At 37.1% G+C, this 115,343-nt stretch carries 121 protein-coding genes, 1 tRNA gene and 1 pseudogene (2 of these 123 cut by a window edge); 68 read left to right on the top strand and 55 right to left on the bottom strand.

Going from position 1 to position 115,343, the window contains the following annotated elements:
* Positions 1-590 carry the 5' portion of a serine hydrolase gene (locus O5640_RS06385; protein WP_269611537.1) on the bottom strand. Its footprint begins 304 nt before the window's first position, so only the first 590 of its 894 coding nucleotides appear in the window; its start codon is at positions 588-590; the stop codon falls past the left edge of the window.
* Between the two features lie 21 nt (positions 591-611).
* Between O5640_RS06385 and O5640_RS06380 the strand changes: the two genes are divergently transcribed.
* Positions 612-1,397, top strand: coding sequence for a C40 family peptidase (locus O5640_RS06380; protein ID WP_269611536.1), 786 nt, complete (start codon positions 612-614; stop codon positions 1,395-1,397).
* Positions 1,398-2,360 (top strand): glycosyltransferase family 2 protein, encoded by a 963-nt coding sequence (locus O5640_RS06375; RefSeq protein ID WP_269611535.1) that lies wholly within the window; start codon positions 1,398-1,400, stop codon positions 2,358-2,360.
* 97 nt (positions 2,361-2,457) lie between these two features.
* Here O5640_RS06375 and O5640_RS06370 read toward each other — a convergent pair whose 3' ends face one another.
* Positions 2,458-2,799 (bottom strand): HEAT repeat domain-containing protein, encoded by a 342-nt coding sequence (locus tag O5640_RS06370; RefSeq protein WP_269611534.1) that lies wholly within the window; start codon positions 2,797-2,799, stop codon positions 2,458-2,460.
* A 133-nt stretch (positions 2,800-2,932) separates the two neighbouring features.
* Between O5640_RS06370 and O5640_RS06365 the strand changes: the two genes are divergently transcribed.
* Positions 2,933-3,049, top strand: a complete 117-nt coding sequence (locus O5640_RS06365; protein WP_011295429.1) for a photosystem I reaction center subunit VIII — start codon at positions 2,933-2,935, stop codon at positions 3,047-3,049.
* 37 nt (positions 3,050-3,086) lie between these two features.
* Positions 3,087-3,614, top strand: a complete 528-nt coding sequence (locus tag O5640_RS06360) for a photosystem I reaction center protein subunit XI (protein ID WP_269611533.1) — start codon at positions 3,087-3,089, stop codon at positions 3,612-3,614.
* A gap of 270 nt (positions 3,615-3,884) precedes the next feature.
* On the opposite strand, the pseudogene O5640_RS06355 reads toward O5640_RS06360, so the two are convergent.
* The 3 genes and pseudogenes from O5640_RS06355 to psaA all read right to left on the bottom strand — a co-directional run.
* Positions 3,885-4,065: pseudogene (locus O5640_RS06355) on the bottom strand (hypothetical protein); the annotation flags it as partial.
* An 86-nt stretch (positions 4,066-4,151) separates the two neighbouring features.
* Complete coding sequence (psaB, locus tag O5640_RS06350; RefSeq protein ID WP_269611531.1) at positions 4,152-6,380, bottom strand: photosystem I core protein PsaB; 2,229 nt, start codon at positions 6,378-6,380, stop codon at positions 4,152-4,154.
* Between the two features lie 21 nt (positions 6,381-6,401).
* Positions 6,402-8,708: a photosystem I core protein PsaA gene (gene psaA, locus O5640_RS06345; RefSeq protein WP_269611529.1), complete on the bottom strand. Its 2,307-nt coding sequence runs from the start codon at positions 8,706-8,708 to the stop codon at positions 6,402-6,404.
* A gap of 632 nt (positions 8,709-9,340) precedes the next feature.
* Between psaA and cobJ the strand changes: the two genes are divergently transcribed.
* Both cobJ and lipA read left to right on the top strand, forming a co-directional pair.
* Complete coding sequence (gene cobJ / locus O5640_RS06340) at positions 9,341-11,116, top strand: precorrin-3B C(17)-methyltransferase (RefSeq protein ID WP_332299688.1); 1,776 nt, start codon at positions 9,341-9,343, stop codon at positions 11,114-11,116.
* A gap of 135 nt (positions 11,117-11,251) precedes the next feature.
* A complete protein-coding gene (gene lipA / locus O5640_RS06335; protein WP_269611527.1) occupies positions 11,252-12,121 on the top strand; it encodes a lipoyl synthase in 870 nt (289 codons plus the stop codon).
* A gap of 2 nt (positions 12,122-12,123) precedes the next feature.
* On the opposite strand, the gene O5640_RS06330 is transcribed toward lipA, so the two are convergent.
* Together O5640_RS06330 and gltB are read right to left on the bottom strand one after the other, a co-directional pair.
* Positions 12,124-12,354 carry a YciI family protein gene (locus O5640_RS06330; RefSeq protein ID WP_269611525.1) on the bottom strand — a complete coding sequence of 77 codons (231 nt, stop codon included), beginning with the start codon at positions 12,352-12,354 and terminating at the stop codon, positions 12,124-12,126.
* Positions 12,355-12,445: 91 nt separating this feature from the next.
* Positions 12,446-17,035 carry a glutamate synthase large subunit gene (gene gltB, locus O5640_RS06325; RefSeq protein WP_269611524.1) on the bottom strand — a complete coding sequence of 1,530 codons (4,590 nt, stop codon included), beginning with the start codon at positions 17,033-17,035 and terminating at the stop codon, positions 12,446-12,448.
* A gap of 278 nt (positions 17,036-17,313) precedes the next feature.
* On the opposite strand from gltB, the gene rpsL reads away from it, so the two are divergent.
* From rpsL to O5640_RS06290, 7 genes are all read left to right on the top strand, one after another.
* Complete coding sequence (rpsL, locus tag O5640_RS06320) at positions 17,314-17,688, top strand: 30S ribosomal protein S12 (RefSeq protein WP_011824478.1); 375 nt, start codon at positions 17,314-17,316, stop codon at positions 17,686-17,688.
* A 47-nt stretch (positions 17,689-17,735) separates the two neighbouring features.
* Positions 17,736-18,206, top strand: a complete 471-nt coding sequence (gene rpsG, locus O5640_RS06315) for a 30S ribosomal protein S7 (RefSeq protein WP_269608916.1) — start codon at positions 17,736-17,738, stop codon at positions 18,204-18,206.
* A gap of 105 nt (positions 18,207-18,311) precedes the next feature.
* On the top strand, positions 18,312-20,387 hold the full coding sequence (gene fusA / locus O5640_RS06310) for an elongation factor G (RefSeq protein WP_269611523.1): 2,076 nt from the start codon (positions 18,312-18,314) through the stop codon (positions 20,385-20,387).
* Positions 20,388-20,428: 41 nt separating this feature from the next.
* Entirely contained in the window at positions 20,429-21,628 is a 1,200-nt protein-coding gene (tuf, locus tag O5640_RS06305; RefSeq protein WP_269611522.1) for an elongation factor Tu, read from the top strand.
* Positions 21,629-21,748: 120 nt separating this feature from the next.
* On the top strand, positions 21,749-22,069 hold the full coding sequence (gene rpsJ / locus O5640_RS06300) for a 30S ribosomal protein S10 (RefSeq protein WP_009788866.1): 321 nt from the start codon (positions 21,749-21,751) through the stop codon (positions 22,067-22,069).
* A 60-nt stretch (positions 22,070-22,129) separates the two neighbouring features.
* The gene (locus O5640_RS06295) at positions 22,130-22,792 is read left to right on the top strand and encodes an LON peptidase substrate-binding domain-containing protein (RefSeq protein WP_269611521.1); all 663 of its coding nucleotides are present in this window, start codon (positions 22,130-22,132) and stop codon (positions 22,790-22,792) included.
* A 2-nt stretch (positions 22,793-22,794) separates the two neighbouring features.
* Entirely contained in the window at positions 22,795-23,727 is a 933-nt protein-coding gene (locus O5640_RS06290; protein ID WP_269611520.1) for a methyltransferase domain-containing protein, read from the top strand.
* Position 23,728: 1 nt separating this feature from the next.
* Here O5640_RS06290 and pheA read toward each other — a convergent pair whose 3' ends face one another.
* A complete protein-coding gene (gene pheA / locus O5640_RS06285) occupies positions 23,729-24,559 on the bottom strand; it encodes a prephenate dehydratase (protein WP_269611519.1) in 831 nt (276 codons plus the stop codon).
* Positions 24,560-24,615: 56 nt separating this feature from the next.
* On the opposite strand from pheA, the gene O5640_RS06280 reads away from it, so the two are divergent.
* Positions 24,616-25,128 carry a DUF1997 domain-containing protein gene (locus O5640_RS06280; protein ID WP_269611518.1) on the top strand — a complete coding sequence of 171 codons (513 nt, stop codon included), beginning with the start codon at positions 24,616-24,618 and terminating at the stop codon, positions 25,126-25,128.
* 21 nt (positions 25,129-25,149) lie between these two features.
* On the opposite strand, the gene O5640_RS06275 is transcribed toward O5640_RS06280, so the two are convergent.
* Both O5640_RS06275 and O5640_RS06270 read right to left on the bottom strand, forming a co-directional pair.
* Positions 25,150-25,737 carry a ribonuclease HII gene (locus O5640_RS06275; protein ID WP_269611517.1) on the bottom strand — a complete coding sequence of 196 codons (588 nt, stop codon included), beginning with the start codon at positions 25,735-25,737 and terminating at the stop codon, positions 25,150-25,152.
* 2 nt (positions 25,738-25,739) lie between these two features.
* Positions 25,740-27,662, bottom strand: a complete 1,923-nt coding sequence (locus O5640_RS06270) for an Rne/Rng family ribonuclease (protein WP_269611515.1) — start codon at positions 27,660-27,662, stop codon at positions 25,740-25,742.
* A gap of 389 nt (positions 27,663-28,051) precedes the next feature.
* On the opposite strand from O5640_RS06270, the gene O5640_RS06265 reads away from it, so the two are divergent.
* The 3 genes from O5640_RS06265 to O5640_RS06255 are packed head-to-tail and all read left to right on the top strand — an operon-like array spanning position 28,052 to position 30,542.
* Positions 28,052-29,275: an LL-diaminopimelate aminotransferase gene (locus tag O5640_RS06265; protein WP_269611514.1), complete on the top strand. Its 1,224-nt coding sequence runs from the start codon at positions 28,052-28,054 to the stop codon at positions 29,273-29,275.
* Positions 29,276-29,334: 59 nt separating this feature from the next.
* Positions 29,335-29,646, top strand: a complete 312-nt coding sequence (clpS, locus tag O5640_RS06260; protein WP_269613812.1) for an ATP-dependent Clp protease adapter ClpS — start codon at positions 29,335-29,337, stop codon at positions 29,644-29,646.
* 53 nt (positions 29,647-29,699) lie between these two features.
* Positions 29,700-30,542, top strand: coding sequence for a CPBP family intramembrane glutamic endopeptidase (locus tag O5640_RS06255; RefSeq protein WP_269611513.1), 843 nt, complete (start codon positions 29,700-29,702; stop codon positions 30,540-30,542).
* Here the strand turns inward: O5640_RS06255 and O5640_RS06250 are convergent.
* The gene (locus tag O5640_RS06250) at positions 30,464-32,077 is read right to left on the bottom strand and encodes a photosystem II high light acclimation radical SAM protein (protein WP_269611512.1); all 1,614 of its coding nucleotides are present in this window, start codon (positions 32,075-32,077) and stop codon (positions 30,464-30,466) included. The two genes, O5640_RS06255 and O5640_RS06250, sit on opposite strands and share 79 nt — an antisense overlap.
* A 287-nt stretch (positions 32,078-32,364) precedes the next feature.
* Between O5640_RS06250 and O5640_RS06245 the strand changes: the two genes are divergently transcribed.
* A complete protein-coding gene (locus O5640_RS06245) occupies positions 32,365-32,877 on the top strand; it encodes an AbrB family transcriptional regulator (RefSeq protein ID WP_269611511.1) in 513 nt (170 codons plus the stop codon).
* A 39-nt stretch (positions 32,878-32,916) separates the two neighbouring features.
* Here O5640_RS06245 and O5640_RS06240 read toward each other — a convergent pair whose 3' ends face one another.
* On the bottom strand, positions 32,917-33,141 hold the full coding sequence (locus O5640_RS06240) for a hypothetical protein (RefSeq protein ID WP_269611510.1): 225 nt from the start codon (positions 33,139-33,141) through the stop codon (positions 32,917-32,919).
* A 57-nt stretch (positions 33,142-33,198) separates the two neighbouring features.
* On the bottom strand, positions 33,199-33,375 hold the full coding sequence (rpsU, locus tag O5640_RS06235; protein WP_011295405.1) for a 30S ribosomal protein S21: 177 nt from the start codon (positions 33,373-33,375) through the stop codon (positions 33,199-33,201).
* Between the two features lie 196 nt (positions 33,376-33,571).
* Here rpsU and O5640_RS06230 point away from each other — a divergent pair, with 196 nt between their 5' ends.
* The 3 genes from O5640_RS06230 to O5640_RS06220 all read left to right on the top strand — a co-directional run bounded on the left by O5640_RS06230 (position 33,572) and on the right by O5640_RS06220 (position 34,660).
* Positions 33,572-33,820 (top strand): RNA recognition motif domain-containing protein, encoded by a 249-nt coding sequence (locus tag O5640_RS06230; RefSeq protein WP_269611509.1) that lies wholly within the window; start codon positions 33,572-33,574, stop codon positions 33,818-33,820.
* 167 nt (positions 33,821-33,987) lie between these two features.
* Entirely contained in the window at positions 33,988-34,260 is a 273-nt protein-coding gene (locus O5640_RS06225) for a hypothetical protein (protein ID WP_269611508.1), read from the top strand.
* 223 nt (positions 34,261-34,483) lie between these two features.
* On the top strand, positions 34,484-34,660 hold the full coding sequence (locus O5640_RS06220) for a hypothetical protein (RefSeq protein ID WP_269611507.1): 177 nt from the start codon (positions 34,484-34,486) through the stop codon (positions 34,658-34,660).
* A gap of 269 nt (positions 34,661-34,929) precedes the next feature.
* Here O5640_RS06220 and O5640_RS06215 read toward each other — a convergent pair whose 3' ends face one another.
* Complete coding sequence (locus O5640_RS06215; RefSeq protein WP_269611506.1) at positions 34,930-35,943, bottom strand: porin; 1,014 nt, start codon at positions 35,941-35,943, stop codon at positions 34,930-34,932.
* A 221-nt stretch (positions 35,944-36,164) separates the two neighbouring features.
* Positions 36,165-36,344: a hypothetical protein gene (locus O5640_RS06210; protein WP_269611505.1), complete on the bottom strand. Its 180-nt coding sequence runs from the start codon at positions 36,342-36,344 to the stop codon at positions 36,165-36,167.
* Between the two features lie 146 nt (positions 36,345-36,490).
* Between O5640_RS06210 and O5640_RS06205 the strand changes: the two genes are divergently transcribed.
* Entirely contained in the window at positions 36,491-36,721 is a 231-nt protein-coding gene (locus tag O5640_RS06205) for a DUF1830 domain-containing protein (protein ID WP_269611503.1), read from the top strand.
* Positions 36,722-36,743: 22 nt separating this feature from the next.
* Here O5640_RS06205 and ureC read toward each other — a convergent pair whose 3' ends face one another.
* Genes ureC through O5640_RS06185 form a run of 4 tightly spaced genes read right to left on the bottom strand, consistent with a single transcriptional unit; the run spans position 36,744 to position 40,059 of the window.
* Positions 36,744-38,453, bottom strand: coding sequence for an urease subunit alpha (ureC, locus tag O5640_RS06200; protein ID WP_269611501.1), 1,710 nt, complete (start codon positions 38,451-38,453; stop codon positions 36,744-36,746).
* A 1-nt stretch (position 38,454) separates the two neighbouring features.
* Positions 38,455-38,775 carry an urease subunit beta gene (locus O5640_RS06195; RefSeq protein ID WP_269611499.1) on the bottom strand — a complete coding sequence of 107 codons (321 nt, stop codon included), beginning with the start codon at positions 38,773-38,775 and terminating at the stop codon, positions 38,455-38,457.
* Positions 38,776-38,783: 8 nt separating this feature from the next.
* Positions 38,784-39,086, bottom strand: a complete 303-nt coding sequence (locus O5640_RS06190) for an urease subunit gamma (RefSeq protein WP_269611496.1) — start codon at positions 39,084-39,086, stop codon at positions 38,784-38,786.
* Between the two features lie 49 nt (positions 39,087-39,135).
* Positions 39,136-40,059: an urease accessory protein UreD gene (locus tag O5640_RS06185; RefSeq protein WP_420063703.1), complete on the bottom strand. Its 924-nt coding sequence runs from the start codon at positions 40,057-40,059 to the stop codon at positions 39,136-39,138.
* Positions 40,060-40,161: 102 nt separating this feature from the next.
* Between O5640_RS06185 and ureE the strand changes: the two genes are divergently transcribed.
* The 8 genes from ureE to urtE all read left to right on the top strand — a co-directional run bounded on the left by ureE (position 40,162) and on the right by urtE (position 47,144).
* Complete coding sequence (ureE, locus tag O5640_RS06180) at positions 40,162-40,602, top strand: urease accessory protein UreE (protein WP_269611492.1); 441 nt, start codon at positions 40,162-40,164, stop codon at positions 40,600-40,602.
* 21 nt (positions 40,603-40,623) lie between these two features.
* Positions 40,624-41,295: an urease accessory protein UreF gene (locus O5640_RS06175; RefSeq protein WP_269611491.1), complete on the top strand. Its 672-nt coding sequence runs from the start codon at positions 40,624-40,626 to the stop codon at positions 41,293-41,295.
* Positions 41,295-41,903 carry an urease accessory protein UreG gene (gene ureG / locus O5640_RS06170; RefSeq protein ID WP_269611490.1) on the top strand — a complete coding sequence of 203 codons (609 nt, stop codon included), beginning with the start codon at positions 41,295-41,297 and terminating at the stop codon, positions 41,901-41,903. The genes O5640_RS06175 and ureG overlap by 1 nt, the downstream gene beginning before the upstream one ends.
* 141 nt (positions 41,904-42,044) lie before the next feature.
* The gene (gene urtA / locus O5640_RS06165; protein WP_011295393.1) at positions 42,045-43,322 is read left to right on the top strand and encodes an urea ABC transporter substrate-binding protein; all 1,278 of its coding nucleotides are present in this window, start codon (positions 42,045-42,047) and stop codon (positions 43,320-43,322) included.
* Positions 43,323-43,399: 77 nt separating this feature from the next.
* Positions 43,400-44,557 (top strand): urea ABC transporter permease subunit UrtB, encoded by a 1,158-nt coding sequence (gene urtB / locus O5640_RS06160; protein WP_269611489.1) that lies wholly within the window; start codon positions 43,400-43,402, stop codon positions 44,555-44,557.
* Between the two features lie 3 nt (positions 44,558-44,560).
* Entirely contained in the window at positions 44,561-45,688 is a 1,128-nt protein-coding gene (urtC, locus tag O5640_RS06155; protein ID WP_269611488.1) for an urea ABC transporter permease subunit UrtC, read from the top strand.
* A complete protein-coding gene (gene urtD, locus O5640_RS06150; RefSeq protein WP_269611486.1) occupies positions 45,685-46,440 on the top strand; it encodes an urea ABC transporter ATP-binding protein UrtD in 756 nt (251 codons plus the stop codon). The genes urtC and urtD overlap by 4 nt, the downstream gene beginning before the upstream one ends.
* A complete protein-coding gene (gene urtE, locus O5640_RS06145) occupies positions 46,437-47,144 on the top strand; it encodes an urea ABC transporter ATP-binding subunit UrtE (RefSeq protein ID WP_269611485.1) in 708 nt (235 codons plus the stop codon). Before urtD ends, urtE begins: the two co-directional genes overlap by 4 nt.
* Here the strand turns inward: urtE and O5640_RS06140 are convergent.
* Positions 47,141-47,290 carry a hypothetical protein gene (locus tag O5640_RS06140; protein ID WP_269611484.1) on the bottom strand — a complete coding sequence of 50 codons (150 nt, stop codon included), beginning with the start codon at positions 47,288-47,290 and terminating at the stop codon, positions 47,141-47,143. The genes urtE and O5640_RS06140 overlap by 4 nt on opposite strands.
* A 195-nt stretch (positions 47,291-47,485) precedes the next feature.
* On the opposite strand from O5640_RS06140, the gene O5640_RS10855 reads away from it, so the two are divergent.
* Positions 47,486-47,596, top strand: coding sequence for a chlorophyll a/b-binding protein (locus tag O5640_RS10855; protein ID WP_420063682.1), 111 nt, complete (start codon positions 47,486-47,488; stop codon positions 47,594-47,596).
* A 46-nt stretch (positions 47,597-47,642) separates the two neighbouring features.
* Here O5640_RS10855 and O5640_RS06135 read toward each other — a convergent pair whose 3' ends face one another.
* Complete coding sequence (locus tag O5640_RS06135) at positions 47,643-48,152, bottom strand: hemagglutinin (RefSeq protein ID WP_269611483.1); 510 nt, start codon at positions 48,150-48,152, stop codon at positions 47,643-47,645.
* A 353-nt stretch (positions 48,153-48,505) separates the two neighbouring features.
* Between O5640_RS06135 and O5640_RS06130 the strand changes: the two genes are divergently transcribed.
* Entirely contained in the window at positions 48,506-48,712 is a 207-nt protein-coding gene (locus tag O5640_RS06130) for a hypothetical protein (protein WP_269611481.1), read from the top strand.
* Between the two features lie 198 nt (positions 48,713-48,910).
* Here O5640_RS06130 and O5640_RS06125 read toward each other — a convergent pair whose 3' ends face one another.
* The 9 genes from O5640_RS06125 to O5640_RS06085 all read right to left on the bottom strand — a co-directional run bounded on the left by O5640_RS06125 (position 48,911) and on the right by O5640_RS06085 (position 55,361).
* The gene (locus O5640_RS06125; RefSeq protein ID WP_269611480.1) at positions 48,911-49,120 is read right to left on the bottom strand and encodes a hypothetical protein; all 210 of its coding nucleotides are present in this window, start codon (positions 49,118-49,120) and stop codon (positions 48,911-48,913) included.
* A 165-nt stretch (positions 49,121-49,285) separates the two neighbouring features.
* Complete coding sequence (locus tag O5640_RS06120) at positions 49,286-49,447, bottom strand: hypothetical protein (RefSeq protein WP_269611478.1); 162 nt, start codon at positions 49,445-49,447, stop codon at positions 49,286-49,288.
* A gap of 208 nt (positions 49,448-49,655) precedes the next feature.
* Positions 49,656-50,285, bottom strand: coding sequence for a 2OG-Fe(II) oxygenase (locus O5640_RS06115; protein ID WP_269611476.1), 630 nt, complete (start codon positions 50,283-50,285; stop codon positions 49,656-49,658).
* A gap of 151 nt (positions 50,286-50,436) precedes the next feature.
* Positions 50,437-50,592, bottom strand: a complete 156-nt coding sequence (locus tag O5640_RS06110; RefSeq protein ID WP_269611474.1) for a hypothetical protein — start codon at positions 50,590-50,592, stop codon at positions 50,437-50,439.
* Between the two features lie 126 nt (positions 50,593-50,718).
* Entirely contained in the window at positions 50,719-50,862 is a 144-nt protein-coding gene (locus O5640_RS06105; protein WP_269611473.1) for a hypothetical protein, read from the bottom strand.
* A 146-nt stretch (positions 50,863-51,008) separates the two neighbouring features.
* Entirely contained in the window at positions 51,009-52,082 is a 1,074-nt protein-coding gene (locus tag O5640_RS06100) for a WD40 repeat domain-containing protein (RefSeq protein WP_269611471.1), read from the bottom strand.
* Entirely contained in the window at positions 52,070-53,452 is a 1,383-nt protein-coding gene (locus O5640_RS06095) for a CobW family GTP-binding protein (RefSeq protein WP_269611470.1), read from the bottom strand. The genes O5640_RS06100 and O5640_RS06095 overlap by 13 nt, the downstream gene beginning before the upstream one ends.
* Positions 53,453-53,457: 5 nt before the next feature.
* Entirely contained in the window at positions 53,458-53,718 is a 261-nt protein-coding gene (locus tag O5640_RS06090) for a hypothetical protein (RefSeq protein WP_269611469.1), read from the bottom strand.
* Between the two features lie 116 nt (positions 53,719-53,834).
* A complete protein-coding gene (locus tag O5640_RS06085; RefSeq protein WP_269611468.1) occupies positions 53,835-55,361 on the bottom strand; it encodes a metal ABC transporter solute-binding protein, Zn/Mn family in 1,527 nt (508 codons plus the stop codon).
* An 89-nt stretch (positions 55,362-55,450) separates the two neighbouring features.
* On the opposite strand from O5640_RS06085, the gene O5640_RS06080 reads away from it, so the two are divergent.
* The gene (locus O5640_RS06080; protein WP_269611467.1) at positions 55,451-56,146 is read left to right on the top strand and encodes an ABC transporter ATP-binding protein; all 696 of its coding nucleotides are present in this window, start codon (positions 55,451-55,453) and stop codon (positions 56,144-56,146) included.
* Positions 56,147-56,169: 23 nt separating this feature from the next.
* Here the strand turns inward: O5640_RS06080 and O5640_RS06075 are convergent, their stop codons facing one another.
* Positions 56,170-56,610 (bottom strand): Fur family transcriptional regulator, encoded by a 441-nt coding sequence (locus O5640_RS06075; protein WP_269611466.1) that lies wholly within the window; start codon positions 56,608-56,610, stop codon positions 56,170-56,172.
* A gap of 17 nt (positions 56,611-56,627) precedes the next feature.
* Here O5640_RS06075 and O5640_RS06070 point away from each other — a divergent pair, with 17 nt between their 5' ends.
* Positions 56,628-57,413 (top strand): metal ABC transporter permease, encoded by a 786-nt coding sequence (locus tag O5640_RS06070; protein WP_269611465.1) that lies wholly within the window; start codon positions 56,628-56,630, stop codon positions 57,411-57,413.
* Between the two features lie 158 nt (positions 57,414-57,571).
* Positions 57,572-58,189 (top strand): hypothetical protein, encoded by a 618-nt coding sequence (locus tag O5640_RS06065; RefSeq protein ID WP_269611463.1) that lies wholly within the window; start codon positions 57,572-57,574, stop codon positions 58,187-58,189.
* A 131-nt stretch (positions 58,190-58,320) separates the two neighbouring features.
* On the opposite strand, the gene O5640_RS06060 is transcribed toward O5640_RS06065, so the two are convergent.
* Positions 58,321-58,749, bottom strand: coding sequence for a hypothetical protein (locus tag O5640_RS06060; protein WP_269611461.1), 429 nt, complete (start codon positions 58,747-58,749; stop codon positions 58,321-58,323).
* 12 nt (positions 58,750-58,761) lie between these two features.
* The gene (locus tag O5640_RS06055) at positions 58,762-59,001 is read right to left on the bottom strand and encodes a DUF3721 domain-containing protein (RefSeq protein WP_269611460.1); all 240 of its coding nucleotides are present in this window, start codon (positions 58,999-59,001) and stop codon (positions 58,762-58,764) included.
* A 199-nt stretch (positions 59,002-59,200) separates the two neighbouring features.
* Between O5640_RS06055 and O5640_RS06050 the strand changes: the two genes are divergently transcribed.
* A complete protein-coding gene (locus O5640_RS06050; protein WP_269611459.1) occupies positions 59,201-60,391 on the top strand; it encodes a hypothetical protein in 1,191 nt (396 codons plus the stop codon).
* Between the two features lie 151 nt (positions 60,392-60,542).
* Entirely contained in the window at positions 60,543-61,028 is a 486-nt protein-coding gene (locus O5640_RS06045; protein WP_269611458.1) for a hypothetical protein, read from the top strand.
* Positions 61,029-61,078: 50 nt separating this feature from the next.
* Here O5640_RS06045 and folE read toward each other — a convergent pair whose 3' ends face one another.
* Together folE and O5640_RS06035 are read right to left on the bottom strand one after the other, a co-directional pair.
* The gene (gene folE, locus O5640_RS06040) at positions 61,079-61,825 is read right to left on the bottom strand and encodes a GTP cyclohydrolase I (protein ID WP_269611457.1); all 747 of its coding nucleotides are present in this window, start codon (positions 61,823-61,825) and stop codon (positions 61,079-61,081) included.
* Positions 61,826-62,085: 260 nt separating this feature from the next.
* A tRNA-Thr gene (locus O5640_RS06035) sits at positions 62,086-62,157 on the bottom strand.
* 34 nt (positions 62,158-62,191) lie between these two features.
* On the opposite strand from O5640_RS06035, the gene O5640_RS06030 reads away from it, so the two are divergent.
* Positions 62,192-62,458 carry a DUF3493 domain-containing protein gene (locus O5640_RS06030; RefSeq protein WP_269611456.1) on the top strand — a complete coding sequence of 89 codons (267 nt, stop codon included), beginning with the start codon at positions 62,192-62,194 and terminating at the stop codon, positions 62,456-62,458.
* Between the two features lie 59 nt (positions 62,459-62,517).
* Here the strand turns inward: O5640_RS06030 and infB are convergent, their stop codons facing one another.
* Genes infB through O5640_RS06010 form a run of 4 tightly spaced genes read right to left on the bottom strand, consistent with a single transcriptional unit; the run spans position 62,518 to position 68,476 of the window.
* Positions 62,518-66,066 (bottom strand): translation initiation factor IF-2, encoded by a 3,549-nt coding sequence (gene infB / locus O5640_RS06025; protein WP_269611455.1) that lies wholly within the window; start codon positions 66,064-66,066, stop codon positions 62,518-62,520.
* A 60-nt stretch (positions 66,067-66,126) separates the two neighbouring features.
* On the bottom strand, positions 66,127-66,402 hold the full coding sequence (locus tag O5640_RS06020) for a YlxR family protein (RefSeq protein ID WP_269611454.1): 276 nt from the start codon (positions 66,400-66,402) through the stop codon (positions 66,127-66,129).
* Positions 66,399-67,868 carry a transcription termination factor NusA gene (gene nusA / locus O5640_RS06015; RefSeq protein ID WP_269611453.1) on the bottom strand — a complete coding sequence of 490 codons (1,470 nt, stop codon included), beginning with the start codon at positions 67,866-67,868 and terminating at the stop codon, positions 66,399-66,401. Before nusA ends, O5640_RS06020 begins: the two co-directional genes overlap by 4 nt.
* 56 nt (positions 67,869-67,924) lie before the next feature.
* Positions 67,925-68,476, bottom strand: a complete 552-nt coding sequence (locus O5640_RS06010; protein ID WP_269611452.1) for a ribosome maturation factor RimP — start codon at positions 68,474-68,476, stop codon at positions 67,925-67,927.
* Between the two features lie 98 nt (positions 68,477-68,574).
* On the opposite strand from O5640_RS06010, the gene O5640_RS06005 reads away from it, so the two are divergent.
* Positions 68,575-69,720, top strand: coding sequence for a trypsin-like peptidase domain-containing protein (locus tag O5640_RS06005; RefSeq protein ID WP_269611451.1), 1,146 nt, complete (start codon positions 68,575-68,577; stop codon positions 69,718-69,720).
* A gap of 36 nt (positions 69,721-69,756) precedes the next feature.
* Positions 69,757-70,467, top strand: a complete 711-nt coding sequence (gene rpiA, locus O5640_RS06000) for a ribose-5-phosphate isomerase RpiA (RefSeq protein WP_269611450.1) — start codon at positions 69,757-69,759, stop codon at positions 70,465-70,467.
* On the opposite strand, the gene hisD is transcribed toward rpiA, so the two are convergent.
* The gene (gene hisD / locus O5640_RS05995; RefSeq protein WP_269611448.1) at positions 70,454-71,803 is read right to left on the bottom strand and encodes a histidinol dehydrogenase; all 1,350 of its coding nucleotides are present in this window, start codon (positions 71,801-71,803) and stop codon (positions 70,454-70,456) included. The two genes, rpiA and hisD, sit on opposite strands and share 14 nt — an antisense overlap.
* A 117-nt stretch (positions 71,804-71,920) precedes the next feature.
* Here hisD and rpsT point away from each other — a divergent pair, with 117 nt between their 5' ends.
* The 14 genes from rpsT (at position 71,921) to O5640_RS05925 (ending at position 89,163) form a co-directional block, all read left to right on the top strand.
* The gene (gene rpsT, locus O5640_RS05990; protein WP_269611446.1) at positions 71,921-72,217 is read left to right on the top strand and encodes a 30S ribosomal protein S20; all 297 of its coding nucleotides are present in this window, start codon (positions 71,921-71,923) and stop codon (positions 72,215-72,217) included.
* 49 nt (positions 72,218-72,266) lie between these two features.
* Complete coding sequence (locus O5640_RS05985) at positions 72,267-73,058, top strand: TatD family hydrolase (RefSeq protein ID WP_269611445.1); 792 nt, start codon at positions 72,267-72,269, stop codon at positions 73,056-73,058.
* A 253-nt stretch (positions 73,059-73,311) separates the two neighbouring features.
* Entirely contained in the window at positions 73,312-76,599 is a 3,288-nt protein-coding gene (gene rpoB / locus O5640_RS05980; protein ID WP_269611443.1) for a DNA-directed RNA polymerase subunit beta, read from the top strand.
* Positions 76,600-76,641: 42 nt separating this feature from the next.
* Complete coding sequence (locus O5640_RS05975) at positions 76,642-78,549, top strand: DNA-directed RNA polymerase subunit gamma (protein ID WP_269611441.1); 1,908 nt, start codon at positions 76,642-76,644, stop codon at positions 78,547-78,549.
* Positions 78,550-78,588: 39 nt separating this feature from the next.
* Positions 78,589-82,698: a DNA-directed RNA polymerase subunit beta' gene (locus O5640_RS05970; RefSeq protein WP_269611440.1), complete on the top strand. Its 4,110-nt coding sequence runs from the start codon at positions 78,589-78,591 to the stop codon at positions 82,696-82,698.
* Between the two features lie 66 nt (positions 82,699-82,764).
* Complete coding sequence (locus tag O5640_RS05965; protein WP_038654151.1) at positions 82,765-82,917, top strand: high light inducible protein; 153 nt, start codon at positions 82,765-82,767, stop codon at positions 82,915-82,917.
* Positions 82,914-83,993 carry a 23S rRNA (adenine(2503)-C(2))-methyltransferase RlmN gene (gene rlmN / locus O5640_RS05960; protein WP_269611438.1) on the top strand — a complete coding sequence of 360 codons (1,080 nt, stop codon included), beginning with the start codon at positions 82,914-82,916 and terminating at the stop codon, positions 83,991-83,993. The genes O5640_RS05965 and rlmN overlap by 4 nt, the downstream gene beginning before the upstream one ends.
* A gap of 30 nt (positions 83,994-84,023) precedes the next feature.
* On the top strand, positions 84,024-85,790 hold the full coding sequence (locus O5640_RS05955; protein ID WP_269611436.1) for a sodium:solute symporter family protein: 1,767 nt from the start codon (positions 84,024-84,026) through the stop codon (positions 85,788-85,790).
* A gap of 50 nt (positions 85,791-85,840) precedes the next feature.
* Positions 85,841-85,966: a hypothetical protein gene (locus tag O5640_RS05950; RefSeq protein WP_269603327.1), complete on the top strand. Its 126-nt coding sequence runs from the start codon at positions 85,841-85,843 to the stop codon at positions 85,964-85,966.
* Between the two features lie 23 nt (positions 85,967-85,989).
* Entirely contained in the window at positions 85,990-86,799 is an 810-nt protein-coding gene (locus tag O5640_RS05945; RefSeq protein ID WP_269611435.1) for a HEAT repeat domain-containing protein, read from the top strand.
* Between the two features lie 90 nt (positions 86,800-86,889).
* Positions 86,890-87,093 (top strand): DUF2997 domain-containing protein, encoded by a 204-nt coding sequence (locus O5640_RS05940; RefSeq protein ID WP_269611434.1) that lies wholly within the window; start codon positions 86,890-86,892, stop codon positions 87,091-87,093.
* A complete protein-coding gene (locus tag O5640_RS05935; protein ID WP_269611433.1) occupies positions 87,093-87,485 on the top strand; it encodes a DUF1257 domain-containing protein in 393 nt (130 codons plus the stop codon). The genes O5640_RS05940 and O5640_RS05935 overlap by 1 nt, the downstream gene beginning before the upstream one ends.
* A 15-nt stretch (positions 87,486-87,500) precedes the next feature.
* Positions 87,501-87,920 (top strand): ferredoxin, encoded by a 420-nt coding sequence (locus O5640_RS05930; RefSeq protein ID WP_269611432.1) that lies wholly within the window; start codon positions 87,501-87,503, stop codon positions 87,918-87,920.
* A gap of 16 nt (positions 87,921-87,936) precedes the next feature.
* Positions 87,937-89,163: an aldo/keto reductase gene (locus O5640_RS05925; protein ID WP_269611431.1), complete on the top strand. Its 1,227-nt coding sequence runs from the start codon at positions 87,937-87,939 to the stop codon at positions 89,161-89,163.
* Here O5640_RS05925 and rsmG read toward each other — a convergent pair.
* Complete coding sequence (gene rsmG / locus O5640_RS05920; RefSeq protein ID WP_269611430.1) at positions 89,160-89,906, bottom strand: 16S rRNA (guanine(527)-N(7))-methyltransferase RsmG; 747 nt, start codon at positions 89,904-89,906, stop codon at positions 89,160-89,162. The two genes, O5640_RS05925 and rsmG, sit on opposite strands and share 4 nt — an antisense overlap.
* A 78-nt stretch (positions 89,907-89,984) precedes the next feature.
* Here rsmG and O5640_RS05915 point away from each other — a divergent pair, with 78 nt between their 5' ends.
* Positions 89,985-90,425 (top strand): J domain-containing protein, encoded by a 441-nt coding sequence (locus tag O5640_RS05915; RefSeq protein ID WP_269611428.1) that lies wholly within the window; start codon positions 89,985-89,987, stop codon positions 90,423-90,425.
* 58 nt (positions 90,426-90,483) lie between these two features.
* On the opposite strand, the gene bioA is transcribed toward O5640_RS05915, so the two are convergent.
* The 5 genes from bioA to O5640_RS05890 all read right to left on the bottom strand — a co-directional run bounded on the left by bioA (position 90,484) and on the right by O5640_RS05890 (position 95,111).
* Complete coding sequence (gene bioA / locus O5640_RS05910) at positions 90,484-91,782, bottom strand: adenosylmethionine--8-amino-7-oxononanoate transaminase (RefSeq protein WP_269611426.1); 1,299 nt, start codon at positions 91,780-91,782, stop codon at positions 90,484-90,486.
* Positions 91,783-91,860: 78 nt separating this feature from the next.
* On the bottom strand, positions 91,861-92,511 hold the full coding sequence (gene bioD, locus O5640_RS05905) for a dethiobiotin synthase (protein WP_269611425.1): 651 nt from the start codon (positions 92,509-92,511) through the stop codon (positions 91,861-91,863).
* Entirely contained in the window at positions 92,508-93,263 is a 756-nt protein-coding gene (locus O5640_RS05900) for a methyltransferase domain-containing protein (protein ID WP_269611424.1), read from the bottom strand. The genes bioD and O5640_RS05900 overlap by 4 nt, the downstream gene beginning before the upstream one ends.
* A complete protein-coding gene (locus tag O5640_RS05895; protein WP_269611423.1) occupies positions 93,244-93,972 on the bottom strand; it encodes an alpha/beta hydrolase in 729 nt (242 codons plus the stop codon). The genes O5640_RS05900 and O5640_RS05895 overlap by 20 nt, the downstream gene beginning before the upstream one ends.
* Positions 93,969-95,111 (bottom strand): aminotransferase class I/II-fold pyridoxal phosphate-dependent enzyme, encoded by a 1,143-nt coding sequence (locus tag O5640_RS05890; protein ID WP_269611422.1) that lies wholly within the window; start codon positions 95,109-95,111, stop codon positions 93,969-93,971. Before O5640_RS05890 ends, O5640_RS05895 begins: the two co-directional genes overlap by 4 nt.
* A 129-nt stretch (positions 95,112-95,240) precedes the next feature.
* Between O5640_RS05890 and O5640_RS05885 the strand changes: the two genes are divergently transcribed.
* The gene (locus tag O5640_RS05885; RefSeq protein WP_269611421.1) at positions 95,241-98,024 is read left to right on the top strand and encodes a DEAD/DEAH box helicase; all 2,784 of its coding nucleotides are present in this window, start codon (positions 95,241-95,243) and stop codon (positions 98,022-98,024) included.
* A gap of 13 nt (positions 98,025-98,037) precedes the next feature.
* On the opposite strand, the gene O5640_RS05880 is transcribed toward O5640_RS05885, so the two are convergent.
* The 3 genes from O5640_RS05880 to O5640_RS05870 form a co-directional block, all read right to left on the bottom strand.
* A complete protein-coding gene (locus O5640_RS05880) occupies positions 98,038-99,432 on the bottom strand; it encodes a class II fumarate hydratase (RefSeq protein ID WP_269613811.1) in 1,395 nt (464 codons plus the stop codon).
* Between the two features lie 128 nt (positions 99,433-99,560).
* On the bottom strand, positions 99,561-100,856 hold the full coding sequence (gene purB, locus O5640_RS05875) for an adenylosuccinate lyase (protein ID WP_269611420.1): 1,296 nt from the start codon (positions 100,854-100,856) through the stop codon (positions 99,561-99,563).
* A 44-nt stretch (positions 100,857-100,900) separates the two neighbouring features.
* Positions 100,901-101,161, bottom strand: coding sequence for a hypothetical protein (locus O5640_RS05870; protein ID WP_269611419.1), 261 nt, complete (start codon positions 101,159-101,161; stop codon positions 100,901-100,903).
* Between the two features lie 96 nt (positions 101,162-101,257).
* On the opposite strand from O5640_RS05870, the gene O5640_RS05865 reads away from it, so the two are divergent.
* Complete coding sequence (locus O5640_RS05865; protein WP_269611418.1) at positions 101,258-102,058, top strand: TlyA family RNA methyltransferase; 801 nt, start codon at positions 101,258-101,260, stop codon at positions 102,056-102,058.
* Positions 102,059-102,068: 10 nt separating this feature from the next.
* On the opposite strand, the gene O5640_RS05860 is transcribed toward O5640_RS05865, so the two are convergent.
* Both O5640_RS05860 and O5640_RS05855 read right to left on the bottom strand, forming a co-directional pair.
* Positions 102,069-102,407: a P-II family nitrogen regulator gene (locus O5640_RS05860; protein WP_269611417.1), complete on the bottom strand. Its 339-nt coding sequence runs from the start codon at positions 102,405-102,407 to the stop codon at positions 102,069-102,071.
* 36 nt (positions 102,408-102,443) lie between these two features.
* On the bottom strand, positions 102,444-102,707 hold the full coding sequence (locus O5640_RS05855) for a hypothetical protein (protein ID WP_269611416.1): 264 nt from the start codon (positions 102,705-102,707) through the stop codon (positions 102,444-102,446).
* A gap of 175 nt (positions 102,708-102,882) precedes the next feature.
* Between O5640_RS05855 and queF the strand changes: the two genes are divergently transcribed.
* Positions 102,883-103,269 carry a preQ(1) synthase gene (gene queF / locus O5640_RS05850; protein ID WP_420063702.1) on the top strand — a complete coding sequence of 129 codons (387 nt, stop codon included), beginning with the start codon at positions 102,883-102,885 and terminating at the stop codon, positions 103,267-103,269.
* On the opposite strand, the gene O5640_RS05845 is transcribed toward queF, so the two are convergent.
* From O5640_RS05845 to O5640_RS05835, 3 genes are read right to left on the bottom strand one after another with little or no spacing between them, the layout of a single operon-like run.
* Positions 103,258-104,538: a cytochrome c biogenesis protein ResB gene (locus O5640_RS05845; protein ID WP_269611414.1), complete on the bottom strand. Its 1,281-nt coding sequence runs from the start codon at positions 104,536-104,538 to the stop codon at positions 103,258-103,260. The genes queF and O5640_RS05845 overlap by 12 nt on opposite strands.
* Before the next feature lie 5 nt (positions 104,539-104,543).
* A complete protein-coding gene (locus O5640_RS05840) occupies positions 104,544-105,284 on the bottom strand; it encodes a cytochrome c biogenesis CcdA family protein (protein WP_269611413.1) in 741 nt (246 codons plus the stop codon).
* Positions 105,285-105,303: 19 nt separating this feature from the next.
* On the bottom strand, positions 105,304-106,536 hold the full coding sequence (locus O5640_RS05835; protein ID WP_269611412.1) for an FtsW/RodA/SpoVE family cell cycle protein: 1,233 nt from the start codon (positions 106,534-106,536) through the stop codon (positions 105,304-105,306).
* A 430-nt stretch (positions 106,537-106,966) separates the two neighbouring features.
* Here O5640_RS05835 and O5640_RS05830 point away from each other — a divergent pair, with 430 nt between their 5' ends.
* The 10 genes from O5640_RS05830 to O5640_RS05785 all read left to right on the top strand — a co-directional run bounded on the left by O5640_RS05830 (position 106,967) and on the right by O5640_RS05785 (position 114,210).
* Positions 106,967-107,386: an ATP synthase subunit I gene (locus O5640_RS05830; RefSeq protein ID WP_269611411.1), complete on the top strand. Its 420-nt coding sequence runs from the start codon at positions 106,967-106,969 to the stop codon at positions 107,384-107,386.
* A 75-nt stretch (positions 107,387-107,461) separates the two neighbouring features.
* Entirely contained in the window at positions 107,462-108,187 is a 726-nt protein-coding gene (gene atpB / locus O5640_RS05825; protein ID WP_269611410.1) for a F0F1 ATP synthase subunit A, read from the top strand.
* A 168-nt stretch (positions 108,188-108,355) separates the two neighbouring features.
* The gene (gene atpE / locus O5640_RS05820) at positions 108,356-108,604 is read left to right on the top strand and encodes an ATP synthase F0 subunit C (RefSeq protein WP_011125758.1); all 249 of its coding nucleotides are present in this window, start codon (positions 108,356-108,358) and stop codon (positions 108,602-108,604) included.
* A gap of 129 nt (positions 108,605-108,733) precedes the next feature.
* Entirely contained in the window at positions 108,734-109,195 is a 462-nt protein-coding gene (locus O5640_RS05815) for a F0F1 ATP synthase subunit B' (protein WP_269611409.1), read from the top strand.
* On the top strand, positions 109,192-109,704 hold the full coding sequence (locus tag O5640_RS05810; protein WP_269611407.1) for a F0F1 ATP synthase subunit B: 513 nt from the start codon (positions 109,192-109,194) through the stop codon (positions 109,702-109,704). The genes O5640_RS05815 and O5640_RS05810 overlap by 4 nt, the downstream gene beginning before the upstream one ends.
* The gene (gene atpH / locus O5640_RS05805; RefSeq protein WP_269611406.1) at positions 109,704-110,252 is read left to right on the top strand and encodes an ATP synthase F1 subunit delta; all 549 of its coding nucleotides are present in this window, start codon (positions 109,704-109,706) and stop codon (positions 110,250-110,252) included. Before O5640_RS05810 ends, atpH begins: the two co-directional genes overlap by 1 nt.
* Before the next feature lie 60 nt (positions 110,253-110,312).
* Entirely contained in the window at positions 110,313-111,827 is a 1,515-nt protein-coding gene (gene atpA, locus O5640_RS05800; protein WP_269613767.1) for a F0F1 ATP synthase subunit alpha, read from the top strand.
* A 31-nt stretch (positions 111,828-111,858) separates the two neighbouring features.
* A complete protein-coding gene (locus O5640_RS05795; RefSeq protein WP_269613766.1) occupies positions 111,859-112,809 on the top strand; it encodes a F0F1 ATP synthase subunit gamma in 951 nt (316 codons plus the stop codon).
* Between the two features lie 53 nt (positions 112,810-112,862).
* Positions 112,863-113,090 carry a hypothetical protein gene (locus O5640_RS05790; RefSeq protein WP_269613765.1) on the top strand — a complete coding sequence of 76 codons (228 nt, stop codon included), beginning with the start codon at positions 112,863-112,865 and terminating at the stop codon, positions 113,088-113,090.
* A gap of 7 nt (positions 113,091-113,097) precedes the next feature.
* Complete coding sequence (locus O5640_RS05785; RefSeq protein ID WP_269613764.1) at positions 113,098-114,210, top strand: DUF3326 domain-containing protein; 1,113 nt, start codon at positions 113,098-113,100, stop codon at positions 114,208-114,210.
* A 16-nt stretch (positions 114,211-114,226) separates the two neighbouring features.
* On the opposite strand, the gene O5640_RS05780 is transcribed toward O5640_RS05785, so the two are convergent.
* Positions 114,227-115,343: the 3' portion of an NAD+ synthase gene (locus O5640_RS05780; protein ID WP_269613762.1), read on the bottom strand. Its footprint extends 584 nt past the window's final position; the window shows 1,117 of its 1,701 coding nt (coding positions 585-1,701); its start codon lies off the right edge, out of view; its stop codon occupies positions 114,227-114,229.

The raw sequence follows: 115,343 nt of genomic DNA, 5'->3' as shown, positions 1-115,343 counted from the left end.
TCAAGAGTCATTAATGATTCAAAGATTCTGGCACTCCCATCGGTTGTCATGCTGTTTCGATTTTCATTTTTTTTACCATAAAAATCTTTTTCTCTTCCAAAAGGCCCCTCATTCCAAGTCTTTTGACTGCAGTTCCAATTTTTTATTTCAGGCCATTTAAGATCATTTAACCATAGGTTAATTAATTGTCTTTGGATTTTCCATGCTTGATAGTTTGACTTATTAAGAGATGGACCACTTGTTGTGCCAGTTAAAAGATCTAAAATATAACTTGTAGCGTCGTTATTGGAGTTTGCGATCATTTCAAGTAATGCTCTCCTAAGTTCTTCTGAGTCAACAATTAAGTCTTGTTTTAGCCATACCTGAGTTGCTAATGCATAAACTATTTTTACTACGCTTGCAGGATAAAATTTTTTGTTTGAGTTCCACCCCGTGCCATATCCACTAGATGAAGATGGATTTTTTTTGTGATAACGGATGCATGTTATTGCAATATTTTCATGAAGGTTTGGACGTCCTTCTTTTTCAAACCTATCCAGTAGACCTTTTAGGCAATATGCCATCTCGGGGTCTTGTCGGTAGAACGACATAGCGCTCGAGAAGAATTCAATATGACCTTAGAGGTTTTGCTAACTAAAGCTTCATTTGTTTCTGGAAGTTTGTGGAAACTGCGAATAAATATTGATGGATTTAAGAGCGAAAATAGTGATGAATTAGCTACACAAGCAAGTATTGGTAGGAGTTTTCAATTGATTAGTTGTTTAAAATCTAATTTTAAAAATAAGGAAATAATCGATAGAGTTAAAGTGCGTCTTTTGGAAGATGACTATATTTGCTGGTTTAAATTTTCTGAATTAACTCATAATGCTTCAAAAATAGAATCCTGGGAATCTAAATTTTTCACTGAAGAGAAAATTATTTCTAAAATTCCTAGGATATTGTCTTGGACGAAGGCTGCGAAAAAAATTAGTGATACTTATTTGTGGGGTGGAACTATAGGCCCTAATTTTGATTGCTCTGGTTTAGTTCAATCTGCTTTTGCAAGTTCAGGTATTTGGATACCAAGAGATGCTTATCAGCAGGAAAAATTCTGTAAAAATGTTGCATCGAATATTGAAGCTTTAGGAGAAGAATTAAAGCCTGGTGATTTACTTTTCTTTGGATCTTCTGAGAAATGTACACATGTGGGGTTGCATATTGAGAATGGTTTTTATATTCATAGTTCTGGGGTGACTGATGGGCATAATGGAATAGAGATTGACGGTTTATTTCCCCCGAACCTTGGGGAAATTGCTTCTTTTTATAGATCTAAATTTAGATCTGCTGGAAGAGTAATTTCTTGTTATCGGAGTGAACAACACTCAAGAAGATTTATTGACCCTTATGAGGAGTTTTGAATGAATTCTAATGTTGCGCTATCAATAGTTGTTCCTATCTATAACGAAGAAGAAAGTCTTCCTTTTTTGGTGAGTCAGTTATTAGAAGTTTTACAGCCTATGGGGGAACCTTTTGAATTGGTTTTAGTTAATGATGGTTCATCAGATAACAGCGCAGAGGTGATTAGAAAACTAAGCATCGAGATACCAGAATTAGTTGGAGTTCTTCTACGTAAAAACTATGGACAGACTGCCGCAATGGCAGCAGGCTTTGATATTTCTTCTGGTGAGATAGTAGTTACACTTGATGGTGATTTGCAAAATGATCCTGCAGATATTCCTCTATTAGTTAATAAAATCAGAGATGGATTTGATCTGGTAAGTGGATGGAGATATCGCAGACAAGATGCCGCTATCAGCAGAAAGCTTCCATCAAAAATTGCTAACCGATTGATTGGAAAAGTTACTGGAGTTAGACTTAATGATTATGGATGTTCTTTGAAGGCTTATAGGAAAGAAGTATTGACAGATATGAGATTATATGGGGAATTGCATCGATTTTTGCCTGTTTTAGCAAATATTGAAGGAGCAAGAATTACTGAAGTAAAAGTAAATCATAGAGCCCGTCAATTTGGATCTAGTAAGTATGGAATAGATAGAACTTTTAGAGTCTTAATGGACTTGTTGACTGTTTGGTTTATGAATAGATTTTTAACTAGACCTATGTATGTTTTTGGTTTTGGTGGGATTCTTGCAATTATTGGAAGTTTCATAACAAGTTTTTACTTATTAATCATCAAACTTTTAGGAGAAGATATAGGAAATAGACCTTTACTTATTTTCGCTTTACTTCTTGCAGTTACTGGAGTTCAACTTTTTGGGTTTGGATTACTCGGAGAGCTTCAAATCCGCACTTATCATGAAAGTCAAAATAGACCAATTTATCGCATAAGAGATACATTTCGAGGAGGACGAGAAGCTTGAATTTTTTTTTGGAAATCAATAATTTTTCCTTTATAAGATGAAATGCCAGCAGCAGACGCAATAACAACTCTACTGTCAGAATCTTTCAATCCTCTTCTTAAAAAGGTATTGCTTTTTTATCGTTCCATTGACTAGCAATTTGAATAGCTAAAAGACGATCACTTGGGTTGCTAGAGATTAATTTAGTGAGTTGTTTTTTAGTTTCTATTGAATTAAGTGAAGTTGCCTGTGAAAAAGGCTTAGTGTTTTTGCTATTCAGTTTTGTTGATTTTTGATTTTTTAAAATCTTATCGATTATCAATTCGGATGATGTCACCTCAGCCTTTGGAAAGGAATCCTTTTGAGATTTGAATAAAGCTGATGCATTGGATTGTTTTTTTGAACTCCAAAGGATTAAAGCAATAATTAGAGCTAAACCACCAGCAAAAACTTGATTCATGATGAGAAAATTTATTTAGTAGTGCATCTTTAAAGAAGATATACGGATTGAACTTTTATGTCATCAATGGGTTGTATTTGGTTTGATTAGATCATAATTCTATAAAATAAAGGTGGATTTATTGAAATAAGTAATGACTAGTGAACTAGCTTCAAGTTTGCTTCCCGCTATTCTGATTCCATTAGTTGGAATTATGGGTCCAGCCGTTTTCATTGTTTTGATTGGTAGGTACATAACAGCTACTGAGTAATTTCAAGATTTAAATTTTCTACCAATTTTTTTAGCTCATGACTAAATCTCAAGAAACACTTATGCAAAAGTGGGCTGTGAAAACAGTCTCAGACCCGACTGTTGGCAATCTTCAAACCCCAGTCAATAGTGGTTGGTTTACAAAGATGGTTATAAATAATCTTCCTGTCTATAGGGAGGGCCTATCTCCAAACTTCAGGGGTTTAGAAACAGGAGCAATTTTTGGTTATTTACTTTTTGGTCCTTTTTCTATGACAGGGCCTCTTAGGAATACGGATTTTGCTTTAACTGCAGGTTTGCTTGGCGGTGTGGGAGCTATTCAAATATTGACTGCTCTTTTTATTCTTTATAATGCTGCTGGTAAGGCACCTAATGTCCAGCCTCCTGATGCAACAGTATCTAACCCTCCTTCTGATTTATTTACTAGAGCAGGATGGAGTGATTTTACAAATGGTTTTTGGCTAGGAGGCACGGGAGGTGTCGTTTTTGCATGGTTGCTTATTGGTACTTTGCATCTAGATACCGTTCTTCCTTTGATTAAGGAATATCATTTACTAGGAGCTTAAAAAATCTTTTCCACAATAATTTTAAATAAAAAAGCCCCTTACTGAAGGGGCTTTTTTATTTTCTAAATGATTCACTTCAATTGGCTGATATTTGTCAAAAGCTTCAACTGAGACTAATTTATTTGGTTTTGTCTATTGTTCTAAGTCTAATTTCTTGATATTAAATGGAACTATTTTGCTTGCAAAGATGAATAATTAATCTAATAATTATTATTTCCAGCAAAAAACTAGTTATAAATAAAGTGTTTTTGCTGGACAATTGTTAGAGATTTATCCGAACTTAACTGAAGTAGATGCGATAACATATTCTCCAAAGATTATAAAGTTTCCAACTGTGAAATGTTTTAAACCAACTAATTACTTGGATAATTGATAATGCAACAGGCTTGTCTCTCCAACCAACTAAATTAGCTATTGGAGTCCTTTGATGAGCCCAAACAAGAGTTTCTATAGATAATCTCATAAATATTTGTTTCCATAAAAAAAGAACACTGCTTTTAAAGACAGTGTTCTTTTTACTTGAAGATTGTTAGAGATTTATCCGAATTTACCTGAAGTAGATGCGATAACAAATGCTCCAAAGGTTACAAAGTTTCCAACTGTGAAATGTGTTAAACCAACTAATCTTGCTTGGACAATTGATAATGCAACAGGCTTGTCTCTCCAACCAACTAAATTAGCTATTGGAGTTCTTTGATGAGCCCAAACAAGAGTTTCAATAAGTTCTTGCCAATAACCTCTCCAAGAGATCAGGAACATAAATCCAGTCGCCCAAATAAGATGACCAAATAAGAACATCCAAGCCCAGGGAGATAAAGCATTTACACCAAATGGGTTGTATCCATTGATTAACTGAGAACTATTTAGCCATAAATAATCTCTAAACCAACCCATTAAATAGGTACCAGATTCATTGAATTGAGCTGTATTACCCATCCAAATTGCTAGATGTTTCCAATGCCAATAGAAGGTAATCCAGGCAATAGTATTTAAGGCCCAGAACATTGCTAAATAAGTAGCGTCCCAAGAAGAACTATCACAAGTACCACCACGGCCTGGTCCATCACAAGGGAAAGCAAATCCTAAATCCTTTTTATCTGGAATTAGTTTTGTTCCTCTCGCATCAAGAGCACCCTTTATAAGAATCAAAGCAGTTGTATGAAGTCCTAATGCAATTGCATGGTGAACCAAGAAATCTGCAGGTCCTATAGGTAAGAAATTTGTAAGAGCATCTTGTCTATTAATCATATCCATCCAGTAATGGTTTCCTGGCATGGTGCTTGCAGCTATTGACGCAGAACTAGATGCATTAGCCAATAAGGCATTAAAGCCATACATCATTTTACCGCTTGCAGCTTGAGCAAACTGAGCAAATACTGGTTCAATAAGAATCTGCTTTTCGGGGGTGCCAAAGGCTACAACTACATCATTGTGTACATATATTCCAAGAGTATGGAAGCCTAAAAGCATTGTTACCCAACTTAAGTGGCTAATTAATGCTTCTTTTGTACTAAGGATTCTGGCTAATACATTATCTTTATTAAGTTCTGGATCATAATCTCTGACAAAGAAAATTGCTCCGTGAGAGAACGCACCAACCATCAAGAACATAGCTATGTATTGATGATGGGTATATAGAGCCGACTGAGTTGTGTAATCCCTTGCAATAAATGCATATGAAGGAAGAGCACCCATATGCTGGGCGACCAAACTACAAGCTACACCTAAAGAAGCAAGCGCGAGTCCAAGTTGAATATGGAGTGAGTTATTAACTGTCTCGAAAAGTCCATTGTGCTTTATACCGAAATAACCCTTATGTGGATCTTTAGGGTGACTAGTGTTATGTGCCTCAACAATTTCTTTAAGACTATGGCCAATACCAAAGTTAGTCCTATACATATGACCTGCAATTATAAATACAACTCCTATAGCCAAATGATGGTGAGCAATATCTGTTAGCCAAAGGGATTCACTTTGAGGGTGAAGTCCACCTAAGAATGTAAATATAGCTGTACCAGCTCCTTGAGTAGTTCCAAAAACTGCATCAAGTGAATCAGGGTTTTGAGCATAAGCCCCCCAATTTCCAGAGAAAAATGGAGTTAGACCTTCTGGATGAGGCATAACAGTTAACCAGTTATCCCAGCCAACATGTATTCCTCTTGACTCAGGGATAGCTACATGAATTAAATGACCAGTCCAAGCAATACTGCTAAATCCAAAAAGAACAGCTAGGTGATGATTTAATTGAGATTCTGCATTTTTAAACCATGCTAAAGATGGTCTGTATTTAGGTTGAAGATGAAGCCATCCAGCAAACAATAACCAGCAGACAAGAATGTTAATAAAGATTGCACCTTGGAAAAGCTGCTCATTAGTTCTCATGCCAATTGTGTACCACCAGTGGTATAAGCCTGAGTAAGCAATATTTACTGGAGAAGTTGCTCCTGCCTGGGTCAAAGCATCAGTGAGACCTTGACCAAAATGAGGATCCCAAATTGCATGAGCAATTGGACGAGTATGAGTTGGATCTAGAACCCATTGCTGAAAGTTTCCTTGCCAAGCAACGTGAAAAAGATTTCCTGCCACCCAAAGACCAATGATGGCTAAGTGACCAAAATGAGTAGAGAAGAGTTTTTGATATAACTGTTCCTCTGTCATACCGTCATGACTTTCGAAGTCATGAGCGGTAGCTATGCCGTACCAGATTCTTCTGGTTGTAGGGTCTTGAGCAAGACCCTGACTAAAAGATGGAAATTTAGTTGCCATTTTATAAAAGATCAGAGAGGGTCAGCCGAGACCGATTAAGCGAGCGTGGAAGAAGGCCCAAGTTGTAGCAATTCCTCCTAGAAGGAAATGAGCTGCTCCTACTGCACGACCTTGAGTGATAGATAAAGCTCTTGGTTGAATAGTTGGTGCTAACTTAAGTTTATTATGAGCCCAAATAATTGACTCAAATAATTCTTGCCAGTAACCACGGCCACTGAATAGGAACATAAGACTAAATGCCCAAACGAAATGTGCTCCTAAGAACATCAAACCGTACATACTTATGGGTTGACCATAACTTGTAAGGACCTGTGATGACTGAGCCCAGAGGAAATCTCTAAGCCATCCATTAATAGTTATGGAGCTTTGAGCAAAGTTTCCTCCTGTAAGTCCCCATACATCACTTTGCATTTTCCATGAGAAGTGGAAGATAACTACTGATAAGCCGTTATACATCCAGAACAAACCAAGGAAAACATGATCCCAAGATGAAACTTGGCATGTACCTCCTCGTCCTGGTCCATCACATGGGAATCTAAATCCAAGATTCGCTTTGTCAGGAATTAGTCTGGAGCTCCTTGCGAATAAAACTCCCTTTAGAAGAATCAGAAGGGTTACGTGGATAGTGAAAGCATGGATGTGGTGAATCATGAAATCAGCAGTTCCTAAAGGTATAGGAGCGATTCCAATTTTTCCACCAACTTGACTTACTGAACCATTAAAGACCTCGCTAACTAAACCACTTTGAAGGTTTACATTCGCACCAGCAAGAGTGGTAGAACCAGCAGCTGAATGATGAATGTTTTGAATCCATTGAGCAAAAACAGGTTGAAGTTGAATTCCAGTATCACTGAACATATCTGCAGGTCTTCCTAACGCACGCATTACATCGTTATGAATATAAAGACCAAAACTATGGAAACCTAAGAACATGCAAGCCCAATTCAGATGACTAATTAATGCATCTCTTGCTTTCAAGATTCTGTCTAGAACGTTATCAATATGAACAGCTGGGTCATAGTCTCTAATCATTGCAATACCAGCATGAGCTGCTGCACCAACAATGAATAATCCGCCTATCCACATGTGATGTGTAAAAAGACCCAAGACGGTTGGGTAATCAATCGACAAGTAAGGATATGGAGGCATCGCATACATGTGATGAGAAATAATGATGCTCAATGAGCCAATCATTGCAAGGTTTAAACCAAGCTGAGCATGCCAACTATTAGCTAAAAACTCATAAATTCCCTTATGACCATTTGGGGCAGGGAAAAGAATTGGATCTCCAGCATGATTATCTAATATTTCTTTTAAACTATGTCCAATGCCAAACATTGTTCTGTATAGATGACCTCCAAATACAGCTAGAACTCCAAAAGCTAAATGATGATGTGAAATATCTGTCATCCATAGACTACCCGTAACAGGATTTAGACCACCTTTAAAAGTTAGGAAATCACTAAACGCCCACCAATTAGTCGTAAAGAAATTTTCAACTGTTCTTCCAGCAAGACCAGGAAATATTTGACTAGCAATAGCAGGATTGCAAAGCTCGTGGGGGAGAGGCATATCAGCAATTGAAGCAATTGGAATGCCATCAATAACTAGAGGTTTCCCTGCGTCAATTGCATCCATAAGCGCTGCAGTTGGGGCACCTATGTGAATGCAATGTCCAGCCCAAGCAATCGAACCCAAACCAACTAGACCGGCTATGTGGTGATTGAGCATAGACTCAAGATTCCTGAACCAATCAAGCTTGGGAGCGGCTTTGTGATAGTGATATATGCCACCGTGCAACATTATGGCTGCCATTAGTAGGGCGCCAATAGCTAGAGCCATGAGCTCGGTTTCATTTGTAATTCCCCAGCCTCTCCACATCTGAAAAATTCCAGAAGTGATCTGAATGCCGTGATAATTACCGCCTAAATCTGCATTAAGCATTTCTTGACCAACTATTGGCCAAACCACTTGTGCTCCTGGCTTGACATGAGTTGGGTCAGAGAGCCAGCCAGAATAATTAGAAAAGCGAGCTCCATGGAAAAAAGCTGCACTCATCCAAATAAAGATGACTGCTAGATGGCCAAAATGAGCAGAAAATACTTTTCTACTTGTTTCTTGGAGATCTCCAACATGGGTATCAAAATCATGCGCGTCTGCATGAAGATTCCATATCCATGTAGTAGTCTTTGGCCCTTTGGCAAGGGATTTTGACCAAAAACCAGGCTTGTCAAGCTTGGAAAAATCTACAGGGATTGCATCAGTTTCGATAGGTTTATCGAGAACTGGTTCTTTTTTTTGTTCTCTTTCTGGTGGGCTAATGGTCATCGAGTGATTCCTTCAGGAATGTGATCGAGGTTTGGGGGGCCTAATCTTTGGAAGACTAGGGTGAAATCTTTAATGAGTAATTCTACTTATGAAGTGGGATTACTTGGTGAAAGATTTTAGGAATTCAAGACCTACCTTTGAAGTTACTTGAAAACCTATTTAAGGGTTATGTCATAAGCATAAAGTAGACAGTCAGTTACTACGGAAGCATGTAACAAATGTTCTACACTTTTATTCTTAAGTGGTCATTGAATCCATGGTTTTTCTTAATTAGTAAATCTTTGCACGTAGTGGAGTGCAAGAAAAAAGTTATTTAGGTTTAGGAGTGCTGCAGCTTCTAGCCATTGATTGGCGAAAACAATTGTTATGTATGCTTTCTTGGCTTCGGAAAGTTTAATTAGATATTAATGGCTAGGCATAAATACTAATTGGTTTCTCGATGAGATCTTTTTATTGATTAAGTCAATTTGTTTAAAGACTATTTCTCGGTTTTTGATTTTAACTAAAGCTTTCTTTAAGAGGCTAACTTGATGTAGATAAATAAAAAATTTAATTTAGCTCTCGTTCTGGAAAAAACATTAGTCAAAACTCCAAAAAGGATTGCATTTGGATTTTCTATAAGCTCTTTGCCTTTGCTTGAGAGATTACAAGCAAGCAAACATGTAGATCAAATTTTTATATCTAATGGTTCATATCTTTCTTTAGAAAAAAAAATTGAAGGTTTACTTGAGTCCTCACCAATTGATTTTTTAAAAGATCATTGGCAGAACAATAATAAATTAATTTTTTTGGGTTCAATCGGCGTTGTAGTAAGGCTCATATCTCCTTTCGTTAAATCTAAAGAAAATGATCCATCAATACTTGTAATGGATTCAAAAGCTAAAAATGTTATTACTCTTTTAGGAGGTCATAGGCAAGGGGGAGATCGTTTCGCTAGTGAGTTGGCAGCTGCTTTAGAAGCCGAAGTGATATGCACCTCAGATTCATTTACAGAAAGAAGAATCCCTTTGGATTGTTTTGGTGAAGGATGGGGTTGGAAAAGAGGAGGAGGTAATGTCGATTGGCGAAAGTTAATGATTAGTCAGTCTAAAGAACAAAAAAACATTGTCTTTCAAGCCAAAGGATCAAAATTGTGGCAGAAATTAAACGGTTGTTCCAGTCTTTCTTTTTTAGAGAAAAATGATCCAATATCTTTCAAAAATATCGACTTATATATAGGCCATGAAAATAGGAATATATGTTCATGGCATCCACCGACAATAATAATTGGACTTGGCTGTGAGAGAAATACAGATGAAAAGGTCATTCAAAGAGCAATTAATGAGTCTTTGAACAAAAATGGCTTATCACTTCTTTCAATCTCTGGTTTAGCAACTATCGATAAAAAAAATGATGAAATAGGATTATTGAATTTTTCAAAAAAAAATGAATGGCCAATTTATTTTTTTACTGCCCTTGAGCTTTCACAAGTCAATGTGCCAACTCCTTCAAATGTTGTGTTGAATGAAATGGGAACTGCCTCAGTCGCTGAAGCAGCAGCAATTTTGTTAGGAGATCAATCTGGAAGGTTAATACAAGAAAAAAAAATCTATTATTCTAATGAAGATGAGTCTGGGGCTGTAACAATTGCATTGGTTGAGTTGTCAACTCCCTTTGCACCTCATAAAGGTGAATTGCATTTAATTGGCAGTGGACCCGGAGACTTGGAAATGCTTACTTCTGATTCACGTCGAGCTTTATCTAGATGCTCTGCTTGGATCGGTTATACCCCTTACTTAAATTATTTGGATTCAATTCGTCGTCCTGATCAGGTGCGTATTGATTCAGAATTAACTTTTGAAAAAGATCGATGTAAATATGCTCTTGATCTTGCAAAAGAGGGAGTAAGGGTTGCTCTTATTTCATCTGGCGACAGTGGAATTTATGGAATGGCAGGATTAGCCCTTGAACTTTGGCTGAATGAAAAGATGGATTCAAGGCCTTTATTTCAAGTTCATCCAGGTATCAGCTCTTTTCAGATGGCTGCTGCAAAATTAGGTGCCCCTTTTATGCATGATTTTTGTTCTATCTCTTTAAGTGATCTTTTGACTCCGTGGGATCAAATTGAGAAGAGAATAAAAAGTGCAGCGATAGGTGATTTTGTTATCGCAATATTTAATCCAAAATCAAAAAAACGTGATTGGCAGTTAAAAAAGACTTTTGATTTATTGATTGAAGTTCGCAAACCATGCACCCCTGTTGCTATGGCTAGAGAGCTTGGGAGACCAGGTGAAAGTATAGAAATACATACTCTCGAAACCTTGCCATTTGATAAGGTCGATATGCTGACTATTTTGGTCATTGGTAATAGTCAGAGTGTCATAAAAAACAATAGATTTTTAACGCCAAGAGGTTATTTCTCTAATTAATTTTTTCTTTGTTTACTAGAAAAAAAAATGAATACCTTGTTTTAAGCTTATTTGTAGTGATCAAGTTTAGAAGAAGTTAAAAAATCAAGTCAATTTGAAAATTCTTTCTAAAGTTAGTTTGTTATTAAAAGAGCTTTGCTTAAACCAGACTGGTTACGTGTTAAGGCACCACAGCAAGAGAGGATTGGTAATGTTGCTGATCTATTAGTTGATTTAAAACTCAATACAGTTTGTCAGGAAGCAAGTTGCCCAAATATTGGAGAATGTTTTGCAGGAGGTACTGCTACTTTTTTAATAATGGGCCCTGCCTGCACAAGAAAATGCCCTTATTGCGATATCTCATTTGATAATTCGAAAAGGCTTTTAGATCCATCAGAACCTGATCGTTTAGGTGAAGCTGTTTCTAGGATGGGCTTAACTCATGTCGTTATAACTTCCGTCAATCGTGATGATTTAGAAGATGGTGGCGCTAGTCAATTTTTGAAATGTATTAAGGCGGTTCAAAGCAAATCCCCTTTCACCTCTATTGAAGTTTTAATTCCAGATCTTTGCGGTAATTGGGATGCTTTGAAAGTTATTTTGGATGCCGCTCCGAACGTACTAAATCACAATATAGAAACAGTTCCAAGGCTATATCCACGAGTCAGACCTCAAGGAAAATATGAAAGGTCTTTGGAATTATTAAAAAGAGTTCGTGAAGGTTGGCCAAGAGTGTATACAAAATCAGGCTTAATGGCTGGATTAGGGGAAACAGATGAAGAGATTTTTAGTGTTCTTTATGATCTGCATATCAATAAAGTTGATATAGTAACTATTGGCCAATATTTATCACCAGGGCCAAAACATTTACCTGTTAATAGATTTGTATCTCCTTCTCAATTTGATAATTACCGTTTTGAGGGAGAAAATAATTTAGGTTTTTTGCAGGTCATTAGTTCACCATTAACTAGAAGTAGTTATCACGCAGGAGAAGTTAAAAAATTAATGATGTCTCATCCAAGATGATTTCAAAACTCTGGTTTACTTCCATCAATTGAAATCCATTCTTGAAGATCCCAGATAACTAAATTATGTTGAATCATGGGATCATTTTCTATGATCTTTTTTGCTGCTAAATAATCCTTCGCTTCAAGAATTAATAAACCTCCCCCGCCGGGCATCTTTTTTTCATTTATTAAATATCCACTGCGAATGTAATGGCCTGAATTGGTAATATCTTTGACCCATTCTTTATGCATAAATAAGAATTTTTTCCTTTCAATTTTAGATAATTCTAAGGTTTTATCTTTAAACTTCTCTGTCTTGATGAATATAGGCATTATTGTTTGTCTATATTGTCGCTTTCTCCAGCGCTTCCTCAATACCTAATTTATTTTTTTCGCTTGGAGGAACAATTATCTTAAATAACTTTTTCCATGAAGACCAGTCTGAGAGAATCTTTTGAGCTAAAGGACTTTTAGTTTTCTGATGATACTCAATAATTAAGTCGTTTAAGAATTGTTCTTGATTAGTAGAAGTTAGATCATGGACCTCAACAATTTCTTTATTCATTCTTAAGTCAAGTTGATTTTTTTTGTCAATAATAAAAGCTATGCCTCCTGTCATTCCCGCTCCTAGGTTTCTTCCAGTTTTTCCAAGCACAACAACTACACCTCCAGTCATATATTCGCAACAATGGTCCCCCGCTCCTTCGATAACAGCATGAGCTCCACTATTTCGAACACCAAATCGTTCTCCTGCTATTCCAAGGGCGAATAATTTTCCACCAGTTGCTCCATATAGACATGTATTGCCAAGTATTACCTGAGTGCTAGATGTGTCATTAACAATTTCTGGAATAATCGTAATGGAACCTCCATTCATGCCTTTCCCAACATAATCATTAGCTTCTCCTATTAAAGAAATATTCATTCCTTTTAAAATAAATGCTCCAAAACTTTGCCCAGCTGAACCTTTAAATATCAAATTTAAATTCCCATTAAAACCTTTATTTCCATATTTTTTAGCTATTTCTCCAGAGATTCGTGCACAAACACTTCTATCTGTATTAATAATGGGAATTTCTTTCGTAATCCTTCCCTGCGTTTGAATTGCATTAGAAATCTCTACATCTTTGAGTAGGGCATTTTCAATAACTTCTCCATTGCTATGAGCTTGTATTTCGTGTCTCAACCATGAACGATCTGTTGAGTTATCTAAAGGTTTGAGAAGGCTAGATAGGTCAACTTCTTTTGTTTTTGTTAAGTCTAGCTTTCTTGGGATTAATAGATCTGTTCTTCCAATAAGATCCTCAACTTTTGCTACTCCAACTTGGCTCATTAATTGTCTTACTTCCTCAGCTACGAAGATAAAAAAGTTAACTACATGTTCTGGTAATCCAGGGAATCTTTTCCTTAGACCTTCTTGTTGTGTTGCAATACCGACTGGACATTTATTTGTATGGCAAATCCTCGCCATTATGCAACCTTCAGCAATCATTGCGACTGTTCCAAAACCATATTCTTCCGCTCCGAGTAAAGCGGCAATAAGGACATCCCATCCTGTCTTGAGACCTCCATCAGCTCTTAATAAAACCCTTTCGCGAAGACCATTTTCTAATAAAGATCGATGAACTTCCGTTAATCCAAGTTCCCATGGCAAACCAGCATGTTTAATTGAACTAAGAGGAGATGCACCTGTCCCTCCATCATGTCCTGAAATTTGGATGACATCAGCATTGGCTTTTGCTACTCCGCCTGCGATTGTGCCAATGCCTATTTCAGCAACTAATTTCACACTGACTTTTGCGGTTGGATTTATTTGATGTAAGTCATGAATAAGTTGGGCAAGATCTTCTATGGAGTAGATATCATGATGTGGAGGAGGAGAAATAAGAGCTACTCCAGGCTTGCTATTACGAAGCTTTGCTATGTATTCATCAACCTTCGGTCCAGGTAATTGACCTCCCTCTCCAGGCTTTGCACCTTGGGCCACTTTAATTTCTAATTGCTTACCGCTAGTTAAATATTCAGGGGTTACCCCAAATCGGCCAGACGCAATTTGTTTAATTGCAGAACATGCGGTATCTCCATTTACCAGTCCTTTGAGATTGGGTAAAGTTTTTGATTGATTATTTTCATCAACATCCTCGAGGACCTTGAATCTATCAGGATCTTCTCCTCCTTCACCACTATTACTTTTTCCTCCAATTCTATTCATTGCTATTGCAAGAACTTCATGCGCTTCCCTCGATAGGGCACCTAGACTCATTCCACCAGTGCAAAATCTTTGACAAATACTCTCAACACTCTCTATTTGATCTAGAGGTAAAGGCTGGGTAGTTGTCTTAAATGTAAGAAGATCTCTTAGGGTAGTAGCGGGACGAGTTTCTAGAAGTTGTTGATAAGTTTTGAAGTGGTCATATCCAGGACCAGCTTTCACTGCAGCATGCAGGATTTTTGACATTTCTGGATTATTTAAATGAAATTCTCCACTATTTCGATATTGAACAAATCCATTAAAATCAAGTTTTTTTTGTGCAAGTTCTGGGAAAGCTTTTTTATGAAATGAAATTGTCTCGATTGATAATTCTTTCAGAGTTAGTCCTGCTATCCGACTTGTTGTTCCCTTGAAAGCTAAATCAATTAAATCTGCGCCGATACCAATAGCTTCAAAGATTTGTGCTCCGTGATAACTTGCTAGAACAGAGATTCCTATTTTTGAAAGTATTTTTCTTAATCCATCTTCCATTGATTTCTTAACATTTGATTGAGCAATTTCTATAGATGAATTAGATAACTTCCCATCGGAAAAAAGTTTTTGTGTTTTAGGTAATTGCCACCAATGGCGAGTCGTTTCCCAAGTCAACCAAGGACAAATTGCACTTGCTCCATATCCAATCAGACAAGCTATGTGATGAGTACTCCAGCATTGAGCTGTATCTATAATTATCGATGTTTTTAGCCTTAGTCCTTTTTTAAGTAAGTGATGATGAACTGCACCAACAGCGAGAAGAGGAGGTATGTAGGATTTTTCTCGATTAATATTTCTATCTGAAAGGATTAGTATTTCTTCACCATTAATTACACTGTCTTCTGCTTCTTGGCATAGATTTCTAAGACCTTTGTTTAAGTTTAATTCATCATTAGTAATAGGAATTAATGTGGATATTTCCTTGTAATTAAGGCCTAATTTTTTTATTGAAGTTAATTCTTTTTCATTGATGATTGGTGATTTAATATGTATTAGTCTTGCTGAGTCTGCTTTTGGAGATAATGGTGCTTGTCTAACACCAAGATGCATCTCTAGGCTGGTAACAAGTTTTTCTCTAAGAGGATCAATTGGTGGATTAGTGACTTGTGCAAATCTTTGCTTAAAATAGTCATAAAGAATATGTGACTTGTTAGAAAGTATGGCTAGCGGGATATCATCTCCCATGCAATAAGTTGGTTCTTTTGCATTTGCTGCCATGCTATTAATTATGTAATCAAAATCTTCTGCACTAAATCCAAATGCGACTTGTTGCTGCAATAACTCTTGCTTGTTAAATTTATTATTTATTTCCCAATTTTGGTTGTTAAGGTTGATTCGATTTGCTTTTAACCAATCTAAGTATGGATATCTGCTCGCTGACTCTTCTTTGACATCCCAGTTTCGTAAAATTCTCTTTTTTTCTAAATCTACTGCTAGCATTTGTCCTGGACCCAGTCGACCCTTTTCTTGGATTTGATTCTCATCTAATTCAACAACACCTGTTTCAGAACCCATCACAACATAGCCATTTTTAGTGATGCAATAACGAGCTGGTCTAAGTCCATTTCTGTCTAATGTTGCTCCTATATTTCTTCCATCAGTAAAAACTATTAATGCAGGTCCATCCCATGGTTCCTGAGTTCCTGCTGCATATTCATAAAAAGCAGTTATATCAGGTTTATTTATTAATTCAGGTTGATCTCTAAAAGCCTCTGGTATAAGTGTTAATAAGCTATCAGTTATAGGACGACCACTTCGAACTAATAGTTCAAGAGTGAGGTCAAGATTAGCTGAATCACTAAATAAATTATTAACAATCGGTTTTAGATCATTTGCTTTGTTTTCCCATACTGAACTTATATCTGTTTCAGTTGCTTTTGCCCAATTTATATTTCCTAGTAATGTATTTATTTCTCCGTTATGTCCTAAGAGTCGCATGGGTTGAGCTAGTGGCCATTTTGGTAAAGTATTTGTACTGAACCTTCTATGGTAAACCGCGTATGAAACTTCGAATCTATCGTCCTTTAAATCTGTATAAAAAGGAGCCAATATTTCAGATCTGACCATCCCTTTATATACAATTGTTTTGCTACTTAAAGAGCATATATAGAGACCTAATTTATCTTCCTTTAATTCTATATTTGCTCGATTTGAAATTCTTTGCCTTAATCTAAAAAGTAAAGCCTCAAGATTAATTTCTTTATCTTTGATTTCAACTAACCATTGTGTAATAAAAGGTTCATTCTCTCTTGCAAGTTTGCCTAAAACTTCATCATCAACAGGAACATCTCTCCATCCTTGAGAGATTAACCCTAAATACTCTGCTTCCTGCTCACATATTTTTCTAGCAATACCTCTATTCTTTGAATCTTTCGGCATGAAAATCATACCTATCCCAGAGAATTGGGACTCGCATTGTTTAGCTGTTTCCCAGACTTGCTTTAAATATGACCATGGAATTTCACATAAAATCCCAGCACCATCACCTGAATCGCTATCTCCTCCGCATCCACCTCTGTGCTCCATGCAGCTGAGGCCACGCAATGCCTGAGATAAGACCCAATGGTTTTGTTTCCCTTCGACGCTAGCTATGAATCCAACTCCACAAGAATCTTTTTCCCCAGAGAAGGCATCTGGATAGGTGCTATCGCAATAAGGCCAATTTGATCTTGAGAGTCGTTGATGCATGTTTTTTAACTTACTATTTTTCTTTTCTTGCAAAAGTGCTATCGGTAAGCTTGGAAATAGATGATTAGATTGATTTGATAGTTTCTAGAGTTACATCTTAAACATTTTTGTCGACCATTAAGTTTTTTATTCAATACTTTCTTTAAAATATTTGCTTCTTATGCTTAAACCTGAATAAAAATAAATTATTAATTGAAAAAAAATACTAATTCGGGTGCTTGACCAAGTAATCTGAGGAATTGTTGAATCTGGTCGAACCTAGACCAAATATAAAATTAATGCCAACCATTCAACAGTTGATTAGAACAGAGCGAAAGACTCTAAAAACAAAGACAAAATCTCCTGCTTTGCGAGGTTGCCCAGAAAGGAGAGGGGTTTGTACCAGGGTTTACACCTCTACTCCTAAAAAACCTAACTCTGCTCTAAGAAAAGTTGCTCGTGTCAGATTAACTTCAGGATTTGAAGTTACTGCTTATATAGGCGGGATTGGTCACAATCTTCAAGAGCACTCTGTAGTTTTGCTGAGAGGCGGAAGAGTCAAGGATCTACCAGGAGTTAGATATCACATAGTCAGAGGAACTCTTGATACCGCTGGGGTTAAAGACCGTAGACAATCAAGATCAAAATATGGAGCTAAATCTCCAAAGGAATAAAACTTATTTTGATTCATTGAATTTTCCCCCTATACAAATTTAATTTCATGTCAAGAAGAAACGCAGCAGAAAAAAGACCCGTTCTCCCTGATCCTCAGTTCAATAATCGTTTGGCAAGTATGATGGTCCATCGCTTGATGAAGCATGGTAAGAAATCTACAGCTCAAAAAATTCTTTCTGATGCCTTTGGTTTGATTAACGAGCGAACCGGTTCAGACCCTATTGAATTATTTGAAACAGCAGTGAAAAACGTCACACCTCTTGTTGAAGTGAGAGCGAGAAGAGTTGGTGGGGCTACATATCAGGTTCCAATGGAGGTCCGTCAAGAAAGAGGGACTGCAATGGCACTCAGATGGCTGGTAAATTTCTCAAGATCAAGAAATGGTAGAAGCATGGCTCAAAAACTTGCTGGAGAACTTATGGATGCAGCTAATGAAGCTGGAAATGCAGTGAGGAAGAGGGAAGAGACCCATAAGATGGCTGAGGCAAATAAAGCTTTTGCTCATTATCGCTATTGATTTAGGTCAAATTTTTCTATTTAAATCCTCAAAATATTTCTTTTTTAGCATGCTTAGTTGTAGAGTCCATGCGCATTTTAAAGCCCTTTAGTCGGAGTATTTTCTGTGGCACGCGCCTTTCCTTTGGAACGAATAAGAAATATCGGGATTGCTGCACATATTGATGCTGGTAAAACCACTTGTACTGAAAGAATTCTTTTCTATTCAGGTGTCGTTCACAAGATGGGAGAAGTTCATGATGGTGCAGCTGTCACTGACTGGATGGCCCAAGAGAGAGAGAGAGGAATCACAATTACAGCTGCGGCGATTTCAACTACATGGGACGATCACCGTATAAACATCATCGATACACCTGGACACGTTGACTTCACAATTGAAGTTGAACGCTCCATGAGAGTTCTTGATGGAGTAATTGCTGTCTTTTGTGCGGTTGGTGGAGTACAGCCTCAATCTGAAACAGTTTGGCGGCAAGCCGATAGGTATTCAGTACCTAGGATGGTATTTGTCAATAAAATGGATAGAACTGGAGCAGATTTCCTTAAAGTCCATGGTCAAATCAAAGATAGATTAAAAGCTAATGCTGTTCCAATTCAGTTACCTATTGGAGCCGAAAATGACTTGAAGGGCATTATTGATCTCGTAGAAAACAAAGCATATATTTATAAAGATGATCTTGGAAAAGATATTGAGCAGACTGATGTTCCCTCAGACATGGTTGATTTAGTATCTGATTGGCGTTCAAAGTTAATGGAGTCAATAGCAGAAACTGAGGAAGAATTGCTTGAGGCGTTTTTAGAAAATGGTGAGTTAACAATTGAACAACTCAAAACTGGTATCAGGGAAGGAGTTCTTAAACATGGTTTGGTACCAATGTTATGTGGTTCAGCTTTTAAAAATAAAGGCGTTCAATTATTGCTAGATGCAGTAGTCAATTATCTTCCTGCTCCTGTTGATGTTCCTCCTATTCAGGGTTTGCTTCCGAATGGAAAAGAAGCTGTTAGGCCTTCTGATGATAGCGCTCCATTTAGTGCACTTGCATTCAAGGTAATGGCTGATCCATATGGCAAATTGACTTTTGTTCGTATGTATTCCGGTGTCCTTGAAAAAGGAAGTTATGTTCTTAACTCAACTAAGGATGCAAAAGAGAGAATATCTAGGTTGATAATTTTGAAAGCTGATGACCGTGAGGAAGTTGACGAATTAAGAGCAGGTGATCTTGGAGCGGTGCTTGGCCTGAAAAATACAACAACGGGAGATACTTTATGCTCCTCAGAAGAGGCAATTGTTCTTGAAACGCTATATATTCCCGAGCCAGTTATTTCAGTTGCGGTAGAACCAAAGACTAAGAGTGATATGGAAAAGTTAGGGAAAGCACTGACATCTCTTTCTGAGGAAGATCCAACATTCAGAGTAAGTACTGATCAAGAGACAAATCAAACAGTTATTGCAGGTATGGGTGAACTTCACCTAGAGATTTTGGTTGATCGTATGTTAAGAGAATTTAAGGTAGAGGCAAATATTGGAGCACCTCAAGTTTCTTATAGAGAAACGATCAGAGCCAGCTCTTCAGGTGAAGGAAAGTTTGCGAGACAAACAGGTGGTAAAGGTCAGTATGGTCATGTTGTTATTGAAGTTGAGCCAGGTGAACCAGGAACTGGGTTTGAGTTTGTCAATAAAATTGTGGGTGGGTCTGTCCCAAAAGAATATATAAAACCCGCTGAATCAGGAATGAAAGAAACATGTGAGTCTGGTGTCATTGCTGGCTATCCTTTAATTGATGTAAAAGTTACATTGGTTGATGGCTCTTATCATGATGTTGACTCATCAGAGATGGCTTTCAAAATTGCTGGCTCAATGGCTTTCAAAGATGGAATCAAGAAGTGCAATCCTGTCCTTCTAGAACCTATGATGAAAGTTGAGGTAGAAGTGCCTGAGGACTTCCTAGGCTCTATAATTGGAGATCTGTCCTCTAGACGAGGTCAGGTTGAAGGTCAATCCATCGAAGATGGACAATCCAAAGTCCAGGCAAAAGTGCCATTAGCTGAAATGTTTGGCTATGCCACTCAACTCCGATCAATGACTCAAGGTCGGGGTATTTTCTCAATGGAGTTCAGCACCTACGAGGAAGTTCCTCGTAATGTTGCTGAAGCAATTATCTCCAAGAATCAGGGCAATTCCTGATCTCTAAAATTTACTAACCAACCCCCGATTCTTTAAAAAAAATGGCTCGCGAGAAGTTTGAGAGGAACAAACCTCACGTCAACATAGGTACTATTGGCCACGTTGACCATGGCAAAACAACACTTACTGCTGCAATCACAAAGGTTTTAGCCAAAAAAGGTCAAGCCGAAGCGCAAGATTACGCTGAAATTGATGGAGCTCCAGAAGAGCGCGAACGCGGTATCACAATCAACACTGCCCACGTTGAATATGAAACTGATGGTAGGCACTACGCTCATGTTGACTGCCCAGGTCACGCTGATTATGTAAAAAATATGATCACAGGTGCTGCTCAGATGGACGGTGCAATCCTTGTTGTAGCTGCTACTGATGGAGCAATGGCACAAACAAAAGAACATATTCTTTTGGCCAAGCAGGTTGGCGTACCTGCATTGGTTGTTGCACTAAATAAATGTGACATGGTTGATGATGAAGAAATGATAGAACTTGTTGAAATGGAGATACGTGAACTTCTCACAAGTTATGACTTCCCTGGCGATGATATTCCTGTTGTTCAAGTCTCAGGATTAAAAGCTATTGAAGGAGAAGCAGATTGGGAGACAAAAATAGATGAATTGATGACTGCTGTTGACGATTCAATTCCAGAACCAGAACGTGAAATAGATAAGCCTTTCTTAATGGCTGTGGAAGACGTTTTCTCAATTACTGGTCGCGGAACTGTTGCTACTGGCCGAATTGAAAGAGGAAAAGTAACAGTTGGAGAGGAGGTCGAAATTGTAGGTATTAGAGATACGAGAGTTACTACCGTCACTGGAGTAGAGATGTTTAGAAAACTTCTCGATGAAGGTATGGCTGGAGATAATGTTGGACTTCTTTTGAGAGGTATTCAAAAAGAAGATATTGAAAGAGGGATGGTGCTTGTTAAAAAAGGATCAATTACTCCCCACACTAAATTTGAAGGTGAAGTTTATGTATTGAAAAAAGAAGAGGGTGGTCGTCATACCCCTTTCTTCGCTGGATATCGCCCACAGTTTTATATTCGTACTACTGATGTAACAGGTCAAATTACAGCTTTTACATCTGATGATGGGAGTAATGTTGAAATGGTCATGCCCGGTGACAGAATAAAAATGACCGGAGAATTAATAGCCCCTGTAGCTATTGAGCAAGGAATGAGATTCGCAATTCGTGAAGGTGGTCGTACCATTGGAGCAGGAGTAGTTTCAAAAATTATTGAGTAATTGTCTCTGAGGATGACTTGTAATTTATTCAGGTCATCCTCTAAATTAATAAACAAATGAACTAATCAGTTCATCCTTAAAAGAACCTCGAAAACTTAATTAACTTTTGGTAATCCCATTATGTCAACTGCAATTGCACAGCAAAAAATACGCATTCGTCTAAAGGCTTTTGATAGAAGAATGCTTGATTTATCTTGCGATAAAATAATTGAGACTGCAGATACAACAGCTGCTTCCGCAATAGGTCCGATACCTCTCCCCACAAAAAGAAAAATTTATTGTGTTCTTCGTTCACCTCATGTTGATAAAGATTCAAGAGAGCATTTTGAAACAAGAACACATAGAAGAATTATTGATATTTACAGTCCTTCTGCGAAGACTATAGATGCTCTAATGAAGTTGGACCTTCCTAGCGGAGTTGATATAGAAGTTAAGCTCTAAACCTTTTTCTCTCAAACCAGAGATTGATTATCTAGGATATGTTTAATTAGGAATACCCCTTTGAGCGAACTTTCAGTTAGGGAGCTACCACTTTTCCCATTGCCTGAGGTTGTGCTTTTTCCTCAGGAATACTTGCCGCTTCATATTTTCGAAACTCGTTACAGGGTGATGCTTCAATCTGTTTTGAAATCGGATAGCCGTTTTGGTGTTGTTAGATGGGATCCAATTGCAAAAAAAATGGCAGATGTTGGTTGTTGTGCTGAGATCATTAAGCATCAAACTTCAGAAGATGGTAGAAGTAACATTGTCACTATTGGACAGCAAAGATTTCGAATTCTAGAAATTATTAGTGAAACTCCTTTTATTAACGCGCTAGTAAGTTGGGTTGATGATGAACAAATTTCAGATCAAATCAAACTAATGGAACTAAAGGATTCCGTAGCTATTGCTCTGAAGGATGTAGTTTCACTTACTTCAAAACTGACTGAATCAGAGAAAGAGCTCCCTGATTCTTTGCCTGATATCCCCAGAGAATTATCTTTTTGGATAGCTGCACATCTAGGAGGTCCGGTAGCAAGTGAACAGCAAAAATTATTAGAATTAACTAATACTTTCCATCGTTTAGAGAGAGAATATGAACTTCTTGATCACACAAGAAGACAACTAGCTGCCAGAACTGCTTTAAAAGATACTTTCTCAAACGCTGATCAAGCTAACAATTAATTATGCAATGGATATTGATTTATATATTTAGTACTTTCTTTCTGCTCACTTTAACTACTCAGTGGCTCAGAAAAAGTCGTAAATATGAGTCTGTTAATAGCGTTGCATCTTCATATGATTCATGGACTAATGATCGTTTATTAGAGAATCTCTGGGGAGATCATATTCATCTTGGTTTTTATGAAAAACCAAGAATAAAAAAAGACTTTAGGCAAGCCAAGGTAGATTTTGTTCATGAATTAGTTCGTTGGAGCGGCTTAAATAAATTACCAAAAGGCTCAAGGGTTTTAGACGTTGGATGTGGAATAGGCGGAAGCGCAAGAATATTATCCGATTACTATGGATTTGAGGTGATTGGTATTTCCATAAGTCAAGAACAAATCAAAAGAGCAAATGAACTAACGGCTAATAAAGATATATGTCGGTTTGAGGTAATGAATGCCCTTGACTTAAAGTTTGAAAAAGGTTGCTTTGATGGAGTATGGAGCGTTGAGGCTGGGCCTCATATTTTTGATAAACAAACGTATGCTGATGAGATGCTCAGGGTCCTTAGACCCGGTGGGGTTTTGGCAGTTGCAGATTGGAATCAAAGAGATCCAATAAAGCATCCCTTGAATTTATTGGAAAAGTTCATTATGAATCAATTACTAGTTCAGTGGACCCATCCTGAATTTTCAAGTATTGAAGGATTTAAAAACAACTTATTAAAAAGTCCTTATTGTGGAAGTTCTGTAGAGTCTTCCAATTGGACTAAATATACAATTCAATCTTGGAATGAATCTATATATGAAGGGTTTAGAAGACCTTCATCAATATTGAAATTAGGCCTCAGATCTCTACTTAAGGCATTTAGAGAAATCCCCACCATTTTGATGATGAGATGGTCTTTCTCAAGAGGTTTGATGAAATTTGGGGTGTTCAAATCAAGAGGATAATTTATTCTACTTCCGACCCAAAATAGCATCCAAAATTAATTATTTGATTGCAAAGGGGAGATAACTTTTCAGTAATATTTTCAAAATCTTTATTATTATTATTAGTTAAATCTAGATCTATAAAAAAGACATATTCACCCAGTTCTCTTTTAGAAGGACGAGATTCAATTCTGCTCATATTTAGGCCAAGGTTCGCGATGCAATTCAATGCTTTTAGTAATGAACCAGGACTATTAGACTTAAGTGAAAAGGCCATACTTGCTTTGTTTCCATCTACTTTATTATTGTTCTTACTTAAAAGAACGAATCTAGTGCAATTCCCCTCAATATCATTAATTGGATAAGCCAGAATATTCAGTTTTTCATTGGCATCTTTAGAACCTATCGCTGCTCTAAATGTGCTCCCTTCTACCATTCTTATCGCTTCTGCTGTTGAATTAGTTGGTAAATGAACTGCATTGGGAATATTATCGTTTAACCACTGGCTGCATTGAGCTATAGCCTGCGGATGGGAAAGGACCTCTGAAATCGTTGATATTGATCCGCTGCTCATTAATGAGTGTTTTATAGGGAGTACTAGGGCTCTATGAATAAATAAATTTTTATGTCTCCATAGTGAATCTAATGTTGTTGTAACACCGCCTTCTACTGAATTTTCAATGGGTACAACGGCTGCTTCACAAAGATTTTTTGCAAGATTATCTACCACAGACATTAAACCTTTGCATGGAGAGAACTCTGGTGAGTCAAGCTTTTCCAAGGCTGCTAGAGCTTTTGCAGCCTTTTCAGCGTATGTTCCTTTAGGCCCTAGATAGGCCACTCGAGTTGACATTAGATAAAAAAAAAGGGGTAAATGCCGATAAGATCAAACTGAGCAAGTTTTGGAAAATGTCTCTTGCCTTTACAGCACGACAAAGAATTGATCTAGTTGTTCAAGATAATCAGGAGCAACTACCTGATTATCTCCTACAACAGGAAAGAGTTGTAGGAGCAATGCTTGATCCTAAAAAATTGACTCCTTTGGGGCCAGGAAGCTTTAAGTACGAAGTCACTAGTTTTAAGGTTTTTCAGCTTCAAATAAATCCAGTTGTATCAATAGGTGTGGAAAATACTGAAAGAAAAATCAGAATGTATGTTACGGAAAGTCACTTGGATGGATTGGGATTCGTTGAAGATTTTGATTTAACCTTAGATGCGCTTTTGGAGGCAAAACCCTCAGGTCTTGAAGGTGAAGCGCTTTTGGGTGTAACAGTCAGTCAGCCTCAATTGTTGAGATTAATTCCTCCCAAAATGCTCGAGTCAACTGGGCAATCAATATTAAATGGAATTTTGTTAGGAATTAAGTCAAGGGTTGAGAAGCAGCTAATTGTTGATTTCAATAATTGGTGCAAAGAAAATTAGTTACACAATAAATATTAATCATTAATCGACTTTCAATTTGGAGAGAAAACTTTTTCGATGGAGTTTTGTTGGACCTGCTTTGATTAAGTTTGTTCTATGAACATCAGTTCCATATCCCTTGTTTTTATCTAGTCCATAAAGACTGAATGTAAGAGATAGTCGTTTCATTAGTTCATCTCTTGTTTCTTTTGCGAGAACACTTGCAGCAGCAATTGAGGCGAAATGACTTTCACCTCGAACTTGTGTCTTTTGTTTCCCTGGCCACAAGCGAATGGGTAATATGCCATCAACAAGAATTAAGTCTGGTGGAGATGGAAATTTTTGTAATGCCCTTAGCATTGCTTTTTCAGTAGCCGCTCGGATACCAATACTGTCAATTTCTCTTGCTGAGGCCTGGCCTAGCGCCCAAGAGGTTGAGTTTTTTTTTATCAAAGGAACTAAGTTATGTCTTTGACGGTGGCTTAATTTTTTACTGTCTTTTAAACCATGACTTAATAGATTTCTTTCGTTCTCTTCGCTTAAAATTACAGCTCCAGCTAAAACTGGGCCAAATAAACAACCTTTTCCTACTTCATCAATTCCTGCAATCAATTGTTTTTTAGCTTCCATGTTTAAGAAGAAGCGGACGATCTCCTTCTTTTTCGTCTTGGATCATCATTAACTTCTTGAGATTCATTAGAACTTAATTCATTCTTTTCATTAATTGGATTGTTTTCAATACTTATTAATTCATTTGTATCTGCATCTAGATCTACATTGGTATTTTCTTTCTCGACATTCTCGGCTTCTTCAGGATTGGTTGGCTTTTGCTCAATAGGAGTGTCATTTTTAAGACGAATTATATCTATATGATTCTTTTTGTTTTTGGTATTGGAATTAATTAGTAAATTTTGTTGAGCTTCCTCAATTATTGCATTCTTATTTTCCTCACTTGCTTCGGCTCCAGGCCTAATTATGTTCACGGTGTAGTTTTCAGAAAGTGGAGGTTCCTCTAAAAGTAGAATAGGATCTAATCCCATTGAGCTATAAACCATCTCTTCGTTCTCACTCATACTTATATCTATTACTATATTCTCTTGCTTTTTATGATTATTCTCTTTAGGAATATCTTCTCCATTTGTTTCTGTGGATATAGATTTAGAATTATCTATAGATGATTTATACTCATCATTAATTATGTTTGCTTCTATATCTTTTATTTTATTTATACGCTTATTTTTTTTATTATTCTCTTGGAATGATTGTATTTCCTCCCCTAAGATTAAAGTTGAATTAATTACTCCAACTTCAGATGAGTTTGTTGGATTTATATCTTGAATAGTAATATTTTGAAGATTACTTTGACTTTGGGAATTAGGAGAATTTTTCCCAAATAATTCATATATATTTTGACCTTGTCTTTTTCTAGTTAGCTCAACAAGACCAAGTTCTGTAAGTGAAGCAATTTGTGGTCGCGCTGAGTCTCCATTAATACCAGATGTGAAATGTTCTAATAATTGAAGTTGGTCTCTTTTTGTATCCATATCTATGAAATCAATAATAATTACCCCGCCAATATTCCTTAATTTTAATTGTCTTGCTATTTCAATAGCGGCTTCACAATTAGTCCATAAAACTGTTTCTCTAGAATTTGAAGATCGTGTAAAAGAACCTGAGTTGACATCAATTACTGTCAATGCCTCTGTTGGCTCAATTATTATATAACCACCAGAAGGTAGATCTACCCTTGGTTTTAACGCATCATTAATTGCAGTAATTACTCTATATTTTTCTAATATGTTTTGCGAATCACTATGTAATTCTATTGCTAATTCCTTGCTATTCTTGCCAAGGAAACTTTTGACTCGGCCAATTGCTTCAGTATTATCTACAACAATCTGAGTAACATTTTGACCGATATGATCTCTAAGAATTCTATGGATAAAGTCTTCATCTCTATTTAAAAGAATTGGCGGAGTACAAGTTTCAGATGCTTGTAAAATAAGTTCCCATTGTTTAAGAAGATTTTCAAGATCATCAATTAAAAATTCTTCAGCAATATCTTCTGCTTCTGTCCTTATTAATAGCCCTGTGCTTGTAGGCTTAACTAATACCCCTAAAGCTCTAAGTCGATTCCTCTCACTCTCTGTTCCTATTCTTCTAGAAATATTTACACCTTGTCCATAAGGCTGGAGTACGAGATATCTACCAGGAAGAGCAATGTTTCCAGTTAATCTAGGTCCCTTTGAACCCGTAGGCTCTTTCATTACTTGAACTAAAACCTTTTGCTTTGGTTCAAGTAACTCTGTTATTCCTGCAGTTCCTTTTTTTAATCTAAGTGGACCTAAATCATTGACATGAATAAAGCCATTTTTTTCACTTTCTCCAATATTCACAAAAGCAGCATCTATTCCTGGAAGAACATTTTCAACTGTTCCTAAGAAAATATCTCCGATTTGGTAGCTACCTTGAGCCACTATTAATTCATCTATTCTCTCATCAGTGAGCAGAGCGGCAATTCGCAAATGCTCAGCAATAACAATTCGCTGGGGCATATACAATGTTGAGCTTTTTAAGCTATTAAAAATTGATTAGCAGAAAAACTGCAAATAGAACTTTTGGAAATTTTTAACGCCAAACAAACTTAAAGAGATTTTTGAATACTGTTCGGAATTGGAATTAAATATAGTCCGGTTGAATCGTTGGATTTGCCAACGTTTAATCTAGGTGTCCCTTTAAGAAAAACTGACGTTAATTAAGAACATTAGGTGCTTAAACCCTTTTCTTAGTTCTTCCATTATATTAACACAGGATCATTTTAAGATCATTACTTTCAGGTTGAGTTACCATTAAAAAATTAATTCTTAATTACGTAATCATCAAATTTTGAATAATTGAAGGTGTTTAAGGGATTATCCTTGAAATAAATCTTGGCGATTTTCAAGTGGTACAAGTTAATGCTGATTACCTGAAATTAAAAGCAGGTTATCTTTTTCCAGAGATCTCTAGAAGAATTAAAGACTTTAGTTATAAGAACCCAAATGCTAATTTGATCCGCCTAGGAATCGGTGATGTTACTGAACCTCTTCCTTTGGCTTGTCGTTCTGCTATGAAGGCGGCTATTGATGAAATGGGGACAGAGAATGGCTTTAAGGGCTATGGCCCTGAACAAGGATATCAATGGCTTCGTGAGAGCATTGCTAAAAATGATTATTTATCTCGTGGTTGCGAGATTTCTCCAGAAGAAATTTTTGTTTCAGATGGATCGAAATGCGATAGCAGTAATATTTTAGATATTCTTGGAAAGGCTAATAAAATAGCTGTAACTGACCCTGTTTATCCTGTATACGTTGATACCAATGTGATGACAGGCAGAACAGGAGACATTAACTCAGCTGGAGAATATAAAGGTTTAGGTTATATCCCAATTAATTCAGAGAATGGATTTGAAGCAGCAATACCAAAAGAAAGATTTGATTTAATTTATCTTTGTTTTCCTAATAATCCAACTGGTGCAGTAGCAACTAGAGAGCAATTAGTTTCTTGGGTTAAATATGCAAAAGAAAATAATTCTTTGATTCTTTTTGATGCCGCTTATGAGGCTTTCATTAAAGATGATTCTATTCCACATTCGATTTTTGAAATTGAGGGATCAAAAGATTGTGCTATTGAGTTCCGCTCTTTTTCAAAAAATGCAGGTTTCACTGGAACAAGATGTGCTTTCACAGTTATTCCCAAGTCTTTAAAAGGCAAAGCAGGCGCTGAAGAAGTTGATTTGTGGTCCTTATGGAATCGTCGACAAAGTACTAAATTTAATGGTGTAAGTTATGTGGTCCAGAGGGGAGCGGAAGCTGTTTACTCTGAAGAAGGGCAGAAACAAATCAAAAAATTGGTAAGTTTCTATATGGATAATGCTCAAATCATTAAATCAAGTTTGACTGATGCAGGATTTGATGTTTTTGGCGCGACCAATGCCCCTTATGCATGGATAAAAACACCGAACAACCTAAGCTCATGGGATTTCTTTGATTTCTTGCTTGAAAACGTTAATGTTGTTGGCACTCCAGGAAGTGGCTTTGGTGCTGCCGGAGAGGGCTATTTTAGATTATCTGCCTTCAATAGTAGAAAAAATGTTGAAACAGCTATGCAAAGGATATTAAAACTTTAAGGCGTAATCTCATGGTAAGTTCCTTCTTGAAGAGTGCTATTCACCCTGCCAGCTTAATTATGGTTGACTCTGTAAATCAAACTGATGGAGAAACGGCTGTTATTGATAGGGAAGTTCAGCGAGTTAGAAAATTATCTCCCAAATATAAGGTTTTACTTCATAATGATCCCGTTAATACTATGGATTATGTAGTTGATACTCTAAGGCAGGTAGTTCCACAATTAAGTGAACAGGATGCTTTAAATATTATGTTAGAAACACATAATAATGGTGTTGGACTTGTTATAACTTGTGACTTAGAACCTGCCGAATTTTACTCTGAATCTTTAAAGGCTAAAGGCCTAACAAGTACAATAGAATTAGAAAGCTGAAATCATTTATCAACAACTTTTGGAATAGATGGTTGCACCAAAAAGTGCAATGGGTGCCAACTATTACTCTTTTTTTGTTTTTATATCCTTTTGGATGGATTATTAGTCATTTTGTTTACTTATTTAATCGAGATATTAGTTCAAGCAGTTTAAGTATTATAGGTACAATAATAACATACATATTGTTTTTATGCATCCTACCTAGTTGGGGACATATTAGATGGAAAACTAATAATCTATGGGTATCAATTGGATTAGATTTTAAAAATAAATTTCAAGCATTAAATATATTTTTTAGTGGATTCATATTTTCATTTCTTCTTTTATCTATTCTGGTTCTGGTTTTTTTCTTATGCGGCTGGGTTGATAGATTTGACAATATCAAATTTACTGAATTATTAAATGCAATATTATTGATAGTGGGCATTGTTGTTGCTGAAGAGATAGTTTTTCGAGGCTGGTTAATGGAGGAAATGGTGCTTTTGTTCGGTTTGAGAAGAGGGATTATTATTCAATCTATAATTTTTAGTCTTGCCCATTACAGATCTGATATCGGTTTATTAGCTTTAATTCCCTTTTTTACTGGTCTATTTCTTTTTGGATTAGTTTTAACTTTAAGAAGAACTATTGATAGAGGTTCGTTATGGGGTTGTATTGGTTTACACGGTGGATTGGTTGGGATTTGGTATCTTATTGACTCGGGAATGCTTGTTTTTTCAATTGATACTCCTTATTTTTTATTAGGACCAAGTAAAGAAATGGTAAATCCAATTGGGAGTATTTTTGGTATAACAATTTTATTAATTACGATATTTTTTCAACGAAGACTTTTTGCAAGAACGGGACGGTTTTTAGCATCCACAGTTAATGCTTCGTTTAAAGATGAAACTCCATAATCTCTTTCTAATAACTTCATAACTGTTCTCCCGAAATCATTGGGATTTGTATCAAAGGCTTCTAAACAAACCCTTCCAAATTCTTTGCCCATAGGCTCTGGATTCCAAAGTAGCTTTCGGGCTGTCCAGGGCATCAAACTCATAGGGTTATAACCCTTTTTTAATAAACCTTTTTTTAGTCCATACTCTTCTAATAAAGTATGAGGTTGAAGTCCTATGAAAAATATTGAAGGCTCAACAATATCAGCCCCAAAAATCTTCTCTAATTCTCTATGATAGGCAACTGTTTGTCTTATTGTTTCTGGACGCTCGTCAATAACATTGAATGAGTAATTTACTGAAACCTGAGCTTTAAAGCCTGCTTTTGCTAGAAGTTCGCAATTTTTTAAAACGGTTTTTAAGTTATATCCCATTCTCATTTTTCTTACAAGTTCTTGGGATCCAGATGTTATTCCAATTTCGAAATAGCTCATACCTGTTCTAACCATTAATTCAGCTAATTCTTCATCTAAATTGTCGGCCCGTATATATGCGGCCCAATGAATATCATGCAACCCTTCATCATAAATAGCTTGGAGAATATCTTTGGCATTTTGAATGTGTCCTCTAGAGGGAATGAATTGGGCATCTGTAAACCAGAATCCACGAACACCAAGATTATAAAGTTGCTTAATTTCTTTGATAACCTCGCTTACTGGATTAATTCTTACTTTCTTTCCTTCAATAACAGTATAAATACAATAACAGCAGTTGTGAGGACAACCTCTTTTAGTTTGAACTCCAATGTAAAAGTCACCACCATCTAAATACCATTTAAATTGAGGCCAAATAGATTGAATATAGTCATAATTACATGCAGTTTTAATTACATTATTTGGTTTCTCATGAATTAGCTTTTCTCTGGGAGACTCACCAACTACAAAACACCTCTCATCTGAAATTGATTCATTTCTTATTAGCTTTTCTATTAATAGTTCTCCTTCTCCAAGTGAGATGATAGTCCCTTTAGGTAATGATTTTTTTAATTGATTGTAAAAAACACTAACTGCACCTCCTCCAATTATTAGGTCTACATTTTTCTTGTATCTTTTTGCATACTTTAATCCTTTTTTAATTAATCTTTGGTTCCTCCATATTTCGCCATAATGACTTTTCAATAGTTGAAAACCACCTAAAGCACCTCTAATCTTTTTGAGAGGATTTCGAGCATAAAAAACTTCAAATGAATTTTGTAATGGATTTCCACCTCTTCCATCTACAGGAGCGTAAATTTGTATATCTCTCCATGAAAATACTAGTAATGTGGGTTTGAAATTTTCGATACTATTTATCAATATTCTTTCGACATCTAAAATCGGCAAGGAAGCTAAATCTACAATTGATTGTTTGATTTTTGGAAAGCATTTATGAACGTGATCAGCTAAATAAATTGGTCCAATTGGGAAAATAGGATTACAAGGCAGCCTGACATACAAGACCTTAACCTCTGATTTAGGTCCATGAAGATTTAATTCAGAAGTCAAATTTGCATCCATCAGGAAATCTATTGATAGCAAAAGTAATCATTCAGAGATAAACACTAACAATTTGTTGACCTTTTTGATTGAAAATTAGATTAATAGTTAAAAGACAGGGAATTCAATTTCATCCTAAACACACTCAAAACTTAGTTACAGAGACCGTTTTCATAATTTTTTACAAGCATATAAATAACTATTTAATTGCAAGGTAAAGTTTTTGATGCTTTTAAAATTGATGTTCATCAATTGGTTTAAAAACAAAAAATAGATAAGACTAAGGATAGAGATTTAATGCTTGGATTATGAATCCTCAAATGACTTTGATCATATACATTCTCAGTGGAGCTGGTTTAGGAAGTTTGATGCTTTTAAGCGGCATCCCGGCAGCTCCACTTCTTGGATCAATTTTGGCGGCAGGATTTCTAAGCATAAGTGGTCAATTCGAACCTGCTCAATGGCCTTTGGGTACAAAAACTTTACTTGGAATTGGTGTGGGGACTGTTATTGGTACAGGAATTAATAAGGAGACTCTTACAGAGTTGCAGACGCTTTGGAAGCCAGCTATTTTAATTACCATTACACTAATTTTTACGGGTCTTGTCGTTGGATTTATAGTAGTTCGTTTATTTGGAGTTGATCCTTTAATAGCTTTGCTAGGCTCTGCTCCTGGAGGAACGCTAGGGATGAGCCTTGTTGGAGCAGAGCTTGGGGTTGGGGCCGCTGTAGCAGCTATTCATGCATTTAGATTAATTGCGGTTTTATTAATCACTCCTGCTGTAGTTAAATATTTGGCGCCTATTGTTAATGCGAATTAGAAATAAAGTAAATAATTATTTAAAAGCTGTATTTATAATTTATAAAATTTTCCAAACTGGATTTGTTGGGATATTTGGCCCTTTATATTTATCTAAGGGCTCAGTAGTGCTTATACGCCAATCTGGGACACGACACTTAACGTATCCTGGGTTTTGGATAATTACACCTGGATTCTCATCTTTTTTGTAAGTGAAGCCACCCTTCCAAGATCCTCCTTCTTTGAGGGACCCTTTAAACCAAACCCAACAGTTTTCTCTTTCCATTTAATCAAGTTAACAAGAGTCTTGAAATTTGAATTTGATTACATTTTTTGATTTTGTTTATCTTCTTCTGCTTCTGCGTCTTTGTTGCAATTTACGCTTATATTTCTCAACGGGAGTTTCATGATGACGTAGGCGCTTCAATTCTCCAAAGATGCCCGCTTTGGAAACTTGACGTTTAAATCGGCGAAGTGCAGATTCAATGCCTTCGTTTTCTCCAACAGTTACTTGAGTCAAAAAAATAAAAAAATGTTATTCGATAATTTTACAGGACGATAAAGCAAATTTAGGTTTTGACCTTTTTGGCATAAAAAGATCTAGAATAAATTTCGAATTCTCCAAATAGCTTTCTTCAAGTTTTGCATATTTGCCAAATTATTGAGGTTTTCCCCTTTTCGGACCATTCATTATTACTTCTTAGGTCCGTTATCTAATGACTATTTACATCGGGAATCTTTCATTTGATGCCGAGGTCGAAGATATTGTTGGTGTTTTTAGCACTTATGGTGAAGTAACTAATTGTAAGCTGCCCTTGGAAAGGGAAACTGGAAGAAAAAGAGGTTTCGCTTTTGTTGACATGGGCGATGACACTCAAGAACAAAAAGCAATCGATGACCTTCAAGATGTTGAATGGATGGGTAGAGCGATCAGGGTTACAAAAGCTAGACCTAAAAATAATTAATTTCTACACAACCAAACTTCCACTACTTCTTCACATAACGCAGTTTGGAACTAGATAGATTATCTTTTTGAAATTTTAATTATTTTTAGATTTCAGTCTATTAGCGAATAAAGCATTTTCTCAGATTAATGCTCTAATGATATGAAGTTCAGAGAGATCCCTTCTTAATGGTTTACTCAACAATCCCTTTTTCAACAATCACTTTTGGTGGATTTAATCCTTTGGCCGCAATTGCAGGGTTAGTGATCTTTTTTCAAATTTCTCAAATTTATTATTATGGATTACCTGAGAATGAACCATCAGTTGAGCTTTCTGAAACTGGTTCTTATAGATACCTTCAAAAACAATTTATTGGTGTTCAAGTTGTAACTGCTCTTATTGCTGCCTCAGTTATGCTTGCAGGCCCTGATAAAATTTTCTTCCCTTTTAAATATTTTTAAGCTTAAATAATTTAGAACTTAGTTTAAAAAAGGCAGCTCATTGAGCTGCCTTTTTGTGTATAAAAATAAATTTAGATTCATAGATTTTAAACTAAATAGATAATTTGAAAAGAATTATCTATTTAGTTTTTTGGAACATTTCGTCTGGGAATCATCATTTTGTTCATGATGGACACCATCTCATAGAACAGATATTTTAAATAGTATATCTAGTTTATCTATTATGGAATCAAATCAAAGTAGCATTGATAATCATCAAGAAATAGTTAATAGAAATGAAAAGGTTATTTCAACTAGAGATATTAAGTACTTATATCCTAATGCTCATCGTACGACTCATCAAATGAGGTGGTTTAAAGATAGCCGCGACAGGGGATTAAGATCTGATATCGCAGCATGATCAAGACAATGAGAATTATTGTTTATCTATGCAAATGATATGAGGAAAACTAAAAAAAATAATCCTGAACCGTATGAGGATTTACTGAGATTACAGAAACTTGACCCTTATGAAGCGCAAATTAAATCAAGTAATTTTCTAAAACAAAATGATAAACCTATTGAATAATTTTTTTTATCACTTTTAACTGAAGTATAGAAATTAATTTTTCTATTATCAATAAAAAAGCCTCCTAACTACAAGGAGGCTTTTTTATTTGGATTTAGCTTTTAGAAGCTAAACACTGTTTCAACAACAACACCAGAGTCGTCATCACCAGCACCTGTATCTTCTACTGTGAAGAAACCAGGAGTGATTGTAACGCTGTCGTTCACTGCATAGGTGTAAGAAACTTCAAATCCTGTTCTATCAAAAGTATCGCTTCCATCAACATCAGTTGAATTGTAAGCAGCACTTAATGTTCCAGGACCTACTTCATAGTCGACACCAACGAAAAAGTCAGTTTCGTCTTTAGCTGTTCCTTCTGGATCCTTTGTGTCGTAAGCAACGCTGATAGTTGCTGGGATGGACTCAGGGCTGTAATAGATACCGCCACCAAATGTGTCGTAACCAGTTGTTCCAGCTTCACCGTCGTTGGAAGCGATTACAAGACCACCACCAAATCCGTCACCGTTGTAGCCAAGGGTTACAGTTGTTACGTCATCACCATTGTCACCACCGATTCCTACTGTTGAATCAGCACCACCAACAGAAACGAAGCTAGCAGAAGCAACTACGCCGCTGTCATTAGAGTAAGCAACACCAATTCCAGGACCAGTTTCGCTACCAGCCAAAGAGTAAGGCATGCTGCCTAGTCTGAAAGCATCTGAGTAAGCAGAAGTTGTTGCTGCAACAACATCATCTTGGTCAACCAAAGGACCAGCTGTTACTGAAAGATCGCCTACAGGGAATGCGTAGTAAAGAGAGTGTAATGTGATAGCACCAGTACCAGTAGTTGCACTATCCATGCTTGCTAATGGACCACTAGCGTTTCCAGTTTCCATGCCCATATAAAGCATGTCTTCACCAGTGAAGCTGGAGGTTACATCAAGGCCATATGCATATTGCATATAAAGCTCTTCTGACTTGTCATCTGTTCCGCCGTCGGCAACAGAACCAACAGTGAAATAAGCACCACCAGAAAGAGTTGTAGTTGATGAAAATGCAGTATCTGCATTAACGGCAACTGGAGCCATTAGGCCCAATGCAGCAGGAGCTACCAGCAAACGCTGAAAAAGCTTCATTGTGTCCTCACACAAAATATGATCACTTTATTTTGGTAATCAACAACTAAAAAAGATGTATTTAGAATTACATTATTGGAAAATATCTAGTATCTGAGAATACACTCTTGATTAATTTTTTTATTTTTTGAATTGAAAATAAATTTAGGGATTGATCGTAACCGAGCTTTTATCTATATTATTTAAATTATATACTAAAATTGGGCCGTTTTTTTTACTAGTTAATCATTATCTATTGTGCTAGCTTCAGGTCCCAAAGAAGAGTCTATCCATTTTGATATCACTGGAGAAATTCTGGATAATTTATTTAAAAAAATTCTCTCTTCTAGAGTAACTGATTGATTATTTTCTATTCGCTGCAGTATGTTTTGAATTCGAATTCTTGTTGTAGTAGAGATCATGAATTTTTTTTATTTTTTTAACTAATTGAGCTTCGATGGGTCGTTCATGGTGAACTTTTTTATGATTATTTTATTTTTTTATTGTATAAAAAATTACAAACTTTTCTGTGTTTATTTGGTTTAATTTCTACAAATATTTGTGCGTTATGGTCGATTTCTCTTACAAAAATATCACCTCAAGTATGGTTGTATTAAAATGTATTGGACCAAATAGATTTTTTTTAGAAAGAGCTATTTTCCCTCAAGAAGTTTTTTCATCAATGGCACCAGAAGGGTCTCAGTTAGAAATTTGGGGGATAGAGTCTTATGGACCAAATTTAGAGGAACGTCTAAGAGTAACTGCTCCTTTTATCGCAGAAGATTCAGTTGCAGCTTAGTCTCTTTAATTATTTCATTATCTCAAAGAAGTAGATATCTTTGTGCAAGTGGTAGTGATTCAGCTGGTTCACAAGTTAGAAGTTCTCCGTTGGCGAAAACCTCATATGTTTGAGGGTCCACCTCAATTTTAGGCAGTAAGTTGTTGAGTTTCATTGATTGTTTGGATATGTTTCTTGTATCTTTAACTGCAGCATAAGAACGTTCCAATTTAAGTTGTGCTGGTATGCCAGCTTCTATTGCGATCTCACTTAAGAAAGTAAGGCTTGTAGAATTCATCGCCTTTCCAAAGGAAGAAAACATTGGGCGACCATGTACTGGTTGAGGAGTAGGAATGGATGCATTTGCATCTCCCATTTGAGCCCATGCGATAGATCCTCCTTTGATTACTAAGTCAGGCTTGATTCCAAAAAAACCAGGATTCCAAAGTACTATGTCTGCTATTTTCCCAACTTCTATGGATCCAACGTAACCACTGATTCCATGAGCTATCGCTGGATTAATAGTTACTTTTGAAATATATCTTTTTAGACGATGATTATCATTCCTTTTACTGTCTTCTGGTAAGGCTCCTCTTTGAACTTTCATTTTGTGAGCAGTTTGAAAAGTTCGACTAATAATTTCTCCAACTCTACCCATAGCCTGAGAGTCACTAGCGATAATAGAAAAGGCTCCTAAATCGTGTAGTATGTCTTCTGCCGCAATGGTTTCACGACGTATCCTTGACTCAGCAAATGCAACATCTTCTGGGATTTTGGGATCCAAATGATGACAAACCATCAACATGTCTAAATGCTCTTCAAGAGTATTTAGGGTGAAAGGCCTAGTAGGATTTGTACTGCTGGGAATCACATTTGATTCTCCACAAATTTTTATGATGTCGGGAGCGTGACCACCTCCAGCTCCTTCTGTATGGAAGGTGTGAATAGTTCTTCCATTTATTGCCCGAATCGTATCTTCAACAAAGCCAGCTTCGTTGAGGGTATCAGTATGAATACAAACTTGTACGTCTAGTTGATCTGCAACACTTAGGCACGAATCAATACAGGCCGGTGTCGTTCCCCAATCTTCATGAAGTTTTAATCCACAAGCACCTGCTCTTACTTGTTCCTCTAATGCTGCTTTGTTAGTTGCATTGCCTTTGCCAAAGAACCCTAGATTAACAGGAAACCCTTCTGCTGATTGAAGCATTCTTGAGATGTGAAATGCTCCTGGTGTACATGTTGTTGCATTAGTACCTGTTGCTGGACCTGTTCCTCCTCCAAGCATTGTGGTAACCCCACTAGCTAAAGCAGTTTCTATTTGTTGTGGACAGATAAAATGAATATGACTATCAATAGCTCCAGCAGTAATAATGCTTCCTTCTCCTGCGATTGCTTCTGTACTGGCTCCTACAATAATGTTGATACCTTCTTGAGTATCAGGATTGCCTGCTTTTCCGATACCTGAGATTTTTCCGTCTTTGATACCAATATCAGCTTTAACAATTCCCCACCAATCCAAAATTAGTGCATTTGTTATGACTGTATCTACTACTCCATTGTCTCTACTTTGTTGTGATTGTCCCATCCCATCACGAATAACTTTACCTCCACCAAATTTAACTTCGTCTCCATAATGAGTATGATCTTGTTCAACTTCGAGTATTAAGTCTGTGTCTGCAAGTCTAATCCGATCCCCTTTTGTCGGACCATAAGTCTCTGCATAGGCTTGGCGAGAAATTTTGAAAGGCATTTTATTTTTGAAGTGAGTCGTTTATAAGTCCGTTGAAACCAAAAATTTTACGCTCTCCTGCATAAGGAACAAGATTTACTTCTCTTTGGTCACCTGGTTCAAATCTGATAGCAGTACCAGCTGGGATATCTAACCTTTTGCCGAGCGATTTTTGACGATCAAATTCTAGACCTTTATTGGACTCAAAGAAATGATAATGAGAGCCAATTTGTATTGGTCGATCAGAAGTGTTAGCGACTCTTATAGTTGTGATTTCTCTTCCTTTGTTGAGTTCAATAAAACCATCTTCGGGAATAAGTTCTCCAGGAATTAAATAAGACATGACTTTCGTTAGCTGATTGGATTGTGAAGTGTTACGAGCTTTGTTCCATCTGGGAAAACAGCTTCTATTTGAACTTCATTGATGAGTTCGGGCACACCTTCCATAACCTGTTCTTTTGTTAACCATGTGGTCCCCTCATTCATTAAGGTTGAGACACTTTTGCCATCTCTAGCACCCTCTAGCACTTGAAAGCTAAGCCAAGCAACAGCTTCAGGATGATTTAATCTTAAACCTCTTTTTAATCTTCGCTCTGCCAAAAGAGCAGCAGTAAATACAAGTAATTTGTCTTTTTCTTGAGGACTTAAGTACATTTTTTAATAGTTATAAATACATTTTACTCGCAATAAAATGCTTAAAAGTTCATGATGGACATTTTGTATCTGTTGTTGGATCCTCTTGCATTGGCCAAATCCTCATGTATTCAGGCATGCTTAATTTTCTGAAAACTCTTGTAAGACTCCAAATTCTATAAAACCAAAACCGAGCTGATTGAGTTGATGAGCCTGTATACCTTGCTGATATTCCATTTTCAAGAAGACTACAAGTCATAAACCCTTCAAGTCCATTTCTTTTTTGTCGGCATTTTAATAATAAATCAGATAAATCTTTTGGGTTTAATCCTTTAGGTGTTATCCAAATTAAAGATCCAAACACTGGTTGTTCTTCTAGACCATGGATTGATTTTAGAGCCTCTCCAGATAATTCTAAGCGATCACTAAATTCGTAATTTTTCCCTTGAGGATTTTCCCTAAAGATTTCCAATGATGATCTCCATACGCCGCTGCCCAGTCCTTCTCCCGCTGCAGTTCGTCCTAAGCGAACTAAATCAACACATAAAAAGCTTGATGAAGGATCAAGCTTAACAGTCATATTTTGTTCGAAAAGACCCCCTTGATAAATAATTAATTCTTGAGGGATCCACTCAAAGTCAGAATTTTTTTCAATATTAAAAAAACATTTTTGATTCGCCCATCTCCCTTGCGGATTTATTTTTGACCTGCCTCTGCTTCCATAAACTTTTTGAGCTGCTACAGAAGAACATATGGCACTGCTATCTTCTTCAGCATTTACATTTATTGTAAGTTGGTCCCCTCCAACAATCCCTCCTGCACTATGAAGAATTGGTATTTCACATCTCCCATCTTTTTTATCGTTGAAAACTCTCATTAATTTTAATGGAGCAGTGCATTTTGCTTGATGAATTGTTTTGAGACTATTCATCTCCTCAGGACTTGACTTTTTAAAAAGCCTAAGATCACAAGTCCCATGCCATTGAGATGTCATTTCATAGTTGTATCGATTTGGCTCATTTAGTATTGAGAAAATAAAAAAAATCAGATCTGTTAGACATAACCTATAAACTTGAGATTTATAAAGAACTGAAGTTTGTCTCAAGAATTAATCTATCTCACCAAGAGAATAAATGCTGAAGTTATAGGTCATTGCCTTTTACTTCCCATGTCTGCAAAAGAGAGGACTCAGCTTCGTGGAAAGAGATCAACATTAGATGGAATTGATGTCATTTTAAATTTGCCTAGAGGAGGAGGTCGATTGATGCCTGGAGAGGTATTGAAAAGTGATGATTCACAAGTCTTTGTTATCATTGAGGCTGCTCACGAAGATTTAATAAGAATCACCTCAGAAAATAGATTGAAATTGTTAAAAGCTGCTTATCATTTAGGTAATAGACATGTTGAGATTGAGTTGCATGCTGAAGAGTTATATTTACTAAATGATGTAGTGATGCAAAAGATGTTAGAAAAACAAGGATTTTTAATAGAGAGTTTCAAAAGACCTTTCTATCCAGAGATTGGTGCTTATGAGTAGAAGGTTTGATTGACTTAGTTTATGAAACTTGAGTTTTTACAATTAATAAGTCCATCACTGCCAGTTGGCGCTTTTAGTTACTCAGAAGGATTGGAGTGGCTTGTTCAAAATAAAAAAGTATATGATGAGAAAACACTCTTCAATTGGATTGAAAGTGAACTATCTAGAGGCCAGATAACCATTGAGGCAAGCTCAATTCCTTACATAATGAGAGACTTGGTTCATTGGAGAGATAATAAAGATATTCAAAACAAGTTGATTATTCAAGAGTGGAATTCTTGGCTTAGTTCACTAAGAGATTCTCCAGAGGTTAGATCTCAACAAACACAAATGGGTGAATCTCTCTTACAGCTTCTCATTGATCTGGATCATCCTCTTCCTGATAACAAAAAGAAATTTATATGGCCTATAGCATGGGCTTGGGCTGGAGTTTGCTGGGATATATCTCCAATTGATTTAGTGGAAGGTTTTTTATATAGTTGGGTAGCCAACCAATTAAGTGCAGCATTAAGATTGTTGTCATTAGGACCTACAAAAGCTCAACAGCTTCAAAAGAAATCTCTAATACTTATCAAGTCTCAAGCAAGTTACTTATTGGAACAAAATCCCAAAGAAATTTGGGTTAGTGATGTCGGAGCTATCATGGCACAACAATCGCATGCAGAACTTTATTCAAGATTATTTAGAAGCTAATGGAAAGTAAATTAAGAGTAGGAATAGCCGGTCCAGTAGGATCTGGTAAAACGGCTATTATTCAGAGACTATGCGAGAATCTAAAAGATCAATTAGAAATCGCAGTGGTAACTAATGATATTTATACGCAAGAGGATGCAAAATTTCTAACTAATTCAAAGGCTTTAGCACCTGAACGTATCAAAGGAGTTGAAACCGGAGGATGCCCACATACAGCGATAAGAGAAGATTGTTCTATTAATCGAATTGCTGTTGAAGAGTTAGAACATAAATTTAAAGCTCTAGATTTAGTCTTTGTTGAAAGTGGTGGTGATAATCTTGCTGCCAGTTTTAGCCCTGAGTTGGTAGACATTTGTATATACATAATTGATGTCGCAGCTGGAGATAAGATCCCCAGGAAAGGCGGCCCAGGAATCACACGTTCAGATTTATTAGTGATCAATAAGATTGATCTTGCTGAAATGGTTGGAGCAAGCTTGAAAATAATGGAGAGAGATACTTTATTAATGAGGAAAAATCTTCCATGGTGTTTTACTAACACTAAATCAGGGGAGGGGGTAGAAATAATCGAAGAGTTTTTGTGTAATCAGATACCATTAACAAGCTAGAAAGTCACAACCGATACAAAAACTTATCTTCGTTTACTGAAATAGCGGAATTGGTGTCATTTGCTACAAAAAGTGGGTGTTCAGTTGGATACTTTCCCTAAACCCCCAAGGTGGGCACACAACTAATTTAGTTAGTAATTCATGAAGCTTTCAAAGCGCATTTTTGCAGGTTTAGCTACTGCCTCATTGGCCGTAACTGTTACTGCTTGTGGTGGATCAGATTCCTCAGGCAACTTTGATGACACCGTAACTGTTGGAATTCTCCATTCTTTATCAGGGACAATGGCAATCTCAGAATCAACCCTAGTTGATACAGAGAAAATGGCTATTGAGGAGATCAATGCAGCTGGTGGTGTAACAGTCGACGGTAAGAGCTATAAAATTGAGTACATCGTTGAAGATGGTGCTTCAGATTGGCCTACCTTTGCTGAAAAATCTAAAAAGTTAATCGACCAGGATGGAGTACCAGTTGTCTTTGGTGGCTGGACATCTGCAAGTCGTAAGGCAATGCTTCCAGTCTATGAATCTAAAGATGCATTCCTTTATTACCCAATTCAATATGAAGCCCAAGAGTGCTCAAATAATATTTTCTATACCGGGGCGACTCCTAATCAGCAATCTGAGCCTGCCACAGATTTCATGTACAAGCGTTCACCAGCTGCTGGAGGAGATTTCTTCTTAGTTGGTTCTGATTATGTTTTCCCAAGAACTTCTAATACAATTACTAAAGCTCAGGTAAAACAACTTGGCGGTAAAGTTGTTGGTGAAGATTACCTTCCTTTGGGTAATACAGAAGTAGCACCTATCATCTCTAAGATAAAAGTTGCTCTTCCTGATGGCGGAATCATCGTTAACACCCTGAATGGTGATCAAAACGTTGCTTTCTTTAAACAAATCCAGGACGCAGGAATCACTCCTTCCAATGGTTATTACGTAATGAACTACTCCATTGCAGAAGAAGAGATAAGCACGATTGGACCTGAGTTCCTTGAAGGCCACTATGGTGCTTGGAACTACATGATGTCTATTGATACTCCAGCTTCTAAGAAATTTGCTAAGAGCTTTAAGAAGAGATGGGGTAGTGATCGTGTAGTGGCTGATCCTCAAGAATCTGCTTATAACATGGTTTATCTTTGGAAGCAGGCAGTTGAAGATGCCGGAACATTTGATGACAATGCAGTTAGAGAAGCATTGGTTGGACAGACATTCGATGCTCCTCAAGGGCCAGTAGAAGTTATGGCAAATCATCACTTATCTCAAACAGTGAGAATCGGTGAAATCAACGCAGAGGGTGGATTTACGATCCTTGAAGAAACTGGAGTAGTGGAACCACAAGCATGGAACCAAAAACATCCAAGTTCCAAAGGGTACGCTTGTGATTGGACTGATCCTAAGAAAGGTGAAAAATATAGGATGTGATTCAATTCTTGACTTATAAATAGATTCTAATAAGGAGCCTTCGGGCTCCTTATTTCTTTAAAAAAACAACCAAGCTAGTGCAACTTTTTCTTGAAAGCCTCTTTAATGGCGTTGCTATTGGCTCAGTTTTGCTTGTCGCAGCACTGGGACTAGCAATTGTCTTCGGTTTAATGGGTGTCATCAATCTCGCTCATGGCGAATTGATGATGCTTGGTGCTTATTCGACATACATAACCCAATTAATTTTCAAACAAGTTTCTTTTTTAAAACCTTTTTATGATTCGTATGTCATAGTTGCAATTGGGATTGCTTTTTTAGTTAGCGGAACAGTTGGGATTCTTTTAGAACGAACGGTTATTAGACGTCTCTATGGAAGTCCTCTAGAAACACTTCTAGCTACATGGGGAGTTAGCCTAATCCTTCAACAATTTGTTAGAAGCGTTCCACTGGCCTATGCAAGTGGTTTGGTAATAGCACTTTTCTTTGGACTGTTTTCACCATTATTTATTTCGGATGACTTACTTAATGGTGCAAAAGGTAAATTAATAAGGGCATGTACTTGGGGATTCTCTGCCTTACTAGGTGTCGCAACAGGAGGTATTTTATCTTCTTTAGTAAGCAAACTTAGTCGCGCTAGTGCAAGGAATGTTGATGTTACAGCTCCTTCTTGGATGAGAGGCGGAATTGATTTTATTGGAATTACCTTTCCTAAAACTCGTCTTTTAATCATCCTGATTACCCTGATATCTGTTTTAGTAGTAATTTTCTTTCTTGATAAAACAGCTTGGGGAATAAGAATTAGAGCAGTCACTCAAAATAGACCTATGAGTGATTGTTTAGGTATATCAACAGAAACAGTAGATATTATTACTTTTGGAATTGGATCAGGTTTGGCTGGTGTGGCAGGAGTTGCGGTTTCACTTCTTGGCTCAGTGGGACCAAATGTTGGTGGGAATTATATCGTGGGATGTTTTATGGTTGTCGTTCTTGGTGGTGTGGGCAATCTATTAGGAACAATTCTTGCTTCTTTCTCTATTGGAATAATGACCGATTTGATAGGAGCAGGAAGACTACTTACCATTTGGCCAGAGATGCCATCCCCTCTTTATTCAACAATAGATTTTTTTGCAACAACAAGCATGGCTAGAGTAATGATATTTGCTCTAATAGTCATATTCCTACAATTTAGACCAACTGGGATGTTTCCTCAAAAAGGAAGAATGGTGGAGTCTTGATTTATGAGTATTTTTTCTACAAAAAAAAGTTGGATTAACTTAGCTGTTTGGGCGTTAATCATTGCCTTAATTATTGCTGCACCGTCAGTACTTCCTGTTTTTAGATTAAATCTCTTAGGAAGATATTTATCTCTTGCAATCGTGGCTCTTGGGGTGGATTTGATTTGGGGATTCACAGGGATGTTGAGTTTAGGTCAAGGAATTTTCTTTGCTCTTGGTGGATATTGTGCTGCGATGTTCCTTCAACTGAATAGTGCCGGAGAATTCCCAAATGGTATTCCTGAGTTTTTTGGTTTATATGGAGTCGAAGAACTTCCATTCTTCTGGGAACCATTTAAAAGTTCAGTTTTTACTCTTATTTCCATTTGGTTGTTACCGGCAATCATTGCTGGTTTTCTTGGGTATTTAGTTTTTAGGAATAGAATTAAAGGTGTTTATTTTTCAATTCTTACACAAGCGGCTCTTTTAGTTTTCTTCAATTTCTTTAACGGGCAACAGAAATTGATTAATGGAACAAATGGTTTGAAAACAGACGTGACTCAACTTTTTGGACAGATGGTTGGTTCAGAAATAATGCAAAGATGGTTTTTTTGGATATCTGCTATTTTAGTAATACTTGCATGGTTTTTTGCACGGTGGATTGTTCGAGATAGATTTGGAAATATCCTTATTGGAATTAGAGATGATGAAGCTAGAGTTCGTTTCACTGGATATAATCCAGTCATTTTTAAAACAATAATTTTTTCAATAGCAGGAGGATTAGCTGGGGTTTCAGGGGCTTTGTATACAGTTCAATCTGGAATAGTGTCTCCTCAATTTATGACTGTCCCTTTCTCTATAGAAATGGTTATTTGGGTTGCCGTGGGTGGTAGAGGAACATTATTGGGCGCAATCCTTGGAGCTGTTTTAATTAATTATGCAAAAAGTTTGGTGAGTGAAGCATTACCAGCAAGCTGGATGTTTATTCAAGGTGGTTTATTTATTCTTGTAGTAACAGCTCTTCCAGAAGGGGTACTAGGATGGATAAGAAAAGGCGGTCCAAAGAAATTACTTTTTTTAATAGGAATTAATAAAAAACTAGAGACATATCCAAGTCTTGAAGTCAATGAACAAGGTGAGGTGAAATCATGAATTCTCCATTGCTAGAGCTAAAACAAATTTCAGTTAGTTTTGAAGGATTCCTTGCCCTCAGAGATCTTGACCTGGTTTTGAATCAAGGCGATCTTAGAGCAGTTATTGGTCCCAATGGTGCAGGTAAAACAACATTTCTAGATGTAATTACTGGGAAAGTATTACCGACAAAGGGGGATGTGATTTTTAAAGAAAAATCGTTGCTTGGTCAAAAAGAGTTTCGTATTGCGCGTAAAGGGATAGGAAGGAAATTTCAAAGTCCTAGAATATTTGAGAATTTATCTGTACAAGAAAATTTAGCTCTATCAGTTAGCAGACCTAAAACCCCTTTTTCACTATTAATTAATAGTTTAAAGGTTAAGCATTTAGACCAAATTCAACATTTGATGAGTATTGTCAACCTTCAATCAAAAGCCAATATCAGAGCTGGTGCGCTTTCTCATGGTCAAAAACAATGGCTTGAGATAGCGATGCTAGTTGGACAAGACCCTGATCTTTTACTTGTTGATGAACCTGTGGCTGGCTTGACTGATGAAGAAACAGATTTAACTGCTGACCTTCTTAAATCTTTAGCTGGCGATCATACTGTCTTAGTCATTGATCATGATATGGAATTTATTCGTAGACTTGATTGTCCTGTTAGTGTTTTACATCAAGGGCATGTATTGAAAGAGGGCTCTATGAGCGAAATACAAAAAGATCCTTTGGTAATAGAGGTTTATCTAGGAAAATCTGAGGAGGAAGAAGAATGACTATGCTTCAGATAAAAGGTTTAAATACCTACTATGGCGAGAGTCATATCCTTCGAGATGTTGATATGAATATCAATCAAGGTGAGATGATTTGTCTTATTGGTCGAAATGGAGTAGGTAAAACAACTTTGCTTAAGTCTTTAATAGGTTTATTGACTCCACGGTGTGGAGAGATTATTTTTAATGGAGATTTAGTAAATAGAAAGCCGCCTCATCAAAGGGCTCGTTCCGGAATTGCATATGTTCCTCAAGGACGAGAAATAATACCTTATTTAACTGTTGAGGAAAATCTTCAACTTGGATTGGAAGCTTTGCCTGGAGGGTTGGCAAAACATAAAAGGATTGATGAACTTGTATATGAACTTTTTCCTGTTTTAAAACAATTTTTAGCTCGTAAAGGAGGTGACTTAAGCGGAGGACAACAGCAACAACTTGCAATTGCGCGAGCATTACTTGGAAAACCAAAGTTGCTTTTACTTGATGAACCAACCGAAGGAATACAACCGAATATCGTTCAAGACATTGAGTCAGCAGTTAAAAGGATCATCAGTGAGACTGGTGTTGGGGTTTTATTGGTAGAGCAACACCTACATTTTGTGAGGCAAGCAGATCGTTACTATGCAATGCAACGTGGAGGAATAGTGGCTAATGGCCCAACAAGTGAACTAAGTAAACCTGTAGTAGAGAAATTCCTTAGTGTTTAAGTCTTTTTTGTTTGAGTAAGAGTAGTTTCTCGCTCTATTTTGTCTTGGCAAGTAGAGCAAAGAATATGACCTTTCTTTTTCCAAAAAGTCTTTGTTGATCTTTCGATATTTTGTCCACAGCCAAGGCATTTAAAGAGTGGACTCATTTATTACTAAGGCTATTCTATGTAACTATAAATCATACAATCTTTAGTCTGTCTTAATAGATACAAGATCTTAGGGATCGTAGTCTTTAATAATTAATGAATAGAATTAGTTCATTTAATTATCATTAAAAAGCATTATTTGATACCTTACCTATTCGTATGGTTTGTTATTAATTGGTCAATATATTTTCCTATATGTCTTTCGAAAGACTGAGTCAAACTGAGATAATCCATGGCAGAATTGCAATGTCAGGTATCCTATTTGTTTTATTCCTGGAAATAATAACTAAGATAAATTTTTCTTAGATACTATTTATATGAAATTAAATTGATTTATTAAAATCTACTTCAGTTAGGCGACTTTTAAAAATAGAGAATCTTTTATTCTCTTTATTGCTCCATCTTTCCATAACCAGATAATAGGATCAGTAGATTTTGATTGTTGTAGATCAATTCTGTTTTCAATACTTATAGGATTAAATTCTGCACTCGCTTCAAATTGTTTATCTCTAATTGCCTGATTTATAACAATACTTCCATTCTTTCCAGATATTGATCTATGAAATGTACCGATAGGTATTTGAAGTGCACCCATAAATCTATGAAGATAAATTATGTGGTGAGGTTCATCCCAAAGAGGATTCAATAGTGTAAAAGTTCTATCACCCTCAAGTACAAGATTATTATCTGTTTGATGTTGGTGTACATAATATTGCTCAAAGCCATTTAAATCAGGAGGTGAAGTTGCTCCTCCTCTATGAATAACAACATCACTACCATTTGAAGCTTCAATACTGGCATCTAAAAAAGTTACTTCAGGAGTCTCTCGAAAAATATTAATCGGTATGAAATTTAGTTCCATTAAACATTTTATTCGTTCCAAACATTACTAGAATATATATTCCTAACTGTAGTAATTAATTCATTTTTAGAGAATCATTCGCTGTTTGTAAAAGAATAAAGTATTTAAATATACTGAAAAGCAGTAATATATTTTGTTTTATTTAGCTAACAAAGCAATTAATGATACATAAGATTATAAAAATTATTAATAAGTTGATCATATAAAATATTACTGAACCATGTCTAAATCAAGCATTAAAAATAAAAAACTTTTGGTTGATGAAATGATTAAAGCTTTTAAATCTATCCCTGCATCAGCGATAACTTTTTCGAACATCAAGAAAAATTAAACTCATCACCTACGATACATTTTTGAGATACTTTGCTAGTGGATTATTTTTATTATCCCATGGTCTTTTGGTTTTAGATCATTTAGGTGTCGGAGCAGCTCTCCATGGGATAGGTGAGATCTTTTTTGCTCCCTGGGCTATTAAGCAGAAGGCATGGGACTTGGTCTTTATAGCTTTTTTATTTGGTGCATTTGATCTTTGGGGCACTTTAAAACTAGGATTTAATTAGAAAATTAAATAGTTTAAATATTCTTTTATTCAAGATTGGGGAGGGAGGTCAATACCCTTCCCAGTAGTGATGACCTCCCTACAGAAAACTTTGGAACGGGTTTTCTGATAGAACAGTTATAGGCAATCTGGTTGAATAAGTTAAGACTTAATTGATACAAAATTAAAAACTTATCAAGAATTTGTATATTTATGAATTCTATGTAATCAATTTTTGATTGGATAGAATTTTTTTTCGTTTCACTTTTTTTAATTCGTGCATACCTTCTATTTGTTGATAGATAGATTGAAGTTGGTCGCAAATATGCTCAGTATTTTCTACTTTGTGTAATCTAAGTAGCATTTTTTCTATTTGCTCTTTGCATTCTAAAAAGACATGACAATCTATTGTCCCTGGCTCATATTGCATGTTTAAGCTGAAAGAAATATATAAATAAAGGAATCAATAAATTAAATCTGTATTTATTGATTCCAAATAATCAAATTTATCTGATTTATTATTTATAAAAATAACAAATCTAAAAGGTATAATTTAAAATGATACTTTTATCGAGGATAGGTTCTTTATTGTTTATTAACCCATTTCGGCTTTCATGGCTTCATGGATTCTCTTACTCATTATTTCATGACCACAATATTGCAAGTGCACTTCTTGTGACCCTTTAGCGGATTTAGTTTGAGTGTACTTAAGTCCTCTGTAAGTTAGCTCAGCCATTGGAATGATTTCAGTGTTCAAGTCCCCGTTCCATGGCTTGAATCTAACTGCGACTCAAATTGAGCTGAACGTTAGTAGATAATACACAATACATTCTCAATCTGTTGATGTTTCTTCAAAAATTATTATCAATCTATATCTGAACTCTCGATTTATTAAATAATTTAGAGAGAACCAGGTTGAATATTCCTAATGAGAGATCTGATTAAATGAATAAATAAGTAATTAACTATCGAGCTAGTCTAGAAATGTATGAATCTCTTGAACCGGCATTGATCCATCCTGTTGCAATTGTTTTTGGATGAGTCTTACTAACTCGACCTCTATGAATATGTGTAAGTCCAGCGGGAAAAATAACTAATTTTCCTCTTTCCGCGGTCTCATGATATTCCTGCCAGTGAAATTCTGTTCCTCCTGAATCGACATCATTGCAATACAAAATCCAAGCTAGGACTCTGTGAACTGGTTCGGTCGCTTCTTCGCTAACAGTCCAGTCACAGTGCCATTTTTTAAATCCCTCCCCAGGAGCATAACGTTGTAGATTAAAAATTGGATTAACAAAGAGGGATTGTTCAGGAGCGCATTCGCTAAAAAGTGGGCGTTCTTGAAGGTATTTTTGAAGTCCAGCATTGACTCCTCTGACTATTACTTCAGACAAAGCAAATGATTCTGGATCAGCTCGATCTATTGCTACAAGGCTGATATCAGTAGAAATTTTTGCAGGGTCTGAATCATTTTTTGCCACATTACTGAAGGCGATTCCATTGCGATGCAAGTCTGTGCGACGATCGAAAAATGACATCACACCATCTGCAACAGATTCAAAACCTTTGTTTCTATAACTAGCTATTAAATTCATAGAATTTTTCTAAGGTTCTTTTATCTCTCGATATTTTAAATCGCTTGAAAGTACCATTCAATGAAAATAATTTATGAAGCCTTTGCCCTCTCGTGGTTGGCTAGTAGTAAGTTTTATTTAGATGAAGTTGTTTTAATTAAAAGGATATGAATTAAGCTACAGCCTTATCTCTTAGAGATCTTAAATATCTCTTTCTTTGACCGCTCCCTTCAACTTCAAAATGCCAAGTAGGTTTTTTGTTGTCGGTTTTTTTTAAGTTAACGCCAGGATTGCTAGTGCTTAACTTCTTATTAATCTGTGTATTCATAGGACTATTAAAGCACATTCTCTAATTATTTATGGTTCGGTCGTTACTTTTCCTTCTCGTAAATAGCTAATAAAAAGAGGCCCACTTGGACCTCTCTTTGAAATTTAATTCCATTTTGATCTTAACTTACGCAATTCCTCGGTTTTTGTAGGGGTCATCTCTGAAAGGCTGTGCCTCAAAACTTGGAGGTGAGTTGTCTTTATAAGGATGAAATAGAGCATTGCCCATTGAAATGAGTAATTCTTGAAGCCAAAGAATTGTTTTATTCATTGAATCCTCTTGTGGGATATGACCATATATAGGTTATTTTGAATCTTTATACATCAGTAAAAACTCCTCTTTTTGAATTTTTAATTTTCTAGCCAATAGCAATCGAGCAGCTCTTCAGAATCTATTGGAAATAAGAAATTTTGACCCTATTCGAATCCTTTGGGTGACGTTATCGTCCGAACCTTAAACTCCCAAACCGTAATTCCTCCGTTTGCATTTATTGCAGCCAAGGCAGTGTCATCAGGATGCCAAGCGATTTGGCTTACAAGGTCACCTGCAAATGCACCACCAACTGGATCACCCTGACCATCTGTTTGGAGAAACCAAGAAAAAACCGAACCATCTCTTGCTCCTGAAGCTAGAAGCATCCCGCTATGTGAGAAAGCAAGGCAAGAAATGGGTTCAGTATGAAGCATTAACTCTCCTGGCACAGTGCCCTCAGGACCATTGCCTTGAAAACTCCAAACTGTCACTCGATCGCTACCCCCGGTAGCAAGTACTGTGCCAGTTTGATCAAAAGCTAGGTGGCTTGGTTTTCCTGGATATCCTGTCATCTCTGAATCTTCATCTGTTGAACGACGCCAGAAATGAACAGAATTATCCTGACTGCCGCATGCCACTATGTCTCCATCTGGACTAAGCACCATAGATACCAGTGAACCTCGCCATTCCAGTCTTTGATTGACCTTGTCGTTAACTACATCAAAAAAAGTGACCTGGCCATAGCATGCTGTTGCTAATTCATTTGAATTAGACCAAGCAATCGCGCTAACAGTACTGGGATGTTCTTCTGATCTCCAGTGCTCTTGACCTTTTTTATCAAAAATATAGACGTATTTAGTAAAAACTACTGCTAAAAATTTTCCATCTTGGGACCACTTGATGTGCTCAACCCATCCTTTCCCAAGTTCCAAGTTTTTAGTTGATTTACCCTTTTGACTTTCCCATATGCACACATGTCCATCCTGGCCAGCAGTCGCAAAAGTATTTCCATCTGGATGAATAGACATTGCTAGTAAGCCACCTTTATGAATGTCTTTTACTTGCCAAATGAGCTTTCCAGATTGCCCCTCAAATGCGTAAAGCCCACCAGCGACATCACCTACTAAAAAAGTTTTACCTTCTAGTGCCCAGCCGCAGACAATCGCATAGTCGTCAACTTGAGTAGACCAACCTTCATGAAGCATTCCCTTGGGACTGAATGCTTCTATACCAGACATTTGTCAAACTCCCTACTCATTTCTGCTTCATCAAGATTTCGACCGATAAAGACGAGTTGGTTACGGCGAGGTTCATTGCCCCACTCTTTATCCGGTTGAGCTGTGAAGAGCATGTGTACTCCTTGAAAAACTATTCGCCGTGACTCTCCCTCATAGCTAATGAATCCTTTCGTGCGGAATATATCCACCCCTTTTTCTGATAGGAGCCTGCTTAACCACCTATTTAGTTTCTCTGGATCTACATCCCCTACTCGTTCGATAGCAATGGAACCTACTTCGTCATCATGTTCATGTTCTGCTACCCAAACTCGTTCAGCTGTTGGGGATATCGCAGAAATGTTCTGATCATTATCTATCTCGTCTGTAGAAGGAGTATTTACTTTCGTTAATTTCATATTAAATTCTTCGGCTGTATGTTGAGTGAATAGACCTATATCCCTTGCCTTATCAACATCTATGAAGAAGGACTTAGTCCCTTCGGATTGAAGTTGAAGGCTCACATGCTTGTCGACTGGAACTATATCCCCTGGATTCATAAGTTGTTCTTGTTCTGCGTAGAGTCTCACGCATGATTCAGCACCTGTGTTAAGAGCTGTCTCGTCTTTACCTTGGTCTAATAACAGGACGAGAGACATTGTGGGGTCTGGACCTTCTTCGAGCGTAAGTTCATAGCGACCTTTTTCAAGTGAAAAAACACCTGTCCACTCAAATGGGTATTCTGGTTCAAGAAAAGTTGGACGACGCTGAAGTACTTGATCTAGATCAAAAGCACTTAGATTTAGCACAGTATCAATTGAGACGTCTGCTTGTTTACTGCGTATGACACGAGCCATACGATTCATATCACGTAGCCGTGATTCTAAGTTGTCGAGTGATTCATCTGAAACTAGATCGGTTTTGTTTAGCACAAGGACGTCAGCAAAGGCAACTTGCTCCGAACTCTCATCACTTCGACCAAGTTGTTGATCTATGTGGGCCGCATCAACAAGTGTGACTATGCCATCAAGTGAAAACTCTTCACGGATTTCATCGTCCATAAAGAATGTCTGAGCGACAGGACCAGGATCAGCAAGGCCAGTAGTTTCAACTAAAACATAGTCAAATTTGTCTCGCCTCTTCATGAGGTTTCCAAGTACACGAATAAGATCACCACGAACGGTGCAGCAGATGCAACCATTCGACATCTCGAAGACCTCTTCATCAGCATTGATTACTAATCCTTGATCAATACCAACTTCACCATATTCATTTTCAATAACAGCTATTTTTTTACCGTGTTCTTCGCTTAGAATTCGATTAAGTAGAGTCGTTTTTCCAGACCCTAGGAAACCAGTCAGTATTGTCACTGGTACTTTTTGCTTGGTGCCCATTTTCTTTAATTACGATTTGAACAATGTGAGTTATCAAGAGAAATATCAGTTAGCCAAGTCTCTTTGATACCCAATAATTCAAGTGATTTTGATTCAAAGTCATCCAGTTCGAAATAATTGTAAGGAACTTTTACTCTTAATATATTTGTTGCATTCTCTTTTTTAAGCGAATGATTTGAAAATTGAAGTTCTTTTAGATTGGAATCGAAATCTGTTGATATAGTAAGTTTTAGGATCTTATTTTGGTCCCATGGTGGTTTATCCATGAAACCCGCCTGGTCTTCCCAATGTTGTTTGTAAGCTTTATATCCTTTGGTTGGAAACATTTGGCTTTAATAATGTCTACCTTGTATTAAGGTAGACATTATTAAAGCTTTAAATATTAAGGGTTGGTTAAAGAATTCCATTCATTCTCGAGTTTCTCACCCTCTTTTTCATCACATTCTCCACCAAGCGAATCAACAATTGTACATGTATTGTGTACTGCTACTGAAACAGTATTCCCTTCTAGCATTAGACCATCAACAAAGATTTGATTTCTTGCGATAGGGGTGGAAGTTTGTCTGCTCAAGTTTTTCAATAGCTTGGAAGGAGGCTTTTGCTCAGCGAATAATACGTTCACATTTTCTTCTTTGAGCTCAGCTATTACCGTTGAAATAGTCTCTGGTCTAAGGCTGGAAGAATCACCAAGGAAATCTAATAGACTCAAAGTTTTCAAGCCAAATGCATCTCCGTAATATTCCATCGCTTTGTGCTTAGAAACGATTGTCCTTTGATCAGTAGGAATTGTGGCAACTTGTTTTTGAGTCCATAAGTCGAGATCTTCCAAAATAGAATTAACGGCTTTAGTTCTTTCTTTTAAAACTTTTTTTGTTTCTCTGTCAAAAAAGGAAATTTTCTTATTGATATTTTTAGAAATGACATTTCCCATCTTGATGATGTTATGAGGGTCATGCCAGATATGAGGATCTAGCCCACCATGGTCATGGTGATGATGATGATCGCCTTCATCTGGGACTTGAGCAATTGGTTCAACATCGTCGCCTGAAACATCCTTAAAGAAATGTTCGTCGGCTTCAAATTCAAAAGGCATATGCTCAGTAAAGAATGCATATTTGCCAGATTTTTTGATTTCTACAGTAAATGTTGTGGTGTCTTTCTTCTCATTAAATGAAAGAAAATATGCTTTTTTCTGCGCAATAAGTTTGTCATTATTGCGTTTGGTTTCTGAATTCTTAGATCCTAATAATTCTTTAGCAAGCTCTTCTGATGCTTCAATATCACCAGAGTTGAGAATAACCATTTTCATTGCAGGATCAGCATAGTCTCCATCGACTTTGGCAAAAGACCATTTGTATGTTCCTGCTGAAAGATCAAAAACACCAGCCCATTCAAAAGCTCCTTCTCCATGGCTATCGCCATGATCATCGTGGTCATCATGATCGTCATGTTTAGCAGTTGAATGATCATCGTGGTCATCATCCTTAGCAGCTGAATGATCATCATGATCATCATGATCGTCATGATGATCGTCTATTTCTATTGCACTTACGCCGACAACAACAGTTAAAGGATTATCTAACCATTTCTTGATTGCAGGGGTCATCTCTGAACCAAGAGTAAATACTTGGTTTGCACTTTTCAGTGTTTGGGCCTGTCTTGGAGTGATTTTGACATCATGAACATCTTGTTTTCTGTCAATTAAGCAGGTTACAGGCCTTGAAGGTGGTGCAATAGCAGAAACGACATCGCAGACCAATGGCTCTACGGCAACAATTGGTTTTGAATCTGCCTGTGCACTCTGATTAATTCCCGAGAATAAAAATGCTCCAGCAAGAAAAGAGCTCTTAAGGACTGTTTGATTTATTATGGATTTAGCCTTTTTTGACTGATTTGAAAAATTCGACATTAAAAATATAAAGCGTATCTAAAACGATAATCATTTTCATTTAGTATTGGCAAGTATATTATGTTTCTTGTCAGCAAATCCTCTAATTGATGTCTAGTTTGATTGCTGAAAATGTGACATATTCCTATTCCAGTAATATCAAACCTGTTTTAAGTAAGGTTTCTCTTAAGCTTGAACCAGGTACTTTGACTGCTCTTGTTGGTCCAAATGGCGCTGGTAAGTCAACATTATTAAGCTTGCTGCAAGGGAGTAGCACTCCGGATCAAGGAGAAATTACTGTTGACGGAAAACCATTGAGTCATCATCGATCTCAAGTTGCTTTAATGCCTCAGAGGGGAAAGCTGAATTGGAATTTCCCAATTACTGTTGAAGGATTAGTCTCTTTAGGTCGAGTAAATCATTCCAAATCTACTTGTTGTGAATTAGAAGCTGCCCTTCAACGTGTTGGAATATCTCATTTAGCAAAAAGAAGACTTGATGCTTTGTCTGGTGGACAGCAACAAAGAGCATTACTTGCAAAAACATTAATGAATCCAGCCAAAATATTTCTACTTGATGAACCGTGTTCCGCCTTTGACCCCCCTGCAAAAGAAGATTTTCTATTAATCATCCGTCAGTTAGCTGATTCGGGGCTAACGGTGTTCGTTAGTAGTCACGATTGGGGGACGTCCTTAAATGCTTATGACAAGGTTGTTGTTCTAGATAAGATTATTTTGGCTTCTGGCAACCCTGAGGAGGTTCAGGAAAAACTTAGTTCAATTAATTATTTGAGGTGGAAGTTATAGGTTTGATTCATATTCAAAAAATCTTATCCAGCATTCAATTGCCTAGAACAAGTTTGGCAGAGACCAAAGTACTCAAGAGTATGAAACAACAGCTCAAAGTTTTTCGAATTGTTTTGAGACAGATCCATCATTTTGATCGGACATCCCTTCAATCGTTTTGTTTCTCCACAGCTGACGCAAGTTAAATGATGAATATCTCTTTCAACTGGTGCATAAAGAACCTCACCGTTGGGAAGATGTCTGGAACGAATCAAACCTTGCTTTACTAGTGCTTGCAGGTTTCGATAGACCGTCGTCAGTCCCATTGTGTTTTCACCATTATGAAGTTGTCTATGCAGTTCTTGCCCACTCAATTCATCATTACATTTCTTGAGTTCATTGAGCAATTGCTGTTGTCGTTTAGTGATTTCAGGCTTGCTTGTAATCATAAGCAAGATCTTACCTTGATGTCTCTTACTGACCATACTGAATCATTGGCTTAATGTCTTTTTTCAATACAAATTGGTGGATAATCCCTCTTTTGATAACGTCCTTTTCAGGAATACTTTGCCCTGCGATGGGAACTGTTTTGATCACTCATAAAAGGCTTCTTCAAGTTAATTTAATTTCGCATTGTGTGCTGCCAGGTCTTGCTTTGGCTATGGCGCTTGGTTTGGATCCTTCTATTGGTGGAGTCATCAGCGGCTTGGTAGGAGCTATTGCAGCAGAAAGCTTGACAAATAAAAAAAATCAAAATTATGAAGCGGTTATGAATACAATTCTTGCTGGCTCGATGGGATTCGGTGTTTTGCTTATACCTCTACTGGGAATCAGGATTGATTTGGAGGCTGTTTTATTTGGAGATTTATTAACTGCAAATATGAGTGATCTTCTAAGAACTTTGATTGCTTTCTCGGTATTTATTTGCTTGATGCTTTTTGGTTACGACAAGCTTGTTCATATTGGTCTTGATCCAGAAGGAGCTGCTTCAAGTGGAGTTAATGTATCTTTTTTTAATTTGTCTCTTGGTTTTACTACGGCACTTGTCATTGTGAGTTCCATGTCTGCAGTGGGAGTCATTCTTGTGATTGCGTTACTTTCAACCCCAACTTTGTTGGGATTACAGAAAGCAAAATCTTTATGGATTGCGATGGTTAGATCCTCCATATTTGGATTAATTTTATCGCTTATAGGTTTTTCGCTGGCTATGATTTTGAATTTGCCTCCTGGACCTTTCATAAGTGTTCTTTGTGTGATTTCATTGATTTTGCTACCAAAGAATAGATAGATTTATTTTTACTCTTATTGCTAATAGATGCACTTTTTGGATGGATGAAAAGAGATAGCTTCTTAAAGATCAAGAAATCTGAAAATGGTAACGAAATGGTTTTGAATTCAATAAAATATTAATTAATTGGATATTTTCCTTCTTTCATTGATTAACTCATGAAGAGAACGCAACTCAATGTAAGTATTGACCCAAAACTTTTAGAAAAGATTAAAGAGAGTGCGAGGATTTCAGGAAAATCATTGGTTAGTTATGTCTCTGATTGTTTTGTTAATCAAATAGAGAGCCTGCCTGTTGAATCGATAGATTCTCGATTCAACAGGATTGAACAAAGACTGCAATCAATAGAGAAGAAACTTGACTTTCCTAATTATGAAAGCCATGTAAAACCATCTTTTACACCTCATGAATTGCAGAATTTTAATGAATTCATTAAAGCTGTTTTCAGCAAAGAGTTAAAAAGGAAGGGATATAGATCAATGAAAGAAGCATGGAATGATTTTATAAATCATATAAATTGTTTTGAGCAATGGAATGAGACATGTTCTTTTAGGCTTAAAGAGTCCCTTTTTATTGAACATGCTGATCCTTTAACAAGCGAAGAAATCAATCACCTTAAAGAAGGACAAGTATGTCCTCAACCAATCCGCACAGGGATCATTAATTGGATCAACAATTCAGATAGAGGAGAATGTTGTTGCTCCAATAAAAAATTCCCTTCACAGCAGCAAATTTGCGAAAAGGGTTCAATGTTAGTTGAAGATATATATTCTTAGACCAATTAAAATCACTTTTCGAAAGTTAATTAAATCCTAATTTGTTACAAAACAGATGGCTGATTGAGTCGATCGTAGATACATTGCCAAGAATTTTATAACACAACTTTAAATTCTTAATTAATTCAAGATTAGTTAGGATTGATATGGATTGCACAAGGCATCCATAATTTACCCATCTTATGGACACCATTGCATCCGATCTTTTTGGCTTCGATCTCTGCCTGAGCTTTAGTTGGATATGCATATATATTTTTTGAAGAAGGAGAATGTGAACGATTGATTGACTCGTGAATAGCATTATTTTCCGGACTCCACACCTTTAGGCCCATAGTTGTTATTCCTGCAGAAAATATACCCATTCCTACTATTGAGGCATTAACGACTCCCATAGCTACTACGCCTATAGAAACGACACCCATGGGAACAATCCCAATGGTAACAATTCCCATGGATATAAATCCGAGTGGTGCTATCCCAAATGCAATTTTTTTTGGTTTACTTCCGCAATGAGAAGGACTTTCGGAATTGTTCTGATCGGTACTAGTGGAATTTGTCATTATCTAACAATATTAGTGATGATGGTGATGCCCATCATGAGATTCATGATCTGTATGACTTTTGCAAGGCATCCATTTATCTCCCATCTTATGAGCTCCAGTGCAATTGAAATTTTTGGCTGCTTTTTCAGCTTCTACTTTCGTTTCAAAAAGTGCAGGAGTTCCATTTGTTTGGGAATTACCTGAGCATCCCATCAGTGAAAACGACATAGAAATAATGATGGCGGTGAAAATAGGCTTGAGATTGTTCATCTTTCTAGGTTTATCTAGCTCGTCTAGTTTTAGGTTAATTAAATAATGAACGCTGTCAGCAAAAGACCTTGAATATTTGTAGCAAAACACACAAATTCTTTGTAGCGAAAAGCACATTTATTATCGCTATCGCAAGTTAATCAGATTAAATTCGGGCCTATATATAGTTTTACTAGTATAACTAGTATTTGTGAGGTCTATGAAGCTTTTTTCACGATTACTCTTTATTCCTGCTTCGTTAGGCTTAATGGCTCCGATGGCTGTTGAAGCAGGAGGTGGCGATCATAGAGGTCATCATGATCACAATGATAGTCACATGAAGATGGGGGATTCATACCCTTCGACTATGTTTATGGGTAAAACGACTTTTGTTTTGGGTGGAGTAGATGGCGTAAGCGATTCTGGAATGGGTGGAATGGGTGGAATGGGTGGAATGTCTGCTTCTGGGGACAAGGATGGTACAGTTTTTCATTACGATACCAAGCTCATGTTTATGACCAGTTTTACTGGCCAAGACATGCTTAAGACTGCTGTTCGCATAGGTAATTTTGGGATGATGGAGCCCTTCGGGATGATGGGTGAGGCAAGATTAGATACTGCTTTCAGTAGTAGTGATTCGTTAGAACTTCACAAGGCTTATTACCAATTCCCTGTTGGAGACGATATTCAAGTAACTTTTGGCCCCAAGCTTCGTCAAGATGATTTGCTTGGTGTGTGGCCAAGTGCTTACCCAGGCGATGGAGTCTTGTTTGTACTAAACCAGGCAGGAGCCAATGATACTTATTCCAAAAAAATGGGAGCGGGTGCTGGTATTACTTGGTCCCATGACAAATTAGTTGCTTCTGCACTCTTCGTTTCAGAAGACGCATCAAACTCTTCGATTGGTTTCTTAACTGATGACGGTAAAGATCATATAACAACTCAGTTGGCATGGGTTGATGAGAAATTTACTCTTGCAGCGGCCTATACTCAAGCAGATAATGGGAATACCGATGATTCTCCTGATGTGAATGATTACTCTTCTTATGGAATTAGTGGTAGTTATCAATTCGGAAACGACTACAGCCTGAGTGCTGGTATTGGTTGGAAGAATCCTGAGAACGAGGATAATCCTGATACTGCAATGAATAAGGTGGAGGATGGCAATACATGGTCTGTTGGCTTCCTATGGCATGATGCGTTTATCGAGGGGAATAAGTTTGGGTTTGGTATTGGAACAGCCGAAACTCATAGAGATGATAGTGGCTATGATGATCCTTTGGCTTGGGAAGCTTTTTATGATTTTACGGTGAACGATAGCGTCACAGTTACTCCAGCTATTTTTGTTATTGAACAAGATGGTAAAGAGGACGTTAATGGAGCTTTAGTGAAAACTACTTTCAAGTTCTGATGTAAATGTTTTGTATTTTTAGTTAAGCTAATTGTGTAGTCGATATTAAACTCATCATCTCAATCCTAGAGATTTGATTTCTAATAAGTGGAAACAATAACTATTTTATCTAGAGATCTATTATCAAACTTAAAAAGTGTTCAATTCAGCTATGACCAAGGTTTCTAAATATATTTTCATTATGATTTTTGTTTTTCTTTTTCAAGTTTTTTCTCAACCAGTTAATGCATGTGTTGAAGGTTTGAAATGGGGAATGGATCTTTCGAACGTAGAAACTCATCTTGGTGTCTCTTTGATCCCTCTTGCTAACAAAACAAATCAGAATCTGTTCGAAGTGAAAGATATTCAAATAAGTGGTTTACCTGTAGAGGCTCTTAGAGTACGAATTGAAAAGGAGTCTGGATTAAAACAACTTGCTTATGAAATTGGCAACGAAAACATGACTGAGGTCTTAGCAGGATTACGTTACCGTTTTGGTCCTCCAGTTGGAACAAACGTTGATATTGAGAGTGGTTCATCATCTCAACAACAATGGATTTGGCACACTGGAGAAGATGTGATTGTTGCAGTTAAGAGCGACCAAAGGCCATTTTTACTTTCTTATCGACCATCACTTTTAGATCCCTCTTTTCTCTAGGAGAACTTTATTAATAGTCTTAAGTAAACTATCAAATCCTTTTAGTTGATTTAGTAATTTTTACCGAAGTTTGATTGTTGTTTAACAAGTTCGAAGAACTCCTGCTTCAAGCTTGCATCATGACGGAAATCACCTCTAACGATTGAGTTGATCATGCTGGTTTCGGGTTCTTTTACTCCTCGCCATTTCATACAATAATGTTGAGCTTTAACAAGGATTGCTAGACCTTTTGGTTCGCACAAACGTTCAATTTCATCAGCAAGAATCATTACAGCTTCTTCTTGAATATGTGGCCTAGAAAATACCCAATCAGCTACTCTTGCAAACTTCGAAATTCCAATAACTTTTTCACCAGGTTTTATTCCTATCCAGCAATCTCCAAGAATTGGAACCAAGTGATGAGAACAAGCAGATCTAACAGTTATTGGTCCTAGTGTATAGATCTCATCTAGATTCCTATCGTTGGGGAAATTAGTAACCTTAGGTTGAGGATGATATCTGCCTTTAAATACTTCATTTAAATACATTCTGGAAACGCGTTCTGCAGTTTCTTGAGTGTTGTGGTCATTATCGACATCAATCAATAAAGTTTTGAGCAAATCTCTAACTCTTGTGGCAACTTCTCTCTCAAGAGTCTCTAGTTCTCCTGGCTGAATAAAATCGGAAATATTATCATTTGCATGGAATCTTGCTCCATTTGCTTCTATACGTTCACGAATTATTTCTGAGACCAATTTGCAAGAAATTTGTTCTTTTAAATTATCCTTAACATTCTCATTAGGAGCAGTAGAAGTCATAACCTTTGTTTGTAAGGGTAAAAACCGATGACATACATTTAGAGCGCTAAGACCCTAACATATCGAGATCACTTTCGTTATGAGCAGAATACCTAGACTCTTTTCTTAGAATCATTATTCACAGTTATTTTCTAAGTTAAAGGTATTTATTTTTTGAACTGTTATCACTGTTGCCCAGCAAGAAGATATATATGAATAAGGGCTTTATACAGGTAACTTTATTTCAGGAAAATTCTGTCAAATGTCATTGGATAACTTTATGCCGATGAGTGGAATTGAACCACCGACCTACTGGTTACGAATCAGTTGCTCTACCCCTGAGCTACACCGGCATTAGAATCAAATTATCATCTTTTGATTTATTTTTTGAACAATCCAAATAAGCCCGGATCCAATTTGGATCCCAATTTAAGAGCTCGACTTTTAAAGGAGTCAAAAAATCCATATCGGGGATTAAGAAGAGCTGTTTGGATAGCGCTTTTCGGCTCAGCTGCTCTAGGGTTCTTTATTATGATTACTAATATCATCGCAGGTGATACTGTATCTTTTAATGATCTTGCAATCCAAAGCTCAGCATTATTAATTCTAAGTTTTTTATTATATAAAGATAGAAATAAACAAGTTGAAGATTAATTTTTCGACTTGAATTTATTTTTATTTATTCAGATATAAGGTTGGAATAAAAACTCAATTTAATTGGTCAATTTTCTTCTTTGGGTTACAAGCTTGAATGCTTCTATTTGATCCCCTTCTTCCCAGTTCGCAAAGCGATCACAACCTATTCCGCATTCGAAACCTGTTGATACGTCTTTGACGTCATCTTTATTTCTTTTTAGTGAATCTAGATCTCCTTCAAAAACAATTTGCTTTCCTCGTTTGACTCTGGCCCGGCAATTCCGTTGTATTTTTCCATTTGTAACATAGCAACCAGCAACTGCACTTTTGCCAATTGAGAATATTGCTCTAACCTCAGCGACCCCTAAGGCTTCTTCTATCATTTCTGGTTCTAAAAGACCTTCCATAGCTAGTTGAATATCTTCTAGAAGCTTATAAATAACCTCATATTCTCTTACATCAACTCCATTCGCATCGGCTGCGCGTTTAGCACCCGATGCCATTGAAGTATTAAATCCAACGATGACTGCACCAGATGCAGCTGCTAAATCCACATCAGTTTCAGTGACTTCACCTGGAGCTGATAGCAAAACTCTTACTTGGACTTCGTCTTTAGGAAGTTGTTCTAAAGAACCAAGTATTGCTTCTAAGCTTCCTTGCACATCAGCTTTGAGGATAATATTTAATTCTTTAAGTTCACCCTCACTTGCTTGGCCAGACATCGAAGAAAGTGATACTCGTCTGGAAGCCATTTGCTGAGCAAGTCTTGCTGCCCTGGCATCTGTGGCACGTTCTCCAACAACTGCTCTTGCAGCTTTTTCATCTGGGTAGACCTCAAACTCATCACCAGCTGTTGGCACTTCACTGAATCCAAGAGCTTCTACTGGACATGATGGACCCGCCTCTTTGATTCTGGATCCATTTTCATCTACCATCGCCCTGACTTTTCCAAGTACTGGTCCAGCTGCGACTACATCTCCCGACCTAAGGGTACCGTTTTGGACAAGTAATGTTGCGACTGGGCCTTTCGCTTTATCAAGATGTGCCTCTATAACTGTTCCTTTTGCCAATCTATCTGGGTTCGCTTGTAAATCTTCTACTTCAGTTACGAGTAAAACCATTTCTAAAAGTTTATCTATGTTTTCGCCTTTAATGGCGCTTACGGGAACCATTACTACATCTCCACCCCACTCTTCTGACAATAAATCCTGTTCTGATAATTCTTGTTTTACGCGGTCGGGAGAAGACCCTTCTTTATCTATTTTATTGATTGCTACAACAATGGGAACTTTTGCTGCTCTTGCATGGCTAATAGCTTCAAGGGTTTGAGGCCTAACTCCGTCATCTGCCGCTACAACTAAAATCGCAACATCTGTAACTCTGGTTCCTCTAGCTCTCATCGCTGTGAATGCTTCATGCCCAGGAGTGTCAAGAAAAGTTAGTTTCTTAGTTGATCCATCATGTTGAGTTTCAATTTGATAAGCACCAATGTGTTGAGTAATGCCTCCAGCTTCACCTGCTGCAACCCTTGCTTTTCTTATGGCGTCAAGTAAAGATGTTTTTCCATGGTCCACGTGCCCCATCACGGTAACTACGGGCGGTCTTCTAATTAAGTGCTTTAAATCTCCCTCCTCAATCATCTCAACTGTCTTCTTCGCAGCCTCTTCAACATCATCTTGAAGAACAGGTACACCAAATTCCTCAGCGACTGTCTCGATTGTGGCTAGATCTAGCGATTGAGTGACAGTGGCAGTAATTCCTTTGAAAAATAATGATTTAATGATTTCTGAACTTTCAACACTCAACATGTCAGCAAGCTCTTGAACTGTGAGATTGTCTTCTGGTACAACAATCATTTCAGGCCTTACAAGTTTTGCTTCTCTAGCGGCTCTTAATTCCATCGCACGTCTTCGTTGCCTTTGTCGGGTAGTTTCTTTCTTACGCTTTTTAAGGGCAGTTAAAGGCTTCCCATTGTTTCTCTTGCCAGATTTAGGCTTTGATGGTCGAGCTAAGCTGGCTGAGAGAACAACTGCTTGTTGTTCCCCAGCAAATCCACTTGTCTCTGCAGTAAGAGCATCATCATTTTCTCCAATAATGTGGACTTTTTGACGTTGTTTTTGAGGCGATTTGTTTCTTAAAGCATCAAGTTTTGCGCTGTCATCCCAATCAGGTTTTCCAGTTCTTCTTGGTGCAGTAGCGGTACCACCTGGCCTATGAGCTGGCTTTTTGGGAGCAGCTGGAGTTGGCCTGTTTACTGGAGGCTTTGCGCCTGTGGAATTTTCTCTTTTAGGTCTGGGACCAGTTTGAGAATCAGATTTCCTTTGAGGAGCACTTGGCCTAGCTTGTGGCTTTTGCAGTTGCATCAATTCACTAGGCGCAACTGGTTTCCTCATGCCAGATGGAACACCTGGACGATTATTAGAGCGGTAAGGGTTAGGTCCACCAACTCCCTTAGTAGAAACTGCGGGCCTATTTTGCATTCCTCCTCGATTAGGAGACCCAGAACGAACTGGAGCTTCAGCTCTATTATTAGCTCCTGGACGATTTTGTAGGGAGCGATTGGCTCCTCCGCCTCGGTTAGGACCTTGTCGATTTGGCGACCCAGGACGACTTGCTCCTACTAACCTGTTGTTAGAGCCAGATCGATTTGATAACCCTTGACGATTTGCAGATACTGGAGGTTTTGGTGCTCCAGGTCTCGCTGGCATCAAAGGTTTGTTTCTTGCTTCGTTGGTCTGGGGTTTACTTATAGGCTTTTCTCTACGTATGGGAGCACCGACAAGTTCAAGAGTATTTCCTTTTGTAGGGGGCTGAGGGATTCTTGAAGGCGAATTTTGTTTGTTTTGATTTTTGATTTTTTGAAAATTGCCTGGCCCTATTTTCTGAAAAGATTTGTCATCTTGCTGAATCCTTGTTTTTGGTTTTTGGTCATTGGGCTGTAATGGTTTTTTATCTTGAATATTTGTTTTTGGTCTGCTTGGCGGCGCTAATGGTCTCTTAGGTTGCTGACTATAATTTTGTTGTGGTTGAGTTAATGGCTTTTGGGCTGAATTAGAACTTTTAGGTTGATTTATTAATTTGTTATTCGTTTTTATTTCTTCAATAGGAATGTTTTTTACAGTTTGACTTATAGGTTTAGTAATAGTTTGGTTTAAGGCTTGTCTTGGCTTTGGAGGCAGTGGTTGGTTTGGCTTAGAGGGTGCGTTTATAGGTTGTTGTGTAGGGAATTTGTTTTTTAAAGTTTTTTGTTGATTTTTTTGAGATGATATTTGGGTTTTAACTAAGGTTTGCTTAGGCTGTGAAGGGACATTTAACTTTGCTTTTGAAAGCTCTTTTTGATCAGGATTATTTTGCTTCAGTTCGGGTTCCTGATCCTTTCGAGTTTTGATAGGACCTTTCTTAACGGAAAGAATTTCTTTATCTAATTTCTTAATAGGTTTCCTAGAAGTTTTTACATTACTTTTTTTTAGAAAATCTTTGATTTGATTTGCTTCAAGACTGCTTATGGAACTGCTATGACTTTTAGCTGCTATGGAAAGTTTCCGAGCTGCGTCTAGCACATCTTTATTGTCAAGACTTAAGTCCTTTGACAATTCATAAATTCTGATTTTACCGCTGCTGGTCATTAATGTTGTGCTTGAACTTTAGATTTGGTTTTTGAGTTGACTGAGTTCTCTTCATTAACATCATGCCTCACTATCTGAATCAATGCAGGTATTAAGTTGTTTTTGGAGCATATTGAAAACGCTTGAGTGAATATCACATCTCAAGGCTTTTTGTAATCGTTTACGCTTCAAAGCTTCTTCAAAACATGACTCAGTTGGACAGAGATAGGCTGATCTTCCCATCCCGCCTGAGAGAACCACTCCATTCTGAAAGTCTTTAGTAACTTTTAAAAGAAACTTGCGATCAAGAACTTTTTTGCAAGCTACACATCTACGCAGAATGGGGCTTTGACTCACCGGGTTCCTTCCTCTTTTGTAGTTACTTTATCTTCGCCCGTACCAGCCTCTTCGATTGTTTCTTCAATATCATCAGTTTCTGTGTTTTCAGCATCGATCTCTGAATCAGTCTCAGAGGATTCAGAGTCTTCAAGATTCATATCTGATAATTGCTCATCTTGGAAGTCTTCTTCGTCTTCTGGGAGGGGGTAAAGCTCTCTTAATCGTGCATCTTCTTCCGCTCTAGCTGCTTGCTCTGCCTCTAATCTCTGCTCAGCTTCTCTCTGTAAAGATTCTTCTTCTTCCCTTTGAGAAATTAATTCTGCAACCTCGGAATCTTCAGTGGCTTGATCATATTCTTGTGAATTTTTTATATCTATTTTCCATCCCGTAAGTCTTGCTGCAAGTCTTACATTTTGCCCTTCTCTACCAATGGCAAGGCTAAGTTGATCTGGAGGAACCAGGACATGCGCATGCTGACCTTCTGGATCCACAAGCCTTACTACTTCAACTCTTGCAGGACTTAGTGAGTTGCAAATGTATTGAACAGGGTCAGAAGACCAACGAATTACATCTATTTTTTCACCACGAAGTTCATTAACCACTTGTTGAATACGTGATCCTCTAGCACCAATACATGCTCCAACAGGGTCTACCTCTCTTTCAATACTGTCAACAGCTACTTTTGTTCTCGGGCCTACTGCTCTTGAGGGTGGATTTGCTTCGCGAGCAACAGCAACAATTCGAACGGAACCTTCTTGAATTTCAGGAACTTCATTTTCGAATAAATAGACAACAAGCCCAGCATTCGACCTGCTCACAAAAAGTTGAGGTCCTCTTCTAGGGATTTCACTAACTTCTTTAAGGAATACTTTAAATGTTGCATTTGCTCGATAATTATCATTAGGTAATTGATCTCGTCTTGGAAGCTCTGCTTCTACTTCTGGTCTACCTAAACCAGAACTGACTGCCATAATTACGGACTGCCTTTCAAATCTTATGACTCTGGCAGTTAGAACTGGATCTTCTAAGTCAGCAAATTCCTCTTGGATCATTCTTCTTTGCTGATCTCTCAATTTTTGGGCTAAAACTTGCTTGGTTGTAGCTGCCGCCATTCTTCCAAAATCTTCTTTCTCTGGAGTCACATCTAGGACAACGGTATCTCCAACTTGAGCATCATCAGCAACTTGCATGACCTCAGCTATTGCTATTTGATGATCGTCACTCTCAACCTCTTCAACTATTATTTTGCTGGCCAAAACTCTATACCCTTCATCTTCTAGATCTAAACCAACATCAAAGTTACTAAAATAATCCTCTTCAAATGGATCGTCGCTAATACCCAGATAAAGAGTTTTTCGATATCGCTCATAACCTTTGAGAAGTGCTTCTCTTAAAGCAGCTTCGACAACTTGTGAAGGAAGTTTTTTTTCCTCACTAATGTCTTCAATTAAGTTATTTAAGCCTGGGAGTAGAACAAGAGCCATCGATGATGGGATATAAAAGATGAGAAGGACTGGGTTAGATAATTGATATCTAGATTTTAACCAGAAGGTGTTGTGAGTCGGACTTGAATAACGTCTTCGACTGGGATTCGCTGAGTTTTACCCTTTTGATTTATTTGTAGATCATTATCAGTCCTTTTTAGAAGCAAACCATTTATTTGTTGCTCAATTTTTTTTAAATCCTGATAAGTAACTTCAATTGGAAAACCTTTGAAAATTTCAAAATCTTTTTCTTCAGTTAAGAGATCACTAACTCCCTCACTGCTTATTTCTAAAGTAAATGGCTGATCAAGAATGGAGGAACTTTGAATAGCTTTGTCAATATATTGGCTAAGAATAGAACAGTCATCAAGAGTGACTTTTTTCTCAGAATTTTTGTGTCGAATGTTTACTTGAATTGATAAGGGATTTAGATGCGTGAACATCTGAAAATCTGTTACATCAAAGCCATGATTAGTGGCTGACTTTGTTGTAAGAACTTTCAATTCTGTAACGGTTTGATTAGACAAAAGGCAGTGTCGAAGTCGGGCAGGAAGCCCGAGCGGTTTAAGTTTTGACCCGCCTCTATTTAAAGAGGTACCGTCAGGCAAATAAATATTACTAGATAGAGGTTTCGGTTACCTCTAAAATCAGGTTCTTCTTATTTTGCATTGATCTACTTTATTGTTTTTTGAAGTTTAAACTAATTATGCTGAGCCTTAAAAAGTTAGAAATCATGAGGATATATAGGCATATATTTTTCCTTTCGACAATTCTTCTTTTCTTTTTCTTAGGGCCGTCATCTTTGTTGGCTTCACAAGACTTTCTAGAAAATGAATCACATAGTTTTGTTGCTAATGTCGCAAGTAGGGTTTCACCATCGGTAGTCCGGATTGATATTGAAAGAGATCTTCAAACAGATGAATTTGAATCCGATTTATTAGATCCTTTGTTAAGAGATCTTTTAGGTGATTTAGGTACTATCCCAAAAAAAGAAAGGGGTCAGGGTTCTGGGGTGATAATTGATAGTTCAGGATTAGTTCTCACCAATGCTCATGTAGTTGAAAGAGTTGATCGTGTGATAATCACTCTTCAAAATGGAAATCAAGTTGATGGAACAGTTCTTGGAACAGATCAAGTTACTGACTTGGCTTTGGTGAAGATTAAAGAATATCCTGGTTTAGAAAGTGCAAAATTAGGTGATTCAGAAGATATCCAAGTTGGGGATTGGGCAATTGCTCTTGGAACTCCTTATGGCCTTGAAAGTACTGTCACACTTGGTATAGTCAGCAGCCTTCATAGAGATATCAATAGTCTTGGCTTTTCTGATAAAAGACTGGATTTAATACAAACTGACGCAGCAATAAATCCTGGAAATTCTGGGGGACCTTTGATCAATGCAAATGGAGAAGTTATTGGAATAAATACTTTGGTTAGATCTGGTCCTGGGGCTGGACTAGGATTTGCAATCCCAATCAATCTTGCTTCAAAAGTTACTAATCAATTGCTTGCCAATGGTGAAGTTATTCATCCTTACCTAGGAGCTCAGTTGGTTTTGTTGAATGAACGAATAGCTAAAGAGCATAATCAAGATCCAAATGCATTGATTTTTTTGCCTGAACGATCAGGAGCACTTGTTCAATCTGTTATTCCTCAAAGTCCAGCAGAAGAGGGTGGATTACGAAGGGGTGATCTTGTGATTAATGCAGGGGGGAATGTAATTAATGATCCTAGATCTTTACTGATGCAAGTTGAGAATGCTCAAATAGGAAAACCATTTGAATTAGAAGTGGTTCGAAACAATAAAGAGATTAATCTTTCTATTAAGCCCGCTGCTTTACCAGGAATTAGTTGAAAATCTTGCTACTGTCTTTCGAAAAGGTACGACTTAATGGATCTTCAAAATCAGATGAAACAAGCAGTTGCTCAAGCTGCTGTAGATCAAATTCAAAACGGGATGATTCTTGGTCTTGGCTCTGGATCTACAGCAGCTTTGATGATTGAAGCTCTTGCGGTGAAAATAAAATCAGGAGAAATTAAAGATGTTGTTGGAGTTACTACCTCTTTTCAGGGTGAAGTCCTTGCTTCTCAATTAGGAATACCATTGAAATCTCTTTCATCAGTTTCAGAAATTGATCTTGCAATTGATGGCGCAGATGAAGTTGATCCCAAATTTCAACTTATTAAAGGAGGAGGAGCTTGTCATGTACAGGAAAAACTTGTTGCCGCTTTGGCTAAAAAATTTATAGTTGTTGTTGACTCAACAAAACTTGTTGAAAAATTGAATCTTGATTTCAAATTACCGGTAGAAGTTCTTCCTTCTGCTTGGAAACAAGTACAAAAAACTTTAAAAGATCTTGAAGGAGAAGGAAATCTAAGAATGGCCCAGAAAAAGGCTGGGCCTATAGTTACTGATCAGGGAAACTTGATTCTTGATTTGACTTTTAGGAATGGTATTGACCAACCTGAACTTTTGGAGAGTCAAATCAACAACATTCCAGGCGTTCTTGAAAATGGACTTTTTGTAAACCTGACAGATGAGGTGTTAGTGGGAAAAGTAGAAAATGAAGTTGTGCATGTTGAATCTCTTAACAAGATTTAGAGTCTCTAATTCGTATTGATTCTGCGTGGCTGTGTAACCCTTCGCTATTTGCTAAATGCACGACCGCTTTTTTATTTTGATTAAAGGCTTCTTCTGAAAAATCTATAAGTGAGGTATTTTTCATAAAAGTTTCAACCCCAAGAGCGCCAGTAAATCTAGCAGTCCCTGATGTTGGAAGAGTGTGATTAGGGCCCCCAAGATAATCCCCAATAGCCTCTGGGCTCCATGGCCCCATAAATATTGCTCCAGCATTCTTGATGTTTTTCGATAATCCTTTTGGGTCCTCCACAAGTAATTCAAGATGTTCAGGGGCAAAAGTATCACTTAATTTTGCGCAAGTTTCTAAGTCATCACAAAGGACTATTAAACCCCAGTTTTTAATTGATTCTTGACATATTTCTAATCTTGGATGATTAATTAATTGACGTTCAATTTCTGCTGGTATTTTCTCAGCTAATTTTTTATTAGTAGTGATTAGTATTGCCGAAGCTAAAGGGTCATGTTCCGATTGAGCTAACATATCTGATGCAACATGTTCCAATTTTGCTGATTGATCAGCGATTATTAGGATTTCACTGGGACCAGCCAAAGAATCAATGCCTACTTTCCCATAAACTTTTTTCTTTGCCAAAGTTACATAGATGTTTCCTGGTCCAGTAATGACATCTACTTTTGGGATTGATTCAGTGCCACTAGCAAGCGCTCCGATAGCTTGCGCGCCTCCAATACGAAAAACTTTGTTGATACCTGAAATATGTGCTGCAGCTAGTACTGTTTGGTTTAATTCTCCTTTTGAGTTGGCTGGAGAAACCATTATGGTTTGATTCACTCCTGCCACATAAGCAGGAATAGCATTCATTAAAACGGTGCTCGGATAGGCTGCTCTTCCGCCAGGAACATATATTCCCGCTTTTTCAACAGGGCTCCATCTACGTCCTAGTGATTCACCATGGGGGCCAGAATAAGTGATATTTTTTGGTACCTGTAGACTATGAAATTTTTCAATTCTTGTTTTGGCTAATAAAAGTGAATCTTGTAACTCTCTAGGAGTCTCTTCCCACGCTTTCAGTATTAAATCTGATGGAACTTGAAATTGTTCTATTTGAAATCCATCAAAGCGAGAAGTGTATTCTTTAAGCGCCTCATCACCTCTTTCATCAACGTTTTTAAGAATATCGTCAACTACCTTTATGGCTTTATCTTGAGTGGCTCCAGAGGTTCTGTCGGTAATTGTCTTGAGCTCAAGCTGAGCCTGTTCAATATTATTTGCCGTTCTTATGGCTAATCTTTTTGAGGGAGTTTCCTGAACCTCATTCTTATTAATTATTTGCGTCATGAACTTTTGGCTATTGGTTCAATTTGGTTATCTTATGCCTTAATTTTGATTTATGTAGATCTTCTTCATGGTCTTGAGGTAGTGTGGATTAACATAAGACTAAAACACTAAGCCTCCGTGGCAAATACCAACTCAGCTAAAAAGCGAATTCAAATTGCGGAACGTAACCGCCTTGAAAACAAAAATTACAAATCTACTGTTCGCACTTTAATGAAGCGATGCTTTGTTGCTTGTGGAATATTTGAGAAAGAGCCTGGCGATGAATCTAAAGTAGATCTTCAAAAAACATTTAATTTAGCCTTTAGCAAAATTGATAAAGCAGTTAAAAAAGGTGTTTTGCATAAAAACACAGGAGCTAATCAGAAATCAAGACTTAGCTCTGCACTCAAGAAAGCTTTGAAAGAAGTTGTTTGAGAATAAATATTCTAGGATTTAGTATTAAAAGAACATTCTATTTTGCATCTTGAGCGATTCCAAAAGTTCAATAATTGATAGTCACTGTCATATCGTATTCTCTAACTTTAATGAAGATAGAGAAAAAGTTGCAGAAAGGTGGAGATCCCAGGGTGTTAAAGCTTTATTACATGCCTGCGTAGAACCCTCTGAAATCCCTGCTATTAAATTAATGGCTGATCAATTTCAGGAGATGAGATATTCAGTAGGGGTCCATCCATTGGATGTACATCATTGGAAACCTGAAACTATAAGTGTTTTAAAACAAGCAGCCCTTGACGACAGTCGAGTTGTCGCAATAGGAGAATTAGGACTTGATCTTTTTAAGGCAGAGAATTTGAGTGAGCAGCTTTCAATTTTAATGCCGCAATTAAACTTGGCTTCTGAATTGAATTTGCCAGTCATTGTTCATTGCAGAGATGCTGCAAAAGAAATGTTAGAAGTCTTTTCTAGGCTCTATGAAGATGGTTGCTGTCCAAAAGGTGTTATGCATTGCTGGAGCGGCAATGTCAAAGAGATGAGAGAGTTTCTTGATCTTGGGTTTTATATAAGCTTCAGTGGAAACGTAACTTTTAAAAATGCTATTGATATCCATGAATGCGCAAAAGAAGTTCCTCAAAGTAGATTTCTAGTGGAAACCGATAGTCCTTTTCTGTCACCTGTCCCTCATCGAGGGAAAAGGAATGAACCTTCCTTTGTAAAGCATGTGGTAGAGAAAATTTCTGAAATTAGAGGTGAAAGTTTTTCTAAAATTGCTCAGAAAACTACTCAAAACGCAAGGGAATTGTTTGCGTTGCCTTAAATATTATTATTTCCTCTAGTTAATTCTCTGATTTGAGTGTAGAGTTATTTATTGTCTTGCCAAGGCGTGGTATTCGCGCTTAAACCTTGAAGGTTCTACCTTTTAGTCAGTTTGTTCGTTGATTAAGTAAATTCAATTTCAAATCTCAATCTTTTAGGAGATTGTTTTTTGTTTTTTTCTTAGTAAAGTTCATTTTTTGACTTAAAGGACAAGACATTAACCCGTCCTCTACATAATAAACGCAGGTTCTCGAATGAGCAGAAGCGCGATTCAGGTAGCCAAAGCAGCTACATATCTGCCTGATCTAGTTGAGGTGCAAAGATCAAGTTTTAAATGGTTTTTGGATAAAGGCTTGATTGAAGAATTAGACAATTTTTCTCCCATTACTGATTATACCGGTAAGCTTGAATTACATTTTATTGGAGCAGGATATAAACTTAAGCGTCCAAGGCATGATGTAGAAGAAGCAAAAAGAAGAGATGCAACATTTGCTTCTCAAATGTATGTCACTTGTCGCTTAGTTAATAAAGAAACTGGAGAGATTAAAGAACAAGAGGTTTTTATAGGTGAACTACCTCTGATGACTGAGCGTGGAACTTTTATAATTAATGGTGCTGAGAGAGTAATAGTCAATCAAATAGTTCGCAGTCCAGGAGTTTATTTCAAAGATGAGCAGGATAAAAATGGTAGAAGAACTTACAATGCAAGTGTTATTCCTAACCGAGGAGCATGGTTAAAGTTTGAAACTGATAAAAATGATTTGCTTCATGTTCGTGTAGATAAAACAAGAAAAATCAATGCTCATGTCTTAATGAGAGCAATGGGTTTATCAGATAATGATGTAATTGATAAGTTACGACATCCTGAGTTTTATAAAAAGTCAATTGAAGCGGCGAATGAAGAAGGTATAAGTTCAGAGGACCAAGCTTTGTTAGAACTTTATAAGAAGCTAAGGCCAGGAGAGCCTCCCTCAGTAAGTGGCGGTCAACAGCTACTTCAAACAAGATTCTTTGATCCAAAACGATATGACTTAGGAAGAGTTGGTAGATATAAAATTAATAAGAAACTACGTCTAACTATTCCGGACAATGTAAGAACACTTACCAACGAGGATGTTCTTTCCACTTTAGATTACCTTATTAATTTGGAATTAGATGTTGGTGGGGCAACTTTAGATGATATTGATCATTTAGGTAATAGAAGAGTTAGGTCAGTTGGTGAACTTTTACAAAACCAAGTTCGAGTTGGCTTGAACAGACTTGAAAGGATAATTAAAGAGAGGATGACTGTTGGGGAAACAGATTCACTTACTCCAGCGCAATTGGTTAATCCAAAACCTTTAGTTGCAGCGATCAAAGAATTCTTTGGTTCAAGTCAATTAAGTCAATTTATGGATCAAACAAATCCATTAGCTGAATTAACTCATAAAAGACGTATCTCTGCTTTGGGACCAGGAGGCTTAACTAGGGAAAGAGCTGGTTTTGCAGTTAGAGATATTCATCCATCTCATTATGGAAGACTTTGTCCAATTGAAACCCCTGAAGGACCAAATGCTGGTTTGATTAACTCTTTAGCGACTCACGCACGAGTTAATGAATACGGTTTTATTGAGACACCATTTTGGAAGGTGGAAGATGGACGAATAATTAAAAAAGGCGATCCTATTTATCTTTCTGCAGATTTAGAAGATGAATGTAGGGTCGCTCCAGGTGATGTAGCTACAGATGAAGAAGGGAAAATAATGGCAGAACTTGTTCCAGTTAGGTATCGACAAGATTTTGAAACAGTTTCTCCAGAGCAAGTTGATTATGTCCAATTATCCCCTGTTCAGGTTATTTCTGTAGCAGCTTCCTTAATTCCATTTTTGGAACACGATGATGCTAATAGAGCTCTGATGGGTTCCAATATGCAAAGACAAGCAGTTCCTCTTTTGCGTCCAGAAAGACCGTTAGTTGGAACTGGCTTAGAGACTCAAGTCGCTAGAGATTCTGGAATGGTTCCAATTTCAAAAGTAAATGGAACAGTAACTTATGTTGATGCTAATGCAATTGTCGTTACTGATGAGGAAGGGAATGACCACACTCATTACTTGCAAAAATATCAGAGATCTAATCAAGATACTTGTTTAAATCATAGGCCTATTGTTTTTAATGGTGATCCTGTAATCGTGGGACAAGTATTGGCTGATGGTTCGGCCTGTGAGGGAGGTGAAATAGCTCTTGGTCAAAATGTATTAATTGCATACATGCCTTGGGAAGGTTACAACTATGAAGATGCAATTCTTGTTAGCGAAAGGTTAGTTAAAGATGATCTGTATACCTCTGTCCATATAGAAAAATATGAAATAGAAGCTCGTCAAACTAAGTTAGGTCCTGAGGAAATAACAAGAGAAATTCCAAATGTATCAGAAGAAAGTCTTGGTAATTTGGATGAAATGGGAATTATTCGAATAGGGGCTTTCGTTGAGAGTGGAGATATCCTTGTTGGCAAAGTAACCCCTAAAGGAGAATCAGACCAACCGCCTGAAGAAAAACTTTTAAGAGCAATTTTTGGAGAAAAAGCTAGAGATGTTAGAGATAATTCTCTTCGAGTTCCTTCTACTGAGAGAGGACGAGTGGTTGATGTGCGGATATATACAAGAGAGCAAGGAGATGAGCTACCACCTGGAGCAAATATGGTTGTCAGAGTTTATGTAGCGCAACGCAGGAAAATCCAAGTAGGCGATAAAATGGCTGGTAGGCACGGTAATAAAGGGATTATAAGCAGAATACTACCAAGAGAGGATATGCCTTACCTTCCTGATGGTACACCTGTAGATATATGCCTTAACCCACTTGGTGTCCCAAGTAGAATGAATGTAGGGCAAGTCTTTGAGCTTCTTATGGGTTGGGCTGCTTCAAACTTGGATTGTCGAGTTAAAGTAGTCCCATTCGATGAGATGTATGGGCCAGAAATGTCTAATCAGACAGTTCAAGCCTACTTAAAAGAGGCAGCAAGACAGCCTGGTAAATCATGGGTATATAACCCTAAGGATCCTGGGAAGTTACTCCTAAAAGATGGTCGAACCGGCGAACCTTTTGATCAACCAGTGGCTGTTGGCTATGCCCATTTCCTAAAACTTGTACATTTAGTAGACGATAAAATTCATGCTCGATCTACAGGTCCATATTCCTTGGTTACTCAACAACCTTTAGGTGGAAAGGCCCAACAAGGTGGACAGAGGCTCGGAGAGATGGAAGTATGGGCACTCGAGGCTTATGGAGCAGCATACACCTTGCAAGAATTATTAACTGTAAAGTCTGATGATATGCAAGGTCGTAATGAAGCTCTTAATTCGATTGTAAAAGGAAAACCAATTCCAAGGCCAGGGACTCCTGAATCCTTCAAAGTTTTAATGAGGGAACTTCAGTCATTGGGATTAGATATCGGAGTTTATACAGATGATGGGAAAGAAGTTGATCTGATGCAAGATGTAAATCCCCGTAGAAGCACGCCAAGTAGACCTACCTATGAATCATTAGGTAAAGAATACGAGGAGTAATCGACTCAATTAAAACAAATCATCTAAACACACTAATCTCTCATGACTAATAGCAATCTACGTACGGAAAATCATTTTGATTATGTCAAAATAAAACTAGCCTCGCCTGAAAGGGTAATGGAATGGGGCCAAAGAACTTTACCCAACGGTCAGGTAGTAGGGGAAGTAACCAAGCCTGAAACAATAAATTATCGAACACTTAAGCCTGAGATGGACGGATTGTTTTGTGAAAAGATTTTTGGTCCATCAAAGGATTGGGAATGTCATTGTGGGAAATATAAGAGAGTTAGACATCGTGGAATTGTTTGTGAAAGGTGTGGTGTTGAAGTAACAGAAAGCCGTGTAAGGAGACATAGAATGGGATTTATTAAATTAGCTGCTCCCGTATCGCATGTTTGGTATTTAAAAGGTATTCCTAGCTATGTAGCTATTTTGTTAGACATGCCTCTTAGAGATGTCGAACAAATTGTTTACTTTAATTGTTATGTGGTTTTAGATATTGGAGATAGTAAAGATCTAAAATATAAACAGCTATTAACAGAAGATGAATGGCTTGAGATTGAAGACGAGATTTATGCTGAGGATTCAACTATCGAGAATGAACCAATTGTTGGTATAGGTGCAGAGGCCTTAAAACAATTACTTGAAGATTTAAATTTAAAAGAAGTTGCTGAGCAATTGCGTGAAGAAATTGCAACAAGCAAAGGTCAAAAAAGGGCTAAGCTTATCAAAAGATTAAGGGTGATAGATAATTTTATTGCTACTAGTGCAAGTCCCGAATGGATGGTTTTAGATGCGATACCTGTTATACCTCCTGATCTGAGGCCTATGGTGCAATTAGATGGGGGTAGATTTGCTACCTCAGATTTAAATGACTTATATAGAAGAGTAATTAATAGGAATAACCGTCTTGCCCGTCTTCAGGAAATATTGGCTCCAGAGATAATAGTCAGGAATGAAAAAAGGATGCTGCAAGAGGCTGTAGACGCACTTATTGATAACGGTAGAAGAGGAAGAACTGTTGTTGGCGCAAATAATCGCCCCTTGAAATCATTGAGCGATATTATTGAGGGTAAGCAAGGTAGGTTTAGGCAGAACTTGCTTGGGAAAAGAGTTGATTATTCAGGTCGTTCAGTAATTGTTGTTGGCCCCAAGTTGAAAATGCATCAATGTGGATTGCCAAAGGAAATGGCAATAGAGCTTTTTCAGCCTTTTGTAATTCATAGATTGATTCGTCAGAATATTGTCAATAACATCAAAGCAGCAAAGAAATTGATACAGAAAGCTGACGATGAAGTCATGCAGGTTTTACAGGAAGTTATAGATGGTCATCCTATTCTTCTCAACCGTGCTCCTACTTTGCACCGACTAGGTATTCAAGCTTTTGAGCCTAAATTAGTTGCTGGACGAGCTATACAGTTACATCCCTTAGTCTGTCCAGCATTTAACGCTGATTTTGATGGAGATCAAATGGCTGTTCATGTACCTTTAGCGATTGAAGCGCAAACAGAGGCAAGGATGTTAATGCTTGCTAGTAACAATATTCTTTCACCTGCAACTGGCGATCCAATTGTAACCCCATCTCAAGATATGGTTTTAGGCTCTTACTATCTAACCGCAATTCAGCCTCAAGCCAATCAACCTAAATTCGGAGATTATGCACACACGTATGCTTCACTTGAAGACGTTTTACAGGCTCTTGAAGATAAAAGAATAGATTTACACGATTGGGTTTGGGTTAGATTCTCTGGCGAAATAGAGGATGACGATGAACTTCAAGAACCGCGTAAGTCTGAGACTTTGAAAGACGGTACTCGTATCGAGGAATGGACCTATCGACGTGACAGATTAGATGAAGATGGAAGTTTAATTAGCCGCTACATCTTGACGACAGTTGGACGGGTCGTAATGAATCACACGATTATTGATGCTGTGGCAGCCACCTCATAACTCTTAGAACAAATCCTCTTTTTTTGAACAGTTTTTTTCATGACTTCTTCCTCTCCTAAAACTCGTAAATCCTCTGCTAAATCAAAAGCAAAAAGAGGCTCTAAAGCAAAAAAAGCAGCAGCGATAAAAGCTGTTCAAAGACTTTCTAAAACTCCTCCACCTTTTAGAAATAAAGTAGTTGATAAGAAAGGTTTGAAAAATTTAGTTGCATGGGCATTTAAGCATCATGGAACTGCTGCAACTGCTGCTATGGCAGATAATTTGAAGGACCTTGGTTTCAGATATGCAACCCAAGCGGCAGTATCAATATCTGTTGATGATTTAAAAGTTCCAGAGGCTAAACAAGATTTACTTGGTCAGGCAGAAGAATTAATAACTGCTACAGAAGAATGCTATAGATTGGGTGAAATTACTGAGGTTGAAAGGCATACGAAAGTTATAGACACTTGGACAGAAACAAATGAAAGATTAGTTGATGCAGTTAAAAAGAATTTCAATCAAAACGATCCGTTGAACTCAGTATGGATGATGGCTAATTCAGGAGCCAGAGGAAATATGTCTCAGGTTCGTCAGCTTGTTGGAATGAGAGGATTAATGGCTAATCCTCAAGGGGAGATCATTGACTTACCAATACGAACTAATTTTAGAGAGGGACTCACGGTAACTGAGTATGTTATTTCCTCATATGGAGCTCGTAAAGGTCTTGTTGACACCGCTTTAAGAACTGCTGACTCTGGTTATTTAACTAGACGTTTGGTTGATGTCGCTCAAGATGTAATTGTTAGAGAAGAGGATTGTGGCACTACAAGATCAATTTTAATAAGTGCTGAGGATGGTAAGTTTGGTAATAGACTTGTTGGACGATTAACATCCGAACAAGTAGTTAATGCCGATCAGGAAGTTTTAGCTGAAAGAGATACTCCAATTGATCCTCAGCTATCTAAGAAATTTGAACAATCAAATATTCAAGGTATCAGAGTTAGATCTCCTCTTACATGTGAGGCTACTAGGTCGGTTTGTCGAAAATGTTATGGTTGGGCGCTAGCGCATAACCAACTCGTTGATTTAGGGGAAGCAGTGGGTATCGTTGCCGCTCAATCTATTGGAGAGCCAGGTACGCAATTAACCATGAGGACTTTCCATACCGGCGGAGTTTCAACCGCAGAGACTGGTGTTGTTCGCTCTACTATTTCAGGAAAAGTTGAGTTTGGTTCAAAGGCACGAGTAAGAGGTTATAGAACACCACATGGTGTTGAGGCTCAGCAAGCAGAAGTTGATTTTAGCCTTAGTATTGTTCCGTTAAGTGGTGGAAAACCTCAAACAATCGATATACCTATTGGCTCTCTACTTTTTGTAGACAATGATCAAAGTATTGCTACAGATGTAACTGTTGCTCAGATTGCAAGTGGAACTGTACAAAAAAGTGTTGAAAAAGCAACTAAAGATGTCATCTGTGATTTAGCTGGTCAAGTTAGGTATGAAACAATTATCCAACCCAGAGAGGTAACAGATAGACAAGGAAATATAACTCTTAAAGCTCAACGACTTGGTCGACTATGGGTACTAGCAGGAGACGTATATAATTTACCTCCTAATGCTATGCCAGTCGTTTCTGGCAATGTATCTGTAAAGGAGGGACAAGTTTTAGCTGAAGCAAGTCAGGCAAGTGAGTTTGGAGGTGAAGTAAGACTCAGAGACTCTATTGGTGATTCTAGAGAAGTTCAAATAGTTACAACTTCGATGACTTTAAATGATTTTAAATTACTTGAAGAATCTACTCACTCAGGCGAAATATGGCATCTTGAAGCTAAAGATAATACACGTTATAGATTAAATACTATTCCTGGAAGTAAAATTGGGAATAACGAGGTAATAGCTGAATTAGCAGATGATCGTTTTAAAACAGAAACAGGTGGACTTGTTAAATACGCCCCGGGATTGACAATTAAGAAAGCTCGTTCTGCAAAGAATGGTTATGAGGTTAGTAAAGGCGGAACTCTATTATGGATCCCTCAAGAAACGCATGAAATCAATAAGGATATTTCATTGTTAATGATTAAAGATCGCCAATGGATAGAGGCAGGGACAGAAGTTGTTAAAGATATTTTCAGTCAAACTGCAGGAATTGTTACTGTTACTCAAAAAAATGATATTCTTAGAGAAATCATAGTTAGAAGCGGCACTTTCAAGCTTTGTAAAGAAAGTAAAGCGCTTGATAGGTTTGAAGGTGAGGGGCAAATAGTTAACCCTGGAGAAACTATTGCAAAAGGGATTAAGACTGATTCAATGGTAATGGTTCAATCAGTTGAAACACCAGAAGGGAAAGGCCTCTTATTAAGACCTGTAGAGGAATTCACAATTCCTGACCAAGCACAGTTGCCGGAATTAGAGCATGTTAAGCAGCCTAAAGGTCCATCACTAGGAATAAAAGCTTCTCAAAGACTTGCTTTTAAAGATGGCGAGCTTATTAAATCTGTTGAAGGTATTGAGTTGCTTAAAACTCAACTGATGCTTGAGACGTTCGATACGACACCACAAATGACAGTAGACGTGGAAGTCATACAAGACTTGAATTCAAAGAATACTGATAGATTGAAATTAGTTATTCTTGAAAGTATTTTAGTCAGAAGAGATACAACATCTGATTCCAGTCATGGCTCAACACATACTGAATTGCAGATAGAAAATGCTCAAAATGTTTCTGCTGGGGACGTTGTGGCTACAACGCAGATCTTATGTAAGGAAGAAGGTATTGTTCAACTCCCAGACGCTATCGAAGGAGATCCAGTTCGTCGACTTATCGTTGAAAGGGATGAAGATACAATAACAATTGACTCCAAAGGAGCTAATCTTTTGAAAGTTGGACAAAGAGTAGTAGATGGAGACTTTGTTTCTAAAGATCAACCAATTGGTGCTTGTGGTGAAATAGAAAATATTGATGGAAAAAAAGTTAAGTTGCGGCTTGGTAGACCTTACATGGTTTCTCCAGATTCAGTCCTTCACGTTCGTGATGGGGATCTAGTGCAAAGAGGAGATGGCTTGGCTTTGTTGGTTTTTGAAAGACAAAAAACAGGAGATATTGTTCAAGGTTTACCAAGGATTGAAGAATTACTCGAAGCTCGTAGACCCAGGGATTCAGCTATTTTGTGTAAAAAGTCTGGTACAGTAGACATTAAAAAAGGAGATGACGATGACTCGGTAGTTGTATCTATTATTGAGGAAAATGATGCGATTTCTGAATATCCAATTTTATTAGGCCGTAATGTAATGGTTAGAAATAGCCAACAAGTTGTGGCTGGTGAATTCTTGACCGATGGTCCAGTAAACCCACATGAACTTTTGGAATGTTTCTTTACGGATTTGCGTGATAAAAAGCCCCTAATGGATGCAGCTCAAGAGGCCATAGCCAAGCTTCAGCATAGGATGGTAAGTGAAGTTCAAAATGTTTATAAATCTCAGGGAGTAGCCATAGATGATAAACATATAGAGGTAATAGTTCGACAGATGACTAGTAAAGTGAGAATAGAAGATGCTGGGGATACAACATTCCTACCAGGAGAATTGATAGAACTCAGGCAAGTTGAAGATACTAATCAGGCTATATCCATCACTGGAGGTGCTCCCTCAGAGTTCACTCCTGTTTTACTAGGTATTACAAAGGCATCACTTAATACTGATAGCTTCATATCAGCTGCTTCATTCCAAGAAACAACTCGAGTTCTTACCGAAGCGGCTATTGAAGGTAAGTCTGATTGGCTACGTGGACTTAAAGAAAATGTAATTATTGGTCGCCTGATTCCTGCCGGTACAGGTTTTAGTGGCTTTGTTGAAGAGTTAAATGCTGAAGCAGGACCTCATCCAGATATTCTTGCCGAAGATCCGGCTGGTTATAGAAGGATTCAAAATCTTAGACCTGACTATACTGTTGACATGCCTTCTTCCCCAGTGGCTAAGAATACTTCTGTTTTGGATGATCCAAGTGAAGAGGATTTAGAGGCAACTAGAAGTAGACATGGAATCGATCCAACTACAAGTAATTTTGCAGCTTTTGCTCGACCAATCGGTGATGATGAATCACCTGAAGACCAAATGCCAGACCCTGCTGCTTTAGAGGGTTTGCAAGAAGAGGGCTTACTTTCAGATGAATAAATGAAGTTTTCTACAATACGCTTTTAAACTTTCTAATATTTAGTTCTTCCACTTAAAAGACCACCGATGATTGATCCTCCTGTAGTGCCCAAGCGTAAGTTACCTCGCTATGGCTTTCATACACACACTGAACGAGTTAACGGTAGATGGGCAATGATTGGCTTTATTGCATTAGTGCTTTTGGAATTTAAATTGGGACATGGCTTAATGAATTGGTGACAAAACTTTCTAAATCATCAAGTAATTTATCCCTGCTTGGCTTAAGTTCCGAAGATCTTGAAGAATTTGCTCTACAGGAAGGTGAAAAAGCTTTTCGAGGTAGGCAAATTCACGAATGGATTTATCAAAAAGGAGCTAAAAGTGTAGACTCAATAACTGTTCTTCCAAAGCGATGGAGAGATTCATTAGAAAATAAAGGAATCAAGATTGGAAGACTTGATGAAATTAATAGAGTTGTATCTGAGGATGAGACATTAAAATTATTGATGGGGACTATTGATGGTGAGATTATAGAAACAGTAGGAATACCAACTGATAAAAGACTTACTGTTTGTGTCTCAAGTCAAATAGGTTGTCCTATGGGTTGTAAATTTTGTGCGACTGGTAAGGGTGGGCTTAATAGATCTCTTAATGTGAATGAAATAGTTGATCAGGTGATTAGTGTTGGAGAAACAATGAATAGGAGGCCTACCCATGTCGTCTTTATGGGCATGGGCGAGCCACTTCTAAATATTCGTAATGTTTTAGACTCTATTGAATGTCTCACGAATGATATTGGCATTGGTCAAAGAAGGATAACTGTTAGCACTGTTGGTATACCAGATACACTACCCAATTTAGCAAAATCAGCTCAAGAGCGTTTGGGAAGAGTGAAATTCACTCTTGCGGTTAGTCTTCATGCACCTAATCAGACGTTGCGTGAATCAATTATTCCATCAGCGAGTTCTTATCCAATCGATTCATTACTCGAAGACTGTAAAAAATATATAGAATTCACTGGTAGACGTGTAAGCTTTGAATATATCCTTCTTGGTGGTTTGAATGACAAAGATATTCATGCAGAGCAGTTGGCTGATTTGATGAGAGGCTTCCAGAGTCATGTTAATTTAATAGCCTATAACCCAATTGCTGAAGAGAACTTTAAACGACCAAGCCAATCCAGAGTTAATGGCTTTAGAGAATTATTAGAATATAATGGAGTTGCTGTAAGCGTTCGTGCAAGTAGAGGTAGAGATAAAGATGCGGCTTGTGGACAATTAAGAAGGCAAACAATTGATAAAATAAAAATCAATTAAGAGAGAAACATATATGAATTAAGAAATTTTATGACATTTATTGATTGGTTTATTTTATTTTTTTATTTATTATCTTCTCTGGCATTAGGAATTTATATCTCTCTAAAGAATCATAATGAAGCCGATTATTTTGTTGCTGGTCGTCGTCTAACTGGTTTGCTTGCAGGAATGTCCATGGCTGCCACAACGTTCTCGATTGATACCCCTCTTTATGTGGCCGGAATTATTGGGACTAGAGGCTTGGCTGGAAATTGGGAGTGGTGGAGTTTTGGACTTGCACATGTTGCTATGACAGTTATATTCGCTCCACTTTGGCGGCGTAGTGGGGTATTGACGGATGCAGCCTTTACTGAGTTACGTTATGGGGGTAAACCAGCAGCTTATTTAAGAGGTATAAAAGCTTTCATACTTTCTGTCCCAATCAATTGTATTGGGATTGGGTATGCATTCTTGGCAATGCGTAAGGTCGCTGAATCATTAGGTGTCGTGGATGGTCATATTGTGTTTGGCCCCTTTACTGACACGATAATTTTAATGGTTTTAGTTGCTTTGTTTTTGCTTGTTTACACTGTACTAGGCGGTCTTTTGGCCGTGGTAGTTAATGATTTTGTACAACTTATATTGGCTCTTTTAGGCGCGCTTGCGGTTTGCTTTGTAGTGCTTGATGCTTCAGGTGGTATGACGGATTTATTAATAAAGTTAGAGGCATTAGATAGACCTGAGCTTCTTTCTTTATTCCCATGGACATTAAATAAAGATGGTTTCAATTGGTTGGATCGTTCAGGAATAAGTATTACTACTTTTTTCGCTTTTATTTCTTTGCAGTGGTGGAGTTTTAGACGCAGTGATGGTGGTGGAGAATTTATTCAGCGTTTATTGGCTACTAAAGATGAAAAACAAGCAACTTTGGCAGGAATAGTGTTTTTAATTGTTAATTATCTTATTCGTAGTTGGCTTTGGATTTTAGTTGGCCTGGCTGGTTTAGTTCTTTTACCTCAACAAACTGACTGGGAATTAAGTTATCCAAAGCTCGCTGTTACATATTTGCCACCCGTTGGACTTGGATTAGTGGTGGTTTCATTGGTTGCAGCATTTATGAGTACCGTAAGTACTTCAATTAATTGGGGAGCAAGTTATCTTGCGCATGATCTGTATAAAAGATTTGTTAGGCCATCGGCTGGACCTAGAGAAATGATACTCATGGGCCAAGTTGCAAGTATTTTCTTGCTGCTAATTGGAGTCGTTACGGCTCTATTTGGTAACAGTATTGGTTCAATGTTTAGACTTGTTATTGCAATAGGTACAGGACCAGGTGCTGTACTTGTGCTTCGGTGGTTTTGGTGGCGAGTTAATGCTCTAGCGGAACTTTCCGCAATGCTGAGTGGTTTTTTTATTGGCTTAATAACATCAGTTTCTCCATATTTTACAATTGAGGATTTTGGAAAAAGACTCTTATTTACTACTTTATTTACAGCTGTGGTTTGGTTGCTTACTTTATTTTTTTCTCAGCCAGAGTCTGAGGAGACACTCAATAAATTTGTGATGCAGGTGAACCCTCCAGGTCCTGGTTGGAACAAAATAAGGAAAAGTCTGAATATCAATCCAGTTGATAATTTTTCAGTTCTTGGATATCGCTTCATTTTAGGCTCAGGAATTCTCTATGGGGGTTTAATTAGTATTGGGGCTTTCTTATTACATCAAGAAAGGAACGCTTGGATTGCCCTTTCAATTGCTGTGAGTTGTGTTTTTTTAATGAAGAAAACAAAACTAATAACTCAAAAAGTTGACCCACGATAGCCAAATGGTCAAAATTTAGAGCAGAATAGAATTCTAATTAGTTTGTAACATTGGGTTTTTTACGAACAACTCTTTTCCCTATTTTAATTGTTGCTCTTTTTGCTGTAGCTTTGTTCGCTGTCAGCGCTCGTATATGGCTCCCCGGGGATATGCTTGCACCAGCACCAATTAATTAGTTTGCTCTTCTTCTGTCAGAGCTATGAATGATGAAAATCAAAAATTAAGTGAAGAAGGGTTGGCTAATTTGGCTATAGACCCAGATCTTTTAGCGAGAGAATTAGCTGCTCAATTGGCAGGAGATCCTTTAGATGAAATTGAATTAGATAAAATTGATGGTGATCAAGGGAATTCATCAAAAGAATGTGATCTTGCGCTGAAATGGCTTCAATCCGGAAATAATGAGAGACTTCAGGGTTTAAGAGTCTTTTGCGAACATAGGGATCCAAGAGCTCTCCCACTCTTATTACCTTTACTTGAAGAACCTTCTCCTGTAGTCAGGATGAGTGCTGTTTATGCTTTAGGTAGAAATACTTGTCCAAAAGCTATAGATCTTCTTTTGCATTTATTGAGGTTTGATAGTAACGCTTATGTGCGAAAAGCTACTGCATGGAGTCTCGGAAATTACCCTAATGCACCCGTTCTAGAACCTCTGATTAATGCATTAAAGCAAGATGTGGCTGCGGTGAGATTGTGGGCATCAAGCTCTTTAGCAGAGGTTGGACTAAATTCAGTAGAGAGCTCTCCCCCAGCCGCGAATCAATTACTTGAAAGTTTGCAAGTAGATGGTGAACCAATAGTTAGAAGTAACTGTATATGGTCGCTAGGCCGCCTTTATGGACTTTTGAGTACGGAAATCCAAATGCAAATAGTAGATACTTTTATTTCTGTTTTATTAAATGATAGAGAGCCTTCTGTGAGATATGAAGCAAGGACAGCTTTGGAGCAATTGGATAATGGAGAGGTACAAAAAAAATTAAAATCATTAATTGATGATGGTCAATTGGTTTAATTTTTGGTACAAAAACAATTCGTTGTAATTAATAATTCGCGTTTCTAGAGTTTTTTTCTATATCATGCGTGACTTAGGGGCTTCAATTTCATGCCACAACGCACATTGCGATTTAAAATCCGACAAGATGGACGGGTGGAAGAAACCGTTGAAGGTCTTGTTGGTGAAGCATGTATTGATTTAACTGAGAAGCTTGAGGATGCCTTAGGCACCGTTGAAAGGAGAGAGCTAACCTCTGATACCTTTCTTCGCGAAAACGTTCAAAACCAGACTATTCCTGCAGAAATCCACTGATGTCACATTTCAGCACAGTTAAAACTCAACTTCGTAAGAAAGAGTTCCTTAAACAGGCTCTAATAGACTTAGGCTATGTCCCCAACGAAGGTGAAAATCTAGTTAGAGGTTATAGAGGTCAAACTGTAAAAGCTCAAATGACTGTTGAGATGAGTAAAGGAGCAGACATTGGTTTTCGTTGGAATGAAGGCTCAAAATCATATGAACTTGTAACTGACCTTGATCTCTGGAAACAATCAATACCAATTGAGAGATTTTTAGCTCAAGTCACTCAACGTTATGCTTTAAACACTGTTCTTGATTCAACTTCTCAAGAAGGATTTCAAGTATCTGAGCAAAAACAAAATTTAGATGGGTCAATTGAATTAGTAGTTACTCGTTGGGATTCCTAAGATTGTTTTTGAAAATTGACTTTTGACCCTAGAGCTGCTTTTGAAACTAGGTCTATTGAATATCAGCCTTCAAGTGATATTTATGATCCAAATGTTGCATATGAAGCCGCTAACAATGAAGACTTCGAGCTTAGTGGTAGAGACCCAGTCCTTGGAGGAAAGTTACGGGAAAAAGCCGTTTGGGTTGATGAAAGGAAATGCATTGGCTGTACATATTGCAGTTCAGTTGCTACTAATACTTTCGCAATGGAGCCTGAACAAGGTAGAGCAAGAGCGTTTAGACAAGATGGAGATAGTGATGAATTAATACAAGAAGCTATAGATACCTGCCCTGTTGATTGCATAGATTGGGTTTCTTTTGAAGACTTAATTAAATTGGAAGAAGTCTTAAGAAATCATAACTTTAGGAATTTAGGTTTACCCCCGGTTACTTGATTTTTAAATATAAGAAGTGTCAAGAATTAAAGATAGTAAAAACATTGCAATACCTACTCGAAGATTTGGTCGAACAGAGATTCAGATGCCAGTCTTATCTCTTGGCGGGATGCGCTTTCAACAAAGTTGGAAGGATTTAGATCCTAAAGAAATTCATAATCAACAACAAGACGTCTTGCGAAAAACTATTAAGTATGCGTCTCAAAAAGGCATGCATCATATAGAAACTGCTCGTCATTATGGAACATCAGAGCGCCAGATAGGCTGGGCCTTCGGTCAACTTGATGACCCAAAAAGAATATTGCAAACGAAAATCCCGCCAAATAATGACCCTTCTATATTTGAGCAAGAACTTGAGTTGAGTATGAGTAGATTAGGTTCTCAAAAAATTGATTTATTAGCTATTCATGGTATCAATATTCCTGAGCACTTAGATATGACTATTCGTCCAAACGGATGTCTACAGATTGTTCGTCAATGGCAAAAAGATGGTCTTGTTGGTCATGTTGGCTTCTCAACTCATGCAAACGTTGACTTGATCATAAAAACAATTGAAACAGGACTTTTTGATTATGTTAACTTGCATTGGTATTTCATACGTCAGGAAAACGAAAAGGCTTTACAAGCAGCGAATGCTAATGATATGGGAGTTTTCATTATAAGTCCTACTGATAAGGGCGGCCATTTACATTCACCGTCATTGAAACTTTTAGATTTGTGTAGTCCTTTGCACCCTATAGAATTTAATGATCTGTTTTGTTTGAGGGATAAAAGAATTCATACATTAAGTGTTGGAGCGTCACAGCCTGAAGATCTAGATATTCATTTAAGTGCAATCTCTAAAATGGATACAATGCATAGTTTAATAAATATTATAGATAAAAGATTAGTTAATGCCTCATACAAGTCGCTTGGGGAGTCATGGTTGACTACTTGGAAGATAGGTTTGCCTGTTTGGGACCAGACTCCAGGAGAGATTAATATACCTATTTTGCTATGGCTAAATAATTTATTGGAGGCTTGGGATATGGAAAGCTTTGCTAAAGATCGTTATGGTCTTTTAGGTAGAGGAGGACATTGGTTCCCAGGCTCAAACGCAGATTGTTTGGATTGTGAAGTGAGCGAAAATGACTTGAAAAAAGTTTTGATCAATAGCCCGTGGAGCTCTGAAATACCTTTTATACTTAGAAAATTGAAAGATAGATTGGGGGGAGAAAGAAGAGATAGATTATGGGGGATTTAGTAACCTAAAGGCTGTTTTCTGGGTTTGCCAACTGATCTAGGATATTGATTAGGACATTTTTGAATAGAACTAATTCTAATAATATTTCTAATACCGCGATTATTAGGGAGTAAGAATTTATGTGTTCGTTGGATTTCTGCATTTAGTTTAATTAAAGCTTTTGTTAGTATTTGCTCCTCTTCTTCACTCCAGCCTCCTTTGAATATGAGCGCTTGACCTGTCGAATTTAAAAAAGGTACGAGATATTCTGCTACTACATTTGCAGAAGCAACTGCTCTTGCGATTGCATAATCAAAATTACTTCGAAAGATTGGATCCCTTCCCGCTGTCTCAGCCCGTTCATTTACGACTGTTATACGAGAATTCAATCCAATTTCTTTAGAAACTTCTTTCAGAAAAGTCGTTTTTTTACTTGAGGAATCTAAAAGAGTGATATTTGAATTTGGCATTGCTATGGCTATGGCTATACCAGGAAATCCACACCCAGAACCAATGTCTATGTATTTCCGAGAAAGTTCAGGGTATTGAAGTTCTTCATTAAGTGGCAACAAGCTATCACATACTTGTGCAGTCCAGAAATCATCTCCATCAACTAAACGAGTAAGGTTGGTTTTCTTATTCCATTCTTTAAGTAAATCTTGCAAATGGATAAATTGAGCTAATTGTTCTTCACTTGGCAACCATTTAAGCTCATTCCATATCATGCGATGATTTGATTCTTTGTTGTTTGTATCAATAGACATTTTGAATTGTTTTTTGGAATAGTCAGTCCTGAGATATTTAGATAAAATCTATACATTATTAGATCATATTTTCTTTAGTTGACTCCTTCCTTTAATTGTTACGAACTGCTTGGTGTTTCTACCTCTGCCAATAACGCAGAGCTTAGAAAAGCTTTTCGTCAATTAAGTAAGCAACTTCATCCGGATACGACATCTCTGCCAAGTGATGAAGCGACAAAGCAATTTCAAAATGTTTGTGAGGCTTATGATTTATTAAGTGATCCTGTCTTAAGGGCAAACTATGACTTATATATAGAAAAAAAGAATTATCTTATAAGTCAAAAAAAAGAACCTTACTTTAAGAATATACAACCTGTACAATTTTCTAAATCGATAGGAGTAAGACGACCATTATCAGGAGGAGAACTGTTTTCACTTCTTCTTTTGATCACCTCTATTTTCTTGAGCCTTGCTTTAGGAGTGTTTATAGCTTTTTTAAGAGGCGGAAACTTGAATTTCACTCCAAGTTGGTTGATGTAAGTTTAATTTCAGAAATATTTAAATAGCTAAGTGCTTAGAATCTTCGTAAGAAGGAATTCTAGGATAGAGCATTTAAGCCCTCTTGGATTCCAAAATAGCATTTTTCTAGTTCTTCATCTGTAATACACAGTGGTGGCATTAGATAAACTACATCTCCTAATGGCCGAATGAAAACACCAACCTTCAATGCACTTGCTTTCATGATTTTTCCTACTGAACTTAAATATCCTTTTTTACCTTTTACTTTAATATTAAAAGCAGCAATGGTTCCTGTAATCCTTGGACATTCAATTCTTGGATCTTTAATTATTTTTTCTAGATGAGCTTGATGACGTGATTCGAAATTCAAATATTTTTGAGGGGATTTTTCTAAAAGATCTAAGCTTGCATTAGCAGCTGCGCATCCTAATGGGTTGGCTGTGAAACTATGACCGTGCCAGAAAGTTTTCTTTGGATTTTCCCCAAGAAAACCTTCAGAAATCCTTTTGCTGGACATAGTAACTCCCATTGGAAGGAATCCACCTGTCAACCCTTTTGAGAGTGATATTAGGTCTGGCTTTAACCCTGCTCTTTGAAAAGCAAATAGTTTTCCACATCTTCCAAAGCCAGTTAATACCTCATCTGTAATAAGTAAAGAATCAGCATGGCGAATTCTTTTTTCGACTTCTACTAGAAATTCTGAACGAACCATTCTCATCCCGCCAGCCCCTTGCACTAATGGCTCAAGAATTACCGCAATAGTTGGTGTCTGCAAGAGATGATCAAGAGTTTCTAAAATCTCCTTTTCTCGTTTCTCAAAATCTACATCGCCCCACCATGTCTCTGGCCAAGGGACTCTGCTGACAGGAAATAGCATTTGATCAAAAGGCTCGCTAAATATATTTCGTTCACCTACTGCCATTGCTCCAAATGTATCTCCATGGTAGGCACCTTCGAATGCAATAATTTGAGATCTATTATCACCTTTATTTTTCCACCATTGACGAGCCATTTTTAAAGCTACTTCTACTGCTGTAGAGCCATTATCTGAAAAGAATAACTTTTCTAGACCTGTTAATTTACTTAGTCGATTAGCTAATAGCTCAGCTTGAGGATGTGTGAAATCTGCAAAAATAATTTGTTCTAATTGCTCTGCTTGATTTGCGATAGCCTTAGCAATATATTCATTTGCATGACCATGAAGAGTGACCCACCAGCTACTTATGCCATCGATTATTGGTGCTGTGTCTTTGGGAAGTAAAAGGGCACCTTTGGCTTTTTCAACCAATAATTGAGGTTTGGAAGATGTAAGTTGTGTGAATGGTGGCCATATATGAGGATTCTGAATGGTTTGATTTGAATTTTCTTTCTCATTCATCAAATTTAGTTTTCCCTCTTGTTTCATTTAACTTGATTCGAGTCAAAATAATCTTTTGATTAAGAAAAAAATAAAAATTTAATTTCGAATATATTTTCTAAGCTTTTGATCTAGTTGCTGTTTATGCCACTCTTTTGAGAGTACTTTTGCATTGACTTCGTCAAAAATAGGAAGAATTGCAAGAATTTTAGTATCTCCAAATTGCTCTAAAGTCTTCGGGTTGTCTTTGTGAGGAGGGCCGTTTAATACTATTCCTAATACATCTAAATTTCTATGTTTCAAGGCTTCTAGACTTAATAAAGTGTGATTGAGAGTGCCAAGACCGGTCCTGGCTACAAGAATTATTGGAGCTCCCCAAACCTCTAATTGGTCTATTTGTAGCAAATCTCTATTTAAAGGAACCATTAAACCACCTGCAGTCTCGATTATTATTAATTCATCTAGGTCAGGTAATTTTAAATTGCTTTGTTCAATAAAACCAGATTCTTGTTCGGCTGCCCAATGTGGAGAGACAGGAGCCTTGAATTTGTATCTTTCAGAAAGATAGCGGTTAGGTTCAAGTTTTAATAGATTGCAAACAGTTTTTGTATCTGTACCTTCCTCTGTTCCACTTTGAATGGGTTTCCAATAGATACCTTTAAGACCTTGGACGAAAAAACTACTAACTATCGTTTTACCTACATCTGTATCAGTACCACAAATAATAATTCTTTTTTTGAAAACACTCATCGCTTTATTAAGAGAAACTGAATTGACCAACTAAGGCTTACTTGTTTATCGTTGTTGGAAATTGGCCAAAAAGACAATAGATGTCGCCAATCTGAAACACTTAATTGTTCCTTCTGACTACTTTGTGCTCCGACCTTGACCATCGGTTTTAATAAAGAAGTCGCCTTGTTAGCTGTTTGTTTGATAACTTCAATTTTATTATATAAAATATTTTGTTTCGGAACGACTCTAATTAGTGAGTCGTAGGATGGTAAATCAAGAGCTGTACATGTTAAATTTGCCTTTTCTGCAGCGGCATACCATTCTGGAAAACTTCCCTTGATTGGGACTGCCAAAGCAATCCATCCATCTAAACTTAGAGAATTCAACCATTCCTTAAGTTTCTTCTGTGGATTATCAAGCCAATGTAAAACAAAACTTGAAGCTAATAAATTTGGTTTTTTAGACCACTTAGGTAACCCATTATTTAAATCCCAAATTTGTTTAACACACTTTTCTGAATGTTGATCAATCATCTTTTTAGAATTATCCAATCTCACTACATATTGGTTTGGATGTAGATCTTCTAATGATTTAGCTAGTAGTCCAGTGCCAGCACCAAGGTCAACCCATAGTCCATGTTTGATTGAATGATGAGAACATATTTTTGCAAGTTTTAAAGCAGTACTTTTTTGAATTGAGGCTGATTCGTTATAACTTAATGCAGCTTCGTTAAAGTTTTTATTAACTTGGCTAGACCATGTTTTTTGCATGTTCAAATTCTAGCCAGTGTTTGACTTTTTTGATATTTTTAATTTTTGTGATGAAATGCCCGTCGTCTTGAAGGTTGATTATTTTGGGTATGGTCTCTAAGTGGTTTTTTAAATCTTCAGCTAGCTGCGCTTTCGTTTGATTAGATAAAATATAGTCTTGTTGACTGTTAACAATAAGTACTTTAGCAGAATTTTTTAAGCCAATTGGTAGAGAATCAGAATTCATAAGAAGTTTTAAATCATTTTTTAGTTTCAACCTTCCTGAATCTGATATATGAATGAGTTTTGATTCGGATGACTTAATATCTATGTCATTTGGTTTATAAGCTTTTATATAAAATTTTCTTAACATAGATGCTTCATTAGGCGTATTAATTTTATTCATCATCCTGTTGAGAGCTAGTTTTGTAGGGCGATCCTCTTTGCTGTTTGGAATAAAACGACTGAAACTATTGATTAATACAACATGGGTAGCTGAGTGTAAGATTTCTTTATCTATCAAATGTGAACCAAGAGAGTGACATATAGCAACTCTTTTAAGCTCAACTTGATTTGAGTTGTTATTCCATTTGGGTATATGAGGACTTATATTTTTATATCCACGTTCAGAAGTTTGCCACTCCCAATCACAACTTTTAAATATCTTTTCCCAATTTGACCATTGATGACTATCACCAGCCCAGCCGTGCATAGCAATTATTTCTTTCATTTATTTTTAAGAACTTCGATAAGTCTTTCGAAGGCCTGAACAGGCGTATTTCGCCTGATCACCAACCTGAGTCTAGATTTACCTTCAGGGACAGTTGGTGGACGGATCCCAACAGTTAGAAGGCCTTGGGCCTCAAGTCTTTCCTGATAATCCATGGCTAATTCGTCTGAACCTAGAATTATGGAGATTATTGGACCTTCCCCAACAGGTCGTTGCCACCCAATTTGAGACAATCTGTCTCTTAAAGCTATTGATTTCTCTTTCAGTTCGCAACCCCAACCAGGGTTGCTTTTAATTAGATTTAACGCGGCTAAAGCACTTGCACAAAGTGGAGGGGCTAAAGCAGTTGTATAGCGAAATGCCCCACAGTTTTGTATTAAATTTTCTCCTGTCATCTTGTCTGTTGCTAGAAATGCTCCCCCACTTCCAAATGCCTTCCCGAAGGTCCCACTGATAATTGATTTTGGTTCTTTGATTCCAAATGATTCTCCTCTTCCTTCTGGACCCATAACGCCAAAAGCATGAGCTTCGTCTATCAATAACTTTGAATCATACTTAATGCATAGTCTTGAAATTTCTTTTATGGGTGCTGTTGTACCCTCCATACTAAAAAGGCTTTCAGTAATTACTAAAGGTTGTTTTTGAGAATTGCTTTGTCTAGATTTTTTTAAAAGCCTTTCTAGTTCAGATAAATTGTTGTGCTTGAATCTAATTAGCTTTGCTCCACTTGCTTTAATTCCAACAAGCAGTGAATGATGTATTAGACGATCACAAATAACAGGAGTATGACGATCAGTAAGAGCCAAGACTGCAGCCAGATTAGCTTGGAAACCACTCGGGTAAAGCAGGACAATCTCACGATCAAGCCATTCAGCAATCTTGGTTTCAAGTTTTTGATGAATATTTCTACTACCAGTAATAAATCTTGATCCTCCAGAACCAACTCCATCAGTTTCTAAGCTATTTCTAGCTGCCTCAATTAATAATGGATGTCTTGCTAGATCTAAATAGTCATTACTTGCTAGGTCAATTAAAGTTATTTGATTTTTATTTTCATCTACACCAATCAATTCTGATGACCTTTTCCCTGGAACCCAAGTTCTAAGTTTACGAATTCTAGAGTTAGGGATTTTAGACATATTGTTGTTTTGTCTGCTGTGTTTGAAGAGTTGGGTTTTGGCTTAACATTTTTTCTTTGGTTTCTTGATTTTATTATGTATCCACGTCAAAAATCATGTGCTCATAGAATATTCCTATAGGATTTGGTAATGACTTCATCAGAAAGAGATACGTCTGAGAACGAAATCCTCTCAAACAATTTAAATCCAAAGGAAATCTTTCCTTTTGAATTGGATGAATTTCAACTTAAAGCAATTGATTCACTCAATCAAGGGCATTCTGTAGTTGTCAGTGCCCCTACTGGATCTGGAAAAACATTAATAGGAGAGTATGCAATTTATAGAGCGATTTCTCATGGAAATAAGGTGTTCTATACAACGCCTTTAAAAGCTTTGTCTAATCAAAAGTTAAGAGACTTTAGGAATCAATTTGGTTCAAGCAATGTGGGCCTTTTAACAGGTGATTTAAGCCTGAATAGAGAGGCTTCGATTCTTGTGATGACTACTGAAATTTTTAGAAATATGCTATACGCAGCAGCAGATAGAAATGATGATCTCTTACTTGATGTAGAAACTGTTGTTCTTGATGAATGTCATTACATGAATGATGCTCATAGAGGAACAGTGTGGGAGGAGTCAATTATTCATTGTCCTAAATCTGTTCAGTTCGTTGCTCTATCGGCAACCGTTGCCAATGCAGGTCAATTAACTGATTGGATTGAGCAAGTTCACGGACCCACAGATTTGATATCGAGTGATTTAAGACCAGTTCCCTTGGAATTTAATTTTTGTAGTGCTAAGGGACTTCATCCATTACTCAATGAAAAAGGAACTGGATTACATCCAAACTGTAAGATTTGGCGCCCAACAAAATCACATAAAAAGAGAGGTCGCCTATCAAAGCCTACTCAACCTGACTCTCCTTCATTGGGCTTTGTTATATCTAAGTTGGCAGAAAGAAATATGTTACCCGCTATATATTTCATATTTAGTCGTCGTGGTTGTGACAAGGCTGTGAAAGCAATAGCTAGCACTTGTTTAGTGAACCAAGAAGAGAGAAAATCAATTCAAGATCGATTTGAAAAATATACAATTTTGAATTCAGAAGGTTTGAGAGATGATTTACATATAAAAGCTTTATTTAATGGAATCGCATCTCATCATGCAGGAGTTCTTCCTGCATGGAAGGAGTTGATTGAGGAATTATTTCAAGAGGGATTGATAAAGGTTGTTTTTGCAACTGAAACCTTAGCTGCAGGAATCAATATGCCTGCGAGAAGCACAATTATATCTACCTTGTCGAAGAGATCAGATAATGGACATCGTCAATTAATGGGGAGTGAATTCTTACAAATGGCTGGTAGGGCTGGAAGAAGAGGTCTGGACTCTAGAGGCTATGTGGTCACTGTACAAACTCGGTTCGAAGGGGTTCGAGAAGCTGGTCAATTAGCCACCAGTCCAGCTGATCCACTGATTAGTCAATTCACACCTAGCTACGGCATGGTATTGAATTTATTACAGCGTTATGAATTAGATAAATCAAAAGAATTGATAGAGAGAAGCTTTAGTAGATACTTGGCGAGCTTGGATTTTGTTGAAGAAGAAGAAGAGTTGTCCAGATTAAAAGAAGAGTTTAAAAATTATAAAACTTTTTCAGAGGAAATACCATGGTCAGATTTTGAAAGATATGAGAAAATTAAAAGTCATCTAAAGGAAGAAAGAAGGCTATTAAAAATTCTCCAAAAACAATCAGCAGAAACCTTATCAAATGAATTGACCTTAGCCTTAGAATTTGCAAATAATGGAACTCTCATAAGTCTTAAGACAGCACAATTACGAGGCAAAGTTACACCTGCAGTCATTGTTCAAAAAATCCAAAAAGGAGAGAGACAATCTCAATTGTTATGCTTAACAGATGAAAATATTTGGATACTTATTGCTTGCAAGGAAGTTGTTAGCCTCTATGCTGAATTAACATGCTTAGACGTATCACATCTTACAACTCCTGAAATTAGTAGATTAGGTGAAATACATCATGGTGATTTACTAAGTAATGAAACAGCTTCAATAATTTCAAATTTGGCTCATAAAAATGACATGAGAACGGCTCAATACGATCTTGCTAGCGAAGTTTTATCTCAAGCTAAATTAGTTAAATCTCTAGATGATGAATTATTGATTCAGCCAGCTCATCGATGGGGTGATAAGAAAAAATTAAAGAAACATAGACGAAAAATGGATGAACTAGGTATTGAAATACATGAACGTGAGCAGCTACTTTACGACAGGTCTAATCGTCATTGGGAAACTTTCTTATCACTAATTAAAGTACTAAACCACTTCGGATGCTTGGACGATTTAAATCCAACTGAAGTCGGGAGAGGCATTGGATCTTTAAGAGGTGAAAATGAATTATGGTTGGGATTGGTTTTGATGAGTGGACATCTTGATGAACTAACACCAGTAGAATTAGCTAGTGTTATTCAATCAATTGTTACTGAAGTAAATCGTCCTGATTTATGGTCTGGATTTATTCCAAGTGCAGTTGCAGATGAAGCATTTAATGATTTATCAAATATTCGAAGAGAATTGTTTAGAGTTCAAGAACGATTTGGTATAGAAGTCCCAATCCTATGGAGTTCAGAATTAATGGGTTTAGTAGAAGCCTGGGCTCGAGGAAGTACTTGGACTGATTTAATTTCAAATACTTCCTTGGATGAGGGGGATGTCGTAAGAATTTTAAGAAGAACAAATGATTTACTTTCACAGATTCCCTATTGCGAGTCTGTGAGTAGGCAACTCAGAAATAATGCCAAGGCAGCGATGAAACTAATGGATAGATTTCCAGTTTGTGAAGCTGAAGATATTAATCAAGCAAAAGAAAAAAATCATGAACTTATTAATCCAGCTACTGAAAGACATAATTTAGATTGAAGAACCTTATTTTTTATTCATCTCCAATCATAGATTTTGGATTAGTGAGATTATCAAATTCTTCTTGGTCAATATAATTTAGTTGATTGGATGCTTGTTTTAGACTTAGATTTTTTTCATGGGCTAATTGGGCAATTTTACTAGCTTTTTCGTATCCGATTGATGGCGCTAATGCAGTTACTAACATCAAAGAATTATCTAGATATTCTTTGATTTTCTCTTTATTTGGTTGAATACCTTCAATCATATTTTTTCTGCAACTCTTACATGCATTTTGAATAAGGTTGATACTTTTTAAAATGTTGTAGCCAATAAGTGGTTTATAAACATTCATTTGTAGATATCCTCCACTACCTGCAATTGATACTGAGGTGTCCATACCAATTATTTGCGTACACACCATTGCCATCGCTTCGCATTGAGTAGGATTAATCTTCCCTGGCATTATTGAACTGCCAGGTTCATTAGCTGGTAGCTGCAGCTCAGATAATCCAGCTCTAGGCCCACAAGATAAAAGTCGAAGATCATTAACAATTTTAAGAAGAGTTACGGCTAATAATTTTAGTTGAGACATTATATTTACAAGACCATCATGACTAGCCATAATTGCAAATTTATTAGCTGCAGTTTCAAAAGGTAAATCTGTTTTACTAGCAATATCAAGAGCAATTAAATTATCGAAATTCTTAGGAGTATTAAGGCCAGTACCAATTGCGGTTCCTCCAAGAGGAAGTGGATAAAGTTCCACGAGGTTGATTTCAATACGTGCTAAAGCAGTTTCTAATTGAGCAGCCCAAGCAGAGACTTCTTGTCCAAGAGTTAGAGGGACTGCATCTTGAAGATGAGTCCGCCCTATTTTTATAATATCTTTCCATTCTTTACTTTTTTGATGGAATACATCAATGAGTTTTTTTAATTCAGGTATTAAGGTGTCTTTTAATGTGACTATTGTGGCTATTTGGATTGCGGCTGGAAAAACATCGTTTGTTGATTGAGAGCAATTGACATGATCATTGGGATGTATTGGATCATGACTACCTAATGGATTATTTAAACGTTTTGAAGCTATATTACAAATCACCTCATTGACGTTCATATTTGTTTGAGTACCACTCCCTGTTTGCCAAACTTTCACAGGGAATTGATCATTATGTTTCCCTTCAATAATTTCTAAACTTGCTTCGGTAATAAATTGTGTGGTTTCTGTATTTATTAGACCTAGATGATTATTTACTTGAGCAGCAGAGGCTTTTATTTGAGCAATTGCATGAATAATCTCGAGTGGTATTACCTCATCACCAATAGCGAAATTTAATATTGATCGTTGCGTCTGAGCTCCCCATAGCGCATCCTTTGGAACATCAATCGAACCTAAGCTATCTTTCTCAAGTCGTTTCATATTGGAAATTGATCTTGGGTTGAGGATTTATAAGTTTCCTAGGGAACAGAAACTTATAACTATGGATTTTAGTTGAATCTAGTTCTATTCCCTTTCTATAGTGTATTGACTGATATTAATTGATTCAGATTTTATAGCTAAATACCAAGTCTTTCCCAAATAACTCTCAAATTGGATTGATGTAATTCGGTTGAAAAACAGTCAGAAAGTTGTTCTGTTGAGAGACTATCCATTACTTCTGGATCATTCTCAAGGTTTTTTTTGAAATTCCCTTCGTTTTGATTCCAGGCTGAATGAGCATTCTTTTGTACTAGTCGATAAGAATCTTCTCGACTCATTCCATTCTCAACTAGAGCTAAAAGAACTCTTTGACTGAAAACTACTCCTCCATAAATGTTCAAATTTTTCAGCATATTATTTGGATAAACACCAAGACCTTTAATAATTTCGGTCATTTCTGTGATCATGAAATGAAGGGTAATAGATGTATCTGGCAGCATTAATCTTTCATTAGAGCTGTGGCTTATATCTCTTTCATGCCATAGAGCTACATTTTCAAGAGCTGCAACTACATAACTTCTTAAAACTCTAGAAAGACCACTTACTCTTTCACTTCGTATAGGATTTCTTTTATGAGGCATTGCTGAGCTTCCTTTTTGGCCTTTAGCAAAGTTTTCCTCTACTTCTAGAACATCCGTTCTTTGAAGATTTCTAATTTCTGTAGAAAAACGATCTAATGAAGATCCAATTAAAGCAAGAATCTGTACATAATTAGCATGCCTATCTCTTGAGATAACTTGAGTGCTAGCAGTATCACACTCAAGCTCCAAAAGTTCGCAAGTTATTCTTTCTATTTCTGGATCAGTATTGGCATAAGTACCCATAGCACCGCTGATTTGCCCAACCGAGATGTCTTTCTCAAGGCTATTTAGCCTATCTTTGTTTCTGAGAGTTTCAGCTAGCCATCCTGCTAACTTGAACCCGAAGGTAATAGGTTCTCCATGAATCGCATGAGAACGTCCAATCATGACGGTTCTCTTATGCTTCCTTGCTAAATCTCTAATGGCTTCTTCAAGTAATAAAAGCTCTTTTCTTAAAAGCTTGACTGATGCCTTTAATTGAAGTGCAAGACCAGTATCAAGTACATCGCTACTGGTCATTCCAACGTGAATGAAGCGGCCCGCATCCCCAACATATTCATTTACATTTGTTAGAAAGGCAATTACGTCATGGCGAACTTCTGCTTCTATTTCGAGGATGCGTGCTGCTTTGAAATTTGCTTTTAATCGAATAGTTTCCATTGCACTTGTAGGGATTTTCCCCAATTTGCAATTAGCCTCACATGCGGCAATTTCAACATCAAGCCATGTTTGGTATTTGGCTTGATCAGACCAAATATTTCCCATCTCTGGGTTTGTGTAACGCTCAATCAAAGTGCTACAAAGTTAAAGGGTTACTTTAATTTAGATCGTCAAGGTCAAGCTGACTTGAGTCTATTGTGTTCAACTTCCCAATGAACATATCTTCCCCAAGCTTGCTGTCTAACCCTGCATCTGCCTCCTTTGCAATCAATAACTTGAAAGGGGGGCAAATCATTGGGTTGATTTGCAAATTTTGCAAAACTTCCTGGAGGTAGAAGTTCAAGCACTTCTCCAGTTTGTTTTTTTGAGGTTAGATGAAAATGACCATGGCTAGATAGCTCATTTTCATTGGTTGGATGCCTGAGCTTTTTAGACAAAACCTTTGGTCGGTTGATTAGATTCTCTATTGAAAAAGAGGATAAGCACGAGTTCTGCGGTTTTTGTTCCGTTTCCTGTTTGTTTTTGTAAACATAATGACTAAATCATCGCGATTAGATCTTCACTTGCTGACTAAAGGGTTAGTGAAAACACGTCAAGAGGCTCAGAAGCTGATTAGAGCTGGCAAAGTTAAATCAATAAACGGCCAAATTTTAGATAAGCCTGGCCAAGAAGTTTTAAAAGATCTTGAGATAGAAGTTACACAGCCCTTGAGATATGTATCAAGAGGAGGTGAAAAGTTGGCTGAAGCGTTTAATCAATTTCCCATAAATATTAAGGATAGGGTTTGTTTAGATGCTGGTATATCAACTGGTGGCTTTACAGATTGTCTTTTGCAGTTAGGGGCAGCAAAGGTTTATGGAGTCGATGTTGGTTATGGCCAGACTGCATGGAGTATTAGAAATGATCCAAGAGTGGTTCTATTGGAACGAACCAATATTAGGCATTTAACTCCTGAAAAATTATTTAATGAGGGCGACCCAATACCAAACTTTGCTGTCGCAGACTTATCTTTTATCTCTCTTAAGATTGTTCTGCCTAGTATTAAATCTCTTCTTAAAGCCAACCGATCTGAGTTGCTTGTCTTAGTGAAGCCTCAATTTGAAGTTGGTAAAGATCAAGTGGGAAAAGGAGGAGTTGTTCGTGATCATTCACTGCATGCTGAGGCTATAAAGGGAGTAGCAAATGAATCTAAAAAATCTGGATGGTACCCAAAAGGATTGATCGCATCGCCTTTAAAGGGTCCAGCTGGTAATCAAGAATATCTTCTTTGGATGGGTGATAAAAATGAAGAAAACATTGAAATTGAAAAATTATTAAATGTTTTATTCTTTTGAATTATTACGATTAAAGGGCTGTTTCGTTTCTGTCGCCGGTTCTGATTCGAACAACTGAATCAATTGGGCTAACAAAAATTTTCCCATCTCCAATCTCACCTGTCTTGGCCGCATCAGCAATAGCTTTTAAAACGATCTCAGCTTTTTCATTAGGAACTACTACTTCAATTTTGAGTTTTTGAAGGAACTCAACGGTGAATTCTGAACCTCTATATCTCTCAACTTGTCCTTTTTGTCGACCGAAACCCCTTACTTCGCTTACTGTCATGCCAACAATACCTGCATTAACTAATGCGATCTTTACATCCTCCAACTTAAAAGGGCGGATTATTGCTTCTATCTTTTTCATACCACTTTAGATTACTTAAAGAATATTAGATAATTTTTATGAGATTTTGTCTAAATGACTTAGAGAATTGATGAAATTTACATTTAGACCAGCTGCTAGTGCATCTTCCCCAAGCATTTTTGCATCCTTGGTAGGAATTATGACTAGACCATTACTTATCGATTCCCAATGGTTGGATTCAAAATGAGTTTGTAGCCAAAGGATTCCATGAACACTCTTTGGATCTATTTGAGTTCCAATTCTTTTTTCAGAAAGACTAATGTCCATACAAAAACCTGTGTTGTATCTATTAGGGGGCATGGCGATGATTAATTTTGTACGCTTTGATACAAATCAGGCTTTTGAAATTATTTCGCTATTTTTGATTAGAAGAATTTATTTAAAGTTTGTATTTTTAATCAAGCTTTTATGTAGTGTGAGTTTTGAATTCTATTGAAATGTGGTTAGACGAGAAAAAGACATCAAAGAGGAAATTATGTATGGAGAGAGGGAAATAGAGGCCGGGAGCTTAATATGTTTCCCAAATCCAAATGTTAATAGGGATTATGAAATTTCAATAGTTTTTCCTGAATTCACATGTAAGTGCCCTTTCTCCGGTTATCCGGATTTTGCAACTTTGAGAATTAAATATCAACCAAATAACAAGGTTATAGAATTAAAAGCAATTAAACTTTACTTAAATAGCTTTCGAGAAATGAAAATATCTCATGAAGAGGTTACGAATAAAATAATCGATAATTTTGTTGAGGTTTCTGATCCTAAATGGATTCAATTAGAAGCTGATTTTAATCCTAGAGGTAATGTTCATACAATCATTAGAGTCTGTCACGGCAAAAGAATTAATTTAGAGCTAACTCTCTAAGAAACTAATAAATTTTGGCAGCTCTTTTGAAAGACCAGAGAGATTCCTGTTGCTTAAACCACCTACATAAATCAAAGATTTTTCCTTTTCATGTAATACCCAGATTTTCTTAGTGGAAATAATACTAAGTGAACCTCCAATAAGTATTATCGCAAAACTAGTATAAACAAGAGGTACTCCAGGATCATGCTTTAAAAGTAATCCGCTACTTGGGATTATATTAATTATCTTTATTAAAGTCTCTTTGACTCTTGCTTCCTTATTTGTACTTAAGTTTGTAAGTAATGCACCATCATTATCATAAATACTGACTGGTCCTTGCTCGCTCTTTACGGTTACTAAAATTGGGTCTTTACCATCTTTTTTTGTAGGTATAATTGTCCCCCAAACTTGTTCACCTAGCTCAGGAATAGGTTCTATTGGAATTTGTAGTTTTGGACTATTTGAAATTTGAATAGTTATTGCAGCCAAAGACCAGTCGGCTTGATATAATGTAAGTCCTTTGTATCTTAATGGATAATTAACACTAATTTCTTTTGATTGATTATTTCCATTTGGTTCAATAACATTGACTATAGACCTATACTGCTCAGCTCTTCCTTGTGGATCTCTTTCGATTTGAAATTTTTGTAATTCAATAGTTAACCCTTTCTCTTCATTATTGTTTAATAAATCTATTGATCGTCCAGGGGCTAAAAATTGTTCTATGGTTTTTCCATTTAATGAACCGTATGTTGCACCTATCATTAATAGGATCATGCCTAGATGAATTAAAATAGGACCTAATCTACCTATTACGCCTTGGCGAGCAGCTATCCTTCCATCTGTTTCTTTTATATTCCAACCTTGCTTTTTTAAATTAGTTTTAATTTTTTCTAAGCTTTCCAAGTAATTATTAGTCACTATTGTTTGAGCAATAGCAAGTTTTGCTATTTGACGAGGTGATTTATAATCTACCCAATTTAATGCTGATTTAAGTATCGGTAATTGTCTTCTGAAACTACAAACTGAAAGGGATAAACCAAGCCAAATGAGTAAGAATAAAAACCAGAAACTTGTATAGACATGATTGAATTGAAAAAAGAGTAATATATTTGCATTAATTATTCCAAGAAAAGGATTTTTATTAAAATTATCGTAATAAAATTGATCTGATTCCTGTTGTGGTACTAATGTCCCCGCTGCACATGAAATAGCTATTAATAATAATAGTAATATCGCGATTTTTAAGCTAGAAAGCCAGTTTAAAACTTGGCTAATTTTTTTCATCTATTTTATATCCAAATTGAAAGAAGGCTTAGAATACCTATTGTTAACAACATCATTCCACTAATTGGTGGAACCCATTTCCCAATAGGTCTTAACGATAATAATTTAGGTATAGTTGCTGCAAAAGTACCTGCTAAAAATAAAGGAACAATCTGTCCAATTGCAAAACTTCCAAGAAAAATTGTGCCACTGAGAGGATTAGCTTGTTTGGCTACCCATGCTAGAAGAACTGCAAGAACAGGAGTAGTACAAGGCGAGGAGGCTAATCCAAAAGCAAAACCTGCTGAAACTGGGGCAAATGCAGGAGGAACTTGATTTGTCCAAATTTCAGGCTCAGGACCACGTGGAAGGGAGAATTTAAAAATCCCAAGCAGATTAAGGCCCATAATTATTGCCAGAAAGCTTATGAATATTGAAAAGAAACCTGGTAATTGACCATAAATTTTCCCTAAAAATCCGCTTAGACTCCCTAATACAACTAGTGAAATCACTATACCGCTGCAGAAGCTAATCGTTTTTTGTAAAGGGCTTTGGTTATTTTTAAATCCAGCTAGATATGCAACTGTTATTGGTAAAAGTGACAATGAACAGGGCCCTAAACTAGTTAAAAGCCCTCCCGTGAAAACTATCAGAATTGTTAGGGGGGTTGGATTACTGAGCCCATTATCAATTAAGTGCTCGCCATAACGAGTCAAATCAGAGAATATTAAACTTATAGAAGAAATGTTCAAAAAGAGATTTGCCAATCTAGGTCCTTACTCCAGATTATCTGGTTAAAAGTTTGTTTGAGGGGTTTTTAATTAATAAATCTGAAGATTCAATAGAGGATCTGACTAATAAGGCTGCTATTACTAAGCTTGACATCAAAGAGTTGCCCCCATAACTAATTAATGGGAAAGGTAGTCCAGTCGTAGGCATTGCTCCTGATGCCACTGCGATATGCATAATTGATTGGCCAACAAGAATAGTACCTGATCCAATAGAGATTAGTTTAGAGCAATTATTTCTACAATTAAGAGAGATTTTAAGAGTTAAATATGAAACTACAAGAAGAAATGATAAAAGCAAAATAGATCCAAAGAATCCAAATTCTTCAGCAAAAACAGCAAATATAAAATCAGTACTTCTGAATGGTAAGTATTGTAATTTTTGCATTGAAAGACCATAACCTTCTCCAAATAGACCTCCCGAACCAATAGCATAAAGACTCTGAATTAACTGATATCCACTTCCTTGTGGATCTTTCCATGGGTTGATAAATGACATAATTCGGCTTTGTTGATAGGCATTAAAAAAAATGCTTAATGAACCAATAAAAAAGCCGGAAATAGCCGTGTTAAAAAGATATCGTAAGTTAATACCTGATGCTAATGCAATAATCCAAAGTAATATTCCTATTAGTGCAGCGGTGCTTAAATTTGGTTGCTTTATAATTAGTAAAATGATGGATGCAAAAATAGTTAACCAAAAAATTTTTTTTTCTGAATTTATTCTTTCCCATTGACCAAAAAGCTTTGCACTTTGGAGAATGATGAAAGGTTTGATTAACTCTGATGGTTGAATTTGGATTGGACCAATAATCAACCATCGAGTAGACCCATTAACGGTGCTGCCGAAAAAGCTTGTTGATGCAATTAGAACCATGCCAATAAGAAGGCATAGTCCTGAAAATCTAAGCCAATTTTTTAGATTTATATTTATGGCTATATAGAAAATGCTCCAACTAGCAACTAGCCAAATTAGTTGTCTTTTTATGTAATAAGCACCTTCTCCCATTTCTCTGATGGCTACCCACCAACTAGCTGATCCAAGAATAAAGATGCCTGATATGCTCCAAAAGGCAATTAATCCCATGATTAATCGCCCCTCCTTTGGCCAATAAGACCAAGGCAATGGAAGTATATTCTTGTTTATTAAATTACTCATATAATAATTCGATTTGCGACCCTTTTTTCTTACAGGTCCTGAATGAATTTTTTTGTCAGAAATATTACTCAAAGGATCTTTTGCTTATAAACCATTGAGACGTTTAATTGCCATCTTGCCAAGTCTTTAAATGTAGTTAATTTACTTTTTTATGGAATTGATGAAAATTCAAGAAGATTTTTATATGTTTAAAGTTAATTGTTAGTTATTAGAGACAGAATTGAAAGAAATAGACAAATTTTTAATTATTTTATTCTATATCACAAGGATTTAATTTTTAAAGAGACTATTTATTGATTTATATTTAGATAATTAAAAATTTGCTTAAAATTTTTACTCAAATTTATTAAATTAACCAACTTTTTAATTTATTGATAAAAATTTTTTTTGTTTTGATGCAAGTCTCGTGATAGATTCCCCGGGCCTTTGCAGAGAGCTTAGGTGTCTTGTTTGCAAAACAACTTCTCACTATCACTAAGGAACTCCAATAGGAGGGATTTTTGTGGCATCTGAGACTATTGAAAATTGCTCAAGTCATGATCCTCTTCTGGATATTGATTCATCGGACTCATCGTCCGGAGTCAAAATAGACGAATACCTTGAACTTCAATTTCGAGTATTCCGTCTTGCCTTTTTATTGACTATTTTTTCTGTTGGCATAGCAGGTTTCTTTTGGGGAATCCAAGCTAGTGCAAGCATATTCATTGGTGCTTTATCAGGGATTTTTTATTTTCGCTTGCTTGCTCGCGGAATTGGAAGACTTGGTACTTCATCAAAAATCGTCGGTAAAGTCCAGTTGTTAGTTCCGGTCCTTTTGGTTTTGGTATCTTCTAGATTTCCTCAACTTGATTTAATACCGGCTTTATTAGGATTTTTGCTTTATAAACCAGCGTTAATTATTCAGTTTCTATTAATGCCCTAGGTACTTTTTAGAAATTAAATTTTTAAGTTTTGTTTGTTTGGCGTTTATTTTCTACGCAACCTAACTTCCAGATAAATGGGTTTTTTACCATTTGTTCTTCCTTTTGCTGAATTAGAGGTGGGTCAACATCTCTATTGGCAAATTGGAAATTTTAGAATTCACGGCCAAGTTTTTATGACTTCATGGCTGCTCATAGGCGCTTTGCTTGCCTTAGTAGTTATTGGAACAAAAAAAATGGAGCGTGATCCAAAAGGTGTACAAAATCTTTTGGAATTTCTATGGGACTACATACGTGATCTCGCAAGAACACAAATTGGTGAAAAGGTTTATAGAGATTGGATGCCTTTCATCGGAACCCTCTTTCTGTTCATATTCGTGAGCAACTGGGGCGGAGCATTAGTTCCATGGAAGCTGATTGAACTACCAAGTGGTGAACTTGGAGCACCTACAGCTGACATAAATACGACTGTTGCTTTAGCACTACTGGTATCTCTTTCATATTTCTATGCGGGGTTGAGCAATAAGGGTTTGCGTTACTTCGAGTATTACGTCCACCCAACGCCAATAATGCTCCCATTCAAAATTGTTGAAGATTTTACAAAGCCTCTCTCTCTTTCATTCCGTTTATTTGGAAACATTTTGGCGGATGAACTTGTTGTAGCGGTACTTGTTTTTCTTGTACCTCTTGTTCTTCCAGTTCCTGTTATGTTTCTAGGCTTGTTTACTAGTGCTATTCAAGCTCTGATTTTTGCAACTCTTGCTGCCTATTACATCGGGGAAGCAGTTGAAGAGCATCATTAATCATAATTTTTTGCTACTGAATTAACTTTTCAATGGCAAATTTCCTGCTTTGAGGCCTGAAATTCTTTCAGTATCATCTCAAGAACTATGAGATGCACCCCTCGCAGGTATAAACTCCCGGTCACAACTCTATAAGCGTTTAAAGCGCTACACATCTTTAGCAGAATTATGGATTCCATTACCACCGCCGCATCAGTTGTTGCAGCTGGTTTAGCTGTAGGCCTTGGCGCAATAGGCCCTGGTATCGGTCAGGGTAGTGCTGCACAAGGAGCAGTAGAGGGTATAGCCCGTCAACCAGAAGCTGAGGGAAAAATCAGAGGTACTTTGCTTCTTTCTTTCGCTTTCATGGAATCACTTACCATTTATGGCCTTGTGGTTGCATTGGTGCTTCTCTTTGCTAACCCTTTTGCTGGTTGAATATTTCAAAAAAGGGCTGATTGAGTAAATCAATCAATTTGATTAACTTTCAGCCCCAATATTTGAAAATTCTTAAGCAAATTTCAATTGCCGTTTTCCGGCTCGCTTAAATTCTTGCACCCCTAGCTAATGCCAACTTTGTTTTTGTTTGGTGCCTCTGAGGGAGGTCTGTTTGATTTCGATGCAACTCTTCCGCTTATGGCGGTCCAAGTTGTAATACTGACTTTCATACTTAATGCTCTTTTCTTCAAACCTGTTGGACGGGTAGTTGAGGAAAGAGAGGATTATGTAAATACAAGTCGGGCAGAAGCAAAGAAAAAAATCGCTGAAGTTGATCGATTAGAAACAGAACTCAAAGATCAGCTCAAAGAGGCCCGTCTTGAAGCTCAGAAGGTGATTCTTGAGGCAGAGCAGGATTCTGAGAATCTTTATAAAGAAGCCCTTGCTCTTGCTACTTCAGAGGCAAATGCATCGAGAGAGAAAGCTAGGCGAGAGATTGATTCACAAAGAGATGAAGCTCTTAGTCAGCTCAAAAGCGAGGCTGAAAATCTTGGTGATTTGATTGTTGAAAGACTTTTGGCAAAAAAATGACTTCTTTAATTTTCGCTTCCGAAGGCTTTGGCCTCAATTTAAATATTTTTGAGACCAATATCATCAACTTGGCTGTTGTTGTTTTTGGCCTCTATAAGTTCTTGCCAGGTTTTTTAGGGAAAATCCTTGAAAGACGCAGAACTACAATCCTGTCTGACCTGAAAGAGGCAGAAGAGCGCTTAACTAAAGCAAAAGATTCTCTTTCACAAGCAAAAGACGAACTTGCATCAGCCAAGCAAAAAGCCGACAAAATCAGAAATGATTGCAAAGCTAGAGCTGAAGCAATTCGTCTAGAGAGCGAAAAAAGGACTGTTGAAGAAATGGCAAGAATTAAACAAGGCGCTGCGTCTGACTTGAATGCTGAAGCTGCAAGAGTAACTTCTCAATTAAGAAAAGAGGCTGCAGAACTTGCTATTGAAAAAGCTTTGGCAATGCTTCCTAAAAAATTAGATTCAAATACTCAAGATAATTTTCTTAAACAGTCAATTAAAAATATTGGAGACAACTAATGCCACTACTTAATACTATTACTACTCCATACGCTGAAGCTTTCATCCAAGTAGCTGAAAGCCGCAATGAGGTTGATGAAGTAGTTTCTCAAGCTAAATCTATTTTAGAACTTTGGAATACTTGTCCTGAATTTAGTGATGCGATGTCATCGCCAGTTTTAGAGGTGAATCAAAAAAAACTAGCTTTAGAAAAGCTGTTTTCTAGTCAGATCACTCCCTCTTTCTTAAATCTTCTAAAACTTTTAGCAGATAGACAGAGAATTGGATTGTTGAATTCTGTTCTTGAAAGATTATTGGAAATCTATCGAGAACAAAGAAATATTGCTTTAGCAACAATAACTTCAGCTTCAGCTCTAAATGAAGAACAACAATCTGAGCTACTCAAGAAAGTACAATCTATAGCTGGTACGGATAATTTGGAGATCGATCTCAAAGTCGATTCCGAATTGCTAGGCGGCTTTGTTGTCAATGTTGGATCAAAGGTCATTGATGCCAGCATTGCAGGGCAAGTTAGGCGACTTGGTCTAGCTTTGGCCAAAGTCAGCTAATTCTCACCTGACTTTCTCCCTTCTCCCTCCCTTTCATCTTCCCCAACTTAAGTTAATCCCATGGTTTCCATACGTCCCGACGAGATCAGTTCAATCCTTAAACAGCAGATAGCTGATTACGATAAGTCAGTATCTGTGAGCAATGTAGGTACTGTTTTACAAATTGGTGATGGTATCGCAAGAGTGTATGGCCTTGAAAAGGTCATGGCAGGTGAATTAGTAGAATTTGAAGATGGAACAGAAGGGATTGCTTTAAACCTTGAGGATGACAATGTTGGTGTCGTTTTGATGGGTGAAGCTTTAGGAGTTCAAGAGGGAAGCACAGTCAAAGCAACTGGAAAAATTGCTTCAGTCCCAGTAGGTGAGGCAATGCTTGGAAGAGTTGTTAATCCTCTTGGACAGCAAATTGATGGAAAAGGAGAAATGGCTACAACTGACTCAAGATTAATTGAGTCAATAGCTCCTGGAATTATCAAGAGAAAGTCAGTACATGAGCCTATGCAGACTGGTATCACATCTATTGATGCGATGATTCCTATTGGAAGAGGTCAGAGAGAACTGATTATTGGAGATCGTCAAACAGGGAAAACTGCAATAGCAATTGATACAATTATCAACCAAAAAGGTCAAGATGTTGTTTGTGTTTATGTAGCGGTTGGTCAAAAACAAGCATCAGTGGCAAATGTAGTTGAGGTTCTTAAAGAAAAAGGAGCTTTGGATTACACGATTATTGTTAATGCAGGAGCTTCTGAAGCTGCAGCTTTACAATATTTAGCTCCGTATACAGGTGCAGCAATTGCTGAGCACTTTATGTATCAAGGTAAGGCAACACTAGTTATTTATGATGACTTAACCAAGCAAGCTCAGGCATACAGGCAAATGTCATTACTTTTACGTCGTCCACCAGGTCGTGAAGCATATCCAGGAGATGTTTTTTACTGCCATAGTCGTTTGCTTGAGAGGGCTGCAAAACTTTCTGATGCGATGGGTGCAGGATCCATGACATCTTTACCTATTATTGAAACTCAGGCTGGTGACGTTTCTGCTTATATACCGACCAACGTTATTTCAATTACTGATGGTCAGATTTTCTTGAGTTCAGATTTATTCAACTCTGGATTAAGACCTGCAATTAATGTTGGTATATCAGTTAGTCGAGTAGGAGGAGCTGCGCAAACGAAAGCTATTAAGAAAATTGCAGGTACGTTAAAACTTGAACTTGCTCAGTTTGATGAACTTGCGGCATTCTCTCAATTTGCTTCAGATCTTGACGAGGCTACTCAAAAGCAGTTAGGTAGAGGCAAAAGGTTAAGAGAACTTCTTAAGCAACCTCAATTTGACCCTCTGAATTTGGCTGAACAAGTTGCCATTGTTTATGCAGGTGTTAAAGGATTGATTGATGAAGTTCCTGAGGAGGAAGTGACAAAGTTTGCTCGTGAATTGCGTGATTATCTAAAAACAAATAAAGCTGATTTCATTAAGAACGTTCTCTCCGAAAAAGTCTTAAGTGAAGTCTCTGAATCAATGCTTAAAGACGCTATTAACGAGGTTAAATCCTCGATGCTTGCGGCTTAAATACAAAGCTATCTAAGAGAGACAATCACCTATGGCTAACCTTAAGGACATAAGAGACAGAATTGTATCTGTCAAAAACACAAGGAAAATCACAGAAGCGATGAGACTCGTTGCTGCTGCTAAAGTTCGGAGAGCACAGGATCAAGTCCTACGGAGTAGACCTTTCGCTGATCGATTGGCAAGGGTTTTAGAAAATATACAATCAAGAATGCAGTTTGAAGCTGCTGACTCTCCTTTACTCAATAGGCGTGAAGTTAAGACAATCACTATCTTGGCTGTTACTGGCGATAGAGGATTATGTGGGGGCTATAACGCAAATATTATTAAACGAACTGAGAAACGCTATGCCGAATTAAAAGGTCAAGGATATAGTCCTGACCTGGTTTTGATTGGTAAGAAAGCAATAGGATATTTCGAGAATAGATCTAGTCTTTATAATATAAGAGCGACATTTAAAGAATTAGAACAAGTTCCGACTTCTGAGGATGCTGGCTCTATTACTAGTGAAGTATTAGCAGAATTTCTCTCTGAAAGCACTGATAGAGTAGAGGTCATTTTTACTAAGTTTGTAAGTTTGGTTAGTTGTAATCCAACAATACAAACTCTATTACCTTTAGATCCTCAAGGAATAGCAGATTCAGAAGATGAAATTTTCAGGTTGACTACAAAAGATAGCCAATTAATTATTGAGAAAGATGCTGCTCCTTCGAATGAGGAGCCGAAATTACCATCGGATATTGTTTTTGAACAAAGTCCTGATCAACTTTTGAATGCTCTTTTACCTCTTTATTTACAGAATCAATTACTACGTGCTTTACAAGAGTCTGCAGCTTCAGAGTTAGCGAGCAGGATGACGGCAATGAATAACGCCAGTGATAATGCAAAGGAATTGGCTAAAAATCTTACGATTGATTATAATAAGGCTCGACAAGCTGCAATTACGCAAGAAATTTTAGAAGTTGTTGGCGGCGCTGCAGCTTGATTTCTTATCTGATTCCATCTTTGCGAATTATCAAAGTATAAGTAATTAATAAAGTGAATCTTGAGTTTATAGAATTAGACCTCGATTGGTCTTATGAATTAAGAGTGTTTGACTTGAAAAACTATATATTATCTGAGCTAATGAAATATGGTGAACCACTTAGGTGGGCAATTACTTCAGTTACTACTCATTCTGAAAAAAAAATCCAGATAATATCTGTAGAAGCTGTGTTGGTTATTAATCAAGATAAGAGCAAAGGTATAAATCTTGTGTTGAATTGATTTCTTTATGACTAACACTAATCCTTTGCCAACATTATTGATCATTCCTACTGGTATAGGGTGCAGTGTTGGTGGGTATGCAGGTGATGCAATCCCTGCTGCAAGATTGCTTGCTTCTGCAAGTGAATGTTTAATAACACACCCTAATGTTATGAATGGTGGATCTTTATATTGGTCAGATACTTGTATCCAATATGTAGAAGGGTATAGTTTAAATCTTTTTGCTGCTGGAGAAGTTTTTCTCAGACCAGTAAGACAACAAAAAGTAGGTTTGCTATTAGATGCTGGTTTAGAGCCTGATTTAAAAAAAAGACATTTACAAGTTGCTGATGGTTGCGTTGCAAGTTTGGGGCTAGATATTGGTCCTGTAATTACAACTGAAAGAGCCATACGAGTTAATCTTAAAAAGGGTTTAAGTGGCTCAAGTTGGGGAGATATAGAAGAACCAGGTGTTCTTTTGAGAGCTGCTGAAAAACTTAAGAAAGCAGGCGCTACTGCAATTGCTGTAGTAACTCGCTTTCCTGATGATAGTGATGAATTAGAAACTAAACTTTATCGACAAGGTAATGGTGTAGATATTATTGCTGGGGTTGAAGCTGTAATAAGTCATTTTCTTGTGAAACATTTGTTGATTCCATGTGCACATGCGCCGGGGTTAGCGCCATTGCCAATTGACTATAATTTAGACCCGCGAACCTCGGGAGAGGAGATAGGATATACATTTTTGCAAAGTGTTTTAGTTGGTCTTAGTCGTGCCCCTGATCTGATCTGTAAGTCAGCTATCAAATCTAATGAAAATTCTTTTTTACAAGTGAAAACATTATTAAGGAATAGGGATTTAGGAGCCGTAGTTGTTCCACAGGGCGCATTAGGTGGCGAAGCAGTTTTATCTTGTATTGAAAGATTTATTCCTTTAATAGTAGTTTCCAATCAAGGAGTATTAAATGTTAGCTCCAAGAAGATGAGGCTTGATTGCTTAAGTGGTCAAAAAAATAATAATATTTTGTATGCTGAAAATTATGTAGAGGCTGCAGGACTAATAACAGCTTTACGTCATGGGATTAATATAAAGTCTCTGCAAAGACCAATTGATTGCTTAAGGGAATTGAATGATGAATAGAAGTGAATTTAAGGATTTATCTTGATGCTATTGGCTTTTTCCACCCACTTCCAAACGCTTGATTAGTGATTTTCAATAAAGGAGGTGCTTGATAACGTTTGAACTCAGCGTTCTTTAATAAATTGGCTACTTCATGAACAATTTTTTTATCAAATCCTTTTTCTATTAAAACTTCAGTGGGTAAGTGCTGTTCAATCAATCCTTTTAGTATTGGATCAAGAGTAAAATAATCCGGCAAAGAGTCGCTATCTAATTGTTCTGGGCGTAATTCAGCACTGGGAGGCTTGTTCCTTATTTCAGAGCCTATAATTTCTCCTGTTTCAGGGAGAAAAAAATCATTTCTACAACTGAATGACGATTCACTGTCTATCCAATTACATAGATCAAATACGCTTGTCTTGTAAAGATCTCCAATGACAGACAATCCTCCATTCATGTCTCCGTAAAGAGTGCAGTATCCTACGGCCAGTTCTGATTTGTTTCCTGTAGATAGAAGCAAATGTTTTTGTTGATTTGCTAGAGCCATCAATATTGTTCCTCTAATACGAGATTGTAGATTCTCAGCTGTAATACCGGTTGGTATTCCCCCTGTTGAATTAGATAAAACATAGTTAAAACTATTCATTACGTCTGAGATCGGAATCCTCCGATAATGTATTCTAAGTCGATTAGCTAATGTCGTTGCATCTTCTACAGACCCTGCTGAACTCCATGGAGATGGCATTAAAATCGCATGAACTTTAGAGATGCCTAATGCTGCTACTGCAATAGTCGCTACTAGAGCTGAGTCGATACCCCCACTTAATCCAATAATCGCACTGTCGAAATTACATTTTCTTGCATAATCTTTAACTCCAAGAACTAAAGCTCTGAAAAGAACTTCTTGTGATGATGGGTATTTGCTTGATATCGAAAGTTGTTGTTTGAGGGAAGATATGTCACAAAGACCAACTGACTCTTCAAAGGCAGGTAGTTCTTGTTGTAACTTGCCTTTTTTATTAAGCAAAAAACTAGAACCGTCAAAGATTAATTCATCATTTCCTCCTACTTGATTGACATAGACCACCGGGCATGAAAGACGAACAGCTGCTTTAGCTGCTATTCGTTGGCGTAATACACCTTTCGATTCAATA

It is taken from the genome of Prochlorococcus marinus str. MIT 0912, from assembly GCF_027359595.1.
In the GTDB taxonomy this organism is placed as follows: domain Bacteria; phylum Cyanobacteriota; class Cyanobacteriia; order PCC-6307; family Cyanobiaceae; genus Prochlorococcus_B; species Prochlorococcus_B marinus_C.
The sequence above is the reverse complement of the archived record's forward strand: the minus strand, read 5'-3'. Positions and strand labels throughout refer to the sequence as shown.

Coding starts and splice junctions, on each gene's coding strand:
- O5640_RS06380 (WP_269611536.1), top strand. CDS start 612: ATGACCTTAGAGGTTTTGCTAACTAAAGCTTCATTTGTTTCTGGAAGT.
- O5640_RS06375 (WP_269611535.1), top strand. CDS start 1,398: ATGAATTCTAATGTTGCGCTATCAATAGTTGTTCCTATCTATAACGAA.
- O5640_RS06370 (WP_269611534.1), bottom strand. CDS start 2,799: ATGAATCAAGTTTTTGCTGGTGGTTTAGCTCTAATTATTGCTTTAATC.
- O5640_RS06365 (WP_011295429.1), top strand. CDS start 2,933: ATGACTAGTGAACTAGCTTCAAGTTTGCTTCCCGCTATTCTGATTCCA.
- O5640_RS06360 (WP_269611533.1), top strand. CDS start 3,087: ATGACTAAATCTCAAGAAACACTTATGCAAAAGTGGGCTGTGAAAACA.
- psaB (WP_269611531.1), bottom strand. CDS start 6,380: ATGGCAACTAAATTTCCATCTTTTAGTCAGGGTCTTGCTCAAGACCCT.
- psaA (WP_269611529.1), bottom strand. CDS start 8,708: ATGACCATTAGCCCACCAGAAAGAGAACAAAAAAAAGAACCAGTTCTC.
- O5640_RS06330 (WP_269611525.1), bottom strand. CDS start 12,354: ATGCATAAAGAATGGGTCAAAGATATTACCAATTCAGGCCATTACATT.
- gltB (WP_269611524.1), bottom strand. CDS start 17,035: ATGCATCAACGACTCTCAAGATCAAATTGGCCTTATTGCGATAGCACC.
- rpsL (WP_011824478.1), top strand. CDS start 17,314: ATGCCAACCATTCAACAGTTGATTAGAACAGAGCGAAAGACTCTAAAA.
- rpsG (WP_269608916.1), top strand. CDS start 17,736: ATGTCAAGAAGAAACGCAGCAGAAAAAAGACCCGTTCTCCCTGATCCT.
- tuf (WP_269611522.1), top strand. CDS start 20,429: ATGGCTCGCGAGAAGTTTGAGAGGAACAAACCTCACGTCAACATAGGT.
- rpsJ (WP_009788866.1), top strand. CDS start 21,749: ATGTCAACTGCAATTGCACAGCAAAAAATACGCATTCGTCTAAAGGCT.
- O5640_RS06290 (WP_269611520.1), top strand. CDS start 22,795: ATGCAATGGATATTGATTTATATATTTAGTACTTTCTTTCTGCTCACT.
- pheA (WP_269611519.1), bottom strand. CDS start 24,559: ATGTCAACTCGAGTGGCCTATCTAGGGCCTAAAGGAACATACGCTGAA.
- O5640_RS06280 (WP_269611518.1), top strand. CDS start 24,616: ATGTCTCTTGCCTTTACAGCACGACAAAGAATTGATCTAGTTGTTCAA.
- O5640_RS06275 (WP_269611517.1), bottom strand. CDS start 25,737: ATGGAAGCTAAAAAACAATTGATTGCAGGAATTGATGAAGTAGGAAAA.
- O5640_RS06270 (WP_269611515.1), bottom strand. CDS start 27,662: ATGCCCCAGCGAATTGTTATTGCTGAGCATTTGCGAATTGCCGCTCTG.
- clpS (WP_269613812.1), top strand. CDS start 29,335: ATGGTTGACTCTGTAAATCAAACTGATGGAGAAACGGCTGTTATTGAT.
- O5640_RS06250 (WP_269611512.1), bottom strand. CDS start 32,077: ATGGATGCAAATTTGACTTCTGAATTAAATCTTCATGGACCTAAATCA.
- O5640_RS06245 (WP_269611511.1), top strand. CDS start 32,365: ATGAATCCTCAAATGACTTTGATCATATACATTCTCAGTGGAGCTGGT.
- O5640_RS06240 (WP_269611510.1), bottom strand. CDS start 33,141: ATGGAAAGAGAAAACTGTTGGGTTTGGTTTAAAGGGTCCCTCAAAGAA.
- O5640_RS06230 (WP_269611509.1), top strand. CDS start 33,572: ATGACTATTTACATCGGGAATCTTTCATTTGATGCCGAGGTCGAAGAT.
- O5640_RS06225 (WP_269611508.1), top strand. CDS start 33,988: ATGGTTTACTCAACAATCCCTTTTTCAACAATCACTTTTGGTGGATTT.
- O5640_RS06220 (WP_269611507.1), top strand. CDS start 34,484: ATGGAATCAAATCAAAGTAGCATTGATAATCATCAAGAAATAGTTAAT.
- O5640_RS06215 (WP_269611506.1), bottom strand. CDS start 35,943: ATGAAGCTTTTTCAGCGTTTGCTGGTAGCTCCTGCTGCATTGGGCCTA.
- O5640_RS06210 (WP_269611505.1), bottom strand. CDS start 36,344: ATGATCTCTACTACAACAAGAATTCGAATTCAAAACATACTGCAGCGA.
- O5640_RS06205 (WP_269611503.1), top strand. CDS start 36,491: ATGGTCGATTTCTCTTACAAAAATATCACCTCAAGTATGGTTGTATTA.
- ureC (WP_269611501.1), bottom strand. CDS start 38,453: ATGCCTTTCAAAATTTCTCGCCAAGCCTATGCAGAGACTTATGGTCCG.
- O5640_RS06195 (WP_269611499.1), bottom strand. CDS start 38,775: ATGTCTTATTTAATTCCTGGAGAACTTATTCCCGAAGATGGTTTTATT.
- O5640_RS06190 (WP_269611496.1), bottom strand. CDS start 39,086: ATGTACTTAAGTCCTCAAGAAAAAGACAAATTACTTGTATTTACTGCT.
- O5640_RS06185 (WP_420063703.1), bottom strand. CDS start 40,059: ATGACATCTCAATGGCATGGGACTTGTGATCTTAGGCTTTTTAAAAAG.
- O5640_RS06175 (WP_269611491.1), top strand. CDS start 40,624: ATGAAACTTGAGTTTTTACAATTAATAAGTCCATCACTGCCAGTTGGC.
- ureG (WP_269611490.1), top strand. CDS start 41,295: ATGGAAAGTAAATTAAGAGTAGGAATAGCCGGTCCAGTAGGATCTGGT.
- urtA (WP_011295393.1), top strand. CDS start 42,045: ATGAAGCTTTCAAAGCGCATTTTTGCAGGTTTAGCTACTGCCTCATTG.
- urtC (WP_269611488.1), top strand. CDS start 44,561: ATGAGTATTTTTTCTACAAAAAAAAGTTGGATTAACTTAGCTGTTTGG.
- urtD (WP_269611486.1), top strand. CDS start 45,685: ATGAATTCTCCATTGCTAGAGCTAAAACAAATTTCAGTTAGTTTTGAA.
- urtE (WP_269611485.1), top strand. CDS start 46,437: ATGACTATGCTTCAGATAAAAGGTTTAAATACCTACTATGGCGAGAGT.
- O5640_RS06140 (WP_269611484.1), bottom strand. CDS start 47,290: ATGAGTCCACTCTTTAAATGCCTTGGCTGTGGACAAAATATCGAAAGA.
- O5640_RS10855 (WP_420063682.1), top strand. CDS start 47,486: ATGTCTTTCGAAAGACTGAGTCAAACTGAGATAATCCATGGCAGAATT.
- O5640_RS06135 (WP_269611483.1), bottom strand. CDS start 48,152: ATGGAACTAAATTTCATACCGATTAATATTTTTCGAGAGACTCCTGAA.
- O5640_RS06125 (WP_269611480.1), bottom strand. CDS start 49,120: ATGCAATATGAGCCAGGGACAATAGATTGTCATGTCTTTTTAGAATGC.
- O5640_RS06115 (WP_269611476.1), bottom strand. CDS start 50,285: ATGAATTTAATAGCTAGTTATAGAAACAAAGGTTTTGAATCTGTTGCA.
- O5640_RS06110 (WP_269611474.1), bottom strand. CDS start 50,592: ATGAATACACAGATTAATAAGAAGTTAAGCACTAGCAATCCTGGCGTT.
- O5640_RS06105 (WP_269611473.1), bottom strand. CDS start 50,862: ATGAATAAAACAATTCTTTGGCTTCAAGAATTACTCATTTCAATGGGC.
- O5640_RS06100 (WP_269611471.1), bottom strand. CDS start 52,082: ATGTCTGGTATAGAAGCATTCAGTCCCAAGGGAATGCTTCATGAAGGT.
- O5640_RS06095 (WP_269611470.1), bottom strand. CDS start 53,452: ATGGGCACCAAGCAAAAAGTACCAGTGACAATACTGACTGGTTTCCTA.
- O5640_RS06090 (WP_269611469.1), bottom strand. CDS start 53,718: ATGGATAAACCACCATGGGACCAAAATAAGATCCTAAAACTTACTATA.
- O5640_RS06085 (WP_269611468.1), bottom strand. CDS start 55,361: ATGTCGAATTTTTCAAATCAGTCAAAAAAGGCTAAATCCATAATAAAT.
- O5640_RS06080 (WP_269611467.1), top strand. CDS start 55,451: ATGTCTAGTTTGATTGCTGAAAATGTGACATATTCCTATTCCAGTAAT.
- O5640_RS06075 (WP_269611466.1), bottom strand. CDS start 56,610: ATGGTCAGTAAGAGACATCAAGGTAAGATCTTGCTTATGATTACAAGC.
- O5640_RS06070 (WP_269611465.1), top strand. CDS start 56,628: ATGTCTTTTTTCAATACAAATTGGTGGATAATCCCTCTTTTGATAACG.
- O5640_RS06065 (WP_269611463.1), top strand. CDS start 57,572: ATGAAGAGAACGCAACTCAATGTAAGTATTGACCCAAAACTTTTAGAA.
- O5640_RS06060 (WP_269611461.1), bottom strand. CDS start 58,749: ATGACAAATTCCACTAGTACCGATCAGAACAATTCCGAAAGTCCTTCT.
- O5640_RS06055 (WP_269611460.1), bottom strand. CDS start 59,001: ATGAACAATCTCAAGCCTATTTTCACCGCCATCATTATTTCTATGTCG.
- O5640_RS06050 (WP_269611459.1), top strand. CDS start 59,201: ATGAAGCTTTTTTCACGATTACTCTTTATTCCTGCTTCGTTAGGCTTA.
- O5640_RS06045 (WP_269611458.1), top strand. CDS start 60,543: ATGACCAAGGTTTCTAAATATATTTTCATTATGATTTTTGTTTTTCTT.
- folE (WP_269611457.1), bottom strand. CDS start 61,825: ATGACTTCTACTGCTCCTAATGAGAATGTTAAGGATAATTTAAAAGAA.
- infB (WP_269611455.1), bottom strand. CDS start 66,066: ATGACCAGCAGCGGTAAAATCAGAATTTATGAATTGTCAAAGGACTTA.
- nusA (WP_269611453.1), bottom strand. CDS start 67,868: ATGGCTCTTGTTCTACTCCCAGGCTTAAATAACTTAATTGAAGACATT.
- O5640_RS06005 (WP_269611451.1), top strand. CDS start 68,575: ATGCTGAGCCTTAAAAAGTTAGAAATCATGAGGATATATAGGCATATA.
- rpiA (WP_269611450.1), top strand. CDS start 69,757: ATGGATCTTCAAAATCAGATGAAACAAGCAGTTGCTCAAGCTGCTGTA.
- hisD (WP_269611448.1), bottom strand. CDS start 71,803: ATGACGCAAATAATTAATAAGAATGAGGTTCAGGAAACTCCCTCAAAA.
- rpoB (WP_269611443.1), top strand. CDS start 73,312: ATGAGCAGAAGCGCGATTCAGGTAGCCAAAGCAGCTACATATCTGCCT.
- O5640_RS05975 (WP_269611441.1), top strand. CDS start 76,642: ATGACTAATAGCAATCTACGTACGGAAAATCATTTTGATTATGTCAAA.
- O5640_RS05970 (WP_269611440.1), top strand. CDS start 78,589: ATGACTTCTTCCTCTCCTAAAACTCGTAAATCCTCTGCTAAATCAAAA.
- O5640_RS05965 (WP_038654151.1), top strand. CDS start 82,765: ATGATTGATCCTCCTGTAGTGCCCAAGCGTAAGTTACCTCGCTATGGC.
- O5640_RS05955 (WP_269611436.1), top strand. CDS start 84,024: ATGACATTTATTGATTGGTTTATTTTATTTTTTTATTTATTATCTTCT.
- O5640_RS05945 (WP_269611435.1), top strand. CDS start 85,990: ATGAATGATGAAAATCAAAAATTAAGTGAAGAAGGGTTGGCTAATTTG.
- O5640_RS05940 (WP_269611434.1), top strand. CDS start 86,890: ATGCCACAACGCACATTGCGATTTAAAATCCGACAAGATGGACGGGTG.
- O5640_RS05935 (WP_269611433.1), top strand. CDS start 87,093: ATGTCACATTTCAGCACAGTTAAAACTCAACTTCGTAAGAAAGAGTTC.
- rsmG (WP_269611430.1), bottom strand. CDS start 89,906: ATGTCTATTGATACAAACAACAAAGAATCAAATCATCGCATGATATGG.
- bioA (WP_269611426.1), bottom strand. CDS start 91,782: ATGAATGAGAAAGAAAATTCAAATCAAACCATTCAGAATCCTCATATA.
- bioD (WP_269611425.1), bottom strand. CDS start 92,511: ATGAGTGTTTTCAAAAAAAGAATTATTATTTGTGGTACTGATACAGAT.
- O5640_RS05900 (WP_269611424.1), bottom strand. CDS start 93,263: ATGCAAAAAACATGGTCTAGCCAAGTTAATAAAAACTTTAACGAAGCT.
- O5640_RS05895 (WP_269611423.1), bottom strand. CDS start 93,972: ATGAAAGAAATAATTGCTATGCACGGCTGGGCTGGTGATAGTCATCAA.
- O5640_RS05890 (WP_269611422.1), bottom strand. CDS start 95,111: ATGTCTAAAATCCCTAACTCTAGAATTCGTAAACTTAGAACTTGGGTT.
- O5640_RS05885 (WP_269611421.1), top strand. CDS start 95,241: ATGACTTCATCAGAAAGAGATACGTCTGAGAACGAAATCCTCTCAAAC.
- O5640_RS05865 (WP_269611418.1), top strand. CDS start 101,258: ATGACTAAATCATCGCGATTAGATCTTCACTTGCTGACTAAAGGGTTA.
- O5640_RS05860 (WP_269611417.1), bottom strand. CDS start 102,407: ATGAAAAAGATAGAAGCAATAATCCGCCCTTTTAAGTTGGAGGATGTA.
- O5640_RS05855 (WP_269611416.1), bottom strand. CDS start 102,707: ATGCCCCCTAATAGATACAACACAGGTTTTTGTATGGACATTAGTCTT.
- queF (WP_420063702.1), top strand. CDS start 102,883: ATGTATGGAGAGAGGGAAATAGAGGCCGGGAGCTTAATATGTTTCCCA.
- O5640_RS05845 (WP_269611414.1), bottom strand. CDS start 104,538: ATGAAAAAAATTAGCCAAGTTTTAAACTGGCTTTCTAGCTTAAAAATC.
- atpB (WP_269611410.1), top strand. CDS start 107,462: ATGGGTTTTTTACCATTTGTTCTTCCTTTTGCTGAATTAGAGGTGGGT.
- atpE (WP_011125758.1), top strand. CDS start 108,356: ATGGATTCCATTACCACCGCCGCATCAGTTGTTGCAGCTGGTTTAGCT.
- O5640_RS05815 (WP_269611409.1), top strand. CDS start 108,734: ATGCCAACTTTGTTTTTGTTTGGTGCCTCTGAGGGAGGTCTGTTTGAT.
- O5640_RS05810 (WP_269611407.1), top strand. CDS start 109,192: ATGACTTCTTTAATTTTCGCTTCCGAAGGCTTTGGCCTCAATTTAAAT.
- atpH (WP_269611406.1), top strand. CDS start 109,704: ATGCCACTACTTAATACTATTACTACTCCATACGCTGAAGCTTTCATC.
- atpA (WP_269613767.1), top strand. CDS start 110,313: ATGGTTTCCATACGTCCCGACGAGATCAGTTCAATCCTTAAACAGCAG.
- O5640_RS05795 (WP_269613766.1), top strand. CDS start 111,859: ATGGCTAACCTTAAGGACATAAGAGACAGAATTGTATCTGTCAAAAAC.
- O5640_RS05785 (WP_269613764.1), top strand. CDS start 113,098: ATGACTAACACTAATCCTTTGCCAACATTATTGATCATTCCTACTGGT.